The sequence below is a fragment of the Sporosarcina cyprini genome, from assembly GCF_022048975.1.
GTDB classification, from domain to species: domain Bacteria; phylum Bacillota; class Bacilli; order Bacillales_A; family Planococcaceae; genus Sporosarcina; species Sporosarcina cyprini.
Window position 1 is genome coordinate 57,672 of the sequence record NZ_JAKMHX010000018.1, and the last position, 115,343, is coordinate 173,014.

The 115,343-nt window shown below is 43.3% G+C and carries 126 protein-coding genes, 1 tRNA gene and 2 pseudogenes (2 of these 129 cut by a window edge); 37 read left to right on the plus strand and 92 right to left on the minus strand.

What is annotated here, in order from left to right; genetic code table 11:
* From L7D49_RS05835 to L7D49_RS05865, 7 genes and pseudogenes are all read right to left on the minus strand, one after another.
* Window positions 1–211, minus strand: the beginning of a protein-coding gene (locus tag L7D49_RS05835) for a TrkH family potassium uptake protein (RefSeq protein WP_272493170.1). The gene continues 1,139 nt to the left of window position 1, outside the view; 211 of the gene's 1,350 nt are visible here — the first part of the coding sequence; its start codon is at window positions 209–211; the stop codon falls past the left edge of the window.
* A 133-nt stretch (window positions 212–344) separates the two neighbouring features.
* A complete protein-coding gene (locus L7D49_RS05840) occupies window positions 345–1,100 on the minus strand; it encodes a TerC family protein (protein WP_238079889.1) in 756 nt (251 codons plus the stop codon).
* A 360-nt stretch (window positions 1,101–1,460) separates the two neighbouring features.
* Window positions 1,461–1,640 (minus strand): annotated as a pseudogene (locus L7D49_RS20405) (IS5/IS1182 family transposase); the annotation flags it as partial.
* A 629-nt stretch (window positions 1,641–2,269) separates the two neighbouring features.
* On the minus strand, window positions 2,270–5,353 hold the full coding sequence (locus L7D49_RS05850) for an efflux RND transporter permease subunit (RefSeq protein ID WP_238079891.1): 3,084 nt from the start codon (window positions 5,351–5,353) through the stop codon (window positions 2,270–2,272).
* Window positions 5,354–5,509: 156 nt separating this feature from the next.
* Entirely contained in the window at window positions 5,510–7,084 is a 1,575-nt protein-coding gene (locus L7D49_RS05855; RefSeq protein WP_238079892.1) for a peptide chain release factor 3, read from the minus strand.
* Window positions 7,085–7,263: 179 nt separating this feature from the next.
* Window positions 7,264–8,754, minus strand: coding sequence for a UDP-N-acetylmuramoyl-L-alanyl-D-glutamate--2,6-diaminopimelate ligase (locus tag L7D49_RS05860; protein ID WP_238079893.1), 1,491 nt, complete (start codon window positions 8,752–8,754; stop codon window positions 7,264–7,266).
* Between the two features lie 14 nt (window positions 8,755–8,768).
* Window positions 8,769–9,815 carry a M42 family metallopeptidase gene (locus L7D49_RS05865; RefSeq protein ID WP_238079894.1) on the minus strand — a complete coding sequence of 349 codons (1,047 nt, stop codon included), beginning with the start codon at window positions 9,813–9,815 and terminating at the stop codon, window positions 8,769–8,771.
* Window positions 9,816–9,912: 97 nt separating this feature from the next.
* Here L7D49_RS05865 and L7D49_RS05870 point away from each other — a divergent pair, with 97 nt between their 5' ends.
* Complete coding sequence (locus L7D49_RS05870) at window positions 9,913–11,505, plus strand: ATP-binding protein (protein WP_238079895.1); 1,593 nt, start codon at window positions 9,913–9,915, stop codon at window positions 11,503–11,505.
* Between the two features lie 181 nt (window positions 11,506–11,686).
* On the opposite strand, the gene L7D49_RS05875 is transcribed toward L7D49_RS05870, so the two are convergent.
* Window positions 11,687–13,069 (minus strand): aldehyde dehydrogenase, encoded by a 1,383-nt coding sequence (locus L7D49_RS05875; RefSeq protein ID WP_238079896.1) that lies wholly within the window; start codon window positions 13,067–13,069, stop codon window positions 11,687–11,689.
* Between the two features lie 390 nt (window positions 13,070–13,459).
* On the opposite strand from L7D49_RS05875, the gene L7D49_RS05880 reads away from it, so the two are divergent.
* Window positions 13,460–13,612, plus strand: coding sequence for a hypothetical protein (locus L7D49_RS05880; RefSeq protein ID WP_238079897.1), 153 nt, complete (start codon window positions 13,460–13,462; stop codon window positions 13,610–13,612).
* A gap of 126 nt (window positions 13,613–13,738) precedes the next feature.
* Here L7D49_RS05880 and L7D49_RS05885 read toward each other — a convergent pair whose 3' ends face one another.
* A complete protein-coding gene (locus L7D49_RS05885; protein WP_238079898.1) occupies window positions 13,739–15,634 on the minus strand; it encodes an endonuclease MutS2 in 1,896 nt (631 codons plus the stop codon).
* A 520-nt stretch (window positions 15,635–16,154) separates the two neighbouring features.
* Between L7D49_RS05885 and L7D49_RS05890 the strand changes: the two genes are divergently transcribed.
* Window positions 16,155–16,227 (plus strand) — tRNA-Val (locus L7D49_RS05890).
* A gap of 266 nt (window positions 16,228–16,493) precedes the next feature.
* On the opposite strand, the gene L7D49_RS05895 is transcribed toward L7D49_RS05890, so the two are convergent.
* The 4 genes from L7D49_RS05895 to L7D49_RS05910 all read right to left on the minus strand — a co-directional run bounded on the left by L7D49_RS05895 (window position 16,494) and on the right by L7D49_RS05910 (window position 20,247).
* Window positions 16,494–17,162 (minus strand): Type 1 glutamine amidotransferase-like domain-containing protein, encoded by a 669-nt coding sequence (locus L7D49_RS05895; RefSeq protein WP_238079899.1) that lies wholly within the window; start codon window positions 17,160–17,162, stop codon window positions 16,494–16,496.
* A gap of 461 nt (window positions 17,163–17,623) precedes the next feature.
* Window positions 17,624–18,688 carry a DUF4179 domain-containing protein gene (locus L7D49_RS05900; RefSeq protein WP_238079900.1) on the minus strand — a complete coding sequence of 355 codons (1,065 nt, stop codon included), beginning with the start codon at window positions 18,686–18,688 and terminating at the stop codon, window positions 17,624–17,626.
* Window positions 18,663–19,211, minus strand: a complete 549-nt coding sequence (locus L7D49_RS05905; protein WP_238079901.1) for a sigma-70 family RNA polymerase sigma factor — start codon at window positions 19,209–19,211, stop codon at window positions 18,663–18,665. Before L7D49_RS05905 ends, L7D49_RS05900 begins: the two co-directional genes overlap by 26 nt.
* Window positions 19,212–19,728: 517 nt before the next feature.
* Complete coding sequence (locus tag L7D49_RS05910) at window positions 19,729–20,247, minus strand: DinB family protein (RefSeq protein WP_238079902.1); 519 nt, start codon at window positions 20,245–20,247, stop codon at window positions 19,729–19,731.
* 401 nt (window positions 20,248–20,648) lie between these two features.
* Between L7D49_RS05910 and L7D49_RS05915 the strand changes: the two genes are divergently transcribed.
* Together L7D49_RS05915 and L7D49_RS05920 are read left to right on the plus strand one after the other, a co-directional pair.
* The gene (locus L7D49_RS05915; RefSeq protein WP_238079903.1) at window positions 20,649–21,518 is read left to right on the plus strand and encodes a cation diffusion facilitator family transporter; all 870 of its coding nucleotides are present in this window, start codon (window positions 20,649–20,651) and stop codon (window positions 21,516–21,518) included.
* Between the two features lie 66 nt (window positions 21,519–21,584).
* Complete coding sequence (locus tag L7D49_RS05920) at window positions 21,585–22,808, plus strand: amidohydrolase (protein ID WP_238079904.1); 1,224 nt, start codon at window positions 21,585–21,587, stop codon at window positions 22,806–22,808.
* 166 nt (window positions 22,809–22,974) lie between these two features.
* Here L7D49_RS05920 and L7D49_RS05925 read toward each other — a convergent pair whose 3' ends face one another.
* The 7 genes from L7D49_RS05925 to L7D49_RS20335 form a co-directional block, all read right to left on the minus strand.
* Complete coding sequence (locus L7D49_RS05925; RefSeq protein WP_238079905.1) at window positions 22,975–23,850, minus strand: hypothetical protein; 876 nt, start codon at window positions 23,848–23,850, stop codon at window positions 22,975–22,977.
* A 238-nt stretch (window positions 23,851–24,088) separates the two neighbouring features.
* Window positions 24,089–24,706 (minus strand): NUDIX hydrolase, encoded by a 618-nt coding sequence (locus L7D49_RS05930; protein ID WP_238079906.1) that lies wholly within the window; start codon window positions 24,704–24,706, stop codon window positions 24,089–24,091.
* Window positions 24,703–25,350: an HAD family hydrolase gene (locus L7D49_RS05935; RefSeq protein ID WP_238079907.1), complete on the minus strand. Its 648-nt coding sequence runs from the start codon at window positions 25,348–25,350 to the stop codon at window positions 24,703–24,705. The genes L7D49_RS05930 and L7D49_RS05935 overlap by 4 nt, the downstream gene beginning before the upstream one ends.
* 204 nt (window positions 25,351–25,554) lie before the next feature.
* Window positions 25,555–26,040, minus strand: coding sequence for a GNAT family N-acetyltransferase (locus L7D49_RS05940; RefSeq protein WP_238079908.1), 486 nt, complete (start codon window positions 26,038–26,040; stop codon window positions 25,555–25,557).
* A 64-nt stretch (window positions 26,041–26,104) separates the two neighbouring features.
* Window positions 26,105–27,151, minus strand: a complete 1,047-nt coding sequence (locus L7D49_RS05945; RefSeq protein ID WP_238079909.1) for a flavin-containing monooxygenase — start codon at window positions 27,149–27,151, stop codon at window positions 26,105–26,107.
* Between the two features lie 129 nt (window positions 27,152–27,280).
* Window positions 27,281–27,604, minus strand: coding sequence for a DJ-1/PfpI family protein (locus tag L7D49_RS20330; RefSeq protein WP_336246376.1), 324 nt, complete (start codon window positions 27,602–27,604; stop codon window positions 27,281–27,283).
* A 14-nt stretch (window positions 27,605–27,618) separates the two neighbouring features.
* On the minus strand, window positions 27,619–27,912 hold the full coding sequence (locus tag L7D49_RS20335) for a DJ-1/PfpI family protein (protein ID WP_336246374.1): 294 nt from the start codon (window positions 27,910–27,912) through the stop codon (window positions 27,619–27,621).
* 163 nt (window positions 27,913–28,075) lie between these two features.
* On the opposite strand from L7D49_RS20335, the gene L7D49_RS05955 reads away from it, so the two are divergent.
* On the plus strand, window positions 28,076–28,957 hold the full coding sequence (locus L7D49_RS05955; protein ID WP_238079910.1) for an alpha/beta fold hydrolase: 882 nt from the start codon (window positions 28,076–28,078) through the stop codon (window positions 28,955–28,957).
* Between the two features lie 57 nt (window positions 28,958–29,014).
* On the opposite strand, the gene L7D49_RS05960 is transcribed toward L7D49_RS05955, so the two are convergent.
* The 3 genes from L7D49_RS05960 to L7D49_RS05970 form a co-directional block, all read right to left on the minus strand.
* Window positions 29,015–29,425 (minus strand): phage holin family protein, encoded by a 411-nt coding sequence (locus L7D49_RS05960; protein ID WP_238079911.1) that lies wholly within the window; start codon window positions 29,423–29,425, stop codon window positions 29,015–29,017.
* A gap of 235 nt (window positions 29,426–29,660) precedes the next feature.
* A complete protein-coding gene (locus tag L7D49_RS05965; RefSeq protein WP_238079912.1) occupies window positions 29,661–29,906 on the minus strand; it encodes a DUF3006 family protein in 246 nt (81 codons plus the stop codon).
* On the minus strand, window positions 29,906–30,955 hold the full coding sequence (locus L7D49_RS05970; protein ID WP_238079913.1) for an MBL fold metallo-hydrolase: 1,050 nt from the start codon (window positions 30,953–30,955) through the stop codon (window positions 29,906–29,908). Before L7D49_RS05970 ends, L7D49_RS05965 begins: the two co-directional genes overlap by 1 nt.
* 95 nt (window positions 30,956–31,050) lie before the next feature.
* On the opposite strand from L7D49_RS05970, the gene L7D49_RS05975 reads away from it, so the two are divergent.
* Entirely contained in the window at window positions 31,051–31,518 is a 468-nt protein-coding gene (locus L7D49_RS05975) for a GNAT family N-acetyltransferase (RefSeq protein WP_238079914.1), read from the plus strand.
* A gap of 40 nt (window positions 31,519–31,558) precedes the next feature.
* On the opposite strand, the gene L7D49_RS05980 is transcribed toward L7D49_RS05975, so the two are convergent.
* A complete protein-coding gene (locus L7D49_RS05980; RefSeq protein ID WP_238079915.1) occupies window positions 31,559–32,881 on the minus strand; it encodes a sodium-dependent transporter in 1,323 nt (440 codons plus the stop codon).
* Between the two features lie 156 nt (window positions 32,882–33,037).
* Here L7D49_RS05980 and L7D49_RS05985 point away from each other — a divergent pair, with 156 nt between their 5' ends.
* Window positions 33,038–33,541, plus strand: coding sequence for a TspO/MBR family protein (locus tag L7D49_RS05985; RefSeq protein ID WP_238079916.1), 504 nt, complete (start codon window positions 33,038–33,040; stop codon window positions 33,539–33,541).
* A gap of 62 nt (window positions 33,542–33,603) precedes the next feature.
* Here L7D49_RS05985 and L7D49_RS05990 read toward each other — a convergent pair whose 3' ends face one another.
* Both L7D49_RS05990 and cax read right to left on the minus strand, forming a co-directional pair.
* Window positions 33,604–34,020: a pyridoxamine 5'-phosphate oxidase family protein gene (locus L7D49_RS05990; RefSeq protein WP_238079917.1), complete on the minus strand. Its 417-nt coding sequence runs from the start codon at window positions 34,018–34,020 to the stop codon at window positions 33,604–33,606.
* A gap of 73 nt (window positions 34,021–34,093) precedes the next feature.
* Complete coding sequence (cax, locus tag L7D49_RS05995; RefSeq protein WP_418895852.1) at window positions 34,094–35,146, minus strand: calcium/proton exchanger; 1,053 nt, start codon at window positions 35,144–35,146, stop codon at window positions 34,094–34,096.
* A gap of 554 nt (window positions 35,147–35,700) precedes the next feature.
* Here cax and L7D49_RS06005 point away from each other — a divergent pair.
* The 4 genes from L7D49_RS06005 (at window position 35,701) to L7D49_RS06020 (ending at window position 37,625) form a co-directional block, all read left to right on the plus strand.
* Window positions 35,701–36,090, plus strand: a complete 390-nt coding sequence (locus tag L7D49_RS06005; protein ID WP_238079919.1) for a DUF3139 domain-containing protein — start codon at window positions 35,701–35,703, stop codon at window positions 36,088–36,090.
* A 141-nt stretch (window positions 36,091–36,231) separates the two neighbouring features.
* Window positions 36,232–36,444 (plus strand): YuzF family protein, encoded by a 213-nt coding sequence (locus L7D49_RS06010; protein ID WP_238079920.1) that lies wholly within the window; start codon window positions 36,232–36,234, stop codon window positions 36,442–36,444.
* Between the two features lie 274 nt (window positions 36,445–36,718).
* Window positions 36,719–37,120 carry a VOC family protein gene (locus tag L7D49_RS06015; protein ID WP_238079921.1) on the plus strand — a complete coding sequence of 134 codons (402 nt, stop codon included), beginning with the start codon at window positions 36,719–36,721 and terminating at the stop codon, window positions 37,118–37,120.
* Window positions 37,121–37,337: 217 nt separating this feature from the next.
* Entirely contained in the window at window positions 37,338–37,625 is a 288-nt protein-coding gene (locus L7D49_RS06020) for a hypothetical protein (RefSeq protein ID WP_238079923.1), read from the plus strand.
* Window positions 37,626–37,638: 13 nt separating this feature from the next.
* On the opposite strand, the gene L7D49_RS06025 is transcribed toward L7D49_RS06020, so the two are convergent.
* Window positions 37,639–39,363: an ABC transporter substrate-binding protein gene (locus tag L7D49_RS06025; protein WP_238079924.1), complete on the minus strand. Its 1,725-nt coding sequence runs from the start codon at window positions 39,361–39,363 to the stop codon at window positions 37,639–37,641.
* A 106-nt stretch (window positions 39,364–39,469) separates the two neighbouring features.
* Here L7D49_RS06025 and L7D49_RS06030 point away from each other — a divergent pair, with 106 nt between their 5' ends.
* From L7D49_RS06030 to L7D49_RS06045, 4 genes are all read left to right on the plus strand, one after another.
* A complete protein-coding gene (locus L7D49_RS06030; protein WP_238079925.1) occupies window positions 39,470–40,684 on the plus strand; it encodes an MFS transporter in 1,215 nt (404 codons plus the stop codon).
* Between the two features lie 345 nt (window positions 40,685–41,029).
* Entirely contained in the window at window positions 41,030–42,265 is a 1,236-nt protein-coding gene (dpaL, locus tag L7D49_RS06035; protein WP_238079927.1) for a diaminopropionate ammonia-lyase, read from the plus strand.
* Window positions 42,266–42,292: 27 nt separating this feature from the next.
* Window positions 42,293–43,456, plus strand: coding sequence for an acyl-CoA dehydrogenase family protein (locus tag L7D49_RS06040; protein WP_238079928.1), 1,164 nt, complete (start codon window positions 42,293–42,295; stop codon window positions 43,454–43,456).
* Between the two features lie 4 nt (window positions 43,457–43,460).
* Window positions 43,461–44,018: an SLOG family protein gene (locus L7D49_RS06045; protein WP_238079929.1), complete on the plus strand. Its 558-nt coding sequence runs from the start codon at window positions 43,461–43,463 to the stop codon at window positions 44,016–44,018.
* A gap of 44 nt (window positions 44,019–44,062) precedes the next feature.
* On the opposite strand, the gene L7D49_RS06050 is transcribed toward L7D49_RS06045, so the two are convergent.
* Together L7D49_RS06050 and L7D49_RS06055 are read right to left on the minus strand one after the other, a co-directional pair.
* A complete protein-coding gene (locus L7D49_RS06050; RefSeq protein ID WP_238079932.1) occupies window positions 44,063–44,434 on the minus strand; it encodes a hypothetical protein in 372 nt (123 codons plus the stop codon).
* A gap of 111 nt (window positions 44,435–44,545) precedes the next feature.
* Window positions 44,546–46,336, minus strand: coding sequence for a S9 family peptidase (locus L7D49_RS06055; protein WP_238079934.1), 1,791 nt, complete (start codon window positions 46,334–46,336; stop codon window positions 44,546–44,548).
* A 188-nt stretch (window positions 46,337–46,524) separates the two neighbouring features.
* Here L7D49_RS06055 and L7D49_RS06060 point away from each other — a divergent pair, with 188 nt between their 5' ends.
* A complete protein-coding gene (locus L7D49_RS06060; protein ID WP_238079935.1) occupies window positions 46,525–46,800 on the plus strand; it encodes a DUF4190 domain-containing protein in 276 nt (91 codons plus the stop codon).
* A 39-nt stretch (window positions 46,801–46,839) separates the two neighbouring features.
* Here the strand turns inward: L7D49_RS06060 and L7D49_RS06065 are convergent, their stop codons facing one another.
* From L7D49_RS06065 to L7D49_RS06075, 3 genes are all read right to left on the minus strand, one after another.
* On the minus strand, window positions 46,840–47,235 hold the full coding sequence (locus tag L7D49_RS06065) for a DUF4870 domain-containing protein (RefSeq protein ID WP_238079937.1): 396 nt from the start codon (window positions 47,233–47,235) through the stop codon (window positions 46,840–46,842).
* A 50-nt stretch (window positions 47,236–47,285) separates the two neighbouring features.
* Window positions 47,286–48,008: a hypothetical protein gene (locus L7D49_RS06070; RefSeq protein WP_238079938.1), complete on the minus strand. Its 723-nt coding sequence runs from the start codon at window positions 48,006–48,008 to the stop codon at window positions 47,286–47,288.
* 129 nt (window positions 48,009–48,137) lie between these two features.
* Window positions 48,138–48,932, minus strand: coding sequence for a VLRF1 family aeRF1-type release factor (locus L7D49_RS06075; RefSeq protein WP_238079940.1), 795 nt, complete (start codon window positions 48,930–48,932; stop codon window positions 48,138–48,140).
* Window positions 48,933–49,079: 147 nt separating this feature from the next.
* On the opposite strand from L7D49_RS06075, the gene L7D49_RS06080 reads away from it, so the two are divergent.
* Complete coding sequence (locus L7D49_RS06080) at window positions 49,080–49,238, plus strand: YfhD family protein (protein WP_238079941.1); 159 nt, start codon at window positions 49,080–49,082, stop codon at window positions 49,236–49,238.
* A gap of 104 nt (window positions 49,239–49,342) precedes the next feature.
* Here L7D49_RS06080 and L7D49_RS06085 read toward each other — a convergent pair whose 3' ends face one another.
* The 24 genes from L7D49_RS06085 to L7D49_RS06200 all read right to left on the minus strand — a co-directional run bounded on the left by L7D49_RS06085 (window position 49,343) and on the right by L7D49_RS06200 (window position 64,876).
* Complete coding sequence (locus tag L7D49_RS06085; RefSeq protein ID WP_238079942.1) at window positions 49,343–49,891, minus strand: GNAT family N-acetyltransferase; 549 nt, start codon at window positions 49,889–49,891, stop codon at window positions 49,343–49,345.
* A gap of 34 nt (window positions 49,892–49,925) precedes the next feature.
* On the minus strand, window positions 49,926–50,288 hold the full coding sequence (locus L7D49_RS06090) for a cupin domain-containing protein (RefSeq protein ID WP_238079943.1): 363 nt from the start codon (window positions 50,286–50,288) through the stop codon (window positions 49,926–49,928).
* Window positions 50,288–50,758, minus strand: coding sequence for an NUDIX hydrolase (locus tag L7D49_RS06095; protein WP_238079944.1), 471 nt, complete (start codon window positions 50,756–50,758; stop codon window positions 50,288–50,290). Before L7D49_RS06095 ends, L7D49_RS06090 begins: the two co-directional genes overlap by 1 nt.
* A 2-nt stretch (window positions 50,759–50,760) precedes the next feature.
* Window positions 50,761–51,171 (minus strand): VOC family protein, encoded by a 411-nt coding sequence (locus tag L7D49_RS06100; protein ID WP_238079945.1) that lies wholly within the window; start codon window positions 51,169–51,171, stop codon window positions 50,761–50,763.
* Between the two features lies 1 nt (window position 51,172).
* Window positions 51,173–51,619, minus strand: coding sequence for an ASCH domain-containing protein (locus tag L7D49_RS06105; protein ID WP_238079946.1), 447 nt, complete (start codon window positions 51,617–51,619; stop codon window positions 51,173–51,175).
* Between the two features lie 12 nt (window positions 51,620–51,631).
* Window positions 51,632–52,474 carry a nucleotidyltransferase domain-containing protein gene (locus L7D49_RS06110; RefSeq protein WP_238079947.1) on the minus strand — a complete coding sequence of 281 codons (843 nt, stop codon included), beginning with the start codon at window positions 52,472–52,474 and terminating at the stop codon, window positions 51,632–51,634.
* A 5-nt stretch (window positions 52,475–52,479) separates the two neighbouring features.
* On the minus strand, window positions 52,480–52,959 hold the full coding sequence (locus tag L7D49_RS06115; protein ID WP_238079948.1) for an NUDIX hydrolase: 480 nt from the start codon (window positions 52,957–52,959) through the stop codon (window positions 52,480–52,482).
* A gap of 19 nt (window positions 52,960–52,978) precedes the next feature.
* The gene (gene dnaN / locus L7D49_RS06120) at window positions 52,979–54,103 is read right to left on the minus strand and encodes a DNA polymerase III subunit beta (protein ID WP_238079950.1); all 1,125 of its coding nucleotides are present in this window, start codon (window positions 54,101–54,103) and stop codon (window positions 52,979–52,981) included.
* Window positions 54,104–54,124: 21 nt separating this feature from the next.
* Entirely contained in the window at window positions 54,125–54,694 is a 570-nt protein-coding gene (locus L7D49_RS06125) for a nucleotidyltransferase family protein (protein ID WP_238079951.1), read from the minus strand.
* Window positions 54,691–55,575 carry a GNAT family N-acetyltransferase gene (locus L7D49_RS06130; protein ID WP_238079952.1) on the minus strand — a complete coding sequence of 295 codons (885 nt, stop codon included), beginning with the start codon at window positions 55,573–55,575 and terminating at the stop codon, window positions 54,691–54,693. The genes L7D49_RS06125 and L7D49_RS06130 overlap by 4 nt, the downstream gene beginning before the upstream one ends.
* 13 nt (window positions 55,576–55,588) lie before the next feature.
* On the minus strand, window positions 55,589–56,449 hold the full coding sequence (locus L7D49_RS06135) for a hypothetical protein (RefSeq protein ID WP_238079953.1): 861 nt from the start codon (window positions 56,447–56,449) through the stop codon (window positions 55,589–55,591).
* Window positions 56,424–56,747: a DUF2087 domain-containing protein gene (locus L7D49_RS06140; RefSeq protein WP_238079955.1), complete on the minus strand. Its 324-nt coding sequence runs from the start codon at window positions 56,745–56,747 to the stop codon at window positions 56,424–56,426. Before L7D49_RS06140 ends, L7D49_RS06135 begins: the two co-directional genes overlap by 26 nt.
* Window positions 56,748–56,771: 24 nt before the next feature.
* A complete protein-coding gene (locus L7D49_RS06145) occupies window positions 56,772–57,170 on the minus strand; it encodes a hypothetical protein (RefSeq protein WP_238079956.1) in 399 nt (132 codons plus the stop codon).
* A 45-nt stretch (window positions 57,171–57,215) separates the two neighbouring features.
* On the minus strand, window positions 57,216–57,758 hold the full coding sequence (locus L7D49_RS06150) for a ribonuclease FAU-1 family protein (protein ID WP_238079958.1): 543 nt from the start codon (window positions 57,756–57,758) through the stop codon (window positions 57,216–57,218).
* A gap of 12 nt (window positions 57,759–57,770) precedes the next feature.
* A complete protein-coding gene (locus L7D49_RS06155; protein WP_238079959.1) occupies window positions 57,771–58,310 on the minus strand; it encodes a Rossmann-fold NAD(P)-binding domain-containing protein in 540 nt (179 codons plus the stop codon).
* Window positions 58,311–58,330: 20 nt separating this feature from the next.
* Window positions 58,331–58,891 (minus strand): NUDIX hydrolase, encoded by a 561-nt coding sequence (locus L7D49_RS06160; protein ID WP_272493165.1) that lies wholly within the window; start codon window positions 58,889–58,891, stop codon window positions 58,331–58,333.
* A gap of 52 nt (window positions 58,892–58,943) precedes the next feature.
* A complete protein-coding gene (locus tag L7D49_RS06165) occupies window positions 58,944–59,402 on the minus strand; it encodes a GNAT family N-acetyltransferase (protein ID WP_238079960.1) in 459 nt (152 codons plus the stop codon).
* A 725-nt stretch (window positions 59,403–60,127) separates the two neighbouring features.
* The gene (locus L7D49_RS06170) at window positions 60,128–60,778 is read right to left on the minus strand and encodes an SIMPL domain-containing protein (RefSeq protein WP_238079962.1); all 651 of its coding nucleotides are present in this window, start codon (window positions 60,776–60,778) and stop codon (window positions 60,128–60,130) included.
* Window positions 60,779–60,872: 94 nt separating this feature from the next.
* Window positions 60,873–61,598 (minus strand): amino acid ABC transporter ATP-binding protein, encoded by a 726-nt coding sequence (locus L7D49_RS06175; RefSeq protein ID WP_238079967.1) that lies wholly within the window; start codon window positions 61,596–61,598, stop codon window positions 60,873–60,875.
* 4 nt (window positions 61,599–61,602) lie between these two features.
* Complete coding sequence (locus L7D49_RS06180) at window positions 61,603–62,328, minus strand: amino acid ABC transporter permease (protein WP_238079972.1); 726 nt, start codon at window positions 62,326–62,328, stop codon at window positions 61,603–61,605.
* 49 nt (window positions 62,329–62,377) lie between these two features.
* Window positions 62,378–63,178 carry a basic amino acid ABC transporter substrate-binding protein gene (locus L7D49_RS06185; RefSeq protein WP_418895854.1) on the minus strand — a complete coding sequence of 267 codons (801 nt, stop codon included), beginning with the start codon at window positions 63,176–63,178 and terminating at the stop codon, window positions 62,378–62,380.
* 165 nt (window positions 63,179–63,343) lie between these two features.
* Window positions 63,344–63,505 (minus strand): hypothetical protein, encoded by a 162-nt coding sequence (locus L7D49_RS06190; protein ID WP_238079975.1) that lies wholly within the window; start codon window positions 63,503–63,505, stop codon window positions 63,344–63,346.
* An 18-nt stretch (window positions 63,506–63,523) separates the two neighbouring features.
* Window positions 63,524–64,462, minus strand: coding sequence for a heme o synthase (gene cyoE, locus L7D49_RS06195; protein ID WP_272493166.1), 939 nt, complete (start codon window positions 64,460–64,462; stop codon window positions 63,524–63,526).
* A gap of 168 nt (window positions 64,463–64,630) precedes the next feature.
* The gene (locus L7D49_RS06200; protein ID WP_238079976.1) at window positions 64,631–64,876 is read right to left on the minus strand and encodes a hypothetical protein; all 246 of its coding nucleotides are present in this window, start codon (window positions 64,874–64,876) and stop codon (window positions 64,631–64,633) included.
* Between the two features lie 126 nt (window positions 64,877–65,002).
* On the opposite strand from L7D49_RS06200, the gene L7D49_RS06205 reads away from it, so the two are divergent.
* Together L7D49_RS06205 and ypfJ are read left to right on the plus strand one after the other, a co-directional pair.
* Entirely contained in the window at window positions 65,003–65,434 is a 432-nt protein-coding gene (locus tag L7D49_RS06205; RefSeq protein ID WP_238079977.1) for a YusW family protein, read from the plus strand.
* A 75-nt stretch (window positions 65,435–65,509) separates the two neighbouring features.
* Entirely contained in the window at window positions 65,510–66,346 is an 837-nt protein-coding gene (ypfJ, locus tag L7D49_RS06210) for a KPN_02809 family neutral zinc metallopeptidase (RefSeq protein ID WP_238079978.1), read from the plus strand.
* A 71-nt stretch (window positions 66,347–66,417) separates the two neighbouring features.
* On the opposite strand, the gene L7D49_RS20410 is transcribed toward ypfJ, so the two are convergent.
* The 4 genes and pseudogenes from L7D49_RS20410 to L7D49_RS06225 all read right to left on the minus strand — a co-directional run bounded on the left by L7D49_RS20410 (window position 66,418) and on the right by L7D49_RS06225 (window position 71,630).
* Window positions 66,418–66,909 carry a methyl-accepting chemotaxis protein gene (locus tag L7D49_RS20410; RefSeq protein ID WP_418895855.1) on the minus strand — a complete coding sequence of 164 codons (492 nt, stop codon included), beginning with the start codon at window positions 66,907–66,909 and terminating at the stop codon, window positions 66,418–66,420.
* Window positions 66,910–66,954: 45 nt separating this feature from the next.
* A pseudogene (locus L7D49_RS20415) lies at window positions 66,955–67,329 on the minus strand (PAS domain S-box protein); the annotation flags it as partial.
* A gap of 192 nt (window positions 67,330–67,521) precedes the next feature.
* A complete protein-coding gene (locus tag L7D49_RS06220; RefSeq protein ID WP_238079980.1) occupies window positions 67,522–70,341 on the minus strand; it encodes an S-layer homology domain-containing protein in 2,820 nt (939 codons plus the stop codon).
* Window positions 70,342–70,625: 284 nt separating this feature from the next.
* Window positions 70,626–71,630 carry a YcjF family protein gene (locus tag L7D49_RS06225; RefSeq protein WP_238079981.1) on the minus strand — a complete coding sequence of 335 codons (1,005 nt, stop codon included), beginning with the start codon at window positions 71,628–71,630 and terminating at the stop codon, window positions 70,626–70,628.
* Window positions 71,631–71,772: 142 nt separating this feature from the next.
* On the opposite strand from L7D49_RS06225, the gene L7D49_RS06230 reads away from it, so the two are divergent.
* The 3 genes from L7D49_RS06230 (at window position 71,773) to L7D49_RS06240 (ending at window position 73,206) form a co-directional block, all read left to right on the plus strand.
* Complete coding sequence (locus tag L7D49_RS06230) at window positions 71,773–72,219, plus strand: intracellular growth attenuator family protein (RefSeq protein ID WP_238079982.1); 447 nt, start codon at window positions 71,773–71,775, stop codon at window positions 72,217–72,219.
* Window positions 72,220–72,456: 237 nt separating this feature from the next.
* A complete protein-coding gene (locus L7D49_RS06235) occupies window positions 72,457–72,909 on the plus strand; it encodes a hypothetical protein (RefSeq protein ID WP_238079983.1) in 453 nt (150 codons plus the stop codon).
* Window positions 72,910–73,038: 129 nt separating this feature from the next.
* Entirely contained in the window at window positions 73,039–73,206 is a 168-nt protein-coding gene (locus tag L7D49_RS06240) for a hypothetical protein (protein ID WP_238079984.1), read from the plus strand.
* A gap of 136 nt (window positions 73,207–73,342) precedes the next feature.
* On the opposite strand, the gene L7D49_RS06245 is transcribed toward L7D49_RS06240, so the two are convergent.
* The 12 genes from L7D49_RS06245 to L7D49_RS06300 all read right to left on the minus strand — a co-directional run bounded on the left by L7D49_RS06245 (window position 73,343) and on the right by L7D49_RS06300 (window position 85,510).
* Complete coding sequence (locus L7D49_RS06245) at window positions 73,343–75,763, minus strand: DUF2339 domain-containing protein (RefSeq protein WP_238079985.1); 2,421 nt, start codon at window positions 75,761–75,763, stop codon at window positions 73,343–73,345.
* Between the two features lie 341 nt (window positions 75,764–76,104).
* Window positions 76,105–76,674, minus strand: coding sequence for a manganese catalase family protein (locus tag L7D49_RS06250; protein WP_238079986.1), 570 nt, complete (start codon window positions 76,672–76,674; stop codon window positions 76,105–76,107).
* Window positions 76,675–76,689: 15 nt separating this feature from the next.
* Window positions 76,690–76,959 carry a spore coat protein CotJB gene (locus tag L7D49_RS06255; RefSeq protein WP_238079987.1) on the minus strand — a complete coding sequence of 90 codons (270 nt, stop codon included), beginning with the start codon at window positions 76,957–76,959 and terminating at the stop codon, window positions 76,690–76,692.
* On the minus strand, window positions 76,956–77,174 hold the full coding sequence (locus L7D49_RS06260) for a spore coat associated protein CotJA (protein ID WP_238079988.1): 219 nt from the start codon (window positions 77,172–77,174) through the stop codon (window positions 76,956–76,958). The genes L7D49_RS06255 and L7D49_RS06260 overlap by 4 nt, the downstream gene beginning before the upstream one ends.
* A 69-nt stretch (window positions 77,175–77,243) precedes the next feature.
* Window positions 77,244–77,777, minus strand: coding sequence for a DinB family protein (locus L7D49_RS06265; RefSeq protein ID WP_238079989.1), 534 nt, complete (start codon window positions 77,775–77,777; stop codon window positions 77,244–77,246).
* 17 nt (window positions 77,778–77,794) lie between these two features.
* Window positions 77,795–78,718, minus strand: a complete 924-nt coding sequence (locus L7D49_RS06270) for an aminoglycoside phosphotransferase family protein (RefSeq protein WP_238079990.1) — start codon at window positions 78,716–78,718, stop codon at window positions 77,795–77,797.
* Window positions 78,719–78,742: 24 nt separating this feature from the next.
* Entirely contained in the window at window positions 78,743–79,468 is a 726-nt protein-coding gene (locus L7D49_RS06275) for an alpha/beta fold hydrolase (RefSeq protein ID WP_238079991.1), read from the minus strand.
* Window positions 79,469–79,472: 4 nt separating this feature from the next.
* A complete protein-coding gene (locus L7D49_RS06280) occupies window positions 79,473–79,988 on the minus strand; it encodes a GNAT family N-acetyltransferase (protein WP_238079992.1) in 516 nt (171 codons plus the stop codon).
* 306 nt (window positions 79,989–80,294) lie between these two features.
* On the minus strand, window positions 80,295–81,695 hold the full coding sequence (locus L7D49_RS06285; RefSeq protein ID WP_238079993.1) for a SpoVR family protein: 1,401 nt from the start codon (window positions 81,693–81,695) through the stop codon (window positions 80,295–80,297).
* Complete coding sequence (yhbH, locus tag L7D49_RS06290; RefSeq protein WP_238079994.1) at window positions 81,692–82,849, minus strand: sporulation protein YhbH; 1,158 nt, start codon at window positions 82,847–82,849, stop codon at window positions 81,692–81,694. The genes L7D49_RS06285 and yhbH overlap by 4 nt, the downstream gene beginning before the upstream one ends.
* 186 nt (window positions 82,850–83,035) lie before the next feature.
* Window positions 83,036–84,931 carry a PrkA family serine protein kinase gene (locus L7D49_RS06295; protein ID WP_238079995.1) on the minus strand — a complete coding sequence of 632 codons (1,896 nt, stop codon included), beginning with the start codon at window positions 84,929–84,931 and terminating at the stop codon, window positions 83,036–83,038.
* Between the two features lie 153 nt (window positions 84,932–85,084).
* Complete coding sequence (locus L7D49_RS06300) at window positions 85,085–85,510, minus strand: DUF1801 domain-containing protein (RefSeq protein ID WP_238079996.1); 426 nt, start codon at window positions 85,508–85,510, stop codon at window positions 85,085–85,087.
* Between the two features lie 180 nt (window positions 85,511–85,690).
* Here L7D49_RS06300 and L7D49_RS06305 point away from each other — a divergent pair, with 180 nt between their 5' ends.
* Both L7D49_RS06305 and L7D49_RS06310 read left to right on the plus strand, forming a co-directional pair.
* Entirely contained in the window at window positions 85,691–86,107 is a 417-nt protein-coding gene (locus tag L7D49_RS06305; protein ID WP_238079997.1) for a hypothetical protein, read from the plus strand.
* 123 nt (window positions 86,108–86,230) lie between these two features.
* Complete coding sequence (locus tag L7D49_RS06310; protein ID WP_238079998.1) at window positions 86,231–86,638, plus strand: YugN family protein; 408 nt, start codon at window positions 86,231–86,233, stop codon at window positions 86,636–86,638.
* A gap of 34 nt (window positions 86,639–86,672) precedes the next feature.
* Here the strand turns inward: L7D49_RS06310 and L7D49_RS06315 are convergent, their stop codons facing one another.
* The 5 genes from L7D49_RS06315 to argC all read right to left on the minus strand — a co-directional run bounded on the left by L7D49_RS06315 (window position 86,673) and on the right by argC (window position 92,283).
* Entirely contained in the window at window positions 86,673–87,902 is a 1,230-nt protein-coding gene (locus L7D49_RS06315; protein ID WP_238079999.1) for a CynX/NimT family MFS transporter, read from the minus strand.
* Window positions 87,903–88,112: 210 nt separating this feature from the next.
* On the minus strand, window positions 88,113–89,261 hold the full coding sequence (locus tag L7D49_RS06320; RefSeq protein ID WP_238080000.1) for an acetylornithine transaminase: 1,149 nt from the start codon (window positions 89,259–89,261) through the stop codon (window positions 88,113–88,115).
* Window positions 89,258–90,037 carry an acetylglutamate kinase gene (gene argB / locus L7D49_RS06325; RefSeq protein WP_238080001.1) on the minus strand — a complete coding sequence of 260 codons (780 nt, stop codon included), beginning with the start codon at window positions 90,035–90,037 and terminating at the stop codon, window positions 89,258–89,260. Before argB ends, L7D49_RS06320 begins: the two co-directional genes overlap by 4 nt.
* Complete coding sequence (gene argJ, locus L7D49_RS06330) at window positions 90,000–91,226, minus strand: bifunctional glutamate N-acetyltransferase/amino-acid acetyltransferase ArgJ (RefSeq protein ID WP_238080002.1); 1,227 nt, start codon at window positions 91,224–91,226, stop codon at window positions 90,000–90,002. Before argJ ends, argB begins: the two co-directional genes overlap by 38 nt.
* Before the next feature lie 22 nt (window positions 91,227–91,248).
* Window positions 91,249–92,283, minus strand: a complete 1,035-nt coding sequence (argC, locus tag L7D49_RS06335) for an N-acetyl-gamma-glutamyl-phosphate reductase (protein ID WP_238080003.1) — start codon at window positions 92,281–92,283, stop codon at window positions 91,249–91,251.
* Window positions 92,284–92,482: 199 nt separating this feature from the next.
* Here argC and L7D49_RS06340 point away from each other — a divergent pair, with 199 nt between their 5' ends.
* The gene (locus tag L7D49_RS06340) at window positions 92,483–93,262 is read left to right on the plus strand and encodes an SDR family oxidoreductase (RefSeq protein ID WP_272493167.1); all 780 of its coding nucleotides are present in this window, start codon (window positions 92,483–92,485) and stop codon (window positions 93,260–93,262) included.
* Here the strand turns inward: L7D49_RS06340 and L7D49_RS06345 are convergent.
* Both L7D49_RS06345 and L7D49_RS06350 read right to left on the minus strand, forming a co-directional pair.
* Window positions 93,225–93,554, minus strand: coding sequence for a hypothetical protein (locus L7D49_RS06345; protein WP_238080004.1), 330 nt, complete (start codon window positions 93,552–93,554; stop codon window positions 93,225–93,227). The genes L7D49_RS06340 and L7D49_RS06345 overlap by 38 nt on opposite strands.
* A 117-nt stretch (window positions 93,555–93,671) precedes the next feature.
* Complete coding sequence (locus tag L7D49_RS06350; RefSeq protein ID WP_238080005.1) at window positions 93,672–94,157, minus strand: GNAT family N-acetyltransferase; 486 nt, start codon at window positions 94,155–94,157, stop codon at window positions 93,672–93,674.
* 121 nt (window positions 94,158–94,278) lie between these two features.
* On the opposite strand from L7D49_RS06350, the gene L7D49_RS06355 reads away from it, so the two are divergent.
* From L7D49_RS06355 to L7D49_RS06365, 3 genes are read left to right on the plus strand one after another with little or no spacing between them, the layout of a single operon-like run.
* Window positions 94,279–95,181, plus strand: coding sequence for a DoxX-like family protein (locus tag L7D49_RS06355; RefSeq protein WP_238080006.1), 903 nt, complete (start codon window positions 94,279–94,281; stop codon window positions 95,179–95,181).
* 4 nt (window positions 95,182–95,185) lie between these two features.
* Complete coding sequence (locus tag L7D49_RS06360) at window positions 95,186–95,794, plus strand: DUF4166 domain-containing protein (RefSeq protein WP_238080007.1); 609 nt, start codon at window positions 95,186–95,188, stop codon at window positions 95,792–95,794.
* Window positions 95,787–97,346 (plus strand): YndJ family protein, encoded by a 1,560-nt coding sequence (locus L7D49_RS06365; protein WP_238080008.1) that lies wholly within the window; start codon window positions 95,787–95,789, stop codon window positions 97,344–97,346. The genes L7D49_RS06360 and L7D49_RS06365 overlap by 8 nt, the downstream gene beginning before the upstream one ends.
* Window positions 97,347–97,378: 32 nt before the next feature.
* On the opposite strand, the gene argH is transcribed toward L7D49_RS06365, so the two are convergent.
* A complete protein-coding gene (gene argH / locus L7D49_RS06370; RefSeq protein WP_238080009.1) occupies window positions 97,379–98,710 on the minus strand; it encodes an argininosuccinate lyase in 1,332 nt (443 codons plus the stop codon).
* A gap of 329 nt (window positions 98,711–99,039) precedes the next feature.
* Here argH and L7D49_RS06375 point away from each other — a divergent pair, with 329 nt between their 5' ends.
* The 3 genes from L7D49_RS06375 to L7D49_RS06385 are packed head-to-tail and all read left to right on the plus strand — an operon-like array spanning window position 99,040 to window position 101,510.
* Window positions 99,040–99,954, plus strand: coding sequence for a cation diffusion facilitator family transporter (locus L7D49_RS06375; RefSeq protein ID WP_269135875.1), 915 nt, complete (start codon window positions 99,040–99,042; stop codon window positions 99,952–99,954).
* 51 nt (window positions 99,955–100,005) lie between these two features.
* Window positions 100,006–100,569, plus strand: a complete 564-nt coding sequence (locus tag L7D49_RS06380; protein WP_238080010.1) for a branched-chain amino acid aminotransferase — start codon at window positions 100,006–100,008, stop codon at window positions 100,567–100,569.
* Window positions 100,566–101,510: a TRM11 family SAM-dependent methyltransferase gene (locus L7D49_RS06385; protein ID WP_238080011.1), complete on the plus strand. Its 945-nt coding sequence runs from the start codon at window positions 100,566–100,568 to the stop codon at window positions 101,508–101,510. The genes L7D49_RS06380 and L7D49_RS06385 overlap by 4 nt, the downstream gene beginning before the upstream one ends.
* Before the next feature lie 85 nt (window positions 101,511–101,595).
* Here L7D49_RS06385 and L7D49_RS06390 read toward each other — a convergent pair whose 3' ends face one another.
* The 3 genes from L7D49_RS06390 to L7D49_RS06400 form a co-directional block, all read right to left on the minus strand.
* On the minus strand, window positions 101,596–102,969 hold the full coding sequence (locus L7D49_RS06390) for a leucyl aminopeptidase family protein (protein WP_238080012.1): 1,374 nt from the start codon (window positions 102,967–102,969) through the stop codon (window positions 101,596–101,598).
* Window positions 102,970–103,040: 71 nt separating this feature from the next.
* Window positions 103,041–103,193 carry a hypothetical protein gene (locus L7D49_RS06395; RefSeq protein WP_238080013.1) on the minus strand — a complete coding sequence of 51 codons (153 nt, stop codon included), beginning with the start codon at window positions 103,191–103,193 and terminating at the stop codon, window positions 103,041–103,043.
* Window positions 103,186–103,644 carry a hypothetical protein gene (locus tag L7D49_RS06400; protein ID WP_238080014.1) on the minus strand — a complete coding sequence of 153 codons (459 nt, stop codon included), beginning with the start codon at window positions 103,642–103,644 and terminating at the stop codon, window positions 103,186–103,188. The genes L7D49_RS06395 and L7D49_RS06400 overlap by 8 nt, the downstream gene beginning before the upstream one ends.
* Window positions 103,645–103,803: 159 nt before the next feature.
* Between L7D49_RS06400 and L7D49_RS06405 the strand changes: the two genes are divergently transcribed.
* The 5 genes from L7D49_RS06405 to L7D49_RS06425 all read left to right on the plus strand — a co-directional run bounded on the left by L7D49_RS06405 (window position 103,804) and on the right by L7D49_RS06425 (window position 107,912).
* Window positions 103,804–104,127, plus strand: a complete 324-nt coding sequence (locus L7D49_RS06405; protein ID WP_238080015.1) for a PadR family transcriptional regulator — start codon at window positions 103,804–103,806, stop codon at window positions 104,125–104,127.
* The gene (locus tag L7D49_RS06410) at window positions 104,120–105,151 is read left to right on the plus strand and encodes a DUF4097 family beta strand repeat-containing protein (RefSeq protein ID WP_238080016.1); all 1,032 of its coding nucleotides are present in this window, start codon (window positions 104,120–104,122) and stop codon (window positions 105,149–105,151) included. Before L7D49_RS06405 ends, L7D49_RS06410 begins: the two co-directional genes overlap by 8 nt.
* 265 nt (window positions 105,152–105,416) lie before the next feature.
* A complete protein-coding gene (locus tag L7D49_RS06415; RefSeq protein WP_238080017.1) occupies window positions 105,417–105,866 on the plus strand; it encodes a YaiI/YqxD family protein in 450 nt (149 codons plus the stop codon).
* 423 nt (window positions 105,867–106,289) lie between these two features.
* A complete protein-coding gene (locus L7D49_RS06420; RefSeq protein WP_238080018.1) occupies window positions 106,290–107,369 on the plus strand; it encodes a type III polyketide synthase in 1,080 nt (359 codons plus the stop codon).
* Window positions 107,370–107,378: 9 nt separating this feature from the next.
* Window positions 107,379–107,912, plus strand: a complete 534-nt coding sequence (locus tag L7D49_RS06425) for an isoprenylcysteine carboxyl methyltransferase family protein (RefSeq protein WP_238080019.1) — start codon at window positions 107,379–107,381, stop codon at window positions 107,910–107,912.
* A gap of 66 nt (window positions 107,913–107,978) precedes the next feature.
* On the opposite strand, the gene nhaC is transcribed toward L7D49_RS06425, so the two are convergent.
* From nhaC to L7D49_RS06465, 9 genes are all read right to left on the minus strand, one after another.
* Window positions 107,979–109,358, minus strand: coding sequence for a Na+/H+ antiporter NhaC (gene nhaC / locus L7D49_RS06430; protein WP_238080020.1), 1,380 nt, complete (start codon window positions 109,356–109,358; stop codon window positions 107,979–107,981).
* Window positions 109,359–109,444: 86 nt separating this feature from the next.
* Window positions 109,445–109,570 carry a hypothetical protein gene (locus L7D49_RS20190; protein WP_269135876.1) on the minus strand — a complete coding sequence of 42 codons (126 nt, stop codon included), beginning with the start codon at window positions 109,568–109,570 and terminating at the stop codon, window positions 109,445–109,447.
* A 338-nt stretch (window positions 109,571–109,908) separates the two neighbouring features.
* The gene (locus tag L7D49_RS06435; RefSeq protein ID WP_238080021.1) at window positions 109,909–110,463 is read right to left on the minus strand and encodes a cupin domain-containing protein; all 555 of its coding nucleotides are present in this window, start codon (window positions 110,461–110,463) and stop codon (window positions 109,909–109,911) included.
* Window positions 110,464–110,681: 218 nt separating this feature from the next.
* Window positions 110,682–111,158, minus strand: a complete 477-nt coding sequence (locus tag L7D49_RS06440; RefSeq protein ID WP_238080022.1) for a GNAT family N-acetyltransferase — start codon at window positions 111,156–111,158, stop codon at window positions 110,682–110,684.
* 26 nt (window positions 111,159–111,184) lie between these two features.
* The gene (locus L7D49_RS06445) at window positions 111,185–112,477 is read right to left on the minus strand and encodes an FAD-dependent oxidoreductase (protein ID WP_238080023.1); all 1,293 of its coding nucleotides are present in this window, start codon (window positions 112,475–112,477) and stop codon (window positions 111,185–111,187) included.
* Between the two features lie 268 nt (window positions 112,478–112,745).
* Window positions 112,746–113,165 (minus strand): arsenate reductase (thioredoxin), encoded by a 420-nt coding sequence (gene arsC / locus L7D49_RS06450; protein ID WP_238080024.1) that lies wholly within the window; start codon window positions 113,163–113,165, stop codon window positions 112,746–112,748.
* A 24-nt stretch (window positions 113,166–113,189) separates the two neighbouring features.
* On the minus strand, window positions 113,190–114,479 hold the full coding sequence (locus L7D49_RS06455) for an arsenic transporter (protein ID WP_238080025.1): 1,290 nt from the start codon (window positions 114,477–114,479) through the stop codon (window positions 113,190–113,192).
* Entirely contained in the window at window positions 114,480–114,839 is a 360-nt protein-coding gene (locus L7D49_RS06460) for an ArsR/SmtB family transcription factor (protein ID WP_238080026.1), read from the minus strand.
* Between the two features lie 401 nt (window positions 114,840–115,240).
* A protein-coding gene (locus tag L7D49_RS06465; protein WP_238080027.1) for a thermonuclease family protein crosses the window boundary here: on the minus strand, window positions 115,241–115,343 show its final stretch. Its footprint extends 614 nt past the window's final position; 103 of the gene's 717 nt are visible here — the last part of the coding sequence; its start codon lies off the right edge, out of view — the gene reads right to left on this strand; it ends in the stop codon at window positions 115,241–115,243.

A 115,343-nucleotide genomic window follows, 5' to 3' on the forward strand; every position in this document is an offset into this window, starting at 1 on the left:
AGGTCGCTCCAATATTAATCGGAGACAAGCCGGTCACACTGACCGCACTGACCGCCGTAAATAAGCTGTCAATGAACGAGACATGGACGCCTGGCTTATAGACTCCAGGCAAATTCAGCAAGAGATACGAGAAAGCAATTGCTAAAAAGTAATAAAAGACTATGACTTGTGCCGGAGTGAACCTGTATAAACTTTCACGGGTAAATTTCATTGACATCGAGTTCCTTTCCACCACTTGAAGAGATCCATCTTCCCATTTTAGTGAATTTCAATCAAAAAATAAAGGAAACATGAAAAAATAAATCCGGCGAATCTAATTAAAGAGTCACCGGATATCCATATTCCTATGCTTTTTTTCTATTTTTTGTGAGGGCGGACAAATACCCACCTATCGCAATAGCTGCGAGCACGATCCAGAACGTCGTTTTCCACAAAGGTGAATGTGGGAAGGCTTCATCAATAATTTGAAGTTTATGGTGTGCCAATGTGAGGACTACCAACTTCACCCCTACCCAACCAACAATAAGGAATGCAGCTGTTTCCAAAGAAGGATACTTCTCAAGAAGCACAACAAATTGTCTCGCCGCAAAACGAATTAAGATCAAACCGACAATACCGCCAAGCAACATGACGACAAACTGTCCGCCATTAATGCCCCCGATATGGAAATCTCCAAGCTCCGGCAAAGTGACGGCCAAAGCGACAGCTGCAAGCATGGAATCCAGCGCGAAGGCAATATCAGCCAATTCGACTTTCAATACCGTCATCCAGAAACCTGATTGTTTTCTCGGTTTATCCACTGCATGTCCTGCATTCTCTTTTCGCTTATCATAAATATTTTTGATCGAAATGAACAATAAATAAATAGCTCCCAATGCTTGGATCTGCCAGATGTTCACTAAAAAAGTAATCATGAACAACGCGGTGAAACGGAACACAAACGCACCAAGCAACCCATAAAATAAGGCTTTCCGCTGCTGCACTTTCGGCAAGTGCTTGACCATAACAGCCATGACCACAGCATTATCTGCCGCCAATAACCCCTCCAACACAATTAGTACGACAAGTACCCATGCATACTCCAACAAAATTGCTTCCAAAAAAGTTCCTCCTCATTTTTCCAATTAAAAAAACCCTCACCTAATAAAGGCAAAGGTCTCGCTAAGTCAGAAATTTGAAGTAAATATCCTGCTATCATAACCGATGGCTGGAGCCATGTACTGACGACTATGAAATAGGTTTCCCTATAGCTACTCCCCTTTGACATCTGTCAAAAGAATATTAAGTTGTTGGGCCATTTAATAGTAGTATATCATATTCGAGTTCAAATATCATGGTCCATTACCTTTTTTTCTTTTGAAACCTTCGGCTTGCGGAGTTGCTATTCGTTTGCCTTACCCCTAGTACTATATGTGAGCGTACAAGTATTATGCCTAATTCATTCCATCCGGCAATTAGAGAATGAACTGGTTCTGGGTCGCCATCTGCACATTGTATCCGGGTTTCAACTGGCCGTTCTTCATATGGTCCTCTTTCATCCGCATGAACTTGGCATCCGGGTCGGTTTTCAAAAAGCTATTGCGGTCTCCGAACGTTTCCTGATAGTGCGCGTATTTTGCCTTGCGCGGCAAGAAGTCTTCACAGATCAATTTGGCAGGTTTTCGTAACACACTGCGACGCCTCCGTAAGGATTTTCGCTTGGAGACGTCTTGTGTCTGTTCGATTTCGCTCGTCAGTTCCTCTGCCCGTTCCTCCAAGCAGTATTTATTGGCATTGGCCTCGATCTTCGTGCCGTCGAGGAAGTATTCTTCCATGGTGATGTGTTCTTCTTCGATCAACCGCAGAATCATAGTCTCAACAACTCATCCATCATCCCGCTCATCCGGTTATCCCCAGAAATCATTGATCGTCCGGAAGTCCGGCTGCTGCATCGCGGCGAGCCACATGGACGGCAGGTTTTCCTTTCGTAGAGGGTTGTCGTGACTTTATTTAAAAAGGGCGATTTTGTTGTTGTTTTTATACAGCGCACTGAGTGGATTGGAGTGGAAGGCGGCGACTCCGGGAGGATCAGCGGGACAGGTGAATCACCCAGCGAGCGCAGCGAGGGGTGTGGTTCACCGCACGCCCTCCGGAACGCGTCCGCCTGGAACGGAAAGGAACGGCGGAGAAAAGATCTGCATATTCTTTTTATGAGAAAAGGGCTGTCACAGAAACTCAGTTTTCACTGACTTTCTGGACAGCCCCTGTTTTCGCATGATTTTTTTGATTTTCAGTCTCGCACCTGTCGTTTTTTACCGACAGCCCGTCTTCTCGTTTCCCGATCGATCAAACTATAGATGATCGGAACAATATAGAGCGTTAAGAAAGTTGAGCTAATCAGGCCTCCGATGACCGCAATGCCCATCGGCTGATTCATTTCTGTTCCTTCCCCAAGGCCGAGCGCAAGCGGCAATAAGCCAAGTATTGTTGTCAATGCTGTCATAAGAATTGGACGAACCCGGTCTCTTACCGATGCAATAATCGCATCATAGGAGGACAAGCCTGCCTGCTTCCGCTGATTGATGTAATCCACCAGTACAATCCCGTTGTTTACAACGATTCCGACAAGAACAAGAATACCGATGACTGCCGTTACACTAATCGGCGTATTTGTTGCCAGCAGTCCAAGCGATACTCCAATTATCATTAATGGGACAGAAAACATGATGACAAATGGATATTTAAATGATTCAAATTGAGCGGCCATTACAATATAAACTAGAACGACTGCAAGCAGCACAGCCAGCAGCATATCATTGATGGCACTTTCAAAAAGTTCACGATCGCCGCCATAGGACATTTCTGTTTCCTCCGGCAAATCAATTCGATCCATTACTTCATTTACTTTTTTGGTCATATCCCCTAATGATTCATTTGAGGCATATTTTATTGTATACGTAACCGAATGGGCTTGATCCACCCGTTGAATGGCAACAGGGCCTTCCTGCACGGAGATCGTAGCTACCGAGCCAAGATCGATGAACGTCCCTGCTGGTGTACGAAGCTTCAGCTTCTTCAATTTGTCGATGCTGTCCCTGTATTTTTCGTCATACGATACCATGACCGAAACGACTTCGCCACGCTTATCTACGATTTGTGTTGCAAATGAACCGCGTGTAATGGAATTGACAGTCTGGGCGATTTGATATGGCGCCAAGCCGGCGTCGGCCGATTTGGCTGGATCCACATCTATATGAATTTCTTCAATCGTGTCTTGCAGCGTATTGGACACTTCCATGACAGATTTCATTTGGTCCAGTTCTTCATCAATCTTTCTGACCGCTTCATCCAACCGCTTCTCATTGATGTCCTTCAAGGAGAACGTCAGCGTGTTAGGGGAAGAGCCTGCTGCAGTCTGCATATTAAAGCCGACTTTCGCCTGATCTCCAACCGCCTTCATCACTTTCGGCTGGACCTCGTCTACAAATTCAAAAACGGAGCGCTCCCTATCAGCTAGAGGAACAAGCTTGACATACATTTCTGCTGTATTGGACTCTGAACTTCCTTGCGCCATGCTTTGTTGGGTTCCACCCACTAAGCTGACATAGACTTCAACTTCTTCTTTGTCTTTCAACTCATTCTCAATCTTCTTGATCACTTCGTTCGTAGCGGATAATGAAGAGCCGTTCGGCAAATCAACAGAAATGCTGAAAAATCCTTCGTCGGTCGGCGGCAAAAATTCAGTTCCCACTTTAAATAACCCAAATCCGCTCGCTACTAATAACAGCAAAGTTAAGGCCAGCACAATAAAACGATGCTTCAGTGACCATTTTACGGATCGTTCAAATGTATTCCACGACTTCGAACGTCTTCTCCGTGCCTCCAGATTCTTTTGCGGCTTCTTCAGCATTCTGCTTGCCATCATCGGTACGACTGTAAGCGCAACGACTAGAGAAGCAAATAGGCTGAATGAAATGGTCAATGCAAATTCCGTGAAAATCTGTCCAATCAAACCGCTGATGAAAATGACTGGAACAAAGACGGCTAGCGTTGTAAGCGTAGAAGCAGTGATGGCGCCAGCAATTTCCTTGGCCCCTTCCTTGGCGGCTTCTCGGGGTGATTTCCCCATGCCAAGATGCCGTTCGATATTCTCAATAACGACAATCGCGTTATCCACGAGCATCCCGATGCCGAGGGCAAGAGCTCCGAGCGTCATAATGTTCAACGAAAAATGAGCAAAGAACATAAGAACAAATGTAACAATGACAGAATAAGGTATCGCAATTCCGATGATAATCGGGCTTTTAATTCCCCGGAGGAACAAGAAAAGCACGATCATAGCAAAGAGTCCACCTAACAGAAGGGACTGTCCGATGTTGCCAATGGCGAGTTTTACATAATCACCTTGGTCAAACAAAATATCTGCAGTTACCCCTTTAAACTCTTCTTTCTCCAACTGCTTATCTAAAGCTTCTTTGAAAGCGGTTGACACGGTCGCAGTATTGGCTCCGGATTCTTGCAATACCGACATGAGTACGGCCGACTCGTCATTCGCCCGTGTTTCAGACGTCGACTTTGCCTCCATCAAAGCTACGTCTTCTGCTACGTCGGCAATCGTCAGCTTTTCACCTGTCAGTGGATTGGCTCCGACTGCCACATTGCGAATATCAGAAATTGTCGTCAGCGTACTTAAAATTCTCGTTGTCAACTGCTTCCCATCTGGTGTCTCAATCGGTTCTCCCGGCATGGATACGTTGCCAGCCTGAATCGCTTGAACAATATCGGATTGAACAAGACCGTTCTCTTCTAGCTTCTTTTCATCCAAGATAACTTGGACTTCCTCCACCAACTCCCCGGAGACCGTGACACTTGCGACCCCTTTCGTCCTGCGCAGCTCAGTTTCCAGCTGCTCTGCAATTTTCCGGATATCTACATTGTCGCCGGAAGCGCGAAGGGACAACTGGATCACCGGAAATTGGGCTGGATCGAACTTCATGAAGCGCGGCGCGTTTGCCCCTTCCGGCACGGGAACCTGATCGACCCGCTGCATGACATCCAATTGAACATCATCGATGACTGTCGACCAATCAAACATGAGCAGAATAAAGTTGGCACCTTCCTGTGATGAGGACTGCATCGACTTTAAGCCAGGCGTAGTCGATAAACTATCTTCCAACGGCTTGGTCAATTTCTCACTCACTTCCGTGGAAGAGGCACCTGGATAACTCGTCACCACAACAGCAACCGGCGGGTTCAATTCTGGTATCAGGGTAACAGGTATTTTAAAGAAAGATACGGCCCCTAATATGATGACGAGAAACATCGTCACCATCGTGAAAACCGGCCGTTTAATGGAGAATTCACTAATTTTCATTTACACGTCTCCTTCACATCTCTACAGCATTATCTCAATCATATTGAAAGCTTTCTGCAACTTCAATTCGCAGGCTTCCGTTTTTAAAATATTTACCGATTTGTCACAAATAAAAATGGTCCGGACACATCGTTGCCGGACCATCATTGATTTATTTTACAACAAACTGTATAACCGGATATCCGGATATTTATCGTTGAACCAACGCATTGCAAAATCATTTTCGAACAAGAAGACCAGATTGTCATGACGATCTTTTACAAGCATTGCACGTTGTCCAGCCATCGTTTCTTTAACATCCGATTCGTTTTCGATCCATCGGGCGACTTTCGAGCCGATATGCTCCATTTGCACTTCCACGTTGTATTCATTTTTCATCCGGTGCTCAAAAACTTCAAACTGCAGTTGGCCGACTGCCCCTAACAAGACCTCTTCCGTATGAAGCGTTTTATAATATTGGATGGCCCCTTCTTGAACCAACTGTAGGATCCCCTTATGGAAATGCTTCGATTTCATCACATTTTTCGCTGTAACACGGACAAAAAGCTCCGGAGTGAACTGCGGCAATGCTTCGTATTGGAACATTTTCTTCCCGCCAACAACTGTATCCCCGATTTGGTAATTTCCAGTATCGTATAATCCGATAATATCGCCAGCGACCGCTTCGTTCACCGTCTCCCGGTCATCCGCAAGAAATTGAGTTGTCTGCGACAGCTTAAATGACTTGGAAATCCTCGGTACAGTAACCGACATTCCTCGTTCAAATGCTCCTGAGACAATCCTCACAAATGCAATTCGATCTCGGTGTGCAGGATTCATATTGGCCTGGATTTTGAAGATAAACCCTGAAAATTCATCGGCGTACGGATCCACTTTCTCTTCATCCTGCGTTTGCCGAGGCTGAGGGGCCGGGGCGAACTGCAAAAATGTTTCTAAAAATGTCTGTACGCCAAAATTAGTCAGCGCACTGCCAAAGAATACAGGCGTCAAATCCCCTTTTGCCACCCGTTCTTCATCAAAATCATTTCCTGCTTCATTCAACAGCAGCACATCTTCCAATGCTTGTTTATAATAGGACGTATCCGTCATAGGATGCTCGACCGCAAGCCCTCCGTCCTCGCCAAGGGGAAGGAATTTTTGATCATCCTGCGGGCGTGCAAGCTCTACCCTTTGATTATGCCGGTCATAGACCCCGAGGAATTCTTTCCCCATGCCGATCGGCCAGTTCATTGCATACGATTCGATTCCGAGCACTTCTTCCAGCTCTTCCATTAACTCGAGAGGCTCTTTCCCCTGGCGATCCATCTTGTTCATGAACGTGAAAATGGGAATGCCCCGCATCCGGCAAACTTTGAACAATTTGATCGTTTGCGGTTCAATTCCTTTCCCTGAGTCCACCATCATGACAGCAGCATCGACAGCCATCAACGTGCGATAGGTGTCTTCACTGAAATCTTCATGTCCAGGTGTATCTAAAATGTTCACCCGTTTCCCGTCATAATCAAACTGCAAGACGGATGATGTAACGGAAATACCACGCTGCTTCTCAATTTCCATCCAGTCAGAAGTGGCATACTTTCCTGTTTTCTTTCCTTTTACCGTTCCTGCATCACGGATGGCGCCGCCAAAGTACAACAACTTCTCAGTCATTGTCGTTTTCCCAGCATCCGGGTGGGAAATGATAGCGAACGTCCGGCGAGATGCAATTTCATCCTTTATCGGTTTTTGCATTTTGTTATCTCCTTATATATAAGCTTTTTTAAGCATAGAGCGATTGATGTCTCTTTTCAACCATTTTTTCTTATCACGGCGCCAGTTCTACCTCTTCGAAATAATAATTGAAGTGCTCTACGATAGAATATGCGAAAAAGAAAAGGGACTGCCCTAACGCGGACAGCCCACTCCATTGGTTATTCGCTCAAAATACGGTCGCCAAACTTTTTCTCTGCTTCCGTCAACGCGATTTCCGCATCGGAATGTGGAAATTTTTCATTGCCGATAATTTGGAAGTCTTCATGCCCTTTACCTGCAAAGATAATCATATCACCAGCATTTGCGACGGCAATAGCATGGCGCACCGCTTCGGCACGGTCAGCGATACAAGCATATTGGTCATGTGCCATGCCTGCTTCCAGTTCGGATAAGATTGATTCATTCGGTTCAAACCGAGGATCGTCCGTTGTCAGAATAACATAGTCAGCTACAGATGCCTTTTCCGCCATTACCGGCCGTTTTTTCCGGTCCCGATTGCCGCCTGTGCCGATAAGGAAGATCAGCTTAGAATCCTCTTTTTTATAAGGCAATACAGATTGGATCGCTTTCTCAATGGCATCCGGCGAATGGGCATAGTCGACAAACATCGTGATTGGCAAATCGGTTTCGACTTTTTGCATCCGGCCTTTCGCAGGGGAAACGGCAGAAAGATGCACGAGAATTTCATCCGTTTTCATTCCTTTTGCATACAGAGCCGCAATTGCAGCGAGTGTATTATAGACATTGAATTCGCCGATTAATTTCGTGCTGACTTCATAGATGCCCTCGGGACAAGTTAGCGTAAATGATGTTCCGCCCGCTTCCATTTGAATATTTGACGCTTTGAACATCGCATCATTGTGCACACCATAGGTCAAGACGGGATAAGGTGTCATCATACTCATCCGTTCGCTCCACGGATCATCCGAATTGAGGATCGCATATTTGAACTTCTCTAAGTCTTGCCCAAGCTGTGCGAATAAAAGACCTTTCGCATTTCCGTAGTTTTCCATCGAACCATGGAAATCCAGGTGATCGTGAGTTAAATTTGTAAAAATCGCGATATCAAATTCTGTCCCTGCCAGACGGCCTTCCACTAATCCGTGTGAGGAAACTTCCATTGTCATCACTTCGCATCCTTCTTCAGCAGCTTGAGAGATCATCTGCTGCGTCGTAAGGACATCCGTTGTCGTATTGTCCGTTTCATAGTGTACACCATCTAAATTAAAGCCGATCGTTCCCGTGACAGCTGTTTTTACACCAGCTTCCCGCAAGATGGAATGGATCAGATTGCTGACGCTTGTTTTCCCGTTCGTGCCAGTTACACCGATCATCGTCATCCGTTTGGAAGGGAAACCGTAAAATCGAGGGGCAAGCAACGCAATTGCCCGCGCGGTATCCTCCACGTACACGACAGCCACTTTATCTGTATCCACATCTACAGGTTCGGAGGCAATTACAACACTTGCCCCTTGTTCGACGGCCTGCTGAGCGTAGTTATGTCCATTGACCGTGAACCCTTTTATACAGACAAACACTCCCCCAGCACTGACAGCCCGCGAGTTGACTGCAAGATCTGTCACTGACTGTGGAAGTTGCCCTTCAATTCGTCCAATCGGCACAATTGATAATAAGTGTTCGGTGTTCATGTTATTTCCTCCATTCAGTCTATCATGGCTGCATTTACATAAGCGTGCAACAGCTGCGATGTCGCTTTCAACGAGTCGATATGCGTGCGTTCCATCGCATGCGATGATTCAATGCCCGGGCCGAACAGAGCATGTCTTACATCAAAACCAGCCCGGATCGCAGCTGAAGCATCGGATCCATAGAAAGGATAGATATCCAGTTTGAATGGAATGCTTCCCTCTTTGCATAAAGAAGTCAGTTGCCGTGTCAGTTCATAATGATACGGACCCGTTGAATCTTTTGCACAAATAGAAACCGTGTATTCGTCGGACGTCTGCCCGTCACCGATAGCTCCCATATCAACAGCAATATATTCCACTGTCTCAGGCGGAATATTCGAGTTCCCGCCATAGCCAATCTCTTCATTGTTCGAAATGTAAAAATGGGTTGTGTGAGGCAGTTCAGTTCCCTGTTCTTTCAAGCTTCGAACGAGCTCCAACAGCAATGCGGTACTCGCCTTATCATCTAAATGACGAGACTTGACAAAGCCACTGTTCGTCACTTCAAAACGCGGCTCAAACGATACAAAATCCCCAACCTCAATGCCGAGAGACCTTGTCTCATCTGCCGTCGTCACTTTTTCATCAATCCGGACTTCGATATTATCCGCACTCCGTTTGGCAGTGCCCGCGTCCTCATATACATGGACCGTCGTCTGGTGCATTAATATCGTGCCGGAAATAACTCGCCCACAAGAAGTATGTATTTTGCAGTATTCCCCTTCTACTGCATTCCATCTGAAGCCGCCGATCATTGTCAGTTTCAAACGGCCATTCGATTTAATTTCTTTCACCATAGCGCCTAATGTGTCGGTATGAGCGGTCAACAGCCGATGTCGAGAAGTATCTTTGCCTTCCAATGTCGCAATGACTGCCCCTTTGTTCGTTTTCTTGCAAGGAACTCCCATCTTTTCAAATTCAGAAGCGATCAGTTGCATCACTTCGTTTGTATATCCGGATGGGCTCGGAGTTTCTACTAGCCGTTTTAATAGCGCTACAACACTTTTTTCATCAAAATTCATACGGATCACCTTTTGTCATTTTTTTTTAAAAACATACTCCCAAATGGTCGAAAATCATGTATGATTATCGGTAATATTATTTCGAGGGGTGCTGAAAGTGGAAACTGATAAGCTGATCCAATCCCACAATAATTTCATTATACTTTTTTTCGCTTCTGTCGTCATCGTTCAACTCTTCGTACTGCCATTTGCAGATTATAAACTATACTGGGTATTCGTGCTCGCCGGTTTTCTTTACACTGCGCTATTGCTGATTCTATGCAGACTTAACGATAGAAGATACGCAACATCTATACGCACGCTTATTCTATTTGGCGCAAACCTATATGTATTCCTTCTCAATTTCCTATATCCCGATATTCCCTTTTTACTTTACTTGCTTTTCCCAATCATTTTTGCTTTCGTCTATAATCACAAACGAACAACTATCTTTTTAGTTTCACTTACATCATTCCAGCTGACGATTCTATATTTCCTGTTTCATGATTTATATTTAACTATCGATCACTCACGTCTCGTCGCACATTATGTATTCTTACTACTGATGGTACTCATTCTGACTGTCCTTTTCGTCTTCAGGGTGGGGCCTGAGTGGAAGAGATTATTTGTCGAAAACAGACGGAAAGAAGAACAGCTAACCTCGAAAGATGGATATTTGCATTTATTTTTCGAACATGCACAAGACGCCATTGCCGTATTCAGTTTAGATTTACGCATCATTACGGTAAATCCTGCGTTCGAAACGATGTATGGCTGGAAAAAGGGCGAGTGCCAAGGGAAAAAGATTCAGCTTTATCCTGACAGTGAGCTGCGCGGCGTCGTTCATCGGACCGAACGCGTCAAGCAAGGGGAAAGTTTTCATTTGAGGACAAAGGAAATGCGGAAAGACGAGACGTTGTTTGATGCCGAAATGACCATCGCTCCGATTTACAATAAACAGCGAGAAATCATTGCGTTTTCCGTCATTGCGAGAGATATTACGGACAAGCTGCAAGCCGAAAAACTGAAGATGGATGCCATCAAATTAAAGGCCATTGGGGAAATGGCTGCAAGCGTAGCCCATGAAATGAGAAATCCAATGACCTCTGTTTCTGGCTTCATACAAATGATGAATGATGATCCAGCGAATCCGTACCGGCATTTTACTGAAATTATGGGCGAGGAAATTAAAAGGATCAATTTGATTTCAAGTGAGTTTCTCATCTTCTCCAAGCCTAATATTAAAAAGACAAGCGAATTTGATATTGAACATGCACTGTTGGAAGTCATCAATCTCTTTGAAAATGAATTCCAAATGAGAAAGATTAAATGTTCCATTCATCTAGCGGAACATCCAGCTTATATTTTTGGCAATGAAGAAAGTATTAAACAAGTCTTTATCAATATTCTGCGAAATGCCGTAGAAGCACTTTCTGATCGAGGAGTTCTGCAAATTAAGAACCAAATTATAGCTGATCAGCTAAGCATTGAAATTTACGACAACGGATCAGGCATGAATAACGAAGCACTCGAACAACTCTTTGAGCCTTTTTATTCTACGAAAGAGGATAGCTCCGGACTCGGTATGGTCATCACAAAAAAGATCATATATGATCATAAAGGCAGAATCGAAGTTACTAGCGATCCAGGGACGGGTACTCTTGTTTCTTTGACTTTTCCAATCGTCAAAATGAACCCGCTGGCTTGTTAATAAACTCTCCAATATAGAGAAATGAAAGAGAGTATGGGGAACGGTCGGTTCTCCATACTCTCTTCTTTCGTCTAACAAGTTCTTTTTCTTTTATTTTAACGAGCCGAGTTGTCGCCACGAAAAACACCCGTTATGCTCTACTGCCTACTAAACTAGAGAGCTTTTATGCCAGCTTTTTCGTTTACTTTAAAAGCCGCTTTAGCAAAGATAATTTATTTCCGTAAGGCGGAAAACCGAACCTGACTGAAATGGCAGTACTTTTATGCATCAAGGATTTTGCATGCGTGAATGTATCAAAGCTAGCCTTCCCGTGATAAGCATTCATGCCGGAAGGCCCTACTCCTCCAAACGGCAGATGCAGATTAGCCACATGACTGATCGTGTCATTGACACACCCGCCGCCAAACGGCAATTGTTCTGCAAAATAATCCGCCGCTTTCTTATTTTCCGTGAACATATAGGCTGCCAGCGGTTTCGGCAACTGACGAATCCTATGAATCAAGGAACCTAGATGTTGGTATGACAAAATGGGAAGAATCGGCCCGAAAATTTCCTCTTCCATAATCGAATCTTCCCAAGTGACGCCTGCCAGCAACGTCGGTTCCATATATAGCTCTTCTCGATCTACATGTCCTCCGAACACAACATTCGAACGCTGACCTTGCAAAAGATGTTCAAGACGGTCAAAGTGATTCTCATGAATGATCCTTCCATAATCCGGACTTTGTGATGCATCCTTTCCATAAAACCTGTACACAGCCTTTTTCAGCTCCATCACAAAGTCATCATGAACGGATTCATGAACGACAACATAGTCGGGTGCGACACAAGTTTGTCCATTGTTCAGGAATTTCCCCCAAACGATGCGCTCCGCCGCTTTATCCAGCTTGGCAGTCTGGTCAACAATCGCAGGGCTCTTTCCCCCAAGCTCCAGCGCAAATGGCGTAAGCCGCTCGGCAGCTGCCTTCATTACAATCTTTCCGACCCGGGCACTTCCCGTGAAAAAGAGGTAATCGAAAGGTCCATGAAGCAGGGCAGATGTTTCGCGCACGCCGCCTTCTACTACATATATATATTCTGATGGAAAGGTTTCCGCGAGGATTTTTTGGACAACTCCCCCTGTATGCGGCGCATTTTCAGAAGGTTTCACAACGACGCAGTTGCCTCCTGCTATTGCACCAATCAAAGGTTCCATTACAAGCTGGAAAGGATAATTAAATGGACCGATAATTAATACGGATCCATACGGCTCACGAATGACACTACTTTGAGCAGGTTGCAAATGGAGCGGTGTTTTAACAGGTTCCGGCTCCATCCAGTCATCCAGGTTTTTCATCATATACGAAATGCTGTCCAAAATAAAACCAATTTCCGTCATATACCCTTCAAAAGGACCTTTATGCAAGTCTTTCCATAAGGCGTCGAGGATTTCACTTTCATTTTGCAAAATAGCACCGCGCAGTCGGTCAAGCATCTCTTTTCGAAACGATGCTGGCCTCGTCGCGCCAGAATAATAATAATTTCGTTGCTTCTCGATAATCTGTTCGACATGTATGGCTTCCAAAGAGTTCCCTCCTCTTACTCGTTAACGCCATCATAGCCGGAAACTCAATTTCATGCAAAAAATAATAAACCGAGTCAGAATGTCAATATAGCAAAAGGACTGAATTTTACTTCCGCTAATTTCCGACCAATTACGCAGTTTGGCGAAATGACTCGAAACATATACTTGTATTAAGAAAAAAGATCACCACAGATTAAAAAGTCTGCGAATGACAAGCACGTCCTATTGTGAACCGGCGTCCCTTTTTGAAGAATAGCATGTAAGCCTATACCATCCCGGGATAGGCCTAATGATTCTTTTTGCGTCCTTTGTGTTTGGGTGAGAAGTTTTTCAGGGTAAAGAATAACCACATAAACGAAAACGATTCAACACGAAATGGAGGAAAAGGACATGACGACAACAGAAACTTGGTGGGAAACGATTTTTGAAGGAAATCTTTCATTGGGACTCAACAAGGAGCGAATCTCAGACCTTGAAGGAGAAACCTTCCTCTACTTTAATGACGGCAACGTTATAACAGAACACGAAAATATGACACATTGAGAATCTTACGCTTACGAATACAAAGTTGGAAATCGTCAGAAATGCCCCGATTCCTTGCCTGCAAGGCAAATGGAAACGTTGCGATCTCTGACGATTTTTTAATACCCAAGCTGCTTCTTTAGGGAGTTAACGGTCACGCAATTCCTTTTGCAGCTTCTTCAATGCCTTTTTCGAACCTCTGGCCAAATCATGCTCCATTTTGCGTTCCTCATAGGAAGTGAACAGCGTTTGCAAATCGTACGACGGTGGATACAATTCCGTTGCCGGAATTTCCAAAGCAATGCGTTTCACATTCACTTCCATAAACTCTCCCTCATAAAAGACCACGACATTGTTAAATTGATCCCGCTCTTGATAAATGATCCCGCTTTCTCCAGACTCCAATAGCTTTACTTTGTCACCAATGGCATACTCGTATACCAATTCGCTTTCTTGTTTCAGAAGTCGTGGTTTTCGGATCTTTTCACTTCTCACTTTCGCAAAATCATATTCTTTTTCATTCATATATCGTTTTGCCTTCGTGATCACCTTATCATGCAGCTCCATTTTCTTCGCAATCCACAAAGCATTGCTTTCCCCCGACATTCCGATCAGTAGCTGATACGTCGGCTCCAGTGTTTCATTTTTAAATTGCATTGCTGCATTCATAAAGTCATCATGCTGCTCCGAGAACCGTTTGATCTCTCCGTAATGCGTCGTGGCAACAACGATGCATCCCATTTGATAAAACTCCTCCAAAGACGCAATAGCAAGAGCCGCGCCTTCGTTCGGTTCAGTACCACTTCCAATTTCGTCAAATAACAGCAGTGTCCGTTGGTCAGCCACTCGCATGATGTCCGAAATATTTTTCATATGAGATGAAAATGTGCTTAAGGCATTCTCCATGCTTTGATTATCACCAATATCAACAAAGATCTGATGAAATAGGGAAATCTCCGTCTCCGTCGTACCGCTAATATGGAGGCCTGCCATCGTGGCCAACGTTAACAATCCAATCGTTTTTAAGACGACCGTTTTCCCGCCTGCATTCGGTCCGGTAATAATCAGGCCTCGATAAGAATCTCCAATTTCAAAGTTCAAAGGAACGGCTTGGCTGCCGAGCAAAGGATGTTTACAGTCAACTAGCTTGCTGTAGCCATGTTCATTGACACGAGGCGCGACTCCTTCCATCTGCTTACTGAGCTTCCCCTTCGCAAAGGAGAAATCGTATTGCCCGATCAATTCAATATTTACTTTAATCGCTTGTAAATGTTCTGCTACGAGCCCTGTCAGCGTAGCCAAAAGCTGGTACTCTTCAACCGCTTCCTCCGCCCGCTGAATCGACAGCTCACTCGTCAGCTTGGCAACGACTGCCGGCTCGATAAAAACAGTAGAACCTTTTGACGATTGCTCAATAATGACTCCCTCTATCTGATGTTTATAGGTAGCTTTAATTGGAATCGTATAATGATCGTCTTTTTGGCTAATAAAGAACTCTTGGATCATCTCTTTATTGGCTGGATTCCGCAAAAACTTCTGAAGTCGTTCCTGAATTTTCCCCTTCGTCGTTTCCATCGCTTTCCGGATACGGCCAAGTTGGCGGCTGGCAGTGGAAGCTACTTGGTTGTTTGCAATAACCGATGCGATTTCATTTTCCACTTGCGGGAGCTCCGTCATGGATTGTGAATAACTGCTTAACGTCGGAGCATAAAACGATTTCTCCTGCATAAACTGTTTAATTTTCCGGCATCTCCGCAAAAAGTCAGCAATCCCTGTAAAGTCAGCCGGCTCCAGCATCATGTCTTTTTCAAGTTTAGACAGCGTTCGGTGCACGGCGGCGACTCCCGCCATCGGCAAATGGGTATCCATATCAACGAGCGTCCGGGCTTCCGATGTTTCGCGCAGCCGCTCTTCGACAATCTTCAACTGGCTGCTCGGCTGAAGCCGCTCGACCAGCTGCTGCCCCAATTCACTGGAACAGTATTCTTTTAACCGTAGCTTCAACTCATTCCATTGCAATTTCTCATATGTCATTTCATTCATTCGGCATGCTCCTCATTTTTGTAATAAATGAAGATACCCATTCAACTGATTTTATTGGAGGATGAATGGGAACGATCCGCTGGAGAAATCACTCTACAGCAAGAAAACCGTCCCAATATAAAAAAGCAGCGGGATACCCGACTGCTCGAAGTTCGAATTATAAAGATGCAGAAAAACCGTTAGCTGAGACTAACGACAGACCGGACCCTTATAAAGCGATGTAGGTATCTTCATAGGTTGGCGAAATAAGGCAACACAAAGAAACGGCAGGATAATTTCCCCCTACACGAAACTCAGGTTGAGTTATTTCATTCAGTTCATCCTATTTCGATCCTACTTCACTCATAAAAAGAGCACCTCTCTTTGTTCCAATCAAAACCAATCTCCTTTTATTGTATGGCAGACCTTCGATGACTGTCAACAATAACTGAAAATATTTATTTTTCAACAGACGCTTGCATCAACCTAGCGAGCATGCTAATATAATAAATGTGTTCAAGAGAACAATCCTAGCAAAATCGATTCCGTAGCTCAGCTGGGAGAGCGCTACCTTGACAGGGTAGAGGTCGCTGGTTCGAGCCCAGTCGGAATCATTGGGTGCCAAACCCGTAGGAAGGTTGTCGGAACAACAACCTTCTCCAGAAACAGTCCTATTAGGCCGGATGCCTAGGGGCTGTTTTTTTGTGTTTTATTACCTTTTGTCCGCAATTTGTCCGCTGATTTCCCCCTCTACTATCTTCACACTCCTCTTTATAATGCCACGTTTCATTCCCCGGGATTAGATTTCTTAGATCTTACTCTTAAAGCAGCTTCTTGTTCACCTTAAACACATGTTTGTTAAACTCAGTTTTAAAAGATATCAAGTTGTAAGCAGTTTCCAATGCCCTTCGGATACAACTTCCACCGCTCCTTCGATTACTTTGATTGCGGTTTGATCGTCAATCGCATACGAAGGGTTTTGCATACTGGATGCCCATTTCTCTGCGGCAGCCAAGGTGTTCCCCGGCAGCAGCTCGTGATTCAGGTGCGGAAAGATTGAAAAGTCAACGAGGCTCAGTGTTTCATCACCACCACTCGGTGGAGTCCAGCCAACGAAGTATTCCCCTATCTTAGGGGTCATCACCATGCTCCCAGCACTCATTCCCACATAGACTGAGTTCAGTGACGGAATAAGGTCTGCCAGTCCAGATTGACGCATCCAATGACAAAGGTAAAGGGCGTCGCCACCTGACACCAGCAATACATCTGTCTCCTGAACCACGGGTATCCAGTGGTTTTCGTCTATACTTGGAAGCGCTGTGAGCTCCAAGATGCCGATGGATTTCCAACCGAGGTTGACCATGGGATTTTCTTCTTTCCCACTGATGAATTCCCAGGCTTTGACGCCAGGGCCAACCCATGGGTGTCCATACATCGCAGTGGGGATGCACAAAGCGTTTGAGTCAGCAATCGGCTTGCCCAGCATGTCAACCAGCTCGTCGTGTATGCTTTTGTTTGTGATGCCTCCAGAAGTAAGCAAAAATCTCATAATTTCACTCCTCATCTTTAATTGTTACTGTCAAGTTTGTTTTTACTTCTAAGATAGTAACCACAGCTTTATTAATGAATAGAACACTTCAATTGAAATATTGAAACTCTCGAATGGTGAAGCTCTAATTCCTATGCTAATAATTCTACAAAACTATTATAAATCCTTGTTCAACCATTCTTTTGTTGAACAACAAAAAAGCCTTCTAAGCCGATTTGTAACAAATCCGCAAGCAAAGTAATGAGTTTACTCATTCATATAAAATTGTATATAGATTGTATGCTAACCCTTTAGTCCCCCCTGAATTTGGACAACTATTGAATGTAACAAGGTACACTGTCACTTCCTAAACTATCAGGATGGGTGATAAATAAAAATCTGTCTGACAGTTAATTTTTGTGTCAGACAGATTTTATCATTTATTAACAAAGCTTCAAGCCATTTTCCCTGTAGGTGCTCCATTACGGAAGCGTTACAGTGAAGCTATCGAACTTAATTTCTTCTTTATTCGGCTCAAAATCAATTGACGTTTCATTACCAGCCCCATCGAACTCCACACCGCCTCCTACTGAGGATAAATCAAGATAAGGAGTAATAGTTAACTTTGTCACACTTTCATCAATGGGTTCAAACAGCGAATTTCCTTTGGCATATATTTTACCATTTTCATTTTTTGAATGACCCCCACCTTCCGAACTGATTGTAAGTTCATTGCCGGAAGAATCCACTGCCTTGAATTTTATATATGCACCAGAAAAGAATTCATTTTCTTCCGCAACTGTATTGTATGTTAGGCGAAGGCCAACTGGACTGATTTCAAGTGTCGAGATGTTAAGCCCAACGCCTCCCGCTTGTTGCGTTTCATCAATTGTAACAAACTCTGCTCCTGTCTGCGTTTTAACCGGAATAAAGAACTTCCAGCGTTCGCCACCCTTCCCTTCAAAGGATAATCCCAGTTTAAACTCTTCTGGAACATCAATGCCTGAAGGCTCAATATTATAAATCCCCCTTCGATAAGTCGGCGTTATCTCTGTTTCTCCGCCATTCCCCCCAAATGAAAATTTCTTCCCGTCAATGGTAAAATCGATACCTTGATCCAAATAAAATTCACCCAGCGGTTCCTCTGATGTTAACGAATAACCAACAGTTAAACGAGTTCCGTCAAAAAACACTTCATCAATCGTAATCGTATTTCCTCTGACTGTCTTTGACTCTCCAACCACTTGCGTCAAGCCTAACTCACTTACTCGCTTCAATCCTGGATCTCCAGACTCACTAAAAATAGAACCAAGAACCGGAATTTGTGAAACGATGTTCGCCATCACAGGGGAAACTGTCGCTGAACCGATTAGCAAGGCAAGTGTAGCAGCAATGGCACCCACGCTTAACAATAATTTGTTTCCGTTCAGCCTTTTTCTCTTCTGTACACCTTCCTGAACTGCTTTTGTAATAATATCATCCAACTTATCAACTGGCACCGGAATATCATCAATCTCTTTTTTAAACATGGGAATTTTGTCTGACATCTTTATAAACCCCTTTCATTTTTTTCTTTAACGCCGCTAATCCCCGGCGAATATTCGTCTTAACCGTTCCTTCGGGACAATGAAGAAACTTAGAGATTTGAGATATCGAATAATCTTCATAAAACCGCAACAGCAGAACTGTTTTATACTTTTCTTCGATTTCGTCCATTGCTTCCAGTAAATCTAACTGTTCCTCCTTTTTCATATGCCATGGCTCGCCTAAGTTTTCAAGTACTTCTTGACTTAATGGGACTATCCCTTGCTTTTTCTTTAAAAACGCTATAGCTGTATTTATTAGGATTCGTGTCATCCATGTGGAAAAATAATCATTATTTTTAAGCTTGGCAATTGACTTGATTGCTTTATAAACGGTTTCTTGAAACACTTCCAACGCATCATCTTCGTTCTGCACATATACATATGCCATTTTATACAACTTCTCTTTTTCTTCATGAATAAGTGTTTGAAGCGCTTCCGCATCTCCTTTTTTTGCTCGGACAACGAGCATTCGTTTCGTTACCAATCGGGCAGCCTCCTTTCTTTTCTCTCACCTATTAGATAAAAACCAACTCACAAACGATTCAACTATTTTATTTAAGTACAAGAATGGACGTCTATCCCTATAAGATATCCCATTAAATAAATGATTCATTTCATGCCATAGTATCCTTTCATTACATTAATGCAAGCAGTATCTTGATCCCCAATAATTTTCCGCATAGAAAAAGCGCCTTAGCAGCGCTTTTTAAATTGGTAAATGATAAATCTATTTATTTTCGTCTGTAGTCGTAAGACCTTAGTATTTGTATTCTTACCAATTATCTTTAAGAAAGTTGTTATTTCTATAGATTTTTAATCATTCATATATTAGATTTGTGAACGAACATCACAGTTTATGACCTTTTGGTATTACAAGATTATTTAGTAAAGGGTTGTAATCTTGACTGGATATTGGTTGTCGGAAAAATCCCCTTCCCCGAAGACAGTTCTATTATGCCGGATGTCTAGGGCTGTTTTGTTAAACGAATGCCATATAATAATCAGAGTTCAGTGTTTGCAGCCAGTCGTGTTTTTATCTCTTTTATTTGTTCGATATGACGCTGTTCATGCAAATAAATTAGTTCAATCCATTGATTTAAAGGCAATTCACCGAAAGCCGGATGCTTTACAGCTGTTTTCGTCAAGATAGATTCGTCTTCTATTCCACTAAGAAAAGCCACCAATTTTTCTCTCGAACTATTTAGCAAATCAATTATTTGTTGAACTGTAAATGGTTCAATATTCGGTTCAACAATTTTCGGAGCTTGAATTTTTCTCGTCCTATCAAAGATAAGATCAATTTTTCGAGGTTCTCTTGGCGTCTTCTCGTCCTCTTTGATTCCCCAGGCCACCGCCTTTATTGTTGCTGCTTCCACTAAAACTAAATGATGGCATACTTGAGCTATACTCCAACTATTTAAATCAGGTTTACTGTTAAATTCATCATCACTTACATATGCTAATTCTTTCATTAAGTTGTTTCTTGTTTCATCTAAATGATCAATTACTAATTTTTTCATCAGACCTCTCCCCCTTCTTTCATTCTTAAACATATTTCAACACGAAGTGGTAAAGCACCTTTATTATTGGATTGAAAACTAAAACTGGCTTTCGAGTGATTCGGTTATTTTACACAACAGATTAGTTCTCATCGTTATAGTCCGTACTGGATAAGCTTCTTAATCAACTAGCTAGATCATAATAAGCATACTTATAATTGTCACCCTACTTCATTCATGCTATTGTTAAAGAACGCCTTAACTAAGTGAGTGATTCAATTGATACGAATAAAATTAACTACATTCCATATATTTAGTAATTCCTTTCCCTCGACTGTAATCAGTCGAGGGTTTTTTGTTGCTTACAGGAAAGAATGTTTCCCTAAGGAATTATCTAAGGATATCGAAAGGAGGTGAAGGAGTTGGAAGATCTAAAATACAAAAACTTAAAATTAGGAGAGCGCGGAGCCATCATAAGTATCATTGCTTATATATGCCTTTCCATCATTAAACTCATTGTAGGATATTGGAGTGATTCTGCCGCCTTACGAGCGGATGGTTTAAATAACACGACCGATATTATTGCATCGGTTGCCGTACTGATTGGATTGCGGATTTCACAAAAGCCAGCAGATCAAGATCATGGCTATGGGCATTGGAAAAGTGAAACGATCGCTTCAATGGTTGCATCCTTCATCATGCTGGCGGTTGGGATTCAAGTATTAAACGAGGCAATCATGTCTACCTTCCAAGGCGTCAAAGAGCCTCCTCATTTAGGAGCAGCTGTTACAGGTGTTTTTTCAGCAATCATTATGTACTTCGTCTATCGATATAACAAAAAACTAGCCACGCGAATAAATAGCAAGGCGGTTATGGCGGCTGCGAAAGATAATATTTCCGACGCGTGGGTCAGTATAGGAACAGCGATAGGCATCTTTGCTTCACAATTTAACATGGGTTGGCTGGATACCGTGACCGCCATCATTGTCGGTCTGTTGATCTGTAAAACAGCCTGGGATATTTTCAAATCCGCCTCCCATGAACTTTCAGATGGTTTTGATGTGGATAAAATTAATCTATATGAAAAGATCATTACAGAAGTCAACGGAGTTATATCCGTGAAAGAGATGAAAGGTAGATTTTATGGAAATAACGAAGTACTCGACGCTGTCATTCTGGTTGAGGCATCGTTAACGATAGAAGAAGCACACGAAATTGCCACTCGGGTAGAGTCACTATTAATCAATAATTATGGCGTATACGATGTCCATATACATGTCGAACCAGATTAAATAATAGGTTCATGAGAATTTTTAGTTTATAATACGAAAAAATAAAGATAGAAAGCAGGAAACCATATGAATTCATCCTACTGGTTAACAAATGTACGGTTAGAAAATGGATACCATTTTGAGAATGAGGTGATCACAGGAACTCAAACCGACACCTTTCACCTCCTGATTGAAGACGGGAAGATCGCTAAAATTGTTTCTTCCGATACGTCAATAGACGATAAGTTGCCGAGAAAGAATGCCGGAAACCTTTTGGCTCTGCCATCTTTCAAAGAAATGCATGTGCATTTGGACAAAACACTGCTTGGTGACCAATGGAGGCCCGTCACACCTGCAGCCAATATATTTGAGCGGTTTGAGATAGAAAAACGGGTTCTCCCTACTTTGCCAACGACAACGAAAGAAAGGGCAAAAGTGCTGATTGAAACGCTGATGAAGGCGGGTTCCACACATATCCGAACGCACGTCGACATTTATCCTGAAGTAGGGCTTGATAACCTGTATGCTGTCCAGGAGGCATTATCCGATTATGAAGGCAGGCTTTCCCACGAAATCGTCGCCTTCCCGCAACACGGATTGCTTCTGTCGAACAGTCAGGATTTAGTGAGGCAAGCCGTTCGTCAAGGTGCCACTTTAGTAGGAGGGGTCGATCCAGCAACTGTTGACGGGGACATGGAAAGGTCCTTGCAAGAATTGATGGAAATCGCCGTTGAAGGAAATGTTGATATCGATTTACACTTACACGATCCTGGTCAACTTGGATTGGCTACGATTAAAAGACTTGCCAAGTTAACGGAGGAGGCAGGATGGCAGGACCGTGTGACGGTTAGCCACGCATTTGCATTAGGAGATATGGCTGGAAGAGAAGCAGATGACATGGCTCAAATGCTTTCTGAGCTTGGAATCTCAATTATCACGAGTGTACCTATCGGAAGAGTCATTCCTCCAGTGAATTTCTTGCATGAAAAAGGCGTTCAAGTCGCAGTTGCCTGTGACAACATTTTCGATTCATGGTCTCCGTTCGGGAATGGCGATATCCTGGAACGTGCTGGCCGGTTCGCGGAATTGTCCGGCCGAGTAACGGAGCGCAAACTAGCAGAAACGATCGGTTTTATTTCCGGCGGCATCACTCCTTTGAGTCAGACAGGAGAACGACTGTGGCCACAAGTTGGCGATGAGGCAAATATCGTCTTTGCAGAAGCAAGCTGCTCTGCAGAAACGGTTGCAAGACGAGCTAAACGAAAAGCCGTGTTTTATAAGGGGAATCTTGTGGCGGGTTCGTTCTATTAATACTTTTTGGTTATGAACAAACAACATTCAGTATGAATACTTGCCCACTCAATATTGTCTTATAGGCAGTATCATGCACAAAAACAGCCCTAGCTGTATGCTAAAGGGCTGTTTTTGTGACCAAGGTTTTTTTGGCTTCTAGACCCATTGATAAGATTCCGTAAATTTAATCAAAGTTTCTACATTGTTCGAGGCTTTCCTCTTGCGAAATATGCTTTTGTATATTGACGTTTGTGATTTGCAAACCAGTTAGGTTTGAATCGCTAACAGAAAACGTCAGTTTATCATAATCTCCTCCATGGTGTCCTGAATAGTTCAAAGCACTAGCAAAGACGATGTGCCTCCTTGTGTCTCCGTCGATAGGTTCAATATGAATTTTGGGGCACATAATGAAATCTGAATAAGAAGGATCCAATTGATATAAATAACGGGTATACAATGCTTCTTCAAGTAATTCTTCCTTTGCAGGTCCCTTAGGCTCTTTTCTCCACTCAACCAAGATCCAATCAAAAAGATCTGGTGAGATTACTTTCACTTTATGTTGATTATTAGAAACAATCAAATCCCCTTCTTTCTCTGTACAAATGTTTTTATTATTTTCGTCTGTACAAAGATAAGCAGGTTCAATAGTAATGACATCACCATTCGACATGTTTAACGTCAATTTATTAGATGGATTATTTATTGTTTCTTCAATTCCTTCACTTACAAGTTTGGAGTTATTAAGCCAATAGATCACTTTTCTGATGACTCGTTCTTCATAACCATCATTCATACTAAATCTACGCTGAAGTCCAGATTTATTTTCAATTTTTATATTTTGGATATTTTCGTACTCTAATGCATGTGAAGCCAATTGTTCCAGAAAAGGTTCTTTTGTGTATTTTTTTATTTCATCCTCTTCCTTGGTTAGATAAACTAAATTCCCACCGATAAATTGCTGAGTTACAAACACAGGCTGGCGTATTTCCTGTTGAGCAAAAACCACAGTATGATTGACAAAATAGAGGATGAAAAGAAGCAAACAGTGCATTTTCTTCAACTAAGAACACCCGTCTTTTACTTTTTTAGATATCATGCCCCAAAGATGTGCATCCATCCTGTCGGTTTGTTAATTAAAGCAAAGGTACATTCGTCAAAAAGCTCTTTGCTTGCAGTCATTATATTTCCTGTAAAGTTCTAAGAGGGAGTACTTTTCTGGCGTGTTTTTTTCATTGCCGATTCTCCACTAGCAAATGAATCATTTGCACATTTATTTTCAGTGGATCAATTACATCACTTCAATCAAGTATCGTTTCTTTTAAAGGATCCCTTAAAAACTCAAACATCGTCTTAATCTGACATTCCGTATTTCTATTAGCTGATACTCTAGGTAATTGATCTTCCGCGAAAAAGTCGATACTGCTTGTCTCCCCACCTGCACTCGCTTCCCCGCCAATCAGCTCGCATAATATAAATATTTTATAATAGTGATAGGCTTCCGGGGGATGAGGATGTTTATTCTTATCAAACAGCGCGAGTAGTCTTACGGGAACTACATCGTAGCCGGACTCTTCTTTTATTTCTTTCACTACATTTTCAGAGGGTGACAATCCGATATCGCAAAAACCACCAGGCAAAGCCCACTTGTCATCCGCTTTTTCTTTAACCATTAATATCCGTCCGTCTTTAAAAACGACTCCGCGCACATCGTTTTTGGGTGTTTGATAACCTTCATCATTTGTAAAAAGTTCTCTAATCTTCACTATTTCTAAATCAGTATGTGCCGCCATCATCTCTACACTTATCTCGCGTAATTCTTCATAGCGCTCGATATCATAAATGTCTTTGGAAAAAGCCAGTCCTGACTGTGCGATAGCTTGAATTCGTTTTGTCCACTCTAACCATAGATGGCTCATATGCCGACTCTCTCCTTTACTAAACAGTGGAATTCCTTAACGCTCGATAAGAGAGAATGTGGTGTTTCACTAAATGACCCAACTTGCTCTTTTGCCAGCCAGCTCACTCCAATAGTAGTAATACCAGCTTTCTTGCCTGCAATAATATCAGCATCGGTATCTCCAATAAAAACAGCATCATTTTTATCCACCTTCAATAGATTTACTGCTTTTAGTAGCCCCTCCGGATCAGGTTTAGGCTTTACTACATCATCTCCCGTAACAATAACATCGAACATCTCTACCATATTCAATGCCTTTAAGGAGATATCTAAACTTCTTCGCGCTTTTCCCGTGAAAATACCTATTTTGATATGTAACGATTTTAATAACAACAAGAGATCAATTATCTCTTTGTTTTCCAAGACCAGCTCATGATGATATTCGGAATAAATTTGGTAAAAGTATTCGATCGCATCTTCTTTCGCTGGATGTAACAGCTGTTGCTGAATAATGCCAATTTCAGATGGCCCAAACATCTCTTCAACTTGCAACGAAGTAAGTTTTCTTTTATCGAACACTTCAAAAACCCTTTGAAAAGAATAAAAACAGATTGGCAACGTATCGGCTAACGTTCCGTCAAAATCAAATATGACAGCTTTCATTCAAACTTCCTCCCCTATAAGTCAACTTGCCCAGCGACATATCACACAAGCCGGCAAACTTTTCTGAATCAACCTTACATAAGATTGTACTATTTCCTCAAATGAATTGGTAATTTTAGTAGGATTAATAAATTCTCAAAAAAATAGCGTCCTTCTAGAAAGGGCGCCAGTAAATAATAGATTTATTCTAATACACTATTTCTTCTAATACCGATAGAGCATCGTTTTAGATGTCCCAACTGTTTCATAATCCCGAAATCCGAGTTTTTCATACAATGCGATGGCACCTCTATTTTCTAAATCCACACTGAGAGAAATGCCAGTATACCCTTCTTCCTTTGCGCGCTGGATAATATTTTGCATCAATATTGTTCCGACTCCCCTGCCTCGGAACTCTTTTCGAACGGCAATTCCTATTTCAGGTGTGTTCTCATCGACAAAGCCATATCCTTTGTTATCGGTATCGAATAACCTATACCACACTGCTCCGATCGCTTCGTTTTCGTCATTTTTGGCCAGCAGAGCATAGTCCCCTTTTCTTCCCCATCCATCATAGTATTTTCGTAAATTCGGTTCACTCAACAGCTCCGCTAGGGATGGTTTATTTTCAGGAATGTGAATCGATTCGTAAAACATCTCCTGAAAGAAGCCGTAATCTTGCTTGTCCTTCAGCTCTTGGAATGTAACCATTATTTCTCTCCCTCTCTGTCTTGATCTGACAAAAACATCATACCACTCCGCTCGATCCCAGCTGTTAATCTACAATTTTCTCCACAATATAGTTGGCATCATCCCCAACACCCAGCAATAAGGAGGAACCCCTATGCGATTGCCATGGTAAACCGAGAAAATAGAGACCGTTGATTGGGCTGACTCCTCGCTCATGGATGACTTCCTCTCGTTCATTTAAAACTCCATTAATATGTATCCAATCATAAGCAGGCTCGAAACCGGTCGCCCAAATGATGTTATCTACTTGAATTGAGGTGCCGTCTACAAAGAACACATTTCGACCATCTGCATTCGAAACCCTGGCAGTCACTTTGACCTTCTCCTTTTTTATAGCAGAGCGTAGTTGATTGCCAAATATCGGATCGCCTTTTTCTCTTAGCTTTCGTCCAATAATCGATGTGCTTGGTGCATGTAACAATCCGATTTTATCAAACCACCAAAATACACTTATTCTAGCTACTGTTAAAGGAAAATAGCGGAGCGGTTTACTGACAGCTAAAAAGGTAGTTCTTCTCTTAGCTAACTCCACGGCAATTTGTGCTCCACTATTTCCCCCACCCACAACTAAAACATTTCCTTCGTTCAGTTGACTAGCATTCGTATATTCGGACGAGTGTATTTGAAGGGTATTGGTACTTACTTGTTTAGCATAGTCTGGCACCCGTTTCGTATGGAAGGGGCCGGTTGCAATGATGACTTGACCAGCCCAATACGTCCCTCTGTTAGTTTCAATACAAAATCCTTCTGAATCTCGTGTCAGTTTCAGCACTTTTGTACGGAGTTGGATCGGCAACGACAATTCTATTGCGTACCGTTTCAAATAATCGGCAACCTCATCTTTTATCAGAAAGCCATGGGGATCTCCCTCGAGTGCTAATCCCGGCAATGAACTGTACATCCTAGGCGTAAAAAGTTGAAGAGAATCATATCTTCTCCTCCACACCTCCCCCACTTCCGTCCCTTGATCAAGAATGACAAAGTTTTTACTATATCGCTGCAAATAGTAACCCATTGACAACCCTGCCTGCCCTGCTCCAATTATGAGGACATCTAATTTATTCATATTCATCCCTAATCCCCTTTCATTCAAACGCACATTTGAATATAATGTACCTTTATTTCAACTAATAGTCAAACGTTCGTTTGAATGAAAACCCCTTCTTTCTCACAGTGCAGAAAGGAAGAGGTCTACAGAAAACTAGTTAGTAAGTTGTGTTTCAAATTCAATCGTACGGGCTGTCCTAATGGCAGCCTCCTCATTTACAAGTCTTGAGACAACATGCAATGCCATATTGATCCCTGCGGAAATCCCTGCAGAGGTAATAACATTTCCTTGATCCACATATTTACTACCCCTAACCACATCAATATCCGTATATTTACTTTCCAGCAGCTCCAATGCTGAATGATGAGTCGTTGCCCGTTTCCCTTCCAGTAAATTTGCTTCCGCTAAGAAAAGAGCGCCGGTGCAAACGGATATGACTAATTCGCTTTGCGATCGTTTTGATAACCAGTTAATTATCTCCCTATCACCACTTACATTTTAATCGCACTAATTGGTCCGCCCGGTATTACAATGACATCAAAAGATGGCATATTCACAAAACTATAGTCAGGTGAAACTCTTAAACCGTTATGAGCTTTTATTGGTTCTCCCCCTTTAGAAAATGTACAAACAGTAAATGGCTTATCTTCTGATTTCAATTGGTTCCTGAACAGTTTGTTGACATCGCTGTCGTTATACGTTGACAGATTAAACACTTCATAGGGACCAGCGAAATCTAGTACATCTACATCATCAAACAACAATATTCCCACTTTAAATTGCATAGTAACAACTCCTTCTAGCTTTATTATATACCCCCCTAATGTATTTTCAATGAAATAGCTACTTTTCCTCCACTAGCAGGATTCGCTTCATCGTTCATTGAATATAAAGGTATAACAAGTTCCAAATCTACGGATTACGATTTCAGCGAAATGAGGTTTTGAAATGCAGAAGACAATAACTGCTATTGGGGATAAAAAAATCGAGGCCATGATGGGAGGAACAGGATGCCCCACTGTTGTCATCCTGCCGGGCATGTCCTCTTCCATGTATGAATGGGAGCTTGTTTATAATCAACTATGCCAGTTAACGAAAGTCGTTGTTGTACATAGACCAGGAGTTGGAAATAGCGAGCTTGGCGACGAAAGCAGGACTACGTATACGACAGCCCTTGATCTTAAACAATTCCTAGACATTCACAGGATTACTGAGCCAATCCTTCTAGTGGGACATTCCTACGGCGGCTTATGTGCGCAGCACTTTGCAAAGCTCTTCCCGAACTCAGTTGCAGGTGTTATGTTAGTTGATTCGACTTCCATTCATCTTCAAAGATTAAACCAAATTCCTTTGTCTGATGATGACGATTCCGACGAACGCTGGATAGAGAAATGCATCCATTATTCCAGGATGACACCACAGCAATTAGCTGAAGAGATCAAACCACAACTGGAGAGCAACCAACTTTCGCTTTCCCCCTCGGCACAACGTAATATGATCCTTTGTCAAACGAATCCCAATTTGTACAAAGCGATGGCTTCAGAAATAAACGCTTGGGAACACTGTGCGCTGACGATCAAGCAAGCAGGTGAATTTCCCGACATGCCACTTGTAGTGATCGGCAGAGATCCTGAATATTCCGTCCGCCATTCGGAAGAGGTGACGAAAGAAGATGCGATCGCTATTGAAAATGTTTGGCAGGATTTGATTCTGGAGCAAGTTACGCTAAACAGTAGTGGTAAATATATCTTGGCGGAAGACGCAGGTCACTCCATTCATCTGGATCGACCTGATATCATCATAAAAGCGGTAAAAAACCTGCTTATTTAATAATCTGGCACAAGCTGAAAAGACTTGAACTCTAACAGTAGTATAAATATCTTTTTCTTATTTCCTGTCTCTTTTATTCCGTAATATCTCAACAGCATTCTTAACTGCCTCAGGAATAGGCAACCCGATTCTCCCGGCATTTTCCGTAATGGACAAGATTTCATTGATCGAATAAAAAACGATGACCATGGTCATCACAGCTTCCGATGACTGGATTCCACTTTCGCTTAAAATAAGATCGATAAGATGGGCAACGGTTACCATGATAAAAATTAATACTTTCCGTGCGATGCCAAGCATGCCAACATGACTGCGCAGTCTTCCTGCGAGGGCACTTGCCACCATGCCTGTAATAAAGTCAATGACGACGAGCGTTAGTAAAATAGCTAACATGGCGTTCCAGCCACCGAATAAAAAAGTAAGAATTCCTGAAAAGAAAGCCGGTATCACTTTCAAATAAACATCCATACATTCGCTCTCCTTATGTGTGCTACTTGTTACCATAGACTTGTCCGTATCTCGACATCCATGCTTGTAAATGAAACGTTGCTTCTCCATTTTAGTTATTAAAAAAATAGGTTCTGTATAGCATATGGAAGCTGCCGAGCACTTGAGTGTACGATTGCCTGCATGAAAATTCCTCAAATCCACCCAACAAACAGAAAAAAACATCCCCCTCCCATTATAGGAGGCAGGATGTTATTCACTTCTTATTCTTCAATTTTTCCAACAGGCTTCGGACGTTATCTTCCATTTCCTTCGTCTCTGTCTCCAGCCTTTCAATTGCATAGGAACCATCTATTTCCTCGATCGTTACGATGTCTCCTTCTTTTAACTCAATATCCTCTTCTCCCACTTCAATCAAAAGACTCTTTTCCTCTGCTGGATAGTCAATAAATACATAATAGCCGTTTTCCATCCGGTCCAATGTATATTTTTTCTTCTGCATTATCGTTCACACGCCCATCCATCTTTATCGCGGTCCATTTTTGCCTGATAGGCGGGGTGGCTTTTGCCGACGCCCTTCGGATAGACCTTGCGCAATTCCGTACAATTCTTAAAGACTGTTTGTTTGACAGGTGCCGGCTTTGCCACTGGTACTGGCTGCTTTGCTGGAGCTTTAGCTGACGGTTTGCTTGGTGCCGAAGCGGAAGACGCCGATTTACCGCAGCTATTTGCTACTGTGTGCTTAACGCCATTTGTTGTAACTGTAATATCGCAATCGACTGCTGTTCGATAGATTTTTGCTCCGACATTTTGCAACCGTTTTTCTACAACTGAGCTGGGGTGGCCGTACGCATTATTCTTGCCATAAGAAAGGACTGCCACACTCGGCTTTACGTTGCTAATAAACGCTGCTGAGCTGCTCGTTTCGGAACCATGATGGCCATTTTCCAGAACAGTCGCTTGTACATTGAATTTTGAACGAATTTCATCCTCAATTTCCGAGCTTGCATCTGCCATTAGCAGGAATGAGACTTGATTGTATGTTGCCTTCAGCACAATGGATGCATCATTCGTATCCTCGGCAAGTTCATTGACATGCAATACCCGAATAATCATATTCGGATCCAGTGCAATCTTGTCTAATTCCTTAGGTACCTGGAACGGAATGTTCTTCTTATCTACCAATTGCAGCATATCGTAATAAGTTTGTGTCGTATGCACTTTACCGCTGTCAATAAATTGACCAACTTGGAAAGTATTCAGTACATCGAGCAAACCGCCGATATGATCAGCATCTGGATGCGTGGCAACGACTACATCCAGCTTTTTTACTCCTTTGTTCTTTAAGAAAGAAACAACGGTCTTTCCTGCTGTTTTCGGCCCTCCATCAATGAGCATATTCTTTCCGTTAGGTGACTGAATTAATACTGCCTCCCCTTGCCCTACATTAATAAAATGGACTTTCAATTCACTTGTCGCAGCTTCTGAAGAAGCGGGCAAGATGCAAAGCAGTAATAGCAAAGTTGCTAGTAACCGTATGATGTTTTTCATGATGACCCTCCTACTAGTATTCATCTATAATAATAGAATGGAGGACTCTTCTTTGTCTACAATTAAATGGATATTTTTTACTAACCAAAATGGAGGTGTCACTTTTGAAAATTATTTCTGTACACGAAAACAAGGAACGGTTCGAGGAATTCGTCGCTTCCTTCTGGAAGCAATGGGGAAACGAGTCTAATATGATGTTTTATAAAGACTGCATGTTCCATTCGGCGAGATCTGCCGGTGATCTTCCGTCCTTTTACATCGCTTTGGAGGACGAGAAAATCATCGGCACCTATGCCTTGCTTCGCAATGATTTAGTAAGCCGGCAAGACATTTCGCCTTGGCTTGCCTGCCTCTATGTAGATCCGTCTTTCCGGGGCAAATCGATCGGGTCCCAGCTGTTGGCGCATGCTGTGCAGGAAGCAAGCAGAAAAGGAAACGAAACTCTCTACTTAACAACTGATCATAGCGGTTATTACGAAAAATATGGATGGACAAAGATGGGGAATTGCTATGATCTATTTGGCAACTTGTCTTCCATTTATCAAAAGTCAACATCAATGTAACCATAAAAAACGGTCGCAGGAATGCGACCGTTTTTCACTTTTATTTAGTTAGAAAAGAAGCAATGAATATGATCAGTATCGCAAGCGGTGCGAGATAGCGGACAATTCCCTTCCAGACCAAATGGAATGCACTGCTCGTTTTCAGTTCATCCGCAGTATCCTGATTCGACATTACATAGCCGGCAAAGAAGGAAATCAATAATGCACCAATTGGCAAACCAAAACGACTCGTCAGCATATCTGCAAAATCAAAGAACGTACCGCCTGGGAATTTCCAATTGGACAACATTCCGAATGAAAGAGCACTCGGGATGCCAACAACAAAGATGAGCACGCCAAACACCCAAGCAGCCCGCTTTCGGCGATCATGTTTTTTCCCGATACCCGTAGATACGACGATTTCAAGCATTGAAATGGAAGAAGTCAATGTAGCAAATAACATTAAAATGAAGAACACAATCATAAAAATTCCGCCAAACGGTATTTCATTAAAAATAGCCGGTAAAATGACAAAAATTAGCCCTGGCCCTTCACTTGGCGAGTGGCCAAGTGCAAAGACTGCAGGAAAGATGACGACACCTGCCAACACGGAAATAAAAATATTTAAAATCGAGACATTCCATGCAGACTGGCCGAGCCGTTCCTCTTTCGGCAAATAGGATGCATACGTCATCATGGCCGTAACCCCTACGCTTAAAGAAAAGAATGCTTGACCGAGCGCCAGCAAAAACGTCTTACCTGTCAAGTAACTCCAATCAGGGATGAATAAGAAACGGATCCCTTCCATCGCACCTTCGAGTGTCAGCGAACGAATGGCCAGCAGTATAAAAAAGATAAACAGCAGCGGCATCATCCAACGACTGGCACGTTCGATTCCGCCTTTAATTCCGCCTTGCACGATCCAAACCGTCAGCAGCATGAAAACTGCCTGGCCAGCTAGAACCTCTATAGGATTAGCAATAATATCACTAAACAGCACACCATAATCAGAACTGTCCAATCTAAAAAAGATAGCCCGGACCAAATAGGATAAAATCCAACCGCCCACTACGCTGTAGAAGGACAATAAGATAAACGATGTGATGACACCCATCCACCCGATCCAATACCATTTCCGTCCAGGAGCCAGTATTTTCAACGAAGTAACCGCATCATGCTGTCCCCTCCGTCCAATAATGAATTCAGCCAATAAGATCGGCAGTCCGATTGCAACTGTACATAAAATGAATAACAGAAGAAACACACTTCCACCATTCGATCCCGTCATGTATGGGAATTTCCATATGGCACCGAGCCCAATCGCACTGCCGGCCGCCGCCAATACAAATCCTATCTTCGAAGTCCACTGCTCTCTCTGCTTCAATTCAAACCACTCTCTCTTTGCTATACAGTACTAAATTTTGTTCAATTATAACGCATATTGATGAAGTTTCCTTTATATTTATTATTCAGCAAACTTCTTACCTCCTGTTTTAAAACGCTCAACCAGGGAATGTGAGTAGTACTTGGAGGTGTTTGAATGGAATTAGTTAAAGTGAACGGCAAACTGGATGGCAAACGGCTTGCACTGACCGTCCTTGTGCCGATTATCGGCGGCTCCATTACTGGATGGCTGGCGAATCGGCATGCCCAAGAAAAATATAAGAAGTTGGAGAAGCCTTCCTTTTCTCCTCCCCCATCCATCTTTCCAATTGCGTGGACAACACTTTACGGGTTAATGGGCTTAGCAAAATACAGGGTACAAACAAAGAACGAATCTGGCATGGGCAATGATAAAGCGATACCAATGTATGATATTCAACTTGGACTAAACTATTTATGGTCGTTCCTCTTTTTTAGATGGGGCTTGCGTGGGACCGCACTTGTAGAAATGACAGTACTGTTAGGTGCCATCGCTTTGACCGCTTACGAATTTTATCAAGTAGATCGGACAGCAGGAACCTTGATGATTCCCTATATCGGATGGGTGATGTTCGCATTGACATTAAATTACTCCACTTGGAAATTAAATGACCGCAAGTAATTAAAGACCCTGTCACGACAAAAGCTGTCCCATGTCCAATTGGCATGAGACAGCTTTTATCTTTATGACAAGGAGATATCTTGTGGTTCTTCCCCTTTTTTATTCATTAAACGCATGGCAGTTGGCGTAACCTTCAAAATGACTAAATTAGGATCATCCGGACCCTCAAACCAAGGCTTCATCGCATCATTCCAAATCTTTTCCTTCAATCCCTCTTCATCTGAAATGGTCACCGTTCCGGCAATCTCTAAAAAGGCATCTCCAAATCCTTCACCATCGTAGCCGATTAGGATATGGGTATTCGGATTATTCTCCAGCTCATCCACTTTGTCGGTCTTTTTCGATGTGGCCGTGTAAAGAGTAAATCCGTCATTGAAGAACGTCATGTAACGGCTGAATGGCTTTCCCGCTTCTACAGTTGCCATTGTTCCGACATAGCTTTTGTCTAAGATTTTCTTCGCGGTTTGTTTTGCATCCATAGTAACACTCCTCATTTTTTATGGTCTCTTCCTACTCTTCCTACTTTCAAGCCGTGCTAAACATGCAGGAATTTCATAACAAATAAAAACCGATACCGATAATGATGTACGCTGCAAACAGTGTCAATCCCTCAAACCAGTTCGACTCCCCGTCATTCGTCAGGTTTATGACGAGAAGCGTTGCTGTGATCATGGCAATCAATTCAGGAATTGTGAAGACGAGCGGCATTGACGTTTGCATGAATAACGAAACGAGCACTAGCACAGGCGCGACGAACATGGCTACTTGCAAAGTAGAACCGACGGCAATTTCCACTGAGACATCCATTCGATTTTTCATGGCCATCGTAATGGCGGAAAAGTGTTCTGCCGCATTCCCTACTATGGCAACAATAATGACACCGATGAATAATTCACTCCAGCCGAACTTTTCACCGAGCGTCTCAAATGTGCCGACGAGCCGTTCAGAAACGAATGCAACCGCAATAGTAGAAATGAATAGGATGACAACAGCTTTCCATTTGGACCATTCGGGTTCTTCCGTTTCCTCCTCAGTCTTATCAGTTGAAGAGAAGACGCCTCGATGAGTCACTAACTTGAAAAACAAACCCGCTAAATACAAAGCAATTAAAATAATCGAGATGCCGATACTAAGAGTGATCGTCGCCTTCTCATCCATGCTCATGGAGAATATCTCCGGTATGACAAATGCTACAATAACAGCAAAAATGAGCAGTCCCGAATTATAACGCGCATCATGAATACTAAAGTTTTGGCGTTTATATTTAATACCGCCTGTAAAGAAGGAGAGCCCTAAGACGAGTAGCAAATTGCCCAGAACCGAACCCGTCAACGAGGCGAGCACAATCCCGATCAATCCAGCCTGCAAAGTGAAGAAGGAAATAATTAATTCAACAGCATTGCCGAATGTAGCGTTTAACAGACCACCCACCCGAGGACCGCTGACAATGGCCAAGCTTTCCGTCGCCCTGCCAATATAGCCGGCAAGTGCTACGATGCTGACGCAGCATAATAAAAACATAACGATATCATTCCAATGCAAGAAAGCGCCCAATAGCACAAGCGGAACACCGACAAAAGCAAGCACCGCGAAAATACGATCCATCAAGACAAATCACCTCATTATGCGTACATACCGTAAATCCCTTTCTAATGTTCCCTTTTTAGGATGTGTACAAACAGGCATACCTAGCCAGACAAAAGTCCTTTTCGAATATAAGGATGATATTACCATTGCAAAGAAATTTGGTGAGGTGTATTATATAAACATAAGCTGCATTGTTCGTATACACATTAAGTTTTAACCTTTAAGCTGTAAACGGGAGTTTTATATGAAAACCGGAATGGCAGGCCCAATCCATTATTGATTGGGACAAACAGGAACGTTTTTGCGAACACCCACTTTGAGGAGTGGTGGTTTAAAACTTTCTATGATTCGGTACGGCAAAGGCGGCTTACTTAAACCGTTCTTAATACGAGGCGCCACTCTTCATTGAGTGGTGCCTTTTTTGTTAGATAAATGACACTTGGAAAAGAGGTAACATCATAATTAGCCTCGAATAAAACCCTTCTCTTCTCTATCCATTTTTTCTTACATCTTTCTGATCAAGATATTTAAGGGGGCAGATTACTATCTTTTCATCGAATCGAAAAAAAGTAATGAAACTATTGCTGATTCTCCTGCTAATCATCGGATTCATCTCCTTGCCTAAAATCATCATTTATTTCCTCAATAATGGGAATCCATATGATAAAACCGTAGTTACGAAACACGTCCCCGCTTATTTGGAAAAACAAGGTTACACTGATAGCGATATTGCGGAGCAACGATATTTGGAACCAAAGCATACGATTAACAGAAAGGTTCTTCATGGCCATTATGTAGTGATCTTTAAAGACGAACCGGGACTGGAATATTATTACGGCGTGACAAAGTTCCGGAAAAAAGTGGTCCAATTTTGTGGGAAAGAGGATCAATCGGGAGAATTGATAACGGAAAAAACAAAACATAGCGAGAAAGATTGTTTAGATCAGTTTGCCAATAAATAATAGCTCAATGGCAAATCTAAATGAACATAATAAAAACAGGTGCCGCTCATTGCCTTTCGATGAGTGGCTCCTTTTGTTATGCGTTTGTCACCCGTCTGTTGTGCTGAGCATATGATTACATGACGTGACAATGAAGGAGTGATGAGTATGGAGTTACAGGCGGTTTATAATTACGATCCATTTGTCTATGAGACATTACAATCTATCATAGGTAAGTTCATCGTTATTGAAACGACCCAAGGGTCCATTGAAGGTACCATTAAAGCTGTAAAACCAGATCATGTTGTATTGACGGGACGCTCTAAAGATTTTTATGTAAGGATTGCACAGATTGTTTGGCTCATGCCAGATTAATTAGAATGGATGGGGGTATCTCACCCCTCTTTTTTATTTCCACAAATAGACTTCATTCCTTCGGAAGAATTACATTGTTAAGGCTCTCACACTGGATACATCCAATCAACTACATATGACGTATTCTCCACCGAAAGCAATCAGGCTTTCATGCGAATTACATATCGCCTGGCATGACTTCCATATTTCACAGGCAAGGGATATTTTCGCAGCTAATAAAAAGGATTTTGACTGCCCATGGAGAATATATCAGATAAAAAGGAGGAATTACATAGTGTCTAACTTCATACCCCATATCGCAACAGTAGAAATCCCAGTTTCCAACCTCGCACAATCCATTGAATTTTATACGGAAATTCTTGGGGTTACCGTCATTTTTAGAGGAGAGACGCAGGCCATGCTTTCATTTGAAGCGAAAGGCGTGCCGACCTTGTTTCTTGTCCAAACGGAAAACCAGCAACGTCTTTCTTTTGTGAACTCATTTACGGGTGTAGAGCATACTATTATTGATTTCTACACTGAAAATCTTGCGGAGTTTCGTCAATGGCTGATGGAACGAAAAGTCGAAGTCGGAAGCTTGAACGTCAACCCAGAAAACGGACTTGGCGGTTTCGGCTTTAAAGACCGGGATGGAAATATGCTAAGCGCCTGCAATGTTCTCCACGAACACCAGTAGGACAGGAAATTTGCAACAGGCGAGGACTTGTCTTTCCTCGCCTTTTTCGTTCAGACATGTTAATTTCCACTCCGTCATAGTCTCTATTACTACCAAAAGATAAGGAGAGACAAACATCCGGAAAGTGATTCTTGTTTGTTTAACACTGTTACTCATTGTTTTGATTAGCTATGCCCTATGGAACCTGAGAGATACAAATGCTTCTCTGGAGTCCGATGTGGACATACCGGCAAAATACAATGAAGAGTTGATGATGGATAAAATAATTGAAACTGATTTTTCGAACATCGTGTTCCAGTCTCTTCAGGAACAAGGCTACGAACTACATGAAAGTGCAGGCTACCAATTCATTTCGGACAAAAGGCAAGTGATCACATTATCCATGTACGATATCGATATCTATGATGAAAAAGTTGTTCAAGACATTCAACAAATTATAGACCGCATCTCGCAGGAAAATGGTTTTCCTTCATTCCACGTTGAAATCCACGTCATACATCGCTAATTTCTTCCCACTGCTACTTTTTCCATACATTCCGATAATCCACCCGGCCATTGCAATTCAATTTGATGTTAACATACTCACTATCTTCCGGCTCGTACACTGTGTGTTGTCGATGATTTAAAAAGAGAATGGCATATTCAGAGCTTAACAGGTCCTCTATTTCGAAATAAAAATCCCATTGTGTCTGATTATCTTGTGAACACCTAATCATACCGATCACATCGTCCATTCTCTTCCGAAGATGATCCGAAACGCATGGATAAATTGGAAATGAAGGAGATTGCATTACGTGCAATAACGATACCATTTCATCATTTCCTAAAGCGATACCGCCTACAAACATATCATACGTTGAGAGGGAATCTTCATTGCACAACGTCGTAGAATCGACCAATTCCAATTGAGAAGAAATCCCCATATCACGCAGTTGTGCTTGTAGCTGCTTTGCCGCTTTTTCATGATTGGCGCCCGGGCGGATTTGTTGTACTGCAATTTTTAATGTAAGATTCTCAAAATGCTCTTCGGGCACTCTGACTCTTTCTGCATTTTGTTTTTCTAAGGAACGCTTTGACACAAAGCTGGTCGCCCTGAACTCATTATCATGCCCTTCATTTCGCATGTCTTCCGGAATTAATCTTTCAAGTATTTGCTTCCGTATTTCTATTCTTCTTAACGGCCCATCCTTTACACAATTGCAACTAATGAACATGGCTCCCTCTTCGATTTGCTTTACCTGTCTCCACGAAGGATTCGGTTGGTTCAATAAAAAAGGATGGTGTTGCCTTTTTTCATATTCAGCCGGCGCTTTTATGATCTCTATTCGATCCAGCCATGGCCTTGTTGAAAAATAGGATGCATTCACCCCAAGCTGAATCATATTTTCATTATTGCATAGCACTTGATACGGACCACTGCCAACAGGGAAACTGCGGAAGCTATCGTCTTCTCCCTTCTCGATTGGGATAATAGAGGCTTTCATTGATGCCAAACTTCGTGGAAACAAGTAATCCACCCTGCTCAGCTCAAATTGAATGACCGTCTCGCTGCAGATGGCCATGCTTTTAATTTCTTGGAACACGCCGATTTCTTTCTGTAAACGGCATAGGGTTAACTGCACATCTTTACTTGTCAGTTTTCTTCCATGATGAAAATGAATGCCTTTATGTAAATAGAAAGTCCATTTCTTTCCGTCGACAGTCTCCCAGTGATGGGCGATACGGGGTAACAGCTTTCCCGTTTCCGCATGATACTCTACCAGTCTATCAAAGATTTGCTGTACCATATGGGCGTCATGCCGGGATTTGATCAGCATCGGGTCCATGATCAGCTGAGTATCGTAAAAAGGATAGCGTAATGTATCCAGCTCTTCATCCTGTTCTCTGCCGGGAGATAAGCCCAGCGTATTCGTAAACCATTCATAAAAATTTTCCTTGGCAGATCGGCTACTCGTTTCAACTAGTGCAAATGCATCTTTGTACCGGTCTGTTTCTGCAAGCCGTCTTGCTTCTGAAATTAAGATGTCGTCTTTTGATAAAAGAAGGGTCAATTTAGGTTTCTTTCCCCTCCCCCTCTTGGTCGCCCAGCTTACAACTTGTTCATCATGTAAGGCATTCATAATAGTTTTCACATGTCTTTCAGAACAATTCAACATACCTGCCAACAAGGCAATTGAAGTTTCTACTTGTGATCCGCGTTCAAAATGGTCGGCCAATGTAAGCAAATGCTCGGTATACCTCATATCAACACTCCAATTAAAGGTGAACTGTTATTTAAGAAAGAATCACTTTTTGTTCACCTTTTTCTATTCTATACTTCTCCTAGATTAAATGAAAGGAGAGGTACAGGTGAAACAGATCCGTGTAGAAGATGCATTATGGAAAAACAGAAATTTTCTATTCTTATGGGGTGGAACTACTTTATCCAGTTTCGGGATGCAAATGTATAGTATTGCGATTCCGCTGCTTATCTACGACTTAAGTAAATCAGCATTATCCATGAGCATGATGCGAGCTATTGAATTTTTCCCGAATATCTTTCTAGGGATGCTTGCTGGTGTTTTCGTTGATCGGTTTAATCGCAAGCGAATGATGGTTTGGACAAGTTTGATACAGGTATTTTGTATGGCCGCCATACTCGTTTTACTTTTGGCGAAGCAACTCGAGATATGGCATTTATACATAATTGGTTTTGTATTATCCTCTGCTGGCTACACGTTTGGCAATGCAAATCATTCTGTTCTTCCTCAATTGATTTCTAAAGAGCAGTTAACTTCCGCTAACGCAAAGCTTTCTCTAGTTGACACGCTGATTCGTATGATTGGTCCAGGTATCGCAGGCATGCTAATCGCGGCCTTTTCTTATGAATCCACTTTATCCATCTATTTCAGCTGCCTGATTCTGTTGTTTTTATTTATGCAGCTGCTTCAAGTGCCGCCTAAGGACGTGAAAACCAATGAGAAGAATTCACTCTGGAAGGACATGAAAGAAGGGATTGACGAGCTGTTTCGTAATAAAACATTATTGATTCCAACGATGACAGTCCTGTTCAGCAATTTCGCTTCGAGTCTTGTAATAGGAGTGCTTGTCTTCTTTGCAACAGATGTGCTAGGGGCGGATTCCAAACAGATTGGCTTCATGTTCACGATATCAGCTATAGGAGGAATCGTCGGGGCCAGTGTCGTTGGAAAACTGCGCAAACGTTTTGGAAGAGGAGCACTTTACACTTACTCATTACTGTTTGATATAACTGCCATGGCACTTTTAATTTTTTCGCAAACTTGGTGGATGATTGGGATCTCACTAGCGATTCGGACTTTTTCTACCACCCTATCAAATATTGTGTATTTTACAATACGTCAGGAATTCACCCCGAATCACCTGCTCGGCCGTGTAGCCGGAACATCTTCAATGCTCATGAAATTAACACTGCCTCTCGGTTTATTCATCTCGGGGTTATGGGCTGAATGGCTTCCCATCCGGATCTTATTTGTCATATCCATGTGTATTTTCATATTGTTATTTCTGCGTTTGTTTAATCATTCATTCCGCAAACTTATTTGAAAGGCATCCTTGGATGCCTTTCTAGTTCTTTAAATACCATTCTGCTTTATCCAGAAGCTGAAAAGTGAACCTATTCGCAGTTTTTTTAGCACTACTATTTTTGCCTCCCCCTTCCCCTTGCTCTCCAACCTTTATCCCTAACTTAGATAAAGGAATTTAGTAGAGACTCAGAAAGCAAGCATGCAAATCTGGATTACAGGGTAACTATAATAAGAGACTCCTAACATACTTTGCATAATTAATACCATAACTGAAGAAACTCCTTTATCCAGCATCTAGTTGGAAATGTTTCAATTTTTAAACCTATTACAGTAAGATAAGACTACTAGCAGAGGAGGCCATGGCATGACGAAACAGTTAAGATGGACATTAAATAGATTTCATTCCAAAAGTTCTACCAAGATCGATCTTTCCCCTTTTCAGCATCAAACGATTGATCAAGTTAGAAGTTTTTTACGTACCCATCCAGCCTATCAAAAGACCCCAATGTATTCTTTGAAAAATCTCGCTACCCATCTGAACATTAGTAATCTGGCGGTGAAAGACGAGTCTTTCCGCTTCGGGTTAAATGCTTTCAAAGGGATGGGAGGACTTTATGCAATAGGGCGTGTGATTGCTGAACGAGCAGGGCTTGATCTACATTCTTTAACCTTCAATCAATTGTTGGAAGTACAAAAGAATCTTGAAAAGATGACTTTTATTACTGCTACTGACGGAAACCACGGACGAGGAGTGGCGTGGGCTGCTAGCAGACTTGGACAAAAGTCTTTGATTTTCATGCCGAAAGGATCTTCTCTATCGAGAATGCAAAGTATTGAGCAAGAAGGAGCGGAAGTTCAGATTACAGACATGAATTATGATGATACCGTGCGAATGTGTTCCAATTTGGCAAAGGAGAATGATTGGATACTGGTTCAGGATACTAGTTGGAAGAGTTACGAAGAGATACCATTATGGATTATGCAAGGGTATAGTGTCATTGCTTCAGAAATGACCGAGCAACTAAATACGGAACAGATGGAACCGCCGACTCATGTGATTTTACAGGCAGGCGTCGGCTCCTTCGCAGCTTCCATGACCGCTTATTTCGCGAATGCGTATCCTGATAATCCTCCACAAATCATTTTAGTTGAACCAGGAGCCGCCGATTGCTTCTTCCGATCCTTCACTACGCACGATGGACATATGGAACAAGTGAAAGGAGATCTTGCTACGATTATGGCAGGCTTGTCCTGTGGTGTTCCCAATCCATATGCATATCAATTGCTCAAAAACTTGGCAGTTGCTTCTTTCTCCTGTGCCGACTCCCTCTCTGCCTTAGGAATGAGAGTGCTCGGAAACCCGATTGGTGATGATCAAAGGATCATTTCAGGCGAATCTGGTTCTATTCCGATTGGCTTGCTATACTATTTACGTACGACGGAGGAAGGGGCGGAAATTTGTAATGCGCTATCCATCGATGGGGATTCACGTATTCTATGCGTCAGCACAGAAGGAGATACGGATCCTTCTTTCTATCGTGACATCGTTTGGAAAGGTTATCATTCCAACCTTCCTGCTTATTCAGAGATCATCAAATGATGTTTTTGATTGGATGTGTATTCAGTTATGAGGAAAGAACTTTTTATGAAATCCGAATTGCAACGAGAATGGGTCGCCAAACTGGCTGAGTTGAAGGCATCCATCCAGGACGATGCAGATGAAAACGATCGGCTTTCCAGTTTCCCTCGGAAGACGATTCAAACTCTTGTCGATATGGGCTACACCAAGCTTGGATTGCCGAAGGAATACGGCGGAAGTGATATGACTGTTTCCGACATGATCATGTTGCAGGAGACTTTGGCTTCATACGACGGTGCGACCGCGTTATCGATCGGCTGGCACCAGGGAGTTGTCGGGGATTTATATGAACATCGGGCATGGAGTCAAAATCTATTAGATCAATTTTCAATTGATGTACAAAACGGAGCGCTTGTAAACCGGGCTGTCAGTGAAGCGCAAACGGGCAGTCCTACGAGAGGCGGCCGGCCTCAAACGATCGCTATGCCAGTAGACGGCGGCTGGAAAATTACCGGCCGGAAGACCTTTACCTCTATGTCACCTGTATTGACCCATCTTCTCGTCACAGCTTGGGTTGAAGAAAAAAATGGGGTTGGAACCTTTTTGATCAAACGCTCTGCAGCTGGTATATCGATTGATCCAACATGGGATATGGTCGGTATGCGGTCAACTGAAAGTCATGATCTGGTACTCGAACAAGTATTTGTGACGGATCAACAGCTGGTTGAGTTTAACACAGCGCCACGAACAGAAAAACTGAATGGCTGGCTATTGCATATCCCGGCTTGCTATCTCGGTATTGCGCAAGCTGCGCGGGATTACGCAGTCCATTTCGCTGCTCATTATTCACCAAACAGCATTCAAGGGACAATCGCCACTTTGCCAAATGTCCAGGCGGCCATCGGGCAAATGGACTTGGAATTAATGAAAGCCCGCCATATTTTATATAGCACCGCGGAAGCCTATGACGATCCTTCCAGAAGAGCTTACATGCAGCAGGAACTCGGTGTGGCGAAAGTGGCAGTGACGAATTCAGCTATTTCGATTGTCGACCAGGCCATGCGCATCGTCGGGGCAAAAAGCTTGGAAATGTCTTGTCCGCTGCAGCGATACTACCGCGATGTCAGAGCCGGTTTGCATAACCCGCCGATGGATGATATGGTCATTTCCAAACTGGCCGCCTTCGCGATTCATGAGGCCGAGAGGAAGTGATCAGATGCTGAAGCGGCTTGTCATTACTGGATATAAAGCGCATGAACTCGGGATCTTCAACGATAAGCACCCCGGCATTCCAATTATCAAAAAAGCGGTGGAAAACAGGCTGTTGCCACTTATTGAAACGGGTTTAGAGTGGGTGATCATCAGCGGACAGCCCGGCGTTGAGACATGGGCAGCGGAAGTTGCGATCGATTTACAGCTCAAATATCCGGAGCTCCAGCTAGCGGTGATTACGCCTTTTGAAGACCAAGAGAAAAATTGGAACGAGGCCAAACAGGAAGCCTATGAGAATCTGATGATTCATGCGGATTATACAGTCAGTCTTACGAAACGTCCCTATGAGGCACCTTGGCAATTCATCGAGAGGGATAAGTTTCTCCTTCGCAACTCAGATGGACTGCTGCTTGTATATGATGAAGATAACGAAGGGTCGCCAAAATTCATGAAAAAAATGGCGGTCTCCTATGCTGAAAAAAGTGATTACGAAGTAATAACCATTACGGCAGATGATTTACAGTTGGTTGCGGAAGATATGCAGCGGCAGGATTGGAATTGATTAGACAGATGGGTTGAATCCACCCATCTGTTTTTTGTTAGGTATTATCCTTTTGAAGCGTGGATTGAGGTAGAAGGGAATGGGCATGTTGTAATGAATATTCGGCGAATTGAATGCTTGATTTTGCACTGCCAATTTGGCGTAATTCGTATTTGGAGCGTGGCATCGGGAAACGGACGCCATACCGGGTGAACACTAATATCTCGAGCTGAACGCCAATAACTCCAGTTGAACGCCAATAAAACGAATTGAACGCCATTATCTCCGGATGAACGCCAATAAAACGAATTGAACGCCATTAACTCCGGATGAACGCCAATATTACGAAATGAACGCCAATAACTCCAGTTGATCGCCATTAAATCGAAATGAACGCCATTAACTCCAGCTGAACGCCAATAAAGCGAAGTTGGCACGCAGGCACCCAACCAGATTTACGAATGGGTTTACTGGTTATGCAGAAGTCTGCCGGGCGCACCAAAAAACAGCCTAGCGACACCTCTTAGTTCGCTAGGCTGTTATGCAATTTATTTCTGATGTTTCTCCAAAAACTCCAACATGCGGCTGTATACAGTAATTTCATTCTCTTTTTTCGAGAAACCATGTCCTTCGTCGTCGAGTACCAAATATTCGACATCCCGCCCGAGAGCTTCCAGTTTGGCTACAATCTGATCGGATTCCTCTTTAACGACACGCGGATCTTTAGCGCCTTGGATGACAAGCATCGGTTTAGTCATGCCATCTAAATAGGTGACAGGCGAGTCCTTTTCAAAACGTTCCTTATCTCGCACCGGATCGCCAATCCAGCGGTCCATGATCGGCTTCCAATGTGGTGGAACAGACTCGACAAAGGTGAACAAATTAGAAACGCCGAAAATATCGACGACCGCTTTGAAGTAGTCTGCATGTCTGCCATGCAATAGCAAGGCCATATAGCCGCCATAGCTGCCACCGACTAGGAATAGCCGCTCCCGATCCGTATGCCCGTTTTCGATAAGCCATTCAATGCCGGATATGCAATCTAGACGTGGCCCCTCTCCCCAGTCACGCTCCACCATCTTTGTGAATTCGGAGCCATAGCCAGTACTGCCTCTGAAGTTAGGGGCAAAAATGGAGTATCCTCTGTTCAGGAAACATTGGAACATGGAACGGAACATCTTTCTTTCTGCTGCCTGCGGACCGCCATGTGGCCAAAAGATAGTAAACCCATTATCCTGTTCGGCTTTTGGTTTGAATAATAATGCTTCAATTTCCAGACCGTCAAATGAAGAATACGTTACGACTTCTGGTTCTACCATCTGCTCTTTATTCACACCAAGCACCCGGTTATCCGTCAACTGTTTCCATTCCTCGCCGTCGGATGAACAGAAGATGTTCAAAGGAACCGTTGCACTCCGGCCCAGCAGATAAACAGCTCCAGACTTGGCCACTTCCAGCTGATCCACCGTGTCAATCGGAAGTGAACAAGCTTGCAACGTTTTCGACTCTACCTCGTATTTATATAGTTTATCGACAACTCCATGTGAAGTTGTTAAATAAAATACGTTCTTTTCCTTGACCCAGTTGATGGAGCCCACACTCTCCCCACTAATTTCTAATTCCTTCGTAAATGTTTGTGAAGGAATATGGAATGTAGCTACATATGAAAAGTCACTATCATAATCGGTGATGAAATAGATCGTATCGTTATCGACAAAGATCGGATTGAAAGTGACATGCACTTGATCAGGATCTGGAGTCAGATAAATCGTTTCATCCCCGATTTTTACAAATCCAATCACATACGTATTCGCAAGCGAACTGACATACACTAACTTTTCCTCATCCTTTGATACAGCTGCCAACTGAGTAGGAGCCTTATCACCGAGGTGCAGGAGGATGTCTTTGCCAGTCTTCAAATTACGCATATGAGTGTTTAAAAAGTTAGAATTGTCTTTTGAAGTGACATAATAGACACGTTCTCCATCTTCACTTACATAACTTAGAAAGAACTTTTCACTTGAATCCCCAGTGATCAAATCCTCTGGTAAACCACCCTCGAATGGCACCGCATAGATTTGATAGTTCTCGTCCCCATCCCGGTCAAATCCAGCCAGCACATAACGGTTTTCCGGATCGATTTCGATAAAGGCGCAGGACTCATCCGCATGAGCAAATAAATACGGATAGGTTTCAGGCAAATCTATCGCCCATAAATTCATCTTTCCATTCATATTCGTGTTGAAGATCAGGCGTTTTTCATCTTTGCTGATGGCAAAATTTGAAATTGTGTACGTCCTGAAAAACTGTTCAACTGTCGGTTTCGCAAATTGAATCATCTCATCACCCCTGAATTATTAAAAAAGTAGTACAATTCTTCCTCTTCCATTATAACGAAAATAGATCAGTGAAACTAGTAACCCTACTCATTCGTACAGTAATAACATAGACTATTGAAAGGGGATATTTCCTAGTACAAATATGGTAATATAGAAAGGAAAGATTTAGTGACCTGGAGGTGAATCGTGTGCAACAACCGCAAACCATCCAACATCGTCCGGAAGGAAACGGCCTGGCTGTCGCAGCCCTCGTTCTCGGTATCATCGGAGTCGTACTTAATTTAGTTATCATCATTCCATACTTTTTAGGTATTTTAGCAATCATATTCGGATCTGTGGGACTAAAAAAATCGTATGGCCGGGGTATGTCAATAGCCGGAATTATTTTAGGATCTGTTGCTCTCTTGATGAAAATCTGTTTTTGGATACTGATTTTCATTTTGGGCAGTATCGGAGATTACTAATTCCATTGCAAAAAAGCGATGACTGGACTGTCATCGCTTTCATTTTGCTTGATTCACTTGCTTTTCTGCCATTTCCCCGATAATAGGAAGCTTGTAGTAGTTTCCATTGTACGCTTGATACATCATGAAAATCATGATGGCAAACGCAAGCAATGATATGAGGAAACTAAAAATCAGACCAATGATAGGCAGGAAACCTAACACAATATTGATCAAGAAAACTGCCACCGCTAAAAACAAAGATTGGAAAGCATGATACCGGATGAAGCGGCTTTCTTTTTCAATAAAAAGGAATACAATGCCGATAATGAAGATGTAGCTGAGCATTCCACCTACATTAGGTGTTAAACCTATTGTTGTTTTCTCCGTTTTCTCTGCTGGTACGGGTGCCTGTTCCAAGTTCGGGTCCTCTCTCTTTTGTTCACCTTCGCTCAATCATTTCCCTCCTCATTTGACTATATTGAGCGGACCCCTGTTTCATTCCTTTATCCCGTACTTTCATCTGAATGTTTTATTGGGCTTCTTTTTAACTTAGCCGCGTAGAGCGTAGTTATCTTATAACCCTTCTCTATCTTCTCGGCCAAATCGTGGCTGCGTTCATAGATGATGGATCGCAGATGGTCCATTTGCCGTGCCATTTTCTCCAGCATTCCTTCTTGCCGATCAAGCCGGCTGGTCATTTCTAGTTGGGCTGCTGTTTGTTTTTCGAGAACTTCGGCAACCCTCTGTTGATCCTTTCGCTGTTCTTCCATTCTCACTAATAATTCATCATGCAGCTTTTGTGTGTCTTGTAGGCTTATCGTCAGTTCTTGGTTCGAGCGATGAATGGTTTCAATTTGCCCGATTAGCTCCTGCTGTTCGGCTTGTTTTGAGAAGAAAGATTCGTGCAATAGCTGATTTTGCTCCTCTAATTTCACCAATCTTTCTATGACATTCTCTTCAAATGCCGCCTCTTCGTATTGCTGCTCCCTGAGTTCCTCTAAACGATAAGAAACCGATAACCATCGATCCTTTTGTTTCAGCTGCTCTTTTGACAGTTCCACAGCCAGCTGCTGAATGTTGTCGCGCATCTCCTCGTCAATCATCTGCTGGTTGGTCTTCCATTCCGTGAGTGGATCATAGGTGTAGCAATCTTGATTTGGTTCATGTATGGATTCTTTATTCATAAACATCTGTGGATGTTGTCCGCCATTCATAAATAATCCCATGCCAATTCCTCCTTTGCCCGTATCCTATGCACTTTCCTATATCGGAGGTGAATTGCCAATCAGCTTCACACAGAAAAAAGACTGCCATTAAGGCAGCCGATTTTCACTCAACTCTTTCCTTTTTCCAGTTTATCGTTCAAATACTTGATGAAGCACTTTACTCGGTTCCACATTGATTAGGTTTTTATAAATGCAATTGTTCGGTTTCTGACGAAGTGAACCAGCAAACGATTTTGCCAGATCTGCTTCTCCGACTACGTATAGCTCTCTCCACCCTTTTTCCTTCCTCATATTTTCTACAATCGTGCCCATATCTTTATAAAATCGATCCAAATTTTCTCGGAGTCGTTGATCCAGATCATCGACATGGCTTCCGCCCGTGCCACGCTGGTTGGCTGAGTTCAAACCTTTCTGCTCTCTCCACACATCAAGGCCTGAGTCGAAGGCATATGTCTTTTCATCATGGACAAAGCCCATGGCAGTATCCAAAATACGCACCTCGCCAAAGCTCGGCAAGACGACGCCTGCTTGTGGGTACGCTTTCATCATATATTCAAATTGCTCCGTAACCGGGTGGTTTTCCCAATAGAAATTGGTTTTTACAGGGATTTGAACATAATGGACTGACCAAAGTTCAGGGTTCTCTGACGCAAAAATAACGACTCCTTTAAGCAAGTCGTTTTTATTGGCATTGATTTCCTCGGCCACTTTCGCTTTTACATTTGCAAATGCTTTTATTTCCCGTTCGTCTTTGGATGCTTTCAAATATTCATCCAGTCGTTTTAAACCATTTTTCAATTGTATTTTCCAAGCGCCGTTCTGTTGCTCCGGGTCTGCAGGGTTCGTGTTCAAATAGACAGTTAATACGCATCGATGATCACAGTGAAAGTCTTGTAAGGCTTGAAGTTCCTTGCTAATTGACATGTATACTTCGACCTCCTTGAGATTACTTAACTATTCTTATACCCTATGAAAATTAGAATAAACCAAATAATCTACTTTTTATTCTCCGTATAAAAATTTCTTTCCATGCCATATTAGTGAGGACAATATCGAAAGGATGATGGCAAAATGGGAAGAGATAATCACAATAATAAAACAGGTAAAAATAGTGCTTCATTGCCACAAACACCTAAAAATCAAAAAATCAATTCCAACGATATGAAAGAAGAAATCGCAAGTGAAATGGCTGAACTGCATCAAGCGAAGAAGAAAAAGAAATTCAGATGATCGATTTCTTTCTGGTGAAAAGTAATTGAAACAAAGCGAGCCGATCACCCACAAAAAGGATAATCGGCTCGTCACTAATTGATTTTGCAATTTGAATCTGATGATCATAAGCTGTCATTCCATTCGTGTGTCAGCACGCCAAACAACAAAGAGTCTCTCCAGTCATCCCCTATTCTAAGATTCTGTCGCAAATGCCCCTCCTCTACCATCCCCACTTTCTCAAGCACTCGGGCGGAAGCGATGTTGCGAGGATCGCATGTGCCGAAGATACGGTGCAAACGCAAGGAATGAAAACCATATTGAAGCAGTAGGCGGGCAGTCTCGGAAGCAAGTCCCTGTCCCCAATAATCAGGGTGAATAATGTAGGAGATTTCCCCTTCCTGATTAGACAGGCTGCGGATGTTTACTTCTCCGGCACCTACCAGTTTCTGCTGCGGCAAGTGAATGACCGCAAAAACGAATCGGGTACGCGGAATTCTCGTCGCATCTTTTATTATGGTTTGGACAAACTCAAACGAATCCGTTACTGTATTTGGTCCCCATGGTTGATAGCGGGAAGCCTCTGGTAAGGTTGCATATGAATGAACATCTGTCCAGTCGTCCAATGTCAACTCTCTCAGAAATACCTTGGAACCTGTTAGTTCACCCGTCATGGTCTACCACCTTTTCTGTCTGATGCACAGTCGGCTAATCTTGTGAAACTAAATTGTTTTTGAGAAATGGTTCCAACCCTTGCGTTTCCACAACCAAAGCTGTCATTCCCTCAGCAGACTCCGTTTCGTGTTCTTCCCCTTTGTCCCAAAAGACGATGTCTCCCGCTTTCACGTTTATCCCAGATTCATTGCCTGTACGTACACGGCCTTCCCCTTCCAAAACGATCAGCAATTGTGGAACGGCAGCTTCATGATAGCCGACAATTCCGTCTACACCAAGCTCTATAATAGCAATATGAGTAGGAGCATCGGTCATTAAAATTTTCCGCATGAGCATATTGGAATTGTACTGAGAGATTTCTTTCCCTTTAACATCAGCAGTTCGAAAGATTTTCATTAAAGTTCCCCTTCCCCTACACTAAACAAACGGAAATAATCTTGAATCATTGGCAGATCAGGCGGGCTGCAATTTACGGGGAGTTCATTCGGATAAAAAAATTGCACATCTAACACTTCATCCGAATTTCCTTGCAGCAAACCATGATACTGCCTGCAAATGTAGGTAGCGACAACGTTATAGACTTCGTCACCGTGAGGATATCGGTAATAGAATTCTTTGCCCGAATAAAAATTGAATGGGATTAGCTCGATAGCTGTAAGATTTTTTTCTTCCAACAGTTCGCGTTTAGCCACTTCCTCCAATGTTTCGCCAGGTTCCATCGTCCCGCCTGGCAAGCCCCAACAATTATTATCCGACCGCAGTTGCAGAAGCATTCGACCCAATTGATCAATTACAATTACATTCGCCCCCACCAGTATAATCGGCCGCGTGCCAACGAGTTGCCTTATTTCCTGAACATACCCCATCGCTATGCCCTATTTGCTTTGAACGAAGGACTCAATTCACTCCACACATCAAACAGATTTCCATCGGGATCCGCAAACACAAAATTATTCCCGGCATGCCCTCTATCTTCAATGTCACCGACTATCACACCCCGGTTTTGCAGATCTTTCTGCAATTCTCGTAACGCAGACTCTCCGTCTATCTCAAAAGTGAGAGAAAATCGCTTTGACCCCTTTGAATCCATAAAATTGGCCGATTCGTTTTCTTGAGATTTTACAAGAAAGAAACTTTGATTCGCCAAATCCAAAATCGCTTTGTCCTCATCTTCATAATTCAATTTCGCACCCAAATTTCCGACATACCATTGAGCGGATTCTTTCACATTTGTTACGGGAATATAAGTTGTCCCAACACGCAGCAGCTTTTCTGTCATGTTAGTCTCCTCCTTTGACATCTATTAAAGCAAACCGTTCACAAACTAGAAGCATTTCGTTGGAGTAGGGCAAACCGGCATTGCTCATTTCTTCTTTAAAAAAACGTTCATGGATATGTCTCCATTCCTCGTACGTTCCTTCCCCTTCCGCTAATGCAAATTCTTCATTGACTTCATTGAAAGGAATGAGTGCTACCTCCGTCGTCTTAATGATGGCGACGGGTTCTTCCGAACTGTTTAACACGATGCTATACTCATTTACCTCCGGCAGCGGCTCATTTTCCTTTTCATACAAAACGTATGCCGAGCATGTAGCCGTCTTTTTTCCACTGATTACTTTTTGCGCTAGCGCATCCGGCGTATCACCAAACATCCAGGCGCTGACCGCATCAGGCTTTTCCTTGGATCTCCAGTATTGATCCCAATACTCTTTCGCTGCTGAATTCATTTTGAATCCCTCCTAGATGATCATTTCGATAATTCTGCGGCATCTCTCTTCTTCTGAATGGATACCAAACTTCTTGCTTATATCAATGTTTAACCGATAAAACTCTGAACTTAGATTGGCTATTGTTTCTAAAATATCTTTCTGATCCCTTCGGCAATCCCATTCAGCCAGTTTCACTTGTTGCCAATCTTTCAACTGGCTTCTGGTACCTTCTATTTTTGACCAAACACCATACGAACTCTTTAGATGAATTCCCATTTCCATATACCAACCATAGGCTATCAGCCATCGAAGGCGATCTATATTGGAGATCGCACTGTACAATTCTCCTCTCATGGTAGAACGATAGGCTTCATGAAGAAATGCGAAAACCTTTCCCCTCCACCATTCTATATCCCTTAAGTCCGGAGTATATTTCAGCTTCTCTGCCTCTTCGAAGATCGGAGTTAGAAGACTGTACGGGTCATAATATACCTGCAAGTCTTGTAACCAAATGGATGGCGTAATATCTTCTATTACTTGGTACCATGAGTCTACTTTCACGAATCCTTCATAATGGGTCACAATAACAGGAGATACAGGGGAAGATTCCTCGTAGAATAAAACATCCCCCCACTTCGCAGCACGTGCTCTTTTTGATTCAATGAATTGTTGTTGCATTGCAGGGTTAACAATGACATGAAGGTCAATATCTGAATAAAGATCATAATTACCCCTTGCTAAGGAGCCTCCCTCAAAAACAGCCATGACTCCCGTGTCATTTATCAAGTCATCCAAAGCTTTGTCCAACAGTTGCTTTCGGTACTTAGGCAATCCCAAATCCCTTTCATGAAACTTGACCAATGATACCGACATCCTTATCAACTCCTTAATTTCACCAGCACATCCCCATGTTTCTGAAAGAACTCCTCCAGTACCGTGCGGTGGCTCCCTACAATATCATCTGGCAGTTCATGTGGATAAAAATATTCGAACGCCATAGATTCCTTCGGATTGACAACAAGCTCTCCTTTGATGGCAGTTGAATAATATGCCGCCGTCACTACATAGAATTCATCTCCATTGGCAGCCTTTATAAATTGATCAGGACCCGAATAGACATTGATCAGGGTTAATTCACCTACTGACAACCCCGTCTCTTCCCACAATTCCCGTCTTGCGACATCTTCTGTTGATTCACCAAGTTCCATCAGGCCTCCTGGCAGACCCCAGGCCCCTTCAGGAAACTTTCGTTGCTGCAATAAAATTCGGCCATGCCGATTCACTGCCACAACGACAGATCCGACAAATATCATGGGCCGATGCCCAACCAGCTCTCGTATTTCTTCAATGTATCCCATTATGTACTCCTTCTTTTCCTTACACCCGCAGCGGAGATAATAACTGCAGTGTGGAATGCTGTTTGTCCGGCCGTATTAATGCCGGCTTCATTAATCCATTGAAGCCTATAACAATTTTCTTGCTGTTTATTCCTTTTAATGCTTCCAATAAATATTTCCCATCAAAGGTCATCTGGACTGGTAATTGGCCATCCAGATGAAGAATGTTCTGAACTTCTTCCAGCTCACCGATTTCTGTTGATTTGGATGTAATTTTCATTCGATCACTCGCTAAAATTTCCAACCGAACATTGTTATGCTTCCACTCTCCTGAAAAGAGACAGGCCCGGTCAATCCCACTTCTTAACTGTTCAGCATCTAAAACAACCGATGTTAAAAATTCAGTTGGCAGCAAGGATTCCGTCTTTGGATACATGCCCTCAAGAAGAATAGAATACAGGACTGTATTTTCACATTGAAAAACAGCAAACTGACCGTTTTTGCTAATTCGAATCAATGCTGTTTCGGGAACCTTCAAGTTGGACAGCTCTGACAAAGCTTTACTTGGAATAATGAAATTGTCTGCCATTGAGGAATTTGCAGGGATGACAGCCTGTGCCAAGCGGTGAGAATCCGTGGCCGTACAGATGAGCCTGTCCCTTTCCACTTGCATATGCACGCCTGTTAAGACCGGCTTCGAATCACTTTTCGCGACAGCAAAAGCAGTTTGACTGATGGCTTCCTTCAGCTTGCCGAATGGCAATTCAATTGTCTGCATACCTTGTAAATCAGGCAGTTCAGGATAGAGGTCATCGGCATAACCGGATAGCTTCGTTGAAATCTCCTCTGACGAAACCGTTATTTTTGATTCTCTTATCGATATCCGAATAGAACTGGGCAATTTCTTTATCAGCTCTGCAAAATATTTAGCCGGGACCATCCCTTGTCCCGGTTCCACTAGTTGCACAACCGTTTCCCCTTCTACCTGAAGTGGAATTTTCTTTATAATAAATAGCTCCGTGTTGCCACCCGTCAATGTCACGCCATTTTCTCCCGCCTCAATTTTCAAGCCAGTAAGAATCGGTAAGACGCTTTGCGACGGACACACCTTGACGACATCTGAAACGAGAGAAGAAAACAATTGTTTCTGAATGATAAATTCCATGGAAATACTCCCTCTTCTATGTTAACTACCTTGATGAACATTGCACCAAACTGCATCCCACTTCTTTTCAGCAATTCTTTTTTCGAATATGCGCATTCGTTCCGTGGACTGTTTAAAAAACGGAGTGGCAGACACTCTGCAATGCAGCACATCCTCCACCCCATGAGGCATACATAACACTAATTCTTCATTGGCATCCAACTTTACACCGAACGCTGTAGCTGTTTCCGGGAATTTAGAGATCGCATCCGCAGAACAGTGATACGCGGGAAGATGATTTCGAAGATGCATTCGTGCTTGATTCTTTACGGACCACGGCTCGTTTGGATGCAAGAACTGCAGCCTTTGTTCCCATTCCTTTTCGATACTTTCATCCTCATTGTTTGGATCAAAATAAATGACATCGATATCTGGCAAAGGCGTCCGTTTTTCGAAACGGTGGACAACATCCCAAACTTTTGAACGAACGAAACCTGCGCAAATCCACCAATCCGGCAGATTAATGGATCTCACAGTTCGTAAAATGTCCATCATCCATTCATCTTCTTGTATGGCCAAAAGAATATCCTCCCTGGACTGCATATGGATCATTTCCCTTCCAGCATTATAAGACTGTGGATCAAATCATCTTTCACATTGAAACCGGCCGTCTTGTATAAGTTGATCGCTACAGAATTAGTTGCATTCACACAAAGACTTATCTCATCGATCCTCTCAAACGTAAATAATCGAAGAAGTGCCTCTTGCAATAACCGGGTTCCAATGCCCTGTTTTCGAAAAGCATTGGAAACGGCAATGTATTCAATTGAACCTTCCCCATGGGCAAGGTCGTCCTCTATATATACATAGCCCTTAATTCGTTGATCATCCGCCTTAAGGATTAGCAGCTGATTCTGTTCATTCAGCCGGTTGCAAATGGTTTCAGCATCATAATACGTTTTCGGAAATGCCTCTTCATGAAGTGTTTTGAACGCTTCCCAGCAGGACACTTCATACGATACAATTTCACCGGTAACGTAGCTCGGTTGTTCACCCTTTTGTGCCACCAGCACAACATGCTTGCCTTTTTCAATACCGCTTTTTGTTTCAATGAACCGTTTTAACAATTCATTTTCGCCTGAATAGAAAAAGTGAAAATGATCCAATTGATCCTCAACTGTTTCATATAGGCTTTTCCATAATGTTTCGGCTAGCCGCAAATCGACTTCCGGAACGAAAGGCCCCCATACTTCTGCGCTTCGATCCTCAATATCCAAATCAAATCCAAGTGCTCCGACAATCCGATCTTCCTCGTACGCAACCTTGAATGATTGAGACCACTCCACGTCCGAAAAATCGTTTTGCAGCGTATCTATGATTTCTTCCATCTGTTCCCCGCAATAGCCAATATGATGAGCCGGTTTGTTGTTCATTTCAGCTAAAAAAACAGAAAGCCCTCTGATGCTTCGGGGAGTTTCAATAGTAACTCTCAATGAATTCCCCCCTTTATGTACTTCGATAGGCATACAATATCTCAGAAATTTTATAAGCCGATACTCGTTTCAGATGCAGCGAATAAGGGCATGTCGAATCGACTTCTTTTTCAATGAAAGCTGCACCCTCTTTTAGCGCATCTTCTAGTTGCTTTATTAACATCCCTTCCAGCAAGTACATGCTCTCAGCGGCATCTACGCCGACCCAGCCAAGCTCCCAGCCTGAAGAATCCGCTTCATAAAGCAAACTGAAACCGATAATGGCCTCGTCTCTTTCAGCCACATAGCTATAGGTTTCCAGCAAACCATCATAGATGACCGATCGCCATTCCTCATCAGGCATTTCAGCTACCGGGTTGTCCAGATGAGTCTCGGTATAAGTCCGCTTGCATAAGTGGACGAGGCTTGTTTCAAGTGTTGGATCGCTTTTTATATCCGACACTGTGCGAAAATGTTTCTCATTCGTCCGCAATTCGCCAGCCGGTTTAAACCGAATGATTTCTGTTTTTCGGATCATCGGGATTCCATTCTCAGGTAATATACTTTGCAGTAAGGAGAACCGATCATCCAGCAAAAAGAACAACGGCTTTTTATATACTTCCCGTATGTATTTCACAACGTTGGCAAGGCTCGCATAATCTGCAGTCGACCACTCGTATGCCAGGCGCACATAGATGCAGTGCGGATGCCAGGTGGATGTATGCGTGGAGGCAAATGCAAACGCCCTGCCTTGATTGCGGAAAAGAAAGCTCCCTTGATTGGACTTGCTGTTCACACTCGCCTCCATGTCCAGCCGCAAATCTTCACATCCATTGAACACCTCATTGAAAAAGCCGCTGTACTGCGCCTTACACGGATTCCGAACTACTTCCATGATCCTCACCTTCTATCCAATACGTTTTTCCATCATCGTGCCGTCTCATCATTCCATTATCAATGAAAAATCGACGGATCGTTGCAAAATCGGCATAAACTTGCCTGAGGGTGTCATTCACTTCTTTTTCAGTGTACTGTACATCCTTTTCAAATCTTTTGATTATTTCTTCCGCAATGATATACTTTCGTTTTTCTTTACTCGGAAAGGTGTCCAGTGGACCATCCACACCGTTTCGGAAATAACTTTTCAATATCTTTTCTCTTTCTTCAGGCTTAATTTGGAATGTATCTTTCATATGAATCAACCTTTTCTCTTATACTTAAAAACCAATCTCGTATTCTTCTCCGTCTTCATTCTTTACAAGCATGGAACCATTCTTTCGCTCTAATCCGATTAATATATACGGATTTACTTCATCACTTTCAGCATCTATTTCTTTGACAGTGACGATTGTTTGGTCATCCTGAATATCTACATCTACGACTTCCAATTCTTTTGCAGGCGTTCCCGTTGACACGACAACCATACTTTTGCCCTGTGAGATATCAATGACTTTAAAGCCTCTGCGTTCCGGCTTTTCTTCCTGTAAATATTCGACGAAGACTCTGACGGCAGGCTCGTCCTTTATATCCTTCTTATTCATCACCCAATATTCTTTCGTACAAGCGCCAAGTAGAAGGATCAAGGCGATCATCAATGCTGCAAAACCCTTTTTCACTGTTTTTCCATCTCCCTACTATGTAGACAATCAGTAATCTATTTTTTATCTAACTCTCGTTAATTCACGAAAATGCAATTTAGTTAGCTCGAGCAATTGAAATTGATTTTCCAAAATCGCCTGCTTCAATGCATTAAATTCATTCCACGACTGCGAATATTCTTCAGAGGTAATAATCCCTTCCGAAAGTGCGGCTTCTAACTCATCTGCGTCTTTTTCAATCAATCTTCCATTCGGTAAGTAGATCAGATCGAGAAACAGATCATCCATCCATGGACCATTCTTCTCGCAATAACCATTGCGTGTGCATATATCGATATACCACTGGACAACTTGATTGGATGCGTCAAAAACAGTTGTTACGGAATACTGCTGCCCCTCTGGAAAATGCTGCATCCAACTATATCCTTTGTCTGCGATACAGACAGGCGTATCTCCATACTGTTTAACAAGCGGCGCGGCCACTTCATGCATGTGAAAGAGTGTCACATATCCTTTAAACTCTGATGTCTCGAAGTATCTCTCCATATAGTCCCGTCTTAAAATCCGCTGCCAATCATATCGGCTGCCAAATTTCCTTTTCAGCAAATTCTTTTCCCCCTACTCCGGTCTTCTGTCATACGGATGTAATTGTCCGACAATCCGTCCAACCCCTCCAGATTCTATCTGCCCGATTACACCGCCTGAGATTTCCTCGTTCGTCAGCCAACGGGATCCCGTTTCTTCTTGTATAAATCCCAAATAGACAACTTCCCGCATACAGCTAAACGGAATGTTCACGAGTTCGTCTTGAAAATACCGCCTGCTCCCTTTAACATGGATCAGTCGGAACGGGTTATCATGTTCATTCATGGAACAAACCCGCTCAACGACTTGATAATTCGGCGTCCAACTGACAATCAGAGCGAAGGGTCCTCGTTTTTTAATTGCCTCGCTAATTTCCACAAGGAAAGAATCCGAATTATAATCGGCTTGAATAGGAAATATTGAATGAGGTGGACTATTTTCCATCACTTGTTTCAGTTTGCCGGCTGTTCGACCTACAACTGAAACGGCATAATCATGCTTGGCTAAGTAGGTGCTCACATTACGAAGCATCCCCGTGCCACCGATCACAAGTGCATGCTTTGGATCCATCATCAATCTTCACCTGCTGTCCTTTATAAGGAAGGAATTCTTTGTGATGCTGCTAAATGATTCTTTGCCAAATAATATGCACTTACGGAAAACAACTGCGTAATCCGTTTTTCAGAAATCATCTGTTCCATCACATCAAACGGATATCGTTTCACTGTAATCCGCTCGGTTTCATCCAGTTCCTGTTCAAATTTCTTTTTTGCATCCACAATCAGAAAGGTAATTACCTTGTTCGTCTGTGTAGCGGGGTTGACCATGAAATCACCCAGTAAAATCGGCGGATATTCCGTAACATACCCGGTCTCCTCCCGCACTTCCCGAACGATTGCTTCCTCCCATGTCTCCCCCTCTTCCATTTTTCCTGCTGGAATCTCAAGAAACATCCCGTTCCCCGGATGGCGATACTGCTCGACTAACAAAATTTCATTGTCCTCCGTAAGAACGATGGCGTTCACCCAATCCGCATATTCATTCACATAATAATCGTTGATATGCGTGCCGTCTGTCATTTGGCACGTATCTTTCCGTAAATTCCCAAAAGGGGTTTTAAAGACATACTCGGAATCTAGCACTTTCCATGTCATTGTTATTCCTCCTATTTCGCGAAAGGCGCTGCCTCAGCGTAGACCTTGCGCCTTATGCTTCCTTCTTTAAATGATAAATATGAGTGTTCTCCGACTCTGAATCATCGCATACAAACCCGTTAGCCCGATAAAATGCATCCGCTTTCGATGATTCAGTCCGGACCGTAATTACCTCAAAATGGTCGGCTGCATGATCAGTAATCGCCTTCAATAGCGAAGAACCAACACCATGGCGGCGAGCATCAGACAAAACATAAAATCGCCTCAACCTGGCCGCTTGACCGCTCGGATCGTATGGAGACCGATTTAGCCCTCCAATGCCCAGCACGTGTCCTTCCGGATTTAGCACACAGAACAGCGCTTCACCAGGACCATCAAACCGATTCGATCCATCCCCATATTCTCGAACAAGCCTAGATACAAACCGATAGCCTTCTCTCTCACTTTCTACCTTCAATCGCTCGACATCAGCTTCATCTAATTCTCTCAATCGTTCTACCGTATAGTCCATGCATACACGCCCCCTCTTTTTTCCCACTCCCTACACATTCGTTATATGTCTGAACAAACCCTTTTATTTTGGCAGTCCTCTCCGAATCAAATTAGTTATTATTGGTAGGATAAACACTCCCAGTGTATCACCGACTCGCAGTGATTACCTCTGGCTCTGAGATGTATCACAGAATGCGAAGCGTTACCACCATCTCTCCAGCGCTTACCACCGATTCTTGGTCTGTTACCACCGTCTCTCTAACACTTACCACCGACTCGCATATTTATCACCGACTTTCGGGCCGTTACCACCGATTCTACATCGGTTACCACCGACTCTCGGACTGTTACCGCCGTCTCTCTAACACTTACCACCGACTCGCATATTTACCACCGACTTTCGAGCCGTTACCACCGATTCTACAACGGTTACCACCGACTCTCGGACTGTTACCACCGTCTCTCTAACACTTACCACCGACTCGCATATTTACCACCGACTTTCGAGCCGTTACCACCGATTCTACAACGGTTACCACCGACTCTCGGACTGTTACCACCGTCTCTCTAACACTTACCACCGACTCGCACATTTACCACCGACTTTCGAGCCGTTACCACCGATTCTCAAACGCTTACCACCGACTCGCCCCATTTAACAAAAAAAAACGCACAAATAAGTGCGCTTGCTGTAGTTTTCTCTTACGAACCCTGCAATCCATGAGTGGTTATGAAATACTTGGATCAGTATTGAAATTGGACTCTGACAGACGCCTGAACTACTATTTGGCCAGGCTCGATAGGGGTTGTTGTGGTTTTTGATAGGGCCATCATCGGCTGCGGGTTGCCCGATTGGAAGGAAGAATCCTCCGTAATTTTGATCGGTTTCGAATCAATCTGAACCTGCATTGATTCTCCCAGTGCTCGGGCTTTGGCTGTTGCTTGTTTCAATGCTTTTTGTAAGGCTTGCTCGTATAGCAGATTTTCATGCTCGACTCCAAACTGCAAGGATCCGACTTGGTTCACACCATTTTGAACTGCGGTATCAATGACGCGGCCTGCATCCATGACATTAGGTACTTTGACAGTGATGCTGTTGGTAACCGTATAGCCGCGGAATATCTGTTGTCCGTCAATGTAATCATAGCGCGGATTGATGGTGAATGAAGTGGTCTGGATATTTTTTTTAGGAATTCCTAAGTGCTGGAGAGCCTCAATGACTTGGTTCATCTTCTCGGCATTTTCCTGTAATGCTATCGTGGCATCCCTGTTTTCTGTAATGACATCCAGTTGGATTTTTATATAATCAGGTTCCCTTACAACTTGGCCAGAGCCAGTCACAGTAATGATTCTTGCCGCAGGACGAGTATGTTGCATGACATATGGGTAATACAATGGACTTCCACCTTTCTCCAATGTTCATCCTCTATCATATGCAACGCTCCCCCTCGTGACATACGACAAAAAACCAGCAGGCGCGGCTGCTGGTTCAAACAAGAATTTTACTGAAAAAGGCTTTCGTTCGTTCATTTTTAGGCTGATTGAATAATTCATCCGGAGTCCCTTCCTCGACTAGCAATCCATTGTCCATAAATGCCACCCGGTCTCCGACTTCTTTCGCGAATCCCATTTCATGCGTTACGACCACCATAGTCATGCCTTCTAATGCTAATTGTTTCATCACATCCAGCACTTCTTTGACCATTTCAGGATCGAGTGCAGACGTCGGCTCGTCAAACAGCATGACTTTTGGTCTCATCGCGAGGGCTCTCGCAATGGCGACCCGTTGCTTTTGACCGCCAGACAACTGCTCTGGATAGGCATTTGCTTTATCGGCTAAACCGACTTTCTTCAACAGTTGCCGAGCAAGTTCATTCGCCTCCTGTTTTCCCATCTTCCTGATTTTGATTGGCGCCATCGTAATATTATCAATGACCCGCATATGGGGAAACAGATTGAACTGCTGAAACACCATCCCGACTTCTTTACGAATTTCATTGATATCCGTCTTTGGATCGTTTACCCGTACACCCTCGATCAAAATTTCACCGCTTGTAATGTCCTCCAGCAAATTGATACAGCGTAAAAAAGTGCTTTTCCCTGAACCGCTTGGCCCGATGATGCAAATGACTTCTTTTTCTTTTATCTCATAGTCGATTCCTTGCAGCACATGTAATTCTCCAAATGACTTATGCAAGCCTTTGATGGTAATCAATCGATCATCCCCCTGCCTGTGTACGCCCGAAGGTCAGGCGCTGTTTTCGAGGTGACGGTACATAGCTGTTGCTAAACCGCTTTTCCACGTAACTGATCAGTTTGCCGAAAATGAATGTCAGCACTAAGTACAAAACCGCTACGGTCAAATATGGTTCCCATGGTCGCAATGTCGCCCCAGCAACGACTTTCCCGGCGTACAGAAGTTCACCTCCGGCAATCATGGAGACAAGCGAGGAGTCTTTCATCAAGGCAATCAATTCATTGCCGAACGGCGGTATCATCCGGCGCAGCGCCTGCGGCAAGATAATCAGCCGCATGGCAGTTTTATGCGGCATCCCAAGCGAACGGGCAGCCTCCATTTGGCCTTTTTCAATCGAATTGATACCTGCACGTATAATTTCTGCGTTATAGGCGGCACTGTTCAGCATAAGTGCAACCGCCCCTGAAACGAAGAAGCCGAGTGAATGGCCAAAAATGCTCGGTATCAAAGCTGTATGGATTAATAAAAGCTGTACCAATAAAGGCGTGCCCCGGAAAAAATCTACATAATATTTGGCGGGGTAATAAACCCATTTTTTCTTTGACAACTTTCCGAGTCCGACAAACAGTCCCAGAATCAGTCCCCCTGCATAACCGACAACCGTCAGGCCGAGTGTAATCCAAAGTCCCCGGATGAACAACTCCCGGTAATTCCAAATGGCATCAAATCGAAAATCAAAGATATCCATTCTCTTCACCTCCAAGATGCGGAATTATCATGACAGTTTGACGAAGTGTTTATTCCACATCAAAGCCAGTGATTTCTTTCAACTTCCCATTCTCTTTAATTTTCTTAATGCCTTCATTTAAAATATCGAGCACTTCTTGGTTGCCTTTTTTCACCATGAGTCCATAATATTCCTTTTCAAAACTATCATCTTCAACAGCTTTCAGTTTCACTTTTGGATTACTTTTTTGATAATCAATCATAACAACATTATCTCCGACAGAAGCATCTGCGTTCCCATTGATCATTTCTCCGATCGCCAGAGGCATCGTTTCAGCAGCCAATATTTTAGAGCTTGTATCCCCTTGCAACCCTTGTACGACAATATGGCCTGTCGTACCATTTTGAACGGTCACTCGTTTATCTTTCAAATCTTGAAAACTCTCCACATCAGAATCTTCCGGCACGAGAATTAGTTGACTTGCGATATAATAGGGATCCGAAAAATCAAAGGATTCCTTCCGCTCTTCATTAATTGTTATGGAAGAAACGGCAAAATCGACTTCCCCGTTATTTACTGCCGGAAAAAGTGGATCCCATCCATAATTCCGGAATTCCACCTCTACGCCAGCTGCTTCTGCTACCGCTTTGACGATATCAATATCAATCCCCACAATGTTCCCTTTTTCGTCCATATACTCCATCGGTGCATAGGTTGCGTCGGTACCGACAATTAATTTCTTCTTACCGCCTGCTTCTGCTGCGTCCCCTGTGTCACCAGTTGAACCATTTTTACTGCCTGTTCCGCATCCGACTAGGAATATAGCCATAACCAGGAATGCAAAACGCACCAACCATTTCCCTCTATTCATACTAAACATACTGACTCCCCCCTAAATTCTACAAATTTACTAAAAATCAGAATCTTGAATTGATTATATATGAAAACGCTTTCTGTAACAACTGAATATTTTTAATTATTGAATATCCACATATGTAAAAAAGCTTGCTTCCCTAAGGAAGACAAGCTTTTCCAGTTAAAATATATCGCTGATCAATCGTGCTAACGGGCGTATCATCCAGATCAGAAGCCGGATGGGCAAGAATAGTAATTCAGGAATGAAAAATGTCACATCCGCCAAAAAATCGATAATTCGATAACGCTCGCTCTCTCTTCTCCTCAATTTCCTTCTCTTCAAACTGCAACCCCTCATCCCTTATTGAAAGATAGGTAATGTGACAACAACCATCAGTAAAAAGATAATCGCAATATAGTTTACAGAATAAAGAAACATGACATATGCCCACTTCATATCATCCTTGGCGAAGAAACCTTGGATGGATACAGCCAGATACCCAATATTCATCAACGTGGCCAATGTAACAAAGACCATGCCAAGTGATCCTAGGTAAAATGGCAACGGCAGCAGACAGGCAATGTAGACAAACATTTGGCGCTTTGTCATTTGAAAACCTCGAACGACTGGAAGCATGGCGACGTTCGCTGCTTTGTATTCATCGTATTTACGCATCGCAATTGCAAACGTATGCGGCATTTGCCAGATGAACAAAATGAGGAACAGCATAATCGGTACAATATGGTAAGCAGGTGCAACAGCAGCCCAGCCGATCATCGGAGTAACCGCACCAGAGAGACTGCCTATCACTGTATTCAGTGTGTACTTTCTTTTCGACCACATCGTATAAAGTACAACATACGTAAACCAGCCGATAAAGCCCCAGATCGCCGCTTCAAATGTCGTGAAGAACAGCATACCCATTCCGACAGCGGACATTGCGATTCCAATGAGAAGAACAGTGCGTAAGGGAATATTCCCTGTAACTGTAGGACGTTTTTGTGTCCTTTTCATCACTGTATCAATATCCACGTCGTACCAGTTATTTATGACGAGCGCACCGCCCATCAGTATCGTGCTGCCGATAATCGTCAGCCAAAACAAAGTTCCATTTGCCCAAAGGGACTGATCTGTAAAATAAAGCGCTAGCCAAAAACCGACGAATACAGGCAATGCATTCGCAATCAGGACAGGCGCTTTAAAAAGGGATTTCAAGTCGGCAATTAACGTGCCGGAGCGTTCTTCTCCCCGGGTTGCCTCTTGCTCATCCCGCAATGAAATATCCATTTGTCGAGTCATTCTATATATCCCCCTTGGAGGTTATGATCAATTCATCATCCCTTTTATCATAACATTTCATGCAAGGAACTTTAATATTTTGGTCGTATTAAATGGGATATTTCATATGGGCCTCAACAATTCGTCACAAATTATTCAAAAACGAAATATATGGAAATCCTGTACGATTTAGCCTTCCAGGAATCCAATGTAAATCCCCATGGTGAATAAAATAAATATGATTGCGATATACACAAGGAATACAACTACAAATACACCAACCGTCACGATCAAATATGCTTTTGCGAAGTTATTTCGCGGATCCGCTTTATCTATTGCCCAGATGATGAGCATGACAAGATTGACGATTGGCAAGACGATCAGAATCATGGTGATGATCCAATCTTTTAAAGACATGGACTGTTCGTTTTGCATGACTAAATTTCGCTCCTTTCTTTTTTCTATACGTACCGAAACGTTATTAGTTTCGTTTTGGCATTTGAATAAGCCTTTGGGTAAGGGGACATGTTATTCATATAGGTATTTGAAAGGAGAAGAAGCATGAAAATCCATAAACTGATCAGCGTTTTACTTTTGTTCGTATTTGTACTCTCCGCGTGCTCAGATCGAACCATTGTCACGGAACGAAAAGAATCAAAAGAAACTGTAGGAGATACATATGGCTTTACTTCATTCAATTTAACGATTGAGACGAAAATGGAAAAGCAAGCGGTCTCGGTTATGTACGAAGAAAAACCGAAAAGGATAGAAGCCGAATATAGCAATAAAGAAAAAGGCATCAGCACTTTTGGAAATGAGGCGATGAAGAAACTCGATGAACTCTTCAAATCCATGAAATTAACGCCCGATATGCCAGAGGAGGATATGATTAAGACGGTCTCGGAAACATTTGAAATCAGTGACTATAAAATGATCAAGCTGAGCGTAAAGTTTGTCGGTCATGATGCGAAAGAGATTAGGATATCAAAATAAGCCAGTTCCATTTTCATTGATTTCGGGTATAGGAAGTCATACTTCATTTACCGACATAGTTAGGGAGGAAATCATATGGAATGGAAAGGTCGTAGAGGGAGCAGTAACGTTGAGGACCGCAGAGGCATGGGCGGGCCTGCCATCATGGGAGGCGGTATTGGCGGGATTGTCCTCTTGCTGGTCGTTATGTTTCTTGGTGGTGATCCGGGCGCCATTCTAGGCGGAATGGGCAATTCCACAGAGAATACCAGCTACGTGGAAACGGAACAAGATAAGGAGCTCGCGGAGTTTGTTTCCGTTGTGCTAGCTGACACGGAAGATGTGTGGCATGAGGTTTTTAAAGAAGAAGGACTTGAATACCGAGAGCCCACTCTGGTCCTATATTCGGGAAGCGTGCAATCCGCATGCGGAACTGCCGGTGCATCAGTTGGCCCTTTTTACTGTCCCGGCGATGAAAAGTTATATATTGATTTAAGTTTTTATCAGGAGCTGCAGGATCAATTCCAAGCACCAGGCGACTTTGCGATGGCATATGTTATCGCGCATGAAGTCGGACACCATGTTCAAAAGCTGCTGGGCATCAGCGATCAGATGGCTGCAATTCGGTCTAAAGTGAGTGAAGAGGAGTACAATAAATATTCGGTACGCCTCGAGCTGCAAGCCGATTATTTTGCAGGTGTTTGGGCAAAGCATGCACAAGGCATGGGTGTGCTAGAAAAAGGTGACTTGGAAGAAGCGCTCAATGCAGCAAGCGCGGTCGGTGACGACACCATTCAAAAACGCGCAAGAGGCTATGTGGTCCCAGAGAGCTTTACCCATGGGACTTCGGAGCAACGAAAAAAATGGTTTTATAAAGGATTCCAATCCGGAAAAATTGAAGAAGGCGATACATTCAACGCAAAAAATCTATAGACAGACAGTAGTAAACCCAGAGGTTACTTCACACCTCTGGGTTTACTCTTTCTAGTTTATAGCTTAGAAGCTCATATGATCCGGGATACTTCTTCAGATTGATCGTCCAATTGCGCCGCGGAAGAAGCAATGGCCAGAAAGTCTTCCATCGCTATTTGGATTTGTTGCTGGCATTCTTCAACATGTTCTTGCGCGAGAGTCGTACCAGTTGCGATATTGCCAATCTCCCGGGTAATGGACGCGACGCCTTCCCTAACTTCCACAATGGACTTCTCTACATTAGCAGAGAGCTTTCTCACTTCCTTGGCAACAACATCGAAACCTCGGCCATGCTCCCCTGCCCTTGCAGCTTCAATGGCAGCGTTCAACGCGAGCAGATTTGTCTGTGCGGCAATATCGCGAATCGTTTTTACGATATGCTGAATGGATTCCGCATGCAATTGCAACAGTTCCAATGTCTTTGTATTATCACGTGAGATCGTTGCAATGTTGTCAATAATACGAAGAAGCTCCTTGCTCCTGTCAATGCCGACATCTGCTCGTCCCGTCAATCCTTCCGCCATTTCTCGTAGTTCATTCACAACCTCCGTAATGGAAGTCTGCCGATCGGTAATATTGGAAGCAACTTTGGAAATGCTGATCACCCGTCGTCCATCCTCACTGAATACCGGCATATAGGTAGCTTCCAGCCATACTTTATGACCGTCTTTATGCTTTCGCTCCACCTTCGCCTGTTTGGTAATCCCCCTAGTTAACTCTCTCCAAAATTCAGAGTACTCCCTGCTTCTGGCGAATTCCGTAAAACATAAGTCCTCATGAGGTAAACCAATCATCTCATCTTGAGTAAACCCCATTGCATTCGCAAAGTTTTCATTGACATACACAATTTTACGATTTAAATCAAAGCGGATTATAGCCAAATTCCGTTCCAGCGCCTTCACAACGTGATCATCCGTCACCTGCTCGATTGTATGTGAATTCATTACTATACCCCTTCCAATTCCCTCATACTTGTAAGCCTATTGTATCAGTACGTTACTTTTATTTAATCACAAAGGGAGGAGAATTGGAATAGGTTGGATGTGCATGTGTTTTTTTTCTTTTCATGCTCTTCCCACGTTGCATACTATTGAAAAACCCCTTGATCAAATAGATCAAGGGGAGATTTCTAAAAATTATCGTGATACTTTAATGCTTGTAAGTTGAAGTGGATTCTTTACAGTATCCAATACATTTTTAGTATCAGCTAGCTTTACAGTCAAGCCTGAGCTGAGTTGTTCGTCAGTAACAGGTGTACCCAATTTGATAACTGCTGTTTTGGCAGCTGTGTTAACTGCTGCAACAGTTACACCTGCAAGCGGATTTTTGTCATTGCCAACGAATACTTCAAATGCATTTTCATCAACAGTCACATTTTCGCTGAATGTTAATGTAATCGTGTCATTACCAGTCAATACAGCTGATTGAACTGTTGGTGCTACGTTTTCATTCAAAGTAATCGAACCTTGATAAACATCCATTGCAACTGTTGAATTTTGTGCCTTGATGTTTTGAATTGTTACGTTGCGCAACCCAGAGAAGTTAGCGGAACCTGGAGCTAATTTCAATTCAACTTGCTTCAAATTAGTAGATTTGACAGTCGCTGATTCGACAGTTGCTCCATCAATTTTATAGTTCGATGCTGTTGTTGCAGTAGCTGCATCAACATTTTTATCAAATGTTACGGTTACAATGTTGTTATCTGTAGCTGATTGAACAATTCCATTGTCTGTAACTTTGATTTTCTCAGTTGTTGTTGCACTGTCTTCACCACGGTTGAACTTGATGTTATTAGCTTTATCTACAGAGACGCCTGCTTGGCTTGCCACTCCTGCAAATGTTAGTGCAACATTGTAAGATGCATTTTTAACATCATCTGTTCCAAGAAGCTTGGATAGTTCCACACGAACTGCTTTAGTGTTTTTTGTTGATTCTAATGCAACAGCTTGTCCCGTGATGTCATGTGTTACGTTAGATGAAACATAAGAACCTTTTGCAGTCACTGTTGGGCTTCCGGATAGTGTTACATCCTTATCAAAAGTGATTTCCAGATATTCTTTACCATTTTCAGAGACTACTGAAGTACCAACTACTTGAGGTACAGCCGTGTCTTCTTTGAATGTTACTACTTTCGTAATCGCTTCGCCTGCTTGGCCGCTTAAATCTTTATAGCCAGCTGCAACGTTTACATTTTGAACACCAGTAAGATTAGTGTCAACTGTTACTTTGTACTCTGTTCCAGAAACCTTGTCGACAGATTGAACAGTATAACCACCAGAGACAGTTACAAGGGATTTATCTAAAGAATCAAGTTCCTTTGTAAATGTAACATTGAATGTTTTTGCTCCAGTTTGTACAACAGAAGATACGGATGGTTTTACGCCGTCCGGTTGTTGTTTCACAATTTGTACAACAGTTGGATTAGGTGCGATGATATTACCAGCCATGTCTTGTAAACCGATGAATTTAACGTTGATTGTTTTATTTACTTCAACGCCTGCATCAGATAGATCAACAATTACTTCAGTTGCGCCTGCTGTTAGTTTAGCAGTTGCACCTGTTACAGTTTTACCATCTGCGTATTCTAACGTACCGTCTGCAGCTTTCATAGGTTCAGAGAACTTGATTTTCACTTTTGTTGCTGAAATTTGCTCTGTGCCAACTACAAATGGAGCAGTCTTGTCAGCTGCGAAATCAACGATCTCGTCATATTTCTTCAAAGCAACGCCAGATTTCGATTTAACGTTTTCAATTACAACTTTATAACGCTTAGAAACTGGTTGATCCAATGTTAGAAGAAGAGTCTTTCCATCTTCTGAAAGAGTTGCAGAAGAAATAGTTGGATTTGCACCGCCATCAATTGAAGTTAGAGAAAGATTAGCAGTTTTGAAGTCACCATTTGTCTCGAATAAAGATGACTTGTCTACTGCATTATTAAACTTCACTTGAACTTGAGTGGCATTGATAGCCGCTACTGAAACTACTTCAAGTTCAGGATTCTCTCCAACTACTACAGTAACTACTAGCTCTTCAGCATTGTTGCCTGCTTTGTCGATAGCGCTGTATGTCACTTTGTAAGTGCCAGGTACTTTTGTGTCGATCGCTGTGAGGCGTTCGCCTGCTTCGTTTGTGATAACAGAAGTGACTTCAACTTTTTCGTCAACGTTGTCAGTTGCTGTTACTGTTGGTGCTGTGAATGCTGCGCCGTATTCGACGTTAAGTGTTTTTTCACCGTTGTATGCTAGTTTCGGAGCTTCTTTGTCTTCATCTGCTACTACTTCCAATGTAGAAGTTTTGTAGAGGAATGTTGCAAATTGGCCGCGAGTTGTTGTGTTTTTAGGGTTGAATTCTGGTGCTTTCGGGTTCGTGATATCAAAGTAATCAAGAACATCGATATATGGACGGGCTTCCGCTTTTGCTTTAGCTAGATCCGTAACGTCTTTGTTAAACTCTTTTTCTTTTACAAGTGATACTAGGTCAGTTTTATAAACTGCATCATATGCACGTACCAAAACAACTGCCATGTTTTCACGCGTGATATTTTTACCTGCACCTAGTGTACCGTCTTCATAGCCACCGAAAACGCCATAGTCCTTGACTAGAGCTGCTGATTTCAAAAGCTCATCGTTTGTTTTAGGCGTCAAATCTTTGAAGCGCATGTTTGTCTTGTAATCTTTTGGAACTTCATAGCCCATTTTTTCAAGCCATTTACCCATCATTTTAACTACGTCTGAACGAGTCAATGTTTTATTGGCTTTAAATGTTCCATCAGGGTAACCGCCGATGATTCCTTGTGCTACAAGCGCATTAATAGCTTCTTCATGAGTGTTTCCTTTGATGTCCGGAAAGCTTTTGTCTGCAGCACTTGCAACGACAGGTGCTACAGCAGATGCGATCAATGCCGCGGAAGCAGCACCAGCTATGAAATTACGATACTTTTTAGGTTGGTTGTTCATTTAATAACTTCCTCCTCATGATGATGAATCTAGTAAGGGCAATTACTCCCATCTTTCATATACCCTCGTTAAACATTATTAATCTTATTTCACAAAAAAGATAGGGGTAAAATTTGGTATTACTTAAAAACTTATAATCTAGCAGTAAGTCTATGAGGCTTGTCATATAAACATTCCTTTTTATTCGAATCATAATGAACTATATGAAAACATTAAGTTATTTTATTTTTTATTCATTAAAAAAACCAACACCACTATTCTGATGTTGGTTACTAATAAATCATTCACTTTTCTTTTTTTTTGGCCCGTTTCAAAAACCTCTGGTAAATCGGTGTCAATGATTTGGGTGTCAGTTCGATTTCGTTTTCATGCGCATATTTGACTGCTTGTCCTAACGCAATGGTCATGGCACCTGCCACGCTGGCTCCAGCTACCATACCTGCTCCGGGAATGATTTTGACAATCTGACGGAATACCGTCTTCCCAATGTTCCCGACGATCGTCGCGATAATCAATTCCTTGGCATTATCCTTCGATATTGGCTTTCCATACAAGGTGGAGAGCTTGAGCATGAGGCTCACTTGCAGCGCTGTAAGTGGGACAAAATCCGATCCGGGGATCGGAACCGCTCCAATGGTCGCTGCGGAAGCCCCGGCCCCCAATATCCACCGATTGGCGACTGCGGATTTATCAGCCATGTTAGAGGCCATCAGAATGTCCTTTTTTTTTGACTCCAATATGTCCAGCACTTCTTTTTGCAGCAAGCCGATATTTTCACCGGTACGAGAGGAAATCGGTGTAACGACATAGTCGAAATCTGTATGCTGTTTAATATAGTTGACGAGTGTGGGAATGTCGTCTGCTGCGTCGATTTTATTGAGAACTAGGATGATATCCTTGTTCACTTTAGCGATTTTCTTCAAAGAGGCAAGCTCTGTTTCAGACAAAACTGTGCCCGCTGCGTTGAGGAAAAACAAGATGACATCCGCCTCTTTATAAAACTTCATCGTTTCAGCAGAATGTTCGCTATAAATATCATCTAGACCTGGCGTATCTACAAAAATAATCTTCTCCCTGAAGACAAACTTTTTGATCTCTTGAGTTTCACCGGGCTTCGCACCAACTTGTGCCACTTCAGCGCCCATCAGCCGATTAATTGTCGAGGACTTCCCTGCATTGACATCACCTATTAATGCGATGAGCACTTCCCTCTCCAATTGATCATTAATTTCCTCTGATTTTTCTTTGAATAGTTGATCGAACTCTTCATCTGTGAGCCAGTCCTTCATTCTAATCACCTTTTTCTTTGCTTGTTATGTATATATACGATTCCCCATGTCAAATGGATTCACACTTTAATTCTTCTCAATCCTGCATCCTCTGTAACTTTCTTTTGGCAATAGTGTCTAATGAACAAAAGGTGGTGTCATGATGACAAGAAAAATCTACATCCTCATAGCTTTTCTACTCACGCTCATGCTGTTTGGCTGCCAGCAAACCAAACCAGTTCAAACTCAAGCGAATCAGCTCCCCACTATGAAGGTGCGAATCGGAGAAGAGACTTTTTCCACCGCTAGGGGAGGTTATTGCTGGACGACCGGAAATCAATCCGAATGCACCGATGCCTCTGGCAATCCGTTTGATTATGGAACTAGCGCTCCCCCCATCGACGCAGAACCAGTGAGCGAGTTCGAACTACTCTTTTCTGAAGCGCCATCCTCTTTTTCAGTTGAATGGGTGAATGATCTTGAACACGAGACGGTAACAGAGCAGACCTCGTTTTCCACTCCCTCTAAATCTGGTACGTATGGATATTCCGTTCACGCCAACTGGGATCAGGGAGATGTGACATTTCATTTTATCTTGCTTATAAAATGAGTAGAGCTGCATGTCGCTAGTAAGGGATTTTGAGTAAACACTAATAAACACAACGACCGGGGATCAATTTCACATAGGAATTGCAGTCCCTGGGTTTGTTATTGCATCAACATCTTGACACTGTTTAGCAATGAATTAGCTGCAGCTTCTCTGTTTTTCATTCCGTTGTTAATTCTCTCAAAGATGAAAAATCAACACGTAAATGGTTTTAAAAGAACGATCGAGGAGGAGTTAGATATGAGCAAAATTATAGGATTAGTATTATTTTTAGCTATCGGAATAACACTTGCAGCTTGCTCTGAAATAGGAGGAAAATCACCAAATAGCGAAAACCAAGAAGTACTTGAAGAAGAAGGAGAATTAACTAGAGCTGAAATTCAAGAAGTGAAGGTTAATGAGAATTCTGCGGATATAGTGACAATCACCGATCCCTCAAAATTAGATACGATTAAAAAATCGTTAGAAAATGTAAAGTGGGAACCCAATGTACAAGTGGAAATGGCAAGGGAACAAGATTTAGTAGTTACGTTGTTTTATGCTTTCGATAAAAACATGCCGGAGAGACTTTATGAATATCGAGTTTGGTTTGAGGTTAAAACAGCTACCATTATCAGCAATAAGGAAAGTGAAGGCTACGGCAGATTAGATTGGGAAAATACTCAAAACCTTAAAAATGCCTTGGCAAATTAATTGGTGTTTATTTCGTCGAAAAAAGCGGAATCCATTGGGTGCACAACCTACATTTATCTTATTTGAATATACAGGAAAAGTGTCAATTTTTTGAGAGGTAAAGAACAATTAGATGAGTGGATATAAGTAGTGGATTGGAGTGCAAGGCAGCGACCCCAGCAGGAACAGCGCGAGCTGAAAGCCCCGCAGGAAGGCAGTGACGAGGAGATTGAAGCCGTGCCCGCGGAACGCGGCGTCTGCCTGGAACGGAAATCCACGGATTCCAAGACAAAAAAAGCGAGAAAAGAAAAACGATAAGTCGTTTCCAATCTCGCTTGGATATTCCTAATAGAACTTTTTCAATGCCCTCCATCAAATTTGAGCGCTTTTTCTTGGTTTTTATCTAACTATTTCACTGTTAAAACATATGGTTTAATCAGTCTGCGCATCTTGTTTATGGTGTTGTCGACTCATCCTTCAATAAGGTTCTTGAGTAAAGCAAGCCAACAATACCTACGACAATGAACAAAATCGCACGAATAAAGAGTGAAATGCTTGCCATATCAACGATGAATAATTTGAGCAGGCTAAACCCGACTAAGATTGCCGCGAGAATTTTGACAACCTTCCAATTCATGACTTTTCCGATGCTGAAGGAAATGAACGCAAAAGCCATTAACAGGAATGTATGAACAAAAAGGATGTATTCCCATTCCCACTCGTAGCCGAACGCAATCGTTAAGTACCATTTATTCAAAAAGATAAAATACAAGACTTGCATAGTGACAGCCAATGCCGGAATCACTTTTATGAATCGCTCGGGCTTGAAATAAAATTTCCCTTTTAAGATCGTCCAGAATAGATAAGATAAGCAAATGACATAGACAATCTGGACAAACAGATTCAACCACAATCCATCAGTATTTGAGAAATTCGTCAAGTTAAATAACAAGACAAACAGACCCAAAACGAGAAATTCAATGACTGCAGCATGCGCCAAATAAATTCCGCGATGCCACTTAACAAAACTGAAAGTGATAACCATTGCGATTAAAAAGGCGAAGAAAAAGACATGCATGCTGGTTACCATATTCAAATCAAATGCAGTGATCAGCAAGTTGGCCATATAACCGACATAGATGAGTAACACCAGCTGTCCTGCAATGAAACTGATGTTGACCAGCTTTTCTTGTCCTTTCAAGATAGAAGGTACATTCTGAGTCAATGAATAAAAAATCAATACGATCGTATAGATGAATATGGCCCAAATGAGATTTTCGATGGATACGAAAGAATCAATATGGATTACGGTTAAAATCGCCAGCGCCACGATACTATAAGCAAAAGCTCCGATGATCATCAAACGGATCGTATCGAAACGGATACCAAGCCAAAGTCCGAGCGTTGCAATAACAAGCATCAGCGTCAATTGAATGAGTGGCTCATCCAAACGGCATGAAAGAACCAACACGCTCGCTGCCACAATCGAAATCGCAGTAAAGATGCTCATTCCAAGTTTTTCGCCCTTTTTGTAAGCGATTGTCGCAAGTATGCCGTAGAGTGCAACTAGGAATCCATATACAGCCAAACGCATTTCATACTCTAAAATAGCGACCCAAAATAACATAACGGCCGCATTGGCATAGAGCATAATTTCACTAGAGACTGCTTTTTTGCTGAGCCCTCTCAAGTACGACACAAGCAAAACAATGTGTTGAACTAAGACGGAGAGCACGATGATATTCTTGTCGACAAAGAAGATATTCATGACCGTAAAGATGACGAGCGTCAGGTGGTACAAACTAAATGAGACATAGAAGGAATACGTATGCCCCTGCTTCAAGGAAATATAGAACAATGACATGAATAACAACAACAGATAGATGGCGAACTGAATCGTGCTGGCATTCGTGTCCTCTAATAGGAAAGGAAGAAGAAAACCCGCGATGGCAGAGAATACCGTCAGCGTTTCGGATCTGAGTCGGCTAGATAACCAAAGACCCGCAGCAATATAGGCGACAGCAATCAGGAATGCCACGATGTATGGAAAATACCCATAGAGATGATGCGCAGCAAATGTAGTTAATATGCCGAGTGCGATAAAACCGCCTAATAATGTCAGCCCAAACGGAGCACGGGAGTTCTTAATATTTCTCATTCCTGCATAATAGAGAAGTGCTGTTCCGGCATAACCAAGCAGAATGCGCACCCAATCTGTTATCCAGCCATTATCAAACGCAACTTTCAGTCCCCACAGGACACCTAGCAGCAAGATGAACATAAATACTCTTGGCAGCCAAAGGCCGAGCATTCTTTCTAAATTAAAATCCGCCTTCTCCGGCTTTTCAGCTTGTTGCGCCTGTGACTGCATGAGCATTTCAGGCGATTGCATTTTCGTTGACGAAACGCTACGTGGTGGAATTGCAGACAATCCCGCCAGCCCTTCTTGTCCTGATCGCACAGTTTCCTGATGGATCTCTTCAGAAACCGGTTCACCGCTTTCTTCATATGTCTCCAACGGAACTGATGGTTCGGTATGCATGATGTTTACTGGTTCTGCTGATTCTACTCTTTCTTCTGGTTCTATTGGTTCTACCCGTTCTTCTGGTTCCGCTGACTCTAATGGTTTTACTGGTTCCTCTGGTTCTACCACTTCTGCTGGCTCTGCTGGTTCTACTGGATCTGTAGGCTCTACCATTTCTACTGGCTCTGCCGAATCTACTCTTTCTGGTTCAACTGGTTCCGTTGGTTCCGTTGGTTCCACTGGTTCTGCTGGTTGACTGCTTTCCTTCTCAGCCAATTCCTTTTTTAAGTGCAGTAATTCCTGCTCCAATTCAGACATTCTTTTTTGAATTCCATCCAAATCCTTGGACAATAGTCACACCCCTTTACTGTGTAGTAGCAGCTCTTAACTGTCTGCCTATGACACTACGTAGAATTGAAATATTAATATATCTAGAACATCTAGCCGGTCTCTATAAATTGGCTGAAATTATTGTATCACAATCTTCCAATTTATTATGTTATTATCTAACAAACTAGTATTTTAGTAACTATCTCTGCGTTGTAGACCCTATAAAAAGAAATATATAAACTCCACAACTAGCAATACGATAGGACTAGTTTAGTTTGGGAATCTCAGTCTATTTAAAAAACGTGCAGACAATTGATAGCATTGTCTACACACTACGCACTTATTCATCTATGGCTGGCCACTTAGAAAAACTTCTTCCGGTCCCGTTCTTCTTTCAAGATTTCAACCGATTCTCTAAAACGCAGTGAATGTACATTTTCCCGCTCCCGCAAAAAACGCAGCGAGTCGTTCAGCGAAGTATCATCTGATACGTCGATGATCCATTGATAAGTTGCTCTCGCTTTCTCTTCTGCTGCGATATCTTCATAGAGGTCCGCTATTGGATCTCCTTTGGCCTGGATATATGTGGCAGTGAAAGGGACACCTCCGGCATTCTCATAAAATAACGCGTTTCCATGACTGACAAAATGCGCGCCGAGCCCGGCCTCTTCCAATTGTTCCGGGGTCGCATCTTTTGTCAGTTTGTAAATCATCGTCGCAATCATCTCAAGATGAGAGAACTCCTCGGTAGCAATGTCATTTAACACCCCGATCACCTTATCTGGAACTGTATACCGCTGATTCATATACCGGAGTGCTGCAGCGAGTTCTCCATCCGCCCCGCCATATTGTTCTACCAGATACTTCGCAAGTCTAGGATTGCATGTGTCCACTTTCACTGGATAGAGCAGCTTTTTCTCATAAACCCACATATCGGTCCCCTTTCTTCACCTTTGCCATGGCCACGGCGGCTGATTCCAACGCCAGCCTGCCTCAATCGCCTGTTCGGTCGGGATGGAAGCAAGAGAGAGCGGACCGTATCGGCTTTCGTACTGATGCCTGATCATCGAAGCCCGCTTGATCGCTTCTCTCCACTGATTCAATGCATCCTGATCGTCCGGATGCGTGTTCGTGTAGAGGGTTAATTCAACCACTACAAAATCTGCTTCCTGCAACTGAAGCATCATTTCCCGTTCCTCTTCGAACGCTGGGTTCACGATATCCCCTCCTCCCGTGAAAATCCATCGACTAAAGCTGGCCAAAGCGAGCCATGGACCAATGCTTGTGCCGGTGTATATTGCGGAAGGCCGGGTGGCTGGAAGTTCATGAACAACTGGGGTGGCAGCACAAACTTCTTAACGAGAATGGGTGGACACGGATCTAAAGGTGAAACATAGGGCCTGTAACTTCCCCGGAAAGACGGGTGCTCCAAATCATCACTCCTCACGATATCGTATGCAGGCAGTGCATGTCTGATTCACCCGCCCAAGCTGCGGACAATCTAATTTTTCACTTTGCTCATCATCTTTTTAATGATTCTGATTTGGCCCCGATGACTTAGCTCGTCCTCAAAGACATGGAACCATTTAAAATAGTTATTGGCTGGGAGATCCCACCAAAATGGCTGTTGTTCAAATAGCCAGGAATCTGGCAACTTCTTAAATGTTTCGATGGTGTGCTGTCTTGTTTCTTCCAAGGCGGCTAAGTAGTACTCGATTGGATTGCCTTTAATCTGTTCACGGGCTGGTGCTCCTAAATCCATTGCGGGATTCACCATTTGAATATCCTCCTCCGTAAACTCACGATTTTCAAATGTTAAAATTTGATATACCTTTTCCACAGACACCATATGAGCAAGCAGCATGCCGATCGAATTGGCATCATCGTCATATAAATAATCCAGTTCTTCCACTGTCAATTCTCGCACTTCGTCTAACGTGGTATCCCTTGTATAGTTCATCATGGAAACCAGCTTGCTGAATTCTTCGCCCAACCCTTCTTTTTTATCAATCAACAATAGAGTTTCATCTTTCATCTTCATTCTCTCCTCTTTTAACAAGATAGATTGTTAATCCTTGTTTCTTCAAGCAACTCATTGAACCAGACGGCGCATTGATACGTATCCTGCCAATCGGAATGATCTTCTATTGCCCAGCATGCATATAAAGTAGACAAACCAACAGCAGTTTCCAGCAACCGGATTCGTTCGAGGTTCAATTCCTCACTGATGCGATTCACGCGGTACTCAAGCAGCGCACGAGGATTATTTTTCTCCATCAAATGATTGATCATAAACGAAATGAGATCGAAACACGGGTCACCGCCTACCCCTTTTGGATCGATAGCTAACCAGCCCAGCTCTTCAGAATAGAGGATATTCTCATGATGCAAATCTCCATGGAGAAGCTCATGCCGCTCGGGTTGCTCCATAATTTTATTAATATATTCCTGTGCTTTGTGAATCAATTCAATCGGAATTTCCTGCTTGCCGTCCGTCTGGGCAGCATAGGCAGTCAACGAACCCGCCCAGTCTGTAATCATTGGAATCTCGCGGTCAGTCGGCAATTCCCGTCGTATCGCTTTCCATGTATTTAGAAAAATACGGAGGACTTCTTCTTCGTCTTGAAGATCCGATAGCATCGTACCTGGCGATAGTCTTTCGAGAAGCATAACCCCTTCCTCCCGATCCGCCTTCACTAATCTCGCACACCCCTTGCCGTCGTACTGCTGGACGGTATCCATCTCATTCCGACAATCAAAATTAGGAACCCCTAGTTTCAAGACGAAAGGCTGTCCATGTAAATCCTCAACGAACAACACGTAATTATAGGATAAATTAGAAACCGGTACTTGGATGGTCAATCCCCATTGTTCCGCATAATGAGCGACTTTCTCCGGTAGTGCTGCGAGCCACTTTTCACCTTCTTCCCGAAAACAACCAATAATTTTTTGTTGGAACCCAACAGGTATATCCATAAAAAAGTTTTCCACCTCTCGTGATTAGGTTGAAGCTATTTTGTTTAAAAAGCTCTCGACAATTTTTGAGTAGAGCAATGGCTGATCTTGGTGTACAAGGTGGCCGGCAAAAGGAACAACCGCTACATGGAAATTTTCGTTCATCTTCGGATATTCGATAACTCCCATTACCTCATGCGCTTTGTCTTCCCCTACCAGAAGAAGAGAAGGGCACTGAATGGAGCGAATCTCGCCAGTTTCCTCGAAAGGATACCAATCCGTTTCGATTGATTCCTTTAAGAATTTCTTCCAATCGGACAGATGCAGCTGACTAAAGTATTGGACAATCTGCTCGTCCAAAAGCATAGCCGCTTGGTTGGCTGCATCTTTTTCACACAAGACATTCCAATTATCCGGCCTTGTTGATGTGATGCCTGAAATAATCAAGCTGCTTAATCGGTCTGAATGAATCTTGGCGAACTTCAATCCGATTAACGCTCCTAACGAACATCCAATCAGATGCACTTTTTCAATCCCTAAGCTATCCATTGTTTCTATTAAATCAGTGACACTATCGGAAAAGTAAGTGGAGAACGCTACATCTTGTACAAATGATTTTCCGTGGCCCCGCAAGTCCGGAGCATAGACTTTGTAGTGCCCCTTAAAATAGTCTTGCTGAAATAAAAAATCCGTCTGTCCAGTTTGTAATCCGGTATGCAGAAAAACCAGAGATTCCTTACCATCACCAGAGACGGTGCAGTGCAAGCGCATCGTCTCACCCTTTCTGCATCAAAATGCGATGATCCTTCCAACCATATGCAATCTCCAAGAATTCTTCCCCGCCAATCGTGATAGTTGTGCTGTCGATTACATCACCGCCAAGACGCTCATAAAAATGCTTTGAAGGATTCTGCTCCAGCACCCAAACGAGCATTGAGGTAATTCCCATTTGGTCCAGCTCTTTTGATATCGCCTCCACGAGTTGGGAGCCCATCTTATTCCCTTGCGCTTCCTCCAGCAAATAAATTGCGTACAGTTCGCCGGTATAATCAGCATATTTCCCGGATCTTTCTTTTCCACCTGTCGCAAACCCGACAATCTTCCCATTTTCATCTTCAGCGACATATAATGGATTCCCGCCGATCGCCCGTTTCCACATTTCGGCACGCTCTTCATACGATAAACTTTCGAGATAGGAATCCGGAACAATTCCTTTATATGTTGAGCGCCAACTGTCGACATGCACAGTCGCAATCCCTACTGCATCTCCCTGCCGAGCTTTCCGTATCATCGACACGCCCCCTTTCTTTCCATCTATTGCTAGTTTACAATACTTTCATAATAAACAGAAGAACAGCACGATTAATTGTTTTCGCTCGCTTCAGCTCGGATATCGGTCAATCTTCAGCAGTAGCCGGGCATACTGCTACAAGAATCGTTCACTCTGCCAAGTTATCGTTCACTTTTTCGGTTACAAGCTCTATTTATACAAACCAAAAAGGCAGCCTCTCGGTCTGAAATGAACGAGATGCCACCTTTTTGAAGCATGCCAAGTCATATTGTCAGTTCCCTCTTTCAGTCAGCAATCGATCTCGTCTTACGCATACCGCCGATGTATTTTCTTGCCGTCATATGAAAAGACGAGCTGCTTATCATCGACATACGTTTCTAGATGGACAATGCGTCCCCATAACTGATGAATATAGGGAAGGACGTTTTCAAGGTATTGAAAATCAAGTTCCAATCCTTCATAACGGTGCACCAAATAGAGCTCTCCATTTCTTACATAGTCACCATCCTGGACGACGATGTATGGAAATCCACCGTTCACACGGTTCGCGACAATTTGGTCTCGAACGGCTTCATACTGTTTGTCTGTGATCTTGTATTCATTGCCGCTCTTTTGAAAGATATATAGGTCTTCCTGTTTCATTAAATCCTTTGTTAAAAAGTTTCGGATAAAGGAGATATCAGAATCCATTTCCCTCACTTGAAACATCTTTTCCCGGCCTGAATTAGGCAGGATGCCTAACTCTTTCATTTCCTCTGTCGGGTGATTATATCGCTTTTCAATATCCTCAAATATCTTTAATCCTAAATGATAGGGGTTGATGGATGTTCTCGACGGCTGGATGACATTGGCGTTCAGGGTGGCAAATTCTATCGTTTCATCAGAGTCTAAATCCAATTCCCTCATTATCCGCTGATGCCAGAAGGTGGCCCAGCCCTCGTTCATAATTTTTGTCGATAGCTGCGGCCAAAAATAGAGCATTTCCTCTCGCAACATCGTCAATATATCCCGCTGCCACTCCTCCAGCTCATCGCTGTATTGCAAGATAAATAACAGAAGATCTTTTTCGGGTGCTGGTGGTATCCGCTTTCGTTTTGGACTTTTCGCTCTCGGTTGGATCGTCCGGCGATCGAGTGCCCATAGATCATCATACGGGGTGATCACTTTCACCTCATTCTCCTCTTCCTCTTCATCCAGCACATCGATATTTTTCATTAAGGACGGATCGATATGCTCTTGGATGGCGAGGACTGCATCGAGAAAACGCTCGACTTCTTCTTTTCCGTATACCATTTCATATTGTGCGATCCGTTCAGCTGTCGCCGTCATACTTTCCACCATATCCCGCCGGGTGTTCGAAAAATGAATATTATTCTTGAAAAAGTCGCAGTGGGCGAGAACATGGGCGACAATCAGCTTGTTTTGAATCAAGCTATTTGTATTAAGCAAAAATGCATAGCAAGGATTTGAATTGATGACGAGCTCATAGATTTGGCTGAGTCCTAAATCATATTGCAGCTTCATCTTATGAAATTGTTTTCCAAAGCTCCAGTGGGTAAACCTTGTCGGCATGCCATAGGCGCCAAATGTATAGATAATATCAGCTGGACAGATTTCGTAACGCATTGGGTAAAAGTCGAGTCCGAATCCGGTTGCAATCTCCGTGATTTCATCTATCGCCCGTTCCAAATCCTTAAATGGCTTCAATCGGACCCCTCCTCCCTTTTCTGGAAAAAGCGCTTCAATGCGTAATAGACATCCGCCTGCTCCTTTACTACATAATGATTGAATTTCGGATTATTTATTTTTTCGTAAGAATTCATGAGGGTGGAATATCTGCTATGGGTGTTAATTTCTCCGTATCCAAATAGGTTTGACACTTCCATTAGCTCATTAACGAGCTGTACGCATTTCGTGTTATCCGACGACATATTTTCCCCGTCTGAAAAATGAAAAGGATAAATGTTATAACGTGCTGGAGGGTACTTCGCGCGGATTAATTGCAGTGCTTTTGCGTATGCGGTGGAACAGATCGTGCCGCCCCCTTCTCCTTTCGTAAAGAATTCTTCTTCCGTCACGACTTTCGCTTCCGTATGATGAGCTATGAATTCGAGCTCCACTTGTTCATATTTCGTACGCAAAAAGCGAGTCATCCAAAAAAAGAAGCTGCGGGCTACATATTTCTCAAACTTGCCCATAGAGGCGCTCGTATCCATCATCATGAGAACGACTGCCTTGGAATGAGGTTTTTGGATTTCATTCCATGTCTTAAAACGCAAGTCATCCTGGTGAATCGGCGCAATGGCTGCACTGCCTTTCATGGCATTACGTTTTATCGCTGTCAGCAGAGTTCGCTTCTTATCAATATTGCCGATAAGACCCTTCTTTCGGATGTCATTAAATACGATTGTATCAACCGTAACATCCGCCTGCTCCTTCGGCTCCATTGCAGGCAGCTCCAATTCCGAAAACAGCGCCTCTTCTAATTCCGCCACTGAAATCTCTGCTTCATAGTAATCAGAGCCGGGTTGATCGCCCGCCTGCTTGCCAGTGCCTGCGCCGCCTTTTTTTCCATCCTTCGCGACTACATCTCCGACCTTGCTCTCACCTTGCCCTTGACCGACGTGCTTTCCTTTTTCATGGTTGTACCTTATTTTATATTCATCCAATGAACGGATCGGAATTTTGACCGTTTTGCGGCCATCCGACAAGATAATGCTTTCCTCGCTGATTAAGTCAGGCAAGTTATTACGGATCGCCTCTTTTACTTTATCCAGATGACGCTGCTGATCCGTATGACCTTTCCGATGGAGAGTCCAGTTTTCCTGAGAAACGACGTAGCTCTTCTGATTTTCGTCCATATCATCTTCACCCCATCTTATGACCGTTTGTTTCCTTCATCATATGCAAAACGAAACCGGTAATTGACCAAATTAACAGAAGAACGAAAATCCTGCCTTGATTGTCCATGATCCATAAAAACGCCTGGCAGACCATTTAAAACGTCAAAAAACAAGGCTGCCTTGCACAGCCTTGTTTAAACATTTTTATCGATTTAATAAGCTGCCTACATAACGCAGCAATTCATTGGCAGACACGGAATTGTATCCATAATCATCGATGAGACGCGCCACCACTTCATTGATCTTTTTCAACTGGGATTCATCCGGTGTGGCAGAAGACGTGGTAATTTTCACGACATCCTTCAAATCGGCAAACAACTTTTTCTGTATCGCTTCACGCAGCCGTTCATGTGACTGGTAATTAAACCGCTGTCCTTTTCTCGCATAAGCGGAGATCCGAATCAATATCTCTTCCCTGAATGCCCGCTTAGCATTTTCAGAGATGCCTATCTGTTCTTCGATAGAACGCATTAATTTCTCGTCAGGATTCATTTCTTCCCCGGTTAATGGATCTCTGAGCTTATGTTTATTGCAGAACGCTTCCACGTTATCCAAATAATTATCCATTAACGTTTTTGCGGATTCTTCATACGAATACACAAACGCTTTTTGCACTTCTTTCTTTGCGATTTCATCGTATTCCTTCCTCGCAATGGAAATATAATTCAAATACGCTTCCTTCGCCTCGGATGTAATGGACGCATGCTGGTCAAACCCATCTTTCAACGAGCGCAGCACATCGAGTGCATTGATGGAAGGCACTTCTTTCCGGATAATCGCCGACGAAATCCGGTTGATGACGTAACGCGGGTCGATGCCATCCATGCCTTCATTCGGATATTCTTTTTTCAGCTCTTCCAGATCGTTAATATTGAAGCCTTCTACATTTTCCCCGTCGTATAACCGCATTTTTTTAACAATATCTATTCCTTGTTTCTTTGAAGCCTTCAACCTTGTTAAAATCGAAAAAATAGCTGCCACGCGCAACGCATGAGGCGCGATATGGACATGTGACATGTCGCTTTCACGAATCATCTTCTCGTAAATCCGCTCTTCCTGGCTGACCTTTAAGTTATACGGGATCGGGATGACGATAATCCGGGAATGCAAAGCCTCATTTTTCTTATTGGAAATGAAAGCACGATACTCCGTCTCATTCGTATGTGCCACAATCATTTCATCCGCGCTAATCAAAGCGAAACGCCCTGCCTTAAAATTCCCTTCCTGTGTCAGCGATAACAGATGCCACAAAAACTTCTCATCGAGCTTCAGCATTTCTTGGAACTCCATAATGCCCCGGTTCGCTTTATTCAACTCTCCGTCAAATCGGTACGCACGAGGATCGGATTCAGAACCGAACTCCGCAATCGTCGAGAAGTCGATGCTGCCGGTCAAGTCGGCAATATCTTGAGATTTAGGGTCAGAAGGTGTGAATGTTCCAATACCGACCCGTTTATCTTCGGAGAAGAAAATTCTTTCGACTAGGACATTTTCAATCCTGCCATCGTACTCCTGTTCCAGACGCATGGTGTTCAGCGGCGATAAACTTCCCTCGATCCGGATGCCGAATTCCTCATAAAATTCTTCTCGCAGATGGTTCGGGATCAGGTGGAGCGGATCTTCGTGCATCGGACAGCCTTTAATTGCGTAAACGGCGCCTTCTTCAGTCCTCGAGTATTCTTCAAGCCCCCGCTTCAGCATCGTGACAATAGTCGATTTCCCCCCGCTCACCGGACCCATTAACAATAATATACGTTTTCGGACGTCCAATCGTTTAGCAGCAGGATGGAAATATTCCTCCACTAATCGTTCAATCGCTTCATCCAAGCCATAAATCGCATCATCGAAAAAATGATATTTCGTGAGCCCTTTCTCTTTCGTTGTGCCAAAGCTGTTAATCATATGATAAACGCGAGAATGTGACGTCTGTGCTACTTCCTTCCGTTCTTTCAACAAGTCTAGATACTCGGCAAACGTCCCTTCCCATTTCAGCTGATCCTCTTCCTCACGGGCCTGTTTCACCTTGTTTAAGATATCCATAATGTCCCCCCCAGTTGGAGCATGGTTTCCATTAGTCTATGCATACAACGGCCCGATGATGTACAAATCGATAGATCCTCTCGGAGGCAGTAGATAGAATTGATTGGCATAAAAATAGGCAGCCCCATGATGCGAGGCTGCCAATCCGTTCTTTCATTTGTCATCCGGATAAAGGTCATGCAAAAATTCAACTGATTGCCTGATCAATTTTTGCAGGATCTCTTCATCAATATCGTCTACCTTATTAATATAGACACACGCTTTTCCGGCTGTATGTTTACCGAATTGCTCAAGCAATTGATCCCTATTCGGATCCCCGGTGGCAAAATACAAGCTGATTTTTGCTTTCCGCGGAGAAAAGCCGACAAGCGGCGCATCCCCTTCATGGCCGGTGTCATACACGTAATGATAGCTGCCAAATCCGATAATGCTCGGTCCCCACATTTTCGCTTCGAACCCTGTTGTGTCCCGAAAAAGGTCAAGCAGCCGATACGCATCTTGCTTTTTCTTCGGACTATCTACTTGCTCAATGAATTCAATGACCGATTGGTCCGTTTCTTTCGTTTTTTGTTCATACATAGAAGGCTTCTCTCCCTGCATTTTGATTCATCATAGCATACCTCCACGTCTGATTCGCTCCTTTTTGCTGTTTTATTCTGACAAAGCGACTTGATTGACCTGGCCATTTAGGGAAATTAAACTAGACGAGTCCCTTTTCTGATTGGAGTAAGGGAAATTATTATGCAAAGGAGCACAACGATGAAAAAATTAGTAACCTCTATGCTTTGTATCCTCCTATTAGCGGCTTGCAGCACGAATGATTCTAAGAAAGAGACTGAAACCTCAAAAAATCCTGCTGTCGAAAGTTCTTCTGACAGCGACACAACGAATGAAGCGAATTCAGATGCTGCTGAGGATGCAGCTGCAGACAACGAGACAAGCTCGACAGACAACGAATTGGCCTCGTATGATGAATACGAGACAATTGCATCTACGATCGACCTCGACACCAACAAAGGAATCGTGGAAACAGATAACAAAGGAAACCGCGTCATTTTATTTGAAGACGCCAATGGGAATAAAACATACAAAAGCATCTTCACGAAACATGACCGCTTTTTGAAAATCATTGATTTATCCACTGATCAACTATTGTTTAAAGATCGGCTCAACTAAACGCAAAGCTTGAAACGTTCATGGCGTTTCAAGCTTTTTGCATATAGAAGTAAGTATATCGATGGAAGTATAGCCACGCCGTTAGATGTAAACCATAAATGTAAAGAAAGGAGCTGACTTTACATGTTGGAATTGCACACTGGCATCGAAGGCCTACAAGCACATTTCGGGCCGACAATGGAATTAATTAGCGACTTGGGATATAAATTAGGCGGCGGCTGGGATTACGACGGCGGCTGTTTCGATTCGGTCCTCTGGAGAGAGGGCGGCGAGACGATTTACTTACGCATCCCCTTCCATGTTAGCCATGGCGAACTCGATCAGTATCATACATCGATCGTTTTCCGAACCCCATATGTTATCAAACATGTCGTCAATGTCGGCTTGGACCGGGATGCGAGCTCTCTGACAACTGCGACGTTTAACCAATTCCAAGATCCTATCGATAAAGACGCGGAAATCCGTGACAAGAGCAGATGGGAAGAAGCTGGCGAACAAGCTGTTGAGGAAGTCATTACATTATTGCAATAAAAACAGGAGCATGGAATTCCTTCCATGCTCTCTTTTAGTTCGAATTATTTGCCTGTACATATCCATTTTTTCCAGCCTTCATCCCGGAAAGGAGGATAATGAACGAAGCGATAAGTAACACAATCAAAGACACGGTCCAACTGCCCGTCATATCATGCAACGAACCGAACAGGACAGGACCGATCGCGGCAAGCAAATACCCGAAAGATTGTGCCATGCCTGACAGCTCTGCCGCTTCCACCGGTGTATGTGTCCGCAGCGTGAAAAACATCATGGCCAGCCCGAAGGATGCGCCGCCGGCAATGCCAGTGATGATCATCCATAGCGGTACCAAACTGGATCCGCCGAAGAGGATTCCACCGTACCCAATCAAGTAGAGCAGCACGATGATTATTACGATCAGCCGCTGGTCCTTCAACTTCCCTGCAACTATTGGGATAATGAACGTCATGGGCAATTGAGCAATTTGCAAAAGAGACAGCATCCATCCGGCTTGGCCGGCGTCAAGTCCTTGGGATTTAAGCACTTCAGGCAACCATGCCGAAGTCGTGTAAAACAGGAGGGACTGCAATCCCATGAACAGCGTAACCCCCCATGCGACCGGCGAACGCCAAAGTGACGCAGGCCGTTTCGCCCTTGAACTCGGGAGGGATGTGGTTGCGTTTTTGCTGCGTTTTAATTGTGGCAGCCAAATAAGGATTGCAAGCCCTGTTAGAACGGCCCAGACGCCAAGTGCTCCCTGCCAGCCATACGATGTCTTTTCCAAAATCGGCACACTCAGCCCTGAAGCGAACGTAGCCGAAATATTCATCGAAACCGAATAGATTCCTGTCATTAATCCGATTTGGAGCGGAAAGCTAAGTTTCAGAATAGCCGGCAGCAGTACGTTACCGAATGAGATGGCGACGCCAATTAAAAATGTCCCTGTAAAGAGAAATGTGATGCTTCCTGCTGACCGCAGCAAAATACCAGCCGTTAAGAGACAAAGTGAAAAGAATAATGTCGTTTCCATGCCGAAGCGGCTGCTCACTTTCGGAACGAGCGGTGAAATGAGTGCAAAGGCTAGAAGAGGTATTGTTGTGACAAAACCTGCCACGGCGTTTGGAATCCCTAAATCATCACGAAGCGGTGCAATAATCGGGCCGACAGAAGTGAGCGGGGCCCGAAGTGTAGCTGCAATACAAATGATACCGAGGATTAAAAGCCAGCTGGCCCGCTTGTAGGTTAGCTTTTTTGAAATATGTATAGTTTGTTCCGTTTCCAATCAACCAACCTCCTTTTATTAGATTTCAAAAGACATAAAGAGCAGTTACAAGATCAAACTCGTTGCCCCCAAATGATTGCTTTAAAATGATAGCATACATCGAACCATAAAAAAACGGATTCCAAAGTACTTGGAATCCGTTAATTAATGGAACAAAAATGTCCCCTCTTATGAATAGCGATTCTCTGAACGCCTTAATTCAAGTGTTGTTTATGATACAGTTGCCTTCTCCTTCAGTACGGATCCGAGAATATCAATCGCTTTGTCGATTTCCTGCATAGAGACCGTCAATGGCGGGAGCAGCCTGATCACAGTCTGCCCCGCTTGCACGACAAGCAATCCTGATTTCTGCAATTCCTCGATAAAAGGAACAACATCGACTCCGCATTCAATTCCGACTAACAGGCCTCTGCCTTTAAGTTGGAATGGACTCTCCTGAAACACTTCCTGCAGCCGTTTCTGTAAATATACCGATTTCGTGTTCACTTCATCCAAAAATACAGGATCGAAAATATGGTCGACAACCGCTTGAGCGACACGGACCGCTAATGGATTACCTCCGAATGTCGTGCCGTGTGTGCCGGGACCGAAGGCGTCTGTAAGCTCAGCAGTCCCTGCCATCGCGCCAATTGGGAATCCTCCACCCAGCCCTTTTGCAAGTGTCAGGATATCCGGTTTTAGCAAAGTTTGTTCATAAGCGAAACGGGTACCCGTTCTGCCAATTCCCGTTTGGACTTCATCGACGATTAACAGGATTCCTTTAGCGTGACAAATATCGGTGATCACTTTTGCAAAGTCGGGTGTGATCTCATTCACTCCTCCTTCGCCCTGGATCACCTCCAGCATGATGGCAGCAACTTCCTCCGTCGCAGCGGCGGTTAAGCTCTCGGGGTCATTGAATGGCACAGTGACGAACGAAGGCAGCATCGGACCGAATCCCTGCTTCACCTTTTCCTGCCCCGTCGCCGCCATCGCCCCAAATGTCCTACCGTGAAAAGAGTGTTTAAACGTAATGATCGTATGCTTGCCAGTATATTTTCTTGCCAGCTTCATCGCTGCTTCATTCGCTTCCGCTCCACTATTGCAAAAGAACATCCGGCTCAAATGAGTATCTTGCAAGATAGAAGCGGCAAGCCTTTCCTGCTCGGGGCTTTCAAATAAATTCGAGATGTGCCATAATTGCTGGCTTTGCTCACCTAACGCTTTGATTAACGCAGGATGGCTGTGCCCGAGGCTATTGACCGCAATGCCGCTAATAAAATCCAAATAGGATTTGCCATCAGAATCCGTTACGACGGATCCTTTTCCTTCTACAAGATGAATGGGGCGTCTGGCATAGTTAGGAAACAAATGGCTCAACTGAAAACCTCCTCCGCTTCAATAACAGTTCCGACGAGATGCTGATCCGTTATGCGGACGGTTGGAATGCCTTCCTCGATACAATCGAGCGCCGCTTTGACTTTCGGAATCATTCCGCCATATATATCCTCTGTCTCAATCCACTTAACAATATCCCCGACTGCCACACGATGTTGAACATTGCCCTCAATTTTAATTCCTGGCGTATCCGTCACCAGAAGCAGACTTTCCGCGCCGACTGCAAGCGCGACTTTACTTGCGACCGTATCCGCATTAATGTTCAACGTCATGCCGCATTCAGTAGAACCGATGCAGGAAAAGACAGGAACGACACCGATACTTATGAATTGGTCAATCAATGGTTTATTGACAGACTTGATGTCGCCGACGAATCCATATTTGTCTTTATTCAAAAAGCCGCAAGTAAATATTTTACCGTCAAATCCATTCAGCCCGATTGCCACAATCCCCTCTCGGTTCAGTTGATGGACGAGCAATGGATTGACAGCTCCGATCAGCACATTCCGGACGATATCCGCCGACCTTTCACATGTGACGCGAATCCCTTCCATAATCGTGGACTGTATTTCATTTCTTGCTAGCTCCGCGTTAATGGCGGGGCCTCCCCCGTGGACAATGATGATGTCATACCCTTCCGCTTGCAGCCGTTTGAAGTTGGTAAAGAAATGGCCGCTCAGACCGCCGAGCATGCTGCCTCCTAATTTGATGACGATGCGCTTACGATCGGTAGGTTGCATTGATTTGGACATAGTCATACGTCAAATCACACCCCCATGCTGTGCCGGAGCCGGATCCTGCATGTAAATGAACGGAAATCTTCACTTCCGGCTGTTTCAAATAATCGGTCAGCTGCTGTTCCGAAAAGAGGACCGGCTCTCCTGCCTTGACGACATATGTTGATCCGATTTGAATATCGATTTTTTCCGGATCGATTGCCGCCCCGCTATAGCCAACGGCCGCAATAACACGTCCCCAGTTCGCATCACAGCCGAAAACTGCCGTTTTTACTAAAGGCGAACCGACCACTGTCTTTCCAATTTTCCGTGCCTCTTCGTCATTTATTGCTCCGGTCACTTCCACTTCAATCAACTTCGTTGCGCCTTCCCCATCCTTGGCGATCATTTTGGCCAAGTCTTGCGCAACCGCGTGCAATGCCTGCATGAAAGCCGGCCAATCCGGATGAAGCGGTGTCAGCGTTTCATTCTCAGCGAGCCCATTCGCAAGCGCGAGCACCATATCATTTGTCGACGTATCTCCGTCAACAGTGATGGAATTGAACGTCCGGTCGGTGACAGATGCCAGCGCCTGCTGAAGATGTTTTGATTCAATGTTGGCATCCGTTGTAATGAATCCAAGCATCGTCGCCATATTCGGTTCAATCATTCCTGAACCTTTCGCTGTTCCTGCCACGATGACTTCCTTCCCATCAATTTCAGTTTGATAGGCAATGTTTTTTGTTACTGTATCTGTCGTTAAGATTGCTTGGGAAAATTGAATGGAGCCTTCTAAACTGGCAGTGGGCTGGAGCATGTCGATTCCCGCAAGCAACGTCTCCATTTTCAGCTTTTCTCCTATCACTCCGGTAGAAGCGACTCCGACGAGCTGTGGATCAATCCCTAGCTTTTCTGCCGTTTTCTGCTGCATAGTGTATGCGTCTGCCAACCCTTGTTTTCCTGTGCAGGCATTGGCATTGCCTGAATTGATAATGACCGCCTGCATTTTGCCAGTTTCATAGACGACTTGTTTCGTCACCTGTAAGGGAGCCGCCTGGATCTGGTTCGTCGTAAAGACGCCTGCAACACTGGCGGGGATTTCACTGACAAGTAAAGCCAAATCATTTTTCTTATGCTTCAGACCGCAATGCACACCGACCGCTTGAAACCCTTTGGGTGAGACGATATTCCGTTTTGAAATCCGCTTGATTTGTTGTACAGCTACTGTCATACAATCCCCTCCGAATGTTTTATTAAATAAATAAAGGAATGCCGGTCAATCCGGCCGTTTCCTTAAAACCGCATTGGATATTCATATTTTGGATCGCCTGCCCTGCGGCGCCTTTCACCAAGTTATCAATAACAGAAACGATCGTTGCCCTATTCGTCCTTTTATCTACTTTTACGTGGATATCGCAGTAATTGGAGCCATACACTTGATTCGTCCCTATGACGGCTGCATCCCGAATGATCCGTACAAAGGGGCTGCTTTCATATGCAGTTTCAAGACAGTCAAACAAATCCGTCTCTTGCATATCTGCCGTGACTGGCGCATAGCTTGTCGCCATAATGCCGCGGGTCATTGGAACAAGATGGGTCGTGAACGTGATGGGTGAAGAAGCCTTGGCAAATTGGCAAATCGCCTGCTCAATTTCCGGGATATGCTGGTGTTCATGCAATTTGTATATTGAGAGGTTTTCATTCGTCTCGGCAAAGTGTGTGATGCGGCTTAGCGAATTGCCGGCTCCCGATACACCGCTTTTGGCATCGATGACGAGATAATCCCCGTCGATCAGCCCTGATTTTATCAATGGCAGCAAAGAGAGCAAAACTGCAGTTGGATAACAACCCGGATTGGCGATTAGCTGCGATTCAGAAATGGCGGAACGGTTCCATTCCGATAGTCCGTACACACTGGCTTCAAGCATTTCTTCCGTGGCGGGCTGCTTCTTATACCAGTGACTATAATCATCCGGATTTTTCAACCGAAAATCTCCCGATAGGTCAATTAACTTCGGCTTCTTCCCAAGCAAAGATGGAAAGAGGGTACTCGTCACCCCTGCCGGCGTACTGGCGAAAACAATATCCAGCTCGGCTAACACATCCAAGTCAATCGAGTGCAGCGGCACATCGTATAGACCTTTCAAATGTGCATACTTGGCAGAGTAATTCACGCCCTCTTCAGAAGAAGTGAATAAACTGATTTGTTCCACTCCCGGATGCCCATGGAGCAGACGAAGCAATTCGACCCCTCCGTAACCCGTAGCACCAATGATTCCAACCTTCAACACCCTCACCCCTTTTGTGATTATGATTAGTATACTTATGCATAAATATAAAGTCAACTGTATTTTTATTAATTTTACAAACTATTTCATTTTACCTGGGGTAACATCTTGTTTTGCATTCAAGCGGATTATGATATAATCTTTTTATTACTTGGTACTAATAGAAGGTGATAGTTTGTCGCCAAATCAGGAGGTCATTATGGAGGATTTGCTGAAGCTGAAAGGGAAAAATATTGTCGTCATGGGTGTGGCAAATGAACGGAGCATCGCATGGGGCGTAGCAAAATCACTTTTCGACGTTGGTGCGAATGTGATTTTCACGTACCGGAAAGAACGGTCATTAGCAAAGCTGGAAAAAGCATTAGAGAAAGCTGGCTTAGAACCAAAAATGATCGTCCAATGTGATGTTAACGAAGATGAAAGCATTGAACATGCCTTCACGTTAATTGGCGAAACATTGGGCACGATCCACGGGGTTGTTCATTCCATTGCGTTTGCACATGCCGAAGACTTGCATGCAGATTATATTAATACATCCAGAAGCGGTTACGCATTCGCTCAAGATTCCAGCTCATATTCACTTGTTGCAACCGCACGGGAGGCTCGCCGTTTCATGACAGAAGGCGGTTCCATCATTACGATGAGTTATTTAGGCGCCGAACGCGTCTTGGAAGGATACAATGTAATGGGCGTTGCAAAGGCGGCACTCGAAGCATCGGTCCGTTATTTGGCTAGCGACCTGGGCAAGGACGCCATCCGGATCAACGCCATTTCAGCTGGGGCTGTGCGTACCCTATCCGCGAAAGGCGTTCCGTCCTTCAACACCATTCTTGGTCAAATCGAAGAACGCGCACCGCTCAAGCGCAATATCACAAACGAAGAAGTCGCCAAAATGTCCATCGCCATGCTAAGCGATCTATCATCTGGCGTGACAGGCGAAGTCATTTACGTGGATGCAGGATATCACATAATGGGATAAAAAAGTCGGCAGGGATGGTATGTCCCTGCCGATTTTTTATTGATTTGATTTGGTGCGGGCGGCTGCTTCGAATTAACTTCAGCTGAACGCAATAAATCGATTTGAACGCCATTAACTCCGGATGAACGCCAATAAATCGTTTTGAACGCCAATAACTCCGGATGAACGCCAATAAATCGATTTGAACGCCATTAACTCCGGGTGAACGCCAATAAATCGATTTGAACGCCATTAACTCCGGGTGAACGCCATTAAATCGATTTGAACGCCAATAACTCCAGATGAACGCCATTAAATCGATTTGAACGCCATTAACTCCGGATGAACGCCAATAAAGGGCGCTTCTGTTAAGCTTCTTTCAGCCTGATGCATGCTAACTCCCTAACCGATTCCTCTAACGTCTTAATAACTATTTCTTATGTACATCACTGTTCTCTAAACAGCAAATCAATGGATACACCATGCTGATTTCATCCTCGTCCACTTCCCCCGTATGCTGGAAGCCTGCACTTTCATATAGCTTACATGCCACTTCATCGTCTTCGTGATAACAAAGGGTGATCGCTTCATGTCTCCCTTCCGTTCCAATTAACGACATCCACTCCTGCAAGGCGGCTCTGCCATAGCCCCGGCCTTGATATTGTTCTCCAATCATAAACTGATCCAGCACACAATAGATCTTTCCGTTTTCTTCGTAGTCCCGCTGCATCAGCACGCCTATGGGTAATTCCGCATGATAGATTGCATGGACATGGCTATTTTGGCTCCTGTATACGTATGCCCTTGCCATGATAGTGACGTTCGGAGCGACATACTTGCTCTGCTCTTTCTTCACTTTTAATGAATTAAGTAAACGCCAATTGTCTGGTGTTATCTCCCTAAAATGAATGGTCATCCTATCCCTCCCCCTACTGCTTATCTATTATTTTACTGGTTCTCGTGGAGGAGTCTATCAAAGAATAGAAAACTAGTAACTTCGTAGAGCTTTTTTCGTCTTAATTAATGAGGTGACTGTAATGAAAAGTAAACCGATTTACGTGGAAATTCATATAGATGCTGACGTGGATGAAGTTTGGGAAGCGTCCCAGGATCCGTTTCTTCATTCCCAATGGGATCTGCGCTTTTCTTCCATCACTTATTTGCCTAAGAAGGATGGGGAGCCCCAGTTGTTTACCTATGAAAGAAAGGTCTTGCCCTTCTATTCCGTGCAAGGCTGGGGGAAGAGCTCAGGTGTTTCGAATCAACCGGACGGCAGCCGTTCTTCTGCCCTTCATTTCGGGACGGATCAATGGTATTCTCCCATTAAGGAAGGAAAAGGATATTGGAAGTATGTACCTGAAAACGATGGCACGACATTTTTGACGCAATATAACTATGATGCTACCTTCGGCAAAATGGGAAAAGTTCTAGATACATATATCTTCCGGCCGATGATGGGCTGGGCGACCGCCCTCAGTTTTGACGTTTTGAAAAGATGGCTGGAGAAAGGCGAATCGCCGGCTTCCCAGTATTTACGTTTTTTCACTGCATATGGCCTGTCTATTTTTTTCGCATTTATTTGGATGTATCAAGGGCTCATGCCTAAGCTAATCGGAATGCACCCTGAAGAGCGTTCCATGATTAGTTCCGCGTTGCATTTGACAGATGCCCAATCGGCTAAAGCGGTTGTGGCGGTTGGAATTATGGAAGTATTATTCGGTCTTTTCTGGCTCGTTTTTCGAAGAAAAAGACACCTATTTGCTTTGCAGCTAATCGTTTTTCCTCTTCTGACGATTGGCGCAATCCTTTCCAGTCCAGGAATTGCGATTGATCCATTCAATCCCGTTACATTCAATCTAGCATTATTTGTCTTATCATGGATTGGCTATGTCAACAGCGATCGTTTGCCTACTGCTACAACATGTAAGAGAAAGCGGTGAAAGTATGTCGATCTATCAAGAAATACTCGGGGATCGCTTCGATCAATTGCACCCTAAGCTGCAAAAACGGTATCGGATCGAGGATGGCTCCCCTTTTCGCGGAACGGGAATGATGCATGAAATAAATGGTGGTCCTGCATGGCTTTTTCCGTTATTTCGGCTGGGCGTACGTTGGAAGCTGTTATTCCCAGAACACGGAAGGGCCGTTCCCTTTACGGTGACCAACCGTTTTCAATTCGGAAGAGATGGCGAGCAGCAGATCCACTGGGAGCGGATTTTTCACTTCCCAAAGAAAAAGCGCTATTTCAATGCCTTGATGAGTTTGGATCAAGATCGTTCCATCATTAAGGATTACTTAGGGGAGCCCGCCCTTGTCTATTCCGATTTACTTTTCACAGTTACAGATAATAAGGAACTGCTGATTCAGTCCAAGGAACAGCGACTTGTAATCGGAAAGCTGGAAGTGCCACTGCCTTATGCTTTACAAGGGCTCGCTACGGTCCATGAAGGGTACGATGACTTGCGTGACGTCTATACCATCCATGTCCGTGTCCGCAATCCGTTACTTGGCCATCTCTTTTCTTACAAAGGGGAGTTTGTGCAAGATGCGTAAATTTGCGTTATCTCATCTACTGCTATTTTTATTCATTGCGCTCGCAAGTACCAATCCGTGGCCGTTTCTGCTTTTAACTGCGGCTCAGATAGTCTATGTACCTATCATGCTCAAGCTGGTCATGAAGGATGATGGGTTTGCTCGTATTTATCCATACTTCGCCATACCGGCTTATGTTTCAGTAGCGATTCTGCAAATTGCCGATGTATCGTGGGCCATTGTGCCGGCAGGGATTTATTTGCTTTTTACACTCGCCGTTGCATCCTACGGGGTCACTCGTTTTTGCCGAAGAGGATTTACGAACGTGGAAGAATTTTCAATTGATCTCGGATTAATTTACCTCGCCATGGGAGGAGCTTGGTTCTTTGCTTATATTGGCAATATCGACACCGGTTTTTCACCTCTCCTCACCTGGCTGACAGCAATCCATTTTCATTATTCGGCTTTTCTGCTTCCCGTCTTTATCGGACTAGCCGGTCGTATTTCCAAACCGTCCCGTTTCACGCTTTACGCTGGACTGCTGTTAGTTGCCCCGATGCTCGTAGCCATTGGGATCACGTTTTCAAGATGGATTGAACTGCTTTCCGTTTTGGTCTATATCATAGGTTTAATCGGGATGACTATCATTGTTTGGAGAATTAAACGGATTCCTCCGGCCCAGAAATGGCTCATACGAGTGTCGTTCGCGTCCTTGCTCGTGACCATTTTGTTTTCCTTGCTCTATGTATTAGGAAATGGATTTGGATTGACCGCTATGACAATCGATGACATGCTGCGATTCCACGGCATCCTAAATTGCGTCATTTTTGCTTTATTCGGCGTCGCCGGCTGGGTTATCAATCCTCCTGAGCCTGTTTATCAACCGCCCTCTTTTCCCATCAGTAACATACGCGGTAAGCAAGTTGTGGAGCAATTAGGAACGTCCGGAAGCGGAAAAGGTCTAGTGGACGATATGAAGCTGTATCAATTACAGGGGGGCGCTCCTCAAATCGCTGATTTCTATGAAAACACGAGGGAGTATCGTTTGTTCGCGACAGTCCGTTGGCACACCTGGTTTAAACCGTTCGCTTGGATGTATTCATGGATTAGCCGAAGAACAGAGCAGATTAATTTGCCGACGCACGGCCGGCAAGTGGAGATGACGGGAGATGTGATCCAGTTGCATGACCGGCTGGATGACAGAGAAAACGTCAGGGCGTGGATTCGGAAAGTGGAGGAACAGTATGCCTTCATCGCTCTGTATTCCTTCCATCATTCTTCAAATGGCAAGCCGTATATGAATATTGCGCTGCCGCTACCTTTTACGAATATGACAGGTGTTTTGGAACTGATTGGTACAGACGAGGGATTGATTTTGACAAGCGAACGCATCTCCCCCACTTCAGATGCAGGCATTTATTTGATAGGCAAGAAAGGGTATCGGTTCAGGCTGCCGCTGGAAGAACGTTTTAAGGTGACTGCAGAGGAAACTGGAACCTTGCAAGCAGAACATCACATGAAACTATTCTCAACCCCTTTCTTGACGATCGACTACACCATCTATAAAAAATAACGGCGAGGGCAGCCCCCGCCGTTTTTATTTGCTTATTGATCCCCTACTTCTTTCATCAAACCTTTATTCCCTTTGGATAAAATATTTTCATAGTCGATGTACTCGTAAATATCGTCACTGATCGAATCACTGAATGACGAAAGTTCTTCTACTGTCAGATCCTCGATCGCCTTGCTTTCTGTTTCGCAATAAAGGATGATCTTACCTACGATCTCGTGGGCATCCCGGAAAGGTGTGCCTTTGCTGACGAGGTAATCAGCCACTTCCGTCGCATTCAAAAATCCGCCTTTGATCGCTGCTTTCATCCGGTCTGCATTGACCGTCAGCGTATCAATCATTTTCGACATGATTTCCATGCAATCCAGTACCGTATCGAGCGCATCGAAAAACTGCTCTTTATCCTCTTGCATGTCCTTGTTATATGTCAACGGCAGACCTTTCAAAGTTGTTAGCAAAGCGAATAGCGAACCGTAAACCCGGCCCGTTTTTCCACGAATCAATTCAGCCGCATCTGGATTTTTCTTCTGCGGCATAATGCTGCTGCCGGTTGAATAGGCGTCTGCCATCGTGATGAACTTGAATTCCTGGCTGCTCCAAAGGATCAATTCCTCGCTCAGACGGCTCAGGTGCATCATGATGATAGAGAAGTCGGACATGAGCTCCAGCATATAATCGCGGTCGCTGACGCCATCGAGAAAATTATCGACGGGTTTGGAGAAATTCAGCAGCATGGTCGTGACATTGCGGTCGATTTCATGTGTCGTCCCGGCAAGCGCGCCGCAGCCCAATGGATTTTCATCTAGCAATTCCATCGCATTGGCAATCCTTTTTTTATCCCGCTTGAACATTTGCTCATAAGCACCTAAATGATGTCCGAACGTTACAACCTGTGCACGTTGCAAGTGGGTATATCCCGGCATAATCACATTATTCGTTTTTGCCTTCGCATGTAAGGAGTCAATGAGTGCCTGCAAACCATCCATCACTTCCACTGCTTTGTTCTTCGCATATAGCCTCATGTCGACCGCCACTTGGTCATTCCGGCTGCGGGCCGTATGCAGCTTTTTCCCTGTTTCGCCGACACGTTCCGTTAAATGAACTTCAATAAAGGAATGAATGTCTTCATAGTCCCCTTCAATTGGCAGCACGCCCGATTCGATGTCATGCAGAATGGACTCGAGACCTTGCACGAGCAGGTCACCTTCTTCTGGTGTGAGCAGATCGCAATGCACTAGCATGGTCACATGCGCCAAGCTCCCCGCAATATCCTCTCTGTATAATCTATAGTCAACCGGCAGCGATGTATTAAACTGCTCCATAATTTCATCCGCCCGGCTAGTAAAACGTCCGCCCCAAAGTTTCATGTATATTCAACCTCTCTTTTGTATATTTATTCATATGAAGTAGTATAAAGATTTTTCTCAGATAACGCAAGGAGACGTGGCATGTTATTCCATACCATGATACTACAAAAAATAATGAAATGGCTTCCTCCTGCCCATTCTCCAGTTAAATCAAAAAGTTGCTCGCTTTCTCTAGGAATGGTATGCTGAAAGGACCGACTAATAAATGAGGGATTATCTTGAATACATCCATCTTACAATACAATGACTGTTTAAATCGCTAAACCCTTGACAACTCTATGTCAAGGGTTTTTGTTTCCTATGGGAAAATTCAAATTGGAGGGCTAACATTGTTGAATACTGAACACAATCATGGACATTCTGTCGCTTCTCTCGTTGCTATTTGGATCAGCCTCATGAGCAATATTGTCCTCACCATTTTAAAAATCATTGTCGGCATCCTGTTTAACAGTCCCGTCCTTTTAGCGGACGGCTTTCATAATGCCGGAGATGTGGCAGCCTCCGCCGCCGCTCTGACATCCATGCGTATCTCAAAAAGACCAGCCGATGAGGACCATCCTTACGGTCACGGGAAAGCTGAAGTTATTGGTTCTGGGATCGTTGCCATCATTCTCGGGATTGCCGCATTGTATATTGCCTACGAATCCATTATGACATTCTTTGAAGAGCCGGCGAAGGCGAGTGTCATTGCATTAATTACAGCAATCGTTTCACTCGTCTGGAAGCAAGTTCTCTATATCTACACGATGCGTGTCGGCAAAAAGACAAACAGCAAGGGGCTGATTGCTACCGCCTACGATCATTTGGCGGATGTCTATGCGTCTCTGGCAGCTGTTGTCGGGATCGGGCTGGCATTGATCGGGGATATGTATCAGATCGGTTTCCTGTCATACGGTGATCCGTTTGCGGGTGTCGTCGTATCTGTCCTCGTCTTGCGCCTCGCCTACGAAATCGGCAAGGAATCAATCGACATTTTAATGGAGAAAAATGTGAGCCATGAGCGTCTGGAAGAATTCGCGAAACTCATCCGTTCATTTCCTGAAGTGAAACGGATCGATCGGCTGCGGGCACGGGAACACGGCCACTATATCCTTGTCGATGTCAGAGTAGGAGTCAGCGGGGAACTGACGATCCAGGAAGGGCATGACATTTCAAGTGCGATACGGAACTTGATACTGAAAGAACATGATGATGTCGATGAAGTGCTTGTCCATTTGAATCCATGGTACCCTGATGAAAATTAGACCAACTTTCAGCGTATGCGCTATACTGGTGAATGAAAAGGAGTTGCTTTTATGTTAAAAGAACGACTAGAGGAACGATTAGCATCAACAGATGGCCCCGTCTCCCTCTTTCCAATCGAGAAAGATTATGCAGAGCGGCATGGTTTGATTTCCAGTCAGCATATTGCTGAGAGAGAGTGGAGCTTCCAAACAGTGGAACGCTGTTTGAAAGAAACGGAAGAGATGATTCAAGCAGAATCGGAGAATTTTTTAGATAAACCGATTTCCATATTACACAATCCGATCGAGGAATTTCTTTATATTGACTCAGATGATTTTAAAACGGTGAAGGTGGACGGGATGGCATTAGAGGTGGACGATGTTTTCAAAGTCTACACTGCCCTTTTTGGCCTGCAGCTTCAGAAAAAATGGCAGGAAAAAATTCAGACCTATATTGAAAGTAAATTATCGGAAGGTCCTTCCAGTGTCCTATTTGACACGGACGGCACGTTTAGCGTGAACATCTCCCTGAATGGGCTGGATGGATTCGATGAGAAGCTGGCGATAAGAGAAGTCGTATCTCTTATTTACAATTTTCTTTTTGGACTTCTTGAAACAATAGAGGCCGGAAATTGAAGCCTGCTAATCAGGAGTTCATTTACACCTACATCCGCCACATAGATGAACACGATCTATGCAGGCTGGAAATGCGGTCTTTTTTCGGAACACATAGCGAGTCGAATGTATTGAAGAGTGAAGTGAAGATCGATCCAAGCCGCAGCCCCTTCATGAAAGAGCGGTTGGAAGTGTTATGGAGTTGCGAGAGCTGGGAAGGGTTCCTTTCTCAAGCTGGAGACTTCATCCCACCTACCACTTTCAAAACAACCTGTCTGAATACGATGGATATGGAAGAAACGAAGAAAATTCCTCATCCGGACAGGCGCAAGCTGGAACGCGAAGTAGGTGAATCCATTCAAGGAGAAGCGGATTTGCTGGAGCCGTCCATTGAGTATGGTTTTATTCAAATGAACGGGAAATGGTACTTTGGCTTATTGGAAAGAAGCTTGCCTATTTGGAAATCGCATGAGCAGAAGCCCCATATGTATTCAACAGCATTGAGCACCCGGCTTGCCCGGGCAGTGGCAAATATTGCAGTGCCGCATCCAGCTGGAATCCGTGCCATCGATCCTTGCTGCGGAATCGGCACAGTACTTGTGGAGGCCCGTTCGATGGGAATTGATATTGTCGGCCGGGATATTAACCCCCTTGTTTGTAAAGGTTCCAGAAAAAACTTAGCATACTTTGGATTATCGGGTGAAGTGGTAAAAGGGCCGATTGCCGAAGTAAGCGATACATATGACGTGGCGATCATTGATATGCCGTACAATCTGTTTACACATATTACTTCTGAGGGACAGCAATCGATTCTTACGGAAGCCCGCAGGATTACGGATAAGCTGGTCGTTGTCACGATTGAACCGATGGATCAGATGATTCAAAATGCGGGGTTTACAATTGTGGACAGATGCATTGCCAAAAAAGGCACGTTTGAAAGGCAAGTAGTCGTTTGCGAATAAATTACAAATCTGTATCAACGTAACATAAAAAAGGTGAAAAAACCGAATTGGTTTCTCCACCTTTTTTTTCGGACATACGTCTCGCTTACTCCGAAATTTTCACTGTATAGTCCGCCAGCAATCTTGCTCCATAGCCTGTTGCGGATTTTGCATAGTAGCCTGATGCAGATGAATGATCCATCATGCCCGCCATATCAACGTGGAGCCACTTGCTGTTTTCAGGTACAAACCGGCGCAAGAATAAACCGGCTGTAATTGATCCTGCAAAATTCAATGTACTAATATTGTTCATATCCGCATAGTCGCTCGCCAATGTTTTATCATAGGCATCCACAAGCGGCATCGGCCATACAAAGTCGCCATTTTCGTCTCCGACTTTTTTCATGACATGAGACAATTCCTCGTCTCCGAAGACTCCGCCCAGTCCTGTGCCAAGCGCATTGACAATGGCGCCTGTTAACGTCGCAATGTCGACGATATATTCAGCTTCCAATTCGCCTGCACGAAGTAAGGCATCCGCCAAAATGAGGCGGCCTTCCGCATCCGTATTACCAACCTGGACTGTTGTCCCGTTTTTATAATGAATTACTTCCCCAGGATACACTGCCGTATTATCCGGTGCGTTTTCGACGATCGGAATCAATGCAATGACATTCACTTTTGCATTGGATTGGACAAGTAGCTGCATCGCACCTGCTACTGCCGCCGAACCTCCCATATCCATCCGCATATCGCTTAAATCCTTGCCGCTTTTCAAGCTGATGCCGCCTGTATCGAACGTAACGCCTTTCCCGACTAATGCAACCAATGGCTTGGATGCGTCTCCTTGATAAGCAATCTCCACAAAGGAAGGGCTGTACTTGGATCCGCGGCAAACTGTCAACACGCCGTTCATCTCCATTTGCTCCAGCTGCTCCTTGCCATAGACAGTCACTTCTGCTGATGTGCCGGCAAATTTCTCCTTCAGCACCTCTGGGTACGTTTCCGGGTTCAGCACATTGGACACTTCATTCATCAAATCACGGGAGAAAGCCATAGCCGTTGCACGGATCTGTCCAGCTTGAACCGCCTCTGCAGAGCCTTCCACTTCCAGTTCAGCTTTGCTGTCATCCGCTTTGGATTTATACGAATTGAATCGGTAGGAACCGAGTTCCCAACCTTCGACAAACGCAGTGACTGCTTTTTCTTTATCTAGTTTTGCGAAAGCCGCAGCAATTGTATCGTCCCCTACTAATGCCTTCTCCACTTTTTGCGCTGCCAAATCGCGAGCAATGTCGCCTGCAATGGAACGGACTTTTTCAAGCGTCAAGTCCTTTTCTTTCACTTCCTTCAGGACAACAACTTGCTCATCATCAAGCAATAACGAACAATGCGCACCTTTTTGTCTGGAGACATATTGCTTACGTGCCTCATTCTCTACTACCCTTTTGTCATTCTCTAATAAAATTGTCACAGCCATTCTCAAAAACCCCCAACTTATTTATTTCGACTCTAGAAGTAGTTTATCATATAGTAAGGATTTTGAAAGAATTATCTTTTATCTGCAATAACAAGGCAAAATGTCGCAAATGGCCCTAAAAGTAGGGACAGAAGGAACCAGTTCAGTCCGCTCCTGTTTTTTCCTTGAGCGATTCCTGCATTAATGAGTGACAGCGTTCCCCATCCAACGAAGTATTCATTCATCCTTTTCACCCTCCGTTCTACGATCTTTTAAGAAACGGCTCGCTTCCAACAGATCATTTGTGCAAAGTTGTACAGCATTCGGTGCAAATACAGCCCTGTCCTCAGCATCCATATATTCGGACAAAGGAATCGACTTAAAGAACTTTTTCCACTTATGTTGCTGCTCCAGCTTTTTATATTCTTTCTGTATTTCATCATAATCAATTTTATTGATGACAAAGACAGGACGTTTTGGATCAACGTTTGGGAATCTCTCATATAAGATCCTTAAATGATCTTGATCGAACTCTTCGTTCACAATATAAGAGGAGGTGCCGACATTCTCAGCTACATCCATCAATTCGTCCGTCCATGTTTCAAATTGGTGTTCGTCCACCTGACCATCTGAAAAAATCCCTACGCCATAATAAACTATATTGTCTGCTTCTCGCTTCTTTTTTCTTCCGAACATTATACATCCCTCATTTCTGCTACTCCTTTCTTACGAACCGGCTTTTAAAAGGTTCCCAAAAATATTTTATACAGTACCTTGCATTAAACAATACTGAATGATATATTATTAACAACAGTACTGTGCATTACATAGTAGTGTAGGAAAGGAGGCTATGTCGTGAATATCCAATTTAAAAAAGGAGTTTTGAATTTATGTGTTCTCGTCCTGCTTGATAAGCAGGATCGTTACGGCTATGAACTCGTTCAAAAAATCTCCGATCAGATTTCCATATCGGAAGGTTCGGTCTATCCCCTATTGCGCCGGCTGACAAAGGAAGGCTATTTTACAACCTATCTAAAAGAATCGAACGAAGGGCCGCCTCGTAAATACTATCAATTGACGGAGACGGGACGAACGTACTTGCACGAACAATTGGAAGAATGGCGGGCTTTCACGAATGGCGTTAATACTTTGATAGAGGAAGGTGTTCACAATGACTGAAGGACAATTTATTTCAGAGCTTGAACTGGCTCTCGCACGGCTTCCGCTCGATGAACGGAATGATATTCTACAGGATATCCGGGAGTATTTTCTCCATGGCAGAACAGATGGCAAATCGGATGATGAGATTGCGGCTTCTCTCGGTTCGCCTTCAAAAATTGCAGCAGAACTGCTTGCTTCGTATCCGTTTTCCGAAGAAAAAGTAGTTCAGTCGAATGATTCTGATCAGGTGATCACCATCCAAAACGATCAGTATGCGAATGTCGATATTCAAGTGCAGCACGGTTCACTCACTTTGCTGCCATCAGCAAATTCAGTGACGACAGTCGAACTGACAGGTGCAAACGAACGGATGGAATTGGAGGCAGAGGTGATCGGGGACACACTTGTCGTGAAACTCCGAAATAAGTTCCACTGGTCCTTCCTCTTCAACTTTAATGTAAAGGCGGTGGCAGTACGCGTGTTTATTCCTAAAAAGCTTTATCAGTCCATTGCGATGAAAACAGATAATGGCCGCATTGAAACCGAAAAGATGCTATGTAAATCTATGACGGCTGAAACAGATAACGGACGGGTCATCGTGACGGAAGTGGCGACATCCTTCTTGCACGCTGAATCGGACAATGGGCGGATTGAAATTGAAAAGGTACAGACCGATCAGTTGAAGGCAAAAACAGACAACGGACGCGTCAGCTTGCGCTATGTCGATGCAGAGACCGTTTATGCGGAATCCGATAACGGACGGATTGAACTGGAGGAAGTCTCCGGAGAAGTGACAGCTATTACAGATAATGGACGCATCATATGTACTTCAGAAGAAATTAATCGGAACATAGACTTCCAAACGGATAACGGCAGCATTGAACTCCATTCTCGCACGACTCCGACAGACGTCACGATCTATGCAAAAACAGGGCATGGACGAATCGATGTGTACGGTGAGAAAAACAAGAAAACTGTGTTCGGCAACGGCTTCCATACTGTTAAACTGAAGACAGATAACGGACGAATTACTGTGCGATAAGCTAAGTATAGTTCCTCCACTTGAAGTGGCATGCAAGTTTCTCTGAAAACTCCTTTAACAACGGATTCCGTTGAAAGGAGTTTTTTTATTTCCTCCTACACTGTCTTACGAATAGTCCGCAGTATCGTTACCTCCATCTACCTAACCGTCCAACTACACTTGTTCCCGATCGATCGCCAGCGAATTAATAAATATCAACTGAATATGATATAGTTAACAGCAACAACCAAGCATTCAATTCATGACAAAGAAAAGGTGATGGATCATGACGACAATCTATGTAGACGGAGATGGCTGTCCTGTTGTGAATGAAACGATAGGTGTAGCCAAATACTTTAAGCTGCCTTGTGTGCTCATCTGCGACACAGCTCATGAAATGCATCGAGAGGGCGCCGAGACAATCATCGTTTCTAAGGGAGCAGATGCGGTCGATTTCGTGCTCGTAAACCGAGTGAAAAAAGGCGATATCGTCGTGACGCAAGATTATGGCTTGGCCGCTATGGTACTTGCTAAGCAAGGATATCCCATCGACCAGAATGGCCGGCTTTATACAAACGATAATATTGATCAATTGCTTTACGCGAGACATACAGCGCAAAAAGTGCGCATGGCTGGAGGACGGTTGCGCGGACCGAAAAAGAGGACGAAAGACCAAACGGAATCCTTCCTTAACAGCTTGCGTGATTTGTGCAGAGCGATCCTTCCCTCTCCATAACGACAAAACTGCTTTGTGGCTTACCGGGCCGCATTGCGGTTTGCATACGATATTTTCCCTCTATAAAGTAGGCAGGCCTTCATACCAATGCACGCCAGCTCATATATTACATAAATGGTTACTAACACAACAAATCTTTCACTGTTATGGCAGTTCTTCCTGCAACATGGACTTGCCATCTAAGATTTCCAATACACTTCAACTTAGAACAGTTATTGATGCCTCACCCAAGATCACCCTATGCCTCTCTATTTCTCACATCTTAGATCCCTAGTTTTTCACCTTCTCATGAATCTTTTAAGGACAAGTCAGCATATGTTTAACAACCTAGCTATAAAGGGAATTCAATAATAGATACATATTCCCTTTTACAATAAACGGAACCTATTTGAACAGCGTGATTATGAAATCTGGAGGTAACTCATGCCGAAAATTCAATCTGTTAGTACATTCGAGCCGCCTTTTGAAGTGAAACAGGAGGCAGCTGTCGAACTGACCCGCTCCTTATTCAGCGAGAAATTCAAGGATATTGAGCGGCTTTTGCGCGTGTTCCAAAATGGAGACATTGAAAAGCGTGATGTTTGCATGCCGCTCGAGTGGTATGGAAAGCATCATGATTTTGAGGAAAGAAATGAACTGTATATCGCCCATGCCGTGGAATTTGGAGCTGCGGCAATCCGTAAGTGTTTAGATGGAGAAGGCATGCTGGATGAGCCGGTTGCCGAGCGGGAAATTGACGCGATCTTCTTCATTTCCAGTACTGGCCTGGCGACTCCGAGCATCGAAGCAAGGATCATGAATCGTCTCCCCTTCCGTGATGACGTGAAGCGGATACCGATATGGGGACTGGGATGTGCTGGAGGGGCAGCTGGCATCAGCCGGGCTTTTGAATATTGCCAAGCCTTTCCGGAAGCGAAAGTTCTTGTGCTTGCTGTCGAGTTATGCAGCCTCACCTTCCAAAAAGACGATTACACAAAAAGCAATCTAGTCGGTGTTTCCTTGTTTTCGGATGGTGTCGCTTGCGCACTTATTACAGGAGACCAGTCTTCCATCTCTTCCAGCCACCCAAAACCGGCTATTCTTTCAACCACTTCGAAAATGATGCCCGATTCGGAAGATGTGATGGGCTGGGATATTAAAAATAATGGGCTGTACGTTGTCTTTTCGAAAAGTATTCCTTCTATCATTACCAATTGGCTCGGACCCTTTGTCCATGAATTTTTAGACAGAAATGAACTGTCACAGAAGGAAATCACCCACTTTGTCGCGCATCCCGGCGGCAAGAAAGTGTTGCAAGCGTACGAGGAGGCTCTTCATTTTGATTCGACTAAGACCGAGATTTCACGGAACGTATTACGGCAGCACGGCAATATGTCGTCACCTACCGTTCTCTATGTCTTAAAAGAGTTTATGAATCAAAGGCCTTCTAAAGGGGAATATGGATTGATGGCGGCATTAGGGCCGGGATTTTGCGGTGAGTTGCTGCTATTGCGCTGGGAGTGAGGTGCCATCATGTTATTTTATTGGATCATCGGGATTGTCATCGTCCAAAGGCTGATAGAATTGCTCGTTGCCCGGAGAAATGAACGTTGGATGAAAAGCCAAGGTGCCATTGAAGCAGGCGCATCGCATTATCGGTATATGGTAGCCATGCATGTTTGCTTTTTTGTTTCATTGCTAGCAGAAGTTTTCTATTTCGACTTGTCCCCTCCTCCACTCTGGCCGGTTTGGCTTGGCATCTTCCTGCTCGCCCAAGTGATGCGGATCTGGTGTCTCGCTTCTCTAGGGAAGTACTGGAATACAAAAATCATTGTCCTGCCAGGAGCAAACGTCGTACGGAGAGGGCCGTACAAATTTATCCGGCATCCGAATTACGTAATCGTCGCAACCGAACTGATCGTGCTACCTTTGTTATTTAACGCGTACTTTACTGCAATCTTATTTTCGTTATTAAATATTTGGATGATGACTGTACGGATTCCGGAAGAGGAGAAAGCGCTCAAAAATGAAACGGACTATCGGGATGTCTTTTCGATGAAGTCATAAGAAGTTTAGAATTAGAAAAGGCGAGGGCCATATTGCTTCCCTCGCCTTTTTTGTTGCAGCGGATTGTCAATTAATTCGTGTCAATGTTTTTCCCATAAAGCCAAACAGCACTGTTAAGATCGGTGACAACAGGCAGAAGAAGGCAAATGGCAAGTAATCGACTGTCGAAACACCTAGCACATCTGTTATGAAAATCCCGCACACACTCCATGGCACGAGCGGGTTGACTACAGTACCTGCGTCTTCCATGACACGGCTCAAGTTTTTATTGGCCAGACCCAGCTTTTCGTATTGGGTTTGGAATGCCTGGCCTGTCAGCAAGATGGACAAGTATTGTTCTCCGATCAGCACGTTGATGCCGATTGCCGTAAGCGCTGTAGCTGAGATGACGGCATACGTTTTACGGAGCAATGAAGAAACAAGATCGAGCAGCGTTTGAACGATGCCAAGTGTGAACAATAAGCCTCCCATGCTTAACGCCAGCAGGACAAGACCGACTGTAAACATCATACTTTCCAATCCGCCGCGAGTTAACAGCTTGTCTACATCTTCCACGCCAGTCGCTGAAGTAAAACCGCCAAATAAAATGCTGAAAACCTGGTCCAATCCATAGCTTTGATGGAAATAGGAAAGCAGCACGGCTACGAATGAACTGATTGCCAATGTTAAAATGGCCGGCACTTTGCGGATCGTCAGAATGAAAAGCAAGACGAGTGGAATCATGGCATACCAATGGATAGATCCTGTTTGAAGCAAACCGTCTTTGAACACATTGATTTTATCCAAGTCGGCCGTTTGCACTTTCGGTGATATCACTGCGAATAATCCAAATGAAATGACAAAGGCAGGAATGGTCGTCCAAGCCATATTGCGGATATGTTCAAAAAGATCCACCTTTACAATCGAGGATGCCAAGTTCGTCGTATCCGACAACGGAGACATCTTATCCCCGAAAAATGCACCCGATACGATCGCTCCTGCCGCAATCGGAAGCGATAATTCCATGACATGCGCCATTCCGATAAAAGCGACACCCACGGTCGCTACTGTCGTCAAGGAACTGCCGATGGAAACCCCGACAATCGCGGTGACGACAAATACAATTGCAAAAAAGAACGACGGTGTCATCATTTGAAAGCCTAAATAGATCAATGTCGGAATCGTGCCGCTCATAATCCAGCTGCTGATGAGCATTCCGATGAAGAAAAATAGGAACACGGCGCTCATGCCGGCCCCTGCCCCATCTACCAGTCCCTTTTCCAAGCTTCGGAACGGAATTCCTTTGGCCAGTCCGTAAGCAAAGAGCAATAACACAGAGAAAAGAATGGGAAGATGCGGCACCGCATCAAATGCGATAATGCTTGTGCTGATAATCAATATAATGGCAACAACCATCGCAATCGATTCAAATGCGGATGGTTTCTGGATGGCTTTGATGTGATTCATGATGAATTCCTCCTATCTTCCTAATCAATATAAAAAACCCCTTCATCCCTAAAATAAGGGACGAAGGAGTTCTCCGCGGTACCACCCTAGTTGATGACGTACAAACGCCATCCGCTCAATGAAAAGCTGGAAGACAAACGGATGGTGTAATTCAATATGCCGCCGCCTGGATTTTCACTACCCATCCAGTCTCTGTCTTCTGCAAACGACATCTCTACTCGGCCATCCTTCCAAGCCATTTATGTAATTGGAATGAAATAATTTATTGTATAGTGTTGAATCTTATCATGTTTCCGCAAGATGTCAAGTGGTTGCCGACTGATAAAACATTAATTATTACTAGGGAAGAAATTAGGTAATCCGCATTCATATCGTCTCAAGTATTAGCTTTCTGACGGGAAATAAATTTTTACTACTGTAAAAAATATGTCCCTGTTGAAAATAGGGACCGTAAGCTTTACTCTCGCATAAGCTTCCTTACAGTCCCAATTTATAGTACACTTTGGTATCTCTTGAAAACTTTATTTCTTTGGAAATGGGGTCAAAGAATTCATTCGGCTTTCATGGCATCCATCTTAGTTGCATGAATTGTGCCGAATGGATGTTCCGGGGGAGCATAAATTGTGAAAAGTTTAAGAGGTCGGTTACCTGTGTTAATTAAATTATGCCATTTTCCTGCAGGTATCATGATCGCATCTTTTGCGCTTACTCTTTTACGAAAATATAAATTATCTCTAGTATCACCAATACTAATGTAACCTTCACCATCTTCAATACTTACAAATTGGTCTACATTAGGATGTACCTCTAAACCAACGTCGTCTCCAACATTAATGCTCATTAATGTTACCTGCAAATTTTCTCCAGTCCATATCGCTTTGCGAAAAGCATTGTTTTGCTTGGCTGCTTTTTCAATATTTATGACAAATGGCTGTCTTCCAAAATCCTCTAATTTATTGTTTGTATCGCTCGGGTATTGTTGGTTACTCCAATAATTATGCTGCCATCTTTGATAATCAGATCCCTGATTACCCCAATACAAAGTATTGTATTGATTGTGCATCGGATAATACCAAGGGTTATGATGACAAGTACAATAATTCACTTCATTCTCCTCCTTGATTTCAACATTACCCTTTATTTTATGTAAGCGACCTTATGCAGGTGTTACTTTTGCCTGTCTTTTATTATTTCATCGCAAATAAGATAACGCTATATATTTTCAACTATATAGCTGACACTTTCGAGAGAATAAAACAACGATGAATATAGAACAATAATGCTATATTTATTACCTCATTATTAACTAGAAGAATTGAGAATCTATTTTATTATCCTTTTTTCCATCAGACAGTTATTGTGCCAAACACCATCTCGCTCTGCGATTTTCTCTCGAATGCCTACTATACGGAAACCACACCTTTTATGTAATCGAATGCTCGCTTCGTTTATTTCAAATATGGAGGACTGTAACATCCAGTACCCAATATTCCTCGCCTCCTCCTCTAGGTGCAATAGGAGACGTGTTCCAATTCCTCTCCCTTCCACCTGGTCCCGAATGTAAACACTGACCTCTCCCACTCCTCTATATGCTGCGCGAGATGAAATAGGAGTTAGAGAGATCCAGCCTACAATCATGTCATTTTCTTCAAATACAAAACGAAGAGCAGGATGAAATTTCAGATCCCACGCCTCCATTGTCGGTACATGAGTTTCAAATGTTGCCATTCTGGTATCCATACCTTGTTGGTAAATTTCCAGAACGGCTGGTAAATCTCTCGATTCCATTTTACGAATCATTTTACTCCCCCTTTATGGGTTTGTCTTTAACAACAACCGCCTGCTCCGCTATGACACACTCCAGTTTCTGGTAATTGTAGTTGTACATTTTCAGCAGCCTCTTTATCCCCTGCTAAATAAGCTACAACTGAACGTACTTGCTCATAGCCTGTTGCCATCAAAAATGTAGGTGCACGGCCATATGATTTTGATCCGACAATATAAAAGTTTGGCTCAGGCTGTCTTAGCTCTTTCTCACCATGTGCCGGTACGCTGCCACAACTATGCTCGTTTGGATCAATTAGTGGTGCAATTGCAGATACAGCCTCTGTTATAGCCTCTCTTTCAAAACGCAATGCACGATTGATTTCATAATTCGGTCGATTTCCTGTATTGACAATTAAACGGTCAAATGGCTCCAGTTTATTATGCTGTGACTCCAGAACAACCCCATTTTGTTTATGAATACGTTTAATAAGAAAAGGTGTTATAACATTTATATAGCCATCCCTTACAAAGTCCGATATACGAACTCCTAACTCACCTCGTGCAGCAAGCTCATCATTCGATCCTCCCCCAAATGCATCCTCCACTCGTTTTTTTCTCAAAATCCATGTGATTGATGTGTTAGGGTATTTCTCTTTTAACGCTACTAAGTTAAGCAATGAGTTAATTGCTGAGTGGCCACCACCAATAACAGCTATTCTTTTATTTGCATATAAGTTCTTACTAGCCTCAATGTTTGGAATATGGTAATCGATAATTGACGCTAACTCTTTTTCAGTCCGCAACCAAACACCATTACTCTTTACCGGATTGGGATTTCCCCAAGTTCCAGTTGCGTCAATTACAGCTTTAGCTTTCATTTCTTTAAGACCATTTGGTGTTTCTACATATAACAAGAATGGTTGAGATGAACGATTTGTAGATTTCATACGATCTATCCCATCACGTGTAATGGAGATGACCTCATGATTTGTATAAATATTTGGTGCCAAGACTTCTGATAAAGGCAGCAGATAACTTTCCACTAATTCTTTCCCTGTTGGTATTTTTTCTCCATCTGGCTCCTGCCAATCTGTATATGATAATAATCTCTTACCTGCTTCATCAATGTTATACTGCCAAGGTGAGAAAAGTGTCACATGCTCCCATGACCGTACATTCGCTGAGACTTCCCCTTTTTCTAATACAAAGAAAGATACACCTCGTTCTTTAAGATGCACTGCAGCTGCTAAACCGATTGGCCCAGCACCAATAACTGCAACTGGTAGCTCCTGCTCGCAACAAGCTGATTTAGAGTCACAGCATACAGCTTGTTGAATAATTTTGAATTCCATTAGTAATCCCCTCGCATATTCTTATTACTTTAGGTAGAAATCTCAACTGTTATTATTGAAACCAAATTCACTTTTTTTGGACACATGCATTGTTAATACGCTTTAGACATTTACAAACAGGTAGTAAATCGAACACCACCGTACTCTGTTATAAGCCTGAGTTAAGACTTTCTCTTATCAAAGACATATTGATAACTTGGATAACGTAATAAGGGCATTCAATATCTTTACCAGCAGCTAATCTTTGTCTTTAATCGATAGTTTCGATTTATTTCTCTTCCCTAGCAAACTGCATTATTCGTTCACCTATTTCGTTTCGTACCCGCTGAAACTCAGCCCAAATTTCTTCTTCTGTTCCCGTTGCTTTAGCCGGATCATCAAATCCCCAATGTTCACGGCGAATGGATGGAGGTGTAATAGGGCATTTATCAGCAGCATCTCCACAAAGCGTCACGACAAGGTCAGCACGGTTAAGTATCGTTGGATCGATTATATTTGACGTCTGATTTGTTATATCGATGCCCACCTCTTCCATCGCTTTTATTGCCTTAGTATTAACCCCATGAGCTTCAATTCCTGCACTGAATACATCCCATTGATCCCCAAGAATTTCCCTTCCCCAGCCTTCAGCCATCTGGCTCCTACACGAATTTCCTGTGCAAAGAAAGTACAAAGTCCTTTTCGTCATCATTCTATTCACCTTTCCTTCAAGTTAGATAAGCAGCAACCAAATATACAATCCCAGTAATGTAATAAAGAGAGTTGGGATCGTTAAAATAATTCCGACCTTAAAATAGGATCCCCAGCCAATTTTCACGCCTTTTTGAGAAAGTACATGCAGCCACAACAAAGTTGCCAGTGATCCAATCGGCGTAATTTTAGGACCTAGATCTGACCCAATCACATTTGCATAAATAAGGGCCTCACGGATGGTGCCAGTCGTGTTGGTTTCAGCAATCGCTAAAGCATCAATCATTACCGTAGGCATATTATTCATAACAGATGATAAAAAAGCAGCAATAAAGCCCATTGAGATTGTAGCAACAAATAATCCCTGATTCGCTGCATATTGAATTACATCCGAAAGAACACTTGTCAATCCAACATTTTTCAAACCATACACAACCACGTACATACCAATTGAGAAAAATACAATGGCCCATGGAGCACCTTTCAACACTTGCTTCGGTTGTACAACTGCACTTCTCTTAGCCATCAACAAGAAGAAAATTGCTACGACTCCTGCAATGATGGAGACAGGTATTCTTAAAAATTCACTCAAAAAATAACCGATTAGCAGAATGCCTAAAATAACCCATGTAAGTTTAAACATTTTCAGGTCCTTTATCGCTTCTTTTGGTTGTTTCAAATCGGAGACTTTGTATTGGCCTGGAATACTCTTACGGAAAAATAAATACAGAACAATAATACTTGCAACGAGAGCAAAAAGATTTGGAACAATCATCCTTGATGCATATTCAACGAAACCAATCCCAAAAAAGTCTGCCGAAACAATGTTGACCAGATTGCTGACAACGAAAGGCAATGAGGTCGTATCTGCAATAAACCCACTGGCAATTATAAAAGGAAATATCATTTTTTCGCTGAATCTCAAATTACGAACCATTGCTAATACAATTGGCGTCAGGATCAAGGCAGCTCCATCATTTGCAAATAAAGCAGCGACAATAGCTCCAAGGATACTGACGTAGATAAACATCCGAGTACCACTGCCTTTAGCGAATCTCGCCATATGTAATGCTGCCCATTCAAAAAATCCGATCTCATCGAGTATTAATGAAATGATAATGATGGCTATGAATGCCAGTGTCGCATTCCACACAATTCCCGTAACATCTAAAACGTCATCAAAGTCGACTACGCCTAACAGTAAAGCGAACGTTGCGCCGATACATGCAGTCCAACCGATCGAGAGATTTTTCGGCTGCCAAATAACAAAAATTAAAGTAATCGTAAAAATTATGAATGCCGTTAATGCCAATCACTTTTCCTCCCTTGTACATGCAATACGCAACCCTTGATTTTCTAATTCCGTAATAAATCCGTCTTGTTCTGGCAAGTGGTTGAGAATACTGTTAATTAGAGGATAATCTTCATGTTCCATATTAATCGAATAAAAAATCCATTGACCTCTACGTTCTTCTTTTACTAACTCGATATCCCTCAACTTTCGTAAATGTTGGCTTATTGCCGGCTGGGTCATCTTAAAAATCTCCACAAATTCACATACACAACATTCATGTGATGACAGTAATTTCATCATTGTTAATCGTGTCTTATCTCCAAGCAATTTTAAAAGTTGAGTAGCTCGCTGCAAATCGATAATTTCGTTTGTATTCAATTTTCTCCCTCCTTGTTTACAAGCATATAATTATATGCTTATATACGCAAGTGATTTTGGTTCAATAAAGAGAAGTGATTTAAGTTCATATCGTTGTTTGATTGGAAATTATCTTTCAACAAATTAGAAAGTCCAAATTCAGTGAATTGTGCACTGAATTCGGACTTATGAGTGAAGCTATATAATTTTTTGACTAACGGGCACGACATATTATCTCGTCAAGCTGTAAAAATGAACGATTAAACTAATTCATGATTAGCCGTACATTTCAACGTTTAATCCACATTAATACAATAGTTCACTTCTAAGTGATTTACTATATATCAAACCATCTTACATTGTCTGCTTACACAAGCTGGATAGTGCGAGTGTAAGATAGATCATAATTCAATTATTACTAATCATTCACAAGCGAAACCATCCCGGTCACCATCCATCTTTTCAGAGTACGCCGGATGGCCTTTTTTTACACCGTTCGGATATTTTTTTCGTAACTCCGTACAA

Excerpts from the sequence above, each read along its gene's own strand:
- L7D49_RS06235 (WP_238079983.1), top strand. The coding sequence starts at position 72,457 with ATGAGCAAAATTATAGGATTAGTATTATTTTTAGCTATCGGAATAACA.
- argJ (WP_238080002.1), bottom strand. The coding sequence starts at position 91,226 with ATGACAGTAGCTGTACAACAAATCAAGCGGATTTCAAAACGGAATATC.
- L7D49_RS05930 (WP_238079906.1), bottom strand. The coding sequence starts at position 24,706 with ATGAGCCATCTATGGTTAGAGTGGACAAAACGAATTCAAGCTATCGCA.
- L7D49_RS06390 (WP_238080012.1), bottom strand. The coding sequence starts at position 102,969 with ATGGCTGTGACAATTTTATTAGAGAATGACAAAAGGGTAGTAGAGAAT.
- L7D49_RS05900 (WP_238079900.1), bottom strand. The coding sequence starts at position 18,688 with ATGTCAGACAAAATTCCCATGTTTAAAAAAGAGATTGATGATATTCCG.
- L7D49_RS05985 (WP_238079916.1), top strand. The coding sequence starts at position 33,038 with ATGGAATTAGTTAAAGTGAACGGCAAACTGGATGGCAAACGGCTTGCA.
- L7D49_RS06010 (WP_238079920.1), top strand. The coding sequence starts at position 36,232 with ATGAGTATGGAGTTACAGGCGGTTTATAATTACGATCCATTTGTCTAT.
- L7D49_RS20410 (WP_418895855.1), bottom strand. The coding sequence starts at position 66,909 with ATGGCGGAAGGATTGACGGGACGAGCAGATGTCGGCATTGACAGGAGC.
- L7D49_RS06420 (WP_238080018.1), top strand. The coding sequence starts at position 106,290 with ATGCCGAAAATTCAATCTGTTAGTACATTCGAGCCGCCTTTTGAAGTG.
- L7D49_RS06400 (WP_238080014.1), bottom strand. The coding sequence starts at position 103,644 with ATGTTCGGAAGAAAAAAGAAGCGAGAAGCAGACAATATAGTTTATTAT.
- argH (WP_238080009.1), bottom strand. The coding sequence starts at position 98,710 with ATGAAACTTTGGGGCGGACGTTTTACTAGCCGGGCGGATGAAATTATG.
- L7D49_RS06185 (WP_418895854.1), bottom strand. The coding sequence starts at position 63,178 with ATGAATAGAGGGAAATGGTTGGTGCGTTTTGCATTCCTGGTTATGGCT.
- L7D49_RS06115 (WP_238079948.1), bottom strand. The coding sequence starts at position 52,959 with ATGGGATACATTGAAGAAATACGAGAGCTGGTTGGGCATCGGCCCATG.
- L7D49_RS06025 (WP_238079924.1), bottom strand. The coding sequence starts at position 39,363 with ATGAGGTATACCGAGCATTTGCTTACATTGGCCGACCATTTTGAACGC.
- L7D49_RS06410 (WP_238080016.1), top strand. The coding sequence starts at position 104,120 with ATGACTGAAGGACAATTTATTTCAGAGCTTGAACTGGCTCTCGCACGG.
- L7D49_RS05885 (WP_238079898.1), bottom strand. The coding sequence starts at position 15,634 with ATGAATGAAATGACATATGAGAAATTGCAATGGAATGAGTTGAAGCTA.
- L7D49_RS05910 (WP_238079902.1), bottom strand. The coding sequence starts at position 20,247 with ATGAAAAAATTAGTAATTGATCATTTAGATGAAACAAGAAACAACTTA.
- L7D49_RS06075 (WP_238079940.1), bottom strand. The coding sequence starts at position 48,932 with ATGTCAATTAGCAAGGAACTTCAAGCCTTACAAGACTTTCACTGTGAT.
- L7D49_RS06205 (WP_238079977.1), top strand. The coding sequence starts at position 65,003 with ATGAAAATCCATAAACTGATCAGCGTTTTACTTTTGTTCGTATTTGTA.
- dnaN (WP_238079950.1), bottom strand. The coding sequence starts at position 54,103 with ATGGAATTTATCATTCAGAAACAATTGTTTTCTTCTCTCGTTTCAGAT.
- L7D49_RS06005 (WP_238079919.1), top strand. The coding sequence starts at position 35,701 with ATGAAACTATTGCTGATTCTCCTGCTAATCATCGGATTCATCTCCTTG.
- L7D49_RS05955 (WP_238079910.1), top strand. The coding sequence starts at position 28,076 with ATGCAGAAGACAATAACTGCTATTGGGGATAAAAAAATCGAGGCCATG.
- cax (WP_418895852.1), bottom strand. The coding sequence starts at position 35,146 with ATGGATCGTATTTTCGCGGTGCTTGCTTTTGTCGGTGTTCCGCTTGTG.
- L7D49_RS06230 (WP_238079982.1), top strand. The coding sequence starts at position 71,773 with ATGACAAGAAAAATCTACATCCTCATAGCTTTTCTACTCACGCTCATG.
- L7D49_RS06355 (WP_238080006.1), top strand. The coding sequence starts at position 94,279 with ATGAAAAGTAAACCGATTTACGTGGAAATTCATATAGATGCTGACGTG.
- L7D49_RS06310 (WP_238079998.1), top strand. The coding sequence starts at position 86,231 with ATGTTGGAATTGCACACTGGCATCGAAGGCCTACAAGCACATTTCGGG.
- L7D49_RS06105 (WP_238079946.1), bottom strand. The coding sequence starts at position 51,619 with ATGAATTCAGCAGCGAAAGAGTATTGGGATCAATACTGGAGATCCAAG.
- L7D49_RS06340 (WP_272493167.1), top strand. The coding sequence starts at position 92,483 with ATGGAGGATTTGCTGAAGCTGAAAGGGAAAAATATTGTCGTCATGGGT.
- L7D49_RS06220 (WP_238079980.1), bottom strand. The coding sequence starts at position 70,341 with ATGAACAACCAACCTAAAAAGTATCGTAATTTCATAGCTGGTGCTGCT.
- L7D49_RS06095 (WP_238079944.1), bottom strand. The coding sequence starts at position 50,758 with ATGGGGTATGTTCAGGAAATAAGGCAACTCGTTGGCACGCGGCCGATT.
- arsC (WP_238080024.1), bottom strand. The coding sequence starts at position 113,165 with ATGACGAAAAGGACTTTGTACTTTCTTTGCACAGGAAATTCGTGTAGG.
- L7D49_RS05865 (WP_238079894.1), bottom strand. The coding sequence starts at position 9,815 with ATGAATTTTGATGAAAAAAGTGTTGTAGCGCTATTAAAACGGCTAGTA.
- L7D49_RS06155 (WP_238079959.1), bottom strand. The coding sequence starts at position 58,310 with ATGATGGATCCAAAGCATGCACTTGTGATCGGTGGCACGGGGATGCTT.
- ypfJ (WP_238079978.1), top strand. The coding sequence starts at position 65,510 with ATGGAATGGAAAGGTCGTAGAGGGAGCAGTAACGTTGAGGACCGCAGA.
- L7D49_RS06345 (WP_238080004.1), bottom strand. The coding sequence starts at position 93,554 with ATGGCGTTCATCTGGAGTTATTGGCGTTCAAATCGATTTAATGGCGTT.
- L7D49_RS06395 (WP_238080013.1), bottom strand. The coding sequence starts at position 103,193 with ATGAATGAATACTTCGTTGGATGGGGAACGCTGTCACTCATTAATGCA.
- L7D49_RS06045 (WP_238079929.1), top strand. The coding sequence starts at position 43,461 with ATGCTGAAGCGGCTTGTCATTACTGGATATAAAGCGCATGAACTCGGG.
- L7D49_RS05880 (WP_238079897.1), top strand. The coding sequence starts at position 13,460 with ATGACGACAACAGAAACTTGGTGGGAAACGATTTTTGAAGGAAATCTT.
- L7D49_RS05920 (WP_238079904.1), top strand. The coding sequence starts at position 21,585 with ATGAATTCATCCTACTGGTTAACAAATGTACGGTTAGAAAATGGATAC.
- L7D49_RS06100 (WP_238079945.1), bottom strand. The coding sequence starts at position 51,171 with ATGACAGAAAAGCTGCTGCGTGTTGGGACAACTTATATTCCCGTAACA.
- L7D49_RS06200 (WP_238079976.1), bottom strand. The coding sequence starts at position 64,876 with ATGCAAAACGAACAGTCCATGTCTTTAAAAGATTGGATCATCACCATG.
- L7D49_RS06445 (WP_238080023.1), bottom strand. The coding sequence starts at position 112,477 with ATGGAATTCAAAATTATTCAACAAGCTGTATGCTGTGACTCTAAATCA.
- L7D49_RS05860 (WP_238079893.1), bottom strand. The coding sequence starts at position 8,754 with ATGAACACCGAACACTTATTATCAATTGTGCCGATTGGACGAATTGAA.
- L7D49_RS06180 (WP_238079972.1), bottom strand. The coding sequence starts at position 62,328 with ATGGATATCTTTGATTTTCGATTTGATGCCATTTGGAATTACCGGGAG.
- L7D49_RS06270 (WP_238079990.1), bottom strand. The coding sequence starts at position 78,718 with ATGGATATACCTGTTGGGTTCCAACAAAAAATTATTGGTTGTTTTCGG.
- L7D49_RS06070 (WP_238079938.1), bottom strand. The coding sequence starts at position 48,008 with ATGGGATTATTTATGAATGGCGGACAACATCCACAGATGTTTATGAAT.
- L7D49_RS05855 (WP_238079892.1), bottom strand. The coding sequence starts at position 7,084 with ATGCAAAAACCGATAAAGGATGAAATTGCATCTCGCCGGACGTTCGCT.
- L7D49_RS06295 (WP_238079995.1), bottom strand. The coding sequence starts at position 84,931 with ATGGATATCTTAAACAAGGTGAAACAGGCCCGTGAGGAAGAGGATCAG.
- L7D49_RS06110 (WP_238079947.1), bottom strand. The coding sequence starts at position 52,474 with ATGTCGGTATCATTGGTCAAGTTTCATGAAAGGGATTTGGGATTGCCT.
- L7D49_RS06125 (WP_238079951.1), bottom strand. The coding sequence starts at position 54,694 with ATGATCCATATGCAGTCCAGGGAGGATATTCTTTTGGCCATACAAGAA.
- L7D49_RS06300 (WP_238079996.1), bottom strand. The coding sequence starts at position 85,510 with ATGTATGAACAAAAAACGAAAGAAACGGACCAATCGGTCATTGAATTC.
- L7D49_RS20190 (WP_269135876.1), bottom strand. The coding sequence starts at position 109,570 with ATGTCGTTTGCAGAAGACAGAGACTGGATGGGTAGTGAAAATCCAGGC.
- L7D49_RS06280 (WP_238079992.1), bottom strand. The coding sequence starts at position 79,988 with ATGATACGGAAAGCTCGGCAGGGAGATGCAGTAGGGATTGCGACTGTG.
- L7D49_RS06440 (WP_238080022.1), bottom strand. The coding sequence starts at position 111,158 with ATGATTCGTAAAATGGAATCGAGAGATTTACCAGCCGTTCTGGAAATT.
- L7D49_RS06140 (WP_238079955.1), bottom strand. The coding sequence starts at position 56,747 with ATGAAAGATACATTCCAAATTAAGCCTGAAGAAAGAGAAAAGATATTG.
- L7D49_RS06305 (WP_238079997.1), top strand. The coding sequence starts at position 85,691 with ATGAAAAAATTAGTAACCTCTATGCTTTGTATCCTCCTATTAGCGGCT.
- L7D49_RS05965 (WP_238079912.1), bottom strand. The coding sequence starts at position 29,906 with ATGCAGAAGAAAAAATATACATTGGACCGGATGGAAAACGGCTATTAT.
- yhbH (WP_238079994.1), bottom strand. The coding sequence starts at position 82,849 with ATGGACGAAAATCAGAAGAGCTACGTCGTTTCTCAGGAAAACTGGACT.
- L7D49_RS20335 (WP_336246374.1), bottom strand. The coding sequence starts at position 27,912 with ATGCAATTTAAAGTGGGAATATTGTTGTTTGATGATGTAGATGTACTA.
- L7D49_RS06160 (WP_272493165.1), bottom strand. The coding sequence starts at position 58,891 with ATGACATGGAAAGTGCTAGATTCCGAGTATGTCTTTAAAACCCCTTTT.
- L7D49_RS06415 (WP_238080017.1), top strand. The coding sequence starts at position 105,417 with ATGACGACAATCTATGTAGACGGAGATGGCTGTCCTGTTGTGAATGAA.
- L7D49_RS06365 (WP_238080008.1), top strand. The coding sequence starts at position 95,787 with ATGCGTAAATTTGCGTTATCTCATCTACTGCTATTTTTATTCATTGCG.
- L7D49_RS06380 (WP_238080010.1), top strand. The coding sequence starts at position 100,006 with ATGTTAAAAGAACGACTAGAGGAACGATTAGCATCAACAGATGGCCCC.
- L7D49_RS06425 (WP_238080019.1), top strand. The coding sequence starts at position 107,379 with ATGTTATTTTATTGGATCATCGGGATTGTCATCGTCCAAAGGCTGATA.
- L7D49_RS06090 (WP_238079943.1), bottom strand. The coding sequence starts at position 50,288 with ATGAAAATCTTTCGAACTGCTGATGTTAAAGGGAAAGAAATCTCTCAG.
- L7D49_RS05970 (WP_238079913.1), bottom strand. The coding sequence starts at position 30,955 with ATGAAAAACATCATACGGTTACTAGCAACTTTGCTATTACTGCTTTGC.
- L7D49_RS05935 (WP_238079907.1), bottom strand. The coding sequence starts at position 25,350 with ATGAAAGCTGTCATATTTGATTTTGACGGAACGTTAGCCGATACGTTG.
- dpaL (WP_238079927.1), top strand. The coding sequence starts at position 41,030 with ATGACGAAACAGTTAAGATGGACATTAAATAGATTTCATTCCAAAAGT.
- L7D49_RS06055 (WP_238079934.1), bottom strand. The coding sequence starts at position 46,336 with ATGATTCAATTTGCGAAACCGACAGTTGAACAGTTTTTCAGGACGTAC.
- L7D49_RS06165 (WP_238079960.1), bottom strand. The coding sequence starts at position 59,402 with ATGGACTATACGGTAGAACGATTGAGAGAATTAGATGAAGCTGATGTC.
- L7D49_RS06350 (WP_238080005.1), bottom strand. The coding sequence starts at position 94,157 with ATGACCATTCATTTTAGGGAGATAACACCAGACAATTGGCGTTTACTT.
- cyoE (WP_272493166.1), bottom strand. The coding sequence starts at position 64,462 with ATGACTCGACAAATGGATATTTCATTGCGGGATGAGCAAGAGGCAACC.
- L7D49_RS06275 (WP_238079991.1), bottom strand. The coding sequence starts at position 79,468 with ATGCGCTTGCACTGCACCGTCTCTGGTGATGGTAAGGAATCTCTGGTT.
- L7D49_RS06225 (WP_238079981.1), bottom strand. The coding sequence starts at position 71,630 with ATGAAGGACTGGCTCACAGATGAAGAGTTCGATCAACTATTCAAAGAA.
- L7D49_RS06085 (WP_238079942.1), bottom strand. The coding sequence starts at position 49,891 with ATGACGGGTGAACTAACAGGTTCCAAGGTATTTCTGAGAGAGTTGACA.
- L7D49_RS06040 (WP_238079928.1), top strand. The coding sequence starts at position 42,293 with ATGAGGAAAGAACTTTTTATGAAATCCGAATTGCAACGAGAATGGGTC.
- L7D49_RS06250 (WP_238079986.1), bottom strand. The coding sequence starts at position 76,674 with ATGTGGGTTTATGAGAAAAAGCTGCTCTATCCAGTGAAAGTGGACACA.
- L7D49_RS05940 (WP_238079908.1), bottom strand. The coding sequence starts at position 26,040 with ATGGTTACATTCCAAGAGCTGAAGGACAAGCAAGATTACGGCTTCTTT.
- L7D49_RS06080 (WP_238079941.1), top strand. The coding sequence starts at position 49,080 with ATGGGAAGAGATAATCACAATAATAAAACAGGTAAAAATAGTGCTTCA.
- L7D49_RS06135 (WP_238079953.1), bottom strand. The coding sequence starts at position 56,449 with ATGGAAGTAGTTCGGAATCCGTGTAAGGCGCAGTACAGCGGCTTTTTC.
- L7D49_RS05895 (WP_238079899.1), bottom strand. The coding sequence starts at position 17,162 with ATGAGATTTTTGCTTACTTCTGGAGGCATCACAAACAAAAGCATACAC.
- L7D49_RS05990 (WP_238079917.1), bottom strand. The coding sequence starts at position 34,020 with ATGGATGCAAAACAAACCGCGAAGAAAATCTTAGACAAAAGCTATGTC.
- L7D49_RS05945 (WP_238079909.1), bottom strand. The coding sequence starts at position 27,151 with ATGAATATGAATAAATTAGATGTCCTCATAATTGGAGCAGGGCAGGCA.
- L7D49_RS05850 (WP_238079891.1), bottom strand. The coding sequence starts at position 5,353 with ATGAAAATTAGTGAATTCTCCATTAAACGGCCGGTTTTCACGATGGTG.
- argB (WP_238080001.1), bottom strand. The coding sequence starts at position 90,037 with ATGACTATGTCCAAATCAATGCAACCTACCGATCGTAAGCGCATCGTC.
- L7D49_RS05960 (WP_238079911.1), bottom strand. The coding sequence starts at position 29,425 with ATGGATGTTTATTTGAAAGTGATACCGGCTTTCTTTTCAGGAATTCTT.
- nhaC (WP_238080020.1), bottom strand. The coding sequence starts at position 109,358 with ATGAATCACATCAAAGCCATCCAGAAACCATCCGCATTTGAATCGATT.
- L7D49_RS06265 (WP_238079989.1), bottom strand. The coding sequence starts at position 77,777 with ATGAAAGATGAAACTCTATTGTTGATTGATAAAAAAGAAGGGTTGGGC.
- L7D49_RS06360 (WP_238080007.1), top strand. The coding sequence starts at position 95,186 with ATGTCGATCTATCAAGAAATACTCGGGGATCGCTTCGATCAATTGCAC.